The organism is Pseudomonas sp. A-R-19 (assembly GCF_019956575.1).
Classification (GTDB): Bacteria; Pseudomonadota; Gammaproteobacteria; order Pseudomonadales; family Pseudomonadaceae; genus Aquipseudomonas.
Genome location: NZ_JAHBDR010000038.1, coordinates 55,770 through 169,866 on the forward strand (window position 1 = coordinate 55,770; position 114,097 = coordinate 169,866).

General features: G+C 60.0%; 104 protein-coding genes and 1 riboswitch (2 of these 105 only partly in view). Of the genes, 47 read left to right on the forward strand and 57 right to left on the reverse strand.

Annotated elements, in window-relative coordinates:
* The 11 genes from KGA88_RS06435 to madM all read left to right on the forward strand — a co-directional run.
* On the forward strand, positions 1-1,283 hold the end of the coding sequence (locus tag KGA88_RS06435; protein WP_223589694.1) for an Hpt domain-containing protein. 4,738 nt of this gene lie to the left of the window's left edge; the window shows 1,283 of its 6,021 coding nt (coding positions 4,739-6,021); the start codon falls outside the window, past its left edge; its stop codon occupies positions 1,281-1,283.
* Positions 1,276-1,737 (forward strand): chemotaxis protein CheW, encoded by a 462-nt coding sequence (locus tag KGA88_RS06440; RefSeq protein WP_223589696.1) that lies wholly within the window; start codon positions 1,276-1,278, stop codon positions 1,735-1,737. Before KGA88_RS06435 ends, KGA88_RS06440 begins: the two co-directional genes overlap by 8 nt.
* A 221-nt stretch (positions 1,738-1,958) precedes the next feature.
* Positions 1,959-3,629, forward strand: coding sequence for a malonate decarboxylase subunit alpha (gene mdcA, locus KGA88_RS06445; protein ID WP_110660809.1), 1,671 nt, complete (start codon positions 1,959-1,961; stop codon positions 3,627-3,629).
* Positions 3,629-4,501, forward strand: a complete 873-nt coding sequence (locus KGA88_RS06450) for a triphosphoribosyl-dephospho-CoA synthase (RefSeq protein WP_110660810.1) — start codon at positions 3,629-3,631, stop codon at positions 4,499-4,501. Before mdcA ends, KGA88_RS06450 begins: the two co-directional genes overlap by 1 nt.
* Positions 4,501-4,800 carry a malonate decarboxylase subunit delta gene (locus tag KGA88_RS06455; RefSeq protein WP_223589698.1) on the forward strand — a complete coding sequence of 100 codons (300 nt, stop codon included), beginning with the start codon at positions 4,501-4,503 and terminating at the stop codon, positions 4,798-4,800. The genes KGA88_RS06450 and KGA88_RS06455 overlap by 1 nt, the downstream gene beginning before the upstream one ends.
* Positions 4,793-5,644 carry a biotin-independent malonate decarboxylase subunit beta gene (locus tag KGA88_RS06460; protein ID WP_223589700.1) on the forward strand — a complete coding sequence of 284 codons (852 nt, stop codon included), beginning with the start codon at positions 4,793-4,795 and terminating at the stop codon, positions 5,642-5,644. Before KGA88_RS06455 ends, KGA88_RS06460 begins: the two co-directional genes overlap by 8 nt.
* On the forward strand, positions 5,641-6,444 hold the full coding sequence (mdcE, locus tag KGA88_RS06465; RefSeq protein WP_223589703.1) for a biotin-independent malonate decarboxylase subunit gamma: 804 nt from the start codon (positions 5,641-5,643) through the stop codon (positions 6,442-6,444). Before KGA88_RS06460 ends, mdcE begins: the two co-directional genes overlap by 4 nt.
* The gene (locus KGA88_RS06470; protein WP_223589706.1) at positions 6,438-7,058 is read left to right on the forward strand and encodes a malonate decarboxylase holo-ACP synthase; all 621 of its coding nucleotides are present in this window, start codon (positions 6,438-6,440) and stop codon (positions 7,056-7,058) included. Before mdcE ends, KGA88_RS06470 begins: the two co-directional genes overlap by 7 nt.
* Positions 7,055-7,966 (forward strand): malonate decarboxylase subunit epsilon, encoded by a 912-nt coding sequence (mdcH, locus tag KGA88_RS06475; protein ID WP_223589710.1) that lies wholly within the window; start codon positions 7,055-7,057, stop codon positions 7,964-7,966. Before KGA88_RS06470 ends, mdcH begins: the two co-directional genes overlap by 4 nt.
* A 63-nt stretch (positions 7,967-8,029) precedes the next feature.
* Entirely contained in the window at positions 8,030-8,446 is a 417-nt protein-coding gene (gene madL / locus KGA88_RS06480) for a malonate transporter subunit MadL (protein WP_110661572.1), read from the forward strand.
* Position 8,447: 1 nt separating this feature from the next.
* Entirely contained in the window at positions 8,448-9,212 is a 765-nt protein-coding gene (gene madM, locus KGA88_RS06485; RefSeq protein WP_110661570.1) for a malonate transporter subunit MadM, read from the forward strand.
* Positions 9,213-9,323: 111 nt separating this feature from the next.
* Here the strand turns inward: madM and KGA88_RS06490 are convergent, their stop codons facing one another.
* Entirely contained in the window at positions 9,324-10,238 is a 915-nt protein-coding gene (locus KGA88_RS06490) for a LysR substrate-binding domain-containing protein (RefSeq protein WP_110661568.1), read from the reverse strand.
* Between the two features lie 224 nt (positions 10,239-10,462).
* Between KGA88_RS06490 and trhA the strand changes: the two genes are divergently transcribed.
* On the forward strand, positions 10,463-11,080 hold the full coding sequence (gene trhA / locus KGA88_RS06495) for a PAQR family membrane homeostasis protein TrhA (RefSeq protein WP_223589714.1): 618 nt from the start codon (positions 10,463-10,465) through the stop codon (positions 11,078-11,080).
* 108 nt (positions 11,081-11,188) lie between these two features.
* Here the strand turns inward: trhA and KGA88_RS06500 are convergent, their stop codons facing one another.
* Positions 11,189-11,908 (reverse strand): 16S rRNA (uracil(1498)-N(3))-methyltransferase, encoded by a 720-nt coding sequence (locus KGA88_RS06500; protein ID WP_223589716.1) that lies wholly within the window; start codon positions 11,906-11,908, stop codon positions 11,189-11,191.
* Positions 11,909-12,108: 200 nt separating this feature from the next.
* A complete protein-coding gene (locus tag KGA88_RS06505; RefSeq protein WP_223589718.1) occupies positions 12,109-13,515 on the reverse strand; it encodes an adenosylmethionine--8-amino-7-oxononanoate transaminase in 1,407 nt (468 codons plus the stop codon).
* Between the two features lie 223 nt (positions 13,516-13,738).
* Here KGA88_RS06505 and KGA88_RS06510 point away from each other — a divergent pair, with 223 nt between their 5' ends.
* On the forward strand, positions 13,739-15,490 hold the full coding sequence (locus KGA88_RS06510; protein WP_223589720.1) for a flavin monoamine oxidase family protein: 1,752 nt from the start codon (positions 13,739-13,741) through the stop codon (positions 15,488-15,490).
* Between the two features lie 407 nt (positions 15,491-15,897).
* Here KGA88_RS06510 and KGA88_RS06515 read toward each other — a convergent pair whose 3' ends face one another.
* Positions 15,898-16,401: a hypothetical protein gene (locus KGA88_RS06515; RefSeq protein ID WP_223589722.1), complete on the reverse strand. Its 504-nt coding sequence runs from the start codon at positions 16,399-16,401 to the stop codon at positions 15,898-15,900.
* A 498-nt stretch (positions 16,402-16,899) separates the two neighbouring features.
* Here KGA88_RS06515 and KGA88_RS06520 point away from each other — a divergent pair, with 498 nt between their 5' ends.
* Positions 16,900-17,451 (forward strand): cytochrome b, encoded by a 552-nt coding sequence (locus KGA88_RS06520; RefSeq protein WP_110660522.1) that lies wholly within the window; start codon positions 16,900-16,902, stop codon positions 17,449-17,451.
* 32 nt (positions 17,452-17,483) lie between these two features.
* Positions 17,484-18,077: a YceI family protein gene (locus KGA88_RS06525; protein ID WP_223589725.1), complete on the forward strand. Its 594-nt coding sequence runs from the start codon at positions 17,484-17,486 to the stop codon at positions 18,075-18,077.
* 160 nt (positions 18,078-18,237) lie between these two features.
* Here KGA88_RS06525 and KGA88_RS06530 read toward each other — a convergent pair whose 3' ends face one another.
* From KGA88_RS06530 to ahcY, 4 genes are all read right to left on the reverse strand, one after another.
* Positions 18,238-20,109, reverse strand: coding sequence for a DEAD/DEAH box helicase (locus KGA88_RS06530; RefSeq protein WP_223589728.1), 1,872 nt, complete (start codon positions 20,107-20,109; stop codon positions 18,238-18,240).
* A 222-nt stretch (positions 20,110-20,331) separates the two neighbouring features.
* On the reverse strand, positions 20,332-21,150 hold the full coding sequence (locus KGA88_RS06535) for a substrate-binding periplasmic protein (protein ID WP_223589731.1): 819 nt from the start codon (positions 21,148-21,150) through the stop codon (positions 20,332-20,334).
* Between the two features lie 186 nt (positions 21,151-21,336).
* Positions 21,337-22,182 carry a methylenetetrahydrofolate reductase [NAD(P)H] gene (gene metF, locus KGA88_RS06540; protein ID WP_110660518.1) on the reverse strand — a complete coding sequence of 282 codons (846 nt, stop codon included), beginning with the start codon at positions 22,180-22,182 and terminating at the stop codon, positions 21,337-21,339.
* A 183-nt stretch (positions 22,183-22,365) separates the two neighbouring features.
* Positions 22,366-23,775: an adenosylhomocysteinase gene (ahcY, locus tag KGA88_RS06545; RefSeq protein ID WP_110661711.1), complete on the reverse strand. Its 1,410-nt coding sequence runs from the start codon at positions 23,773-23,775 to the stop codon at positions 22,366-22,368.
* Positions 23,776-23,798: 23 nt separating this feature from the next.
* Positions 23,799-23,898: riboswitch (S-adenosyl-L-homocysteine riboswitch) on the reverse strand.
* A 198-nt stretch (positions 23,899-24,096) separates the two neighbouring features.
* Here ahcY and KGA88_RS06550 point away from each other — a divergent pair.
* Together KGA88_RS06550 and KGA88_RS06555 are read left to right on the forward strand one after the other, a co-directional pair.
* Complete coding sequence (locus KGA88_RS06550) at positions 24,097-24,486, forward strand: acyl-CoA thioesterase (protein ID WP_317851657.1); 390 nt, start codon at positions 24,097-24,099, stop codon at positions 24,484-24,486.
* A 219-nt stretch (positions 24,487-24,705) separates the two neighbouring features.
* On the forward strand, positions 24,706-25,593 hold the full coding sequence (locus tag KGA88_RS06555) for a formate/nitrite transporter family protein (RefSeq protein WP_223589733.1): 888 nt from the start codon (positions 24,706-24,708) through the stop codon (positions 25,591-25,593).
* Here KGA88_RS06555 and KGA88_RS06560 read toward each other — a convergent pair whose 3' ends face one another.
* Positions 25,594-26,763: an MFS transporter gene (locus KGA88_RS06560; RefSeq protein WP_110661713.1), complete on the reverse strand. Its 1,170-nt coding sequence runs from the start codon at positions 26,761-26,763 to the stop codon at positions 25,594-25,596.
* A 313-nt stretch (positions 26,764-27,076) separates the two neighbouring features.
* On the opposite strand from KGA88_RS06560, the gene KGA88_RS06565 reads away from it, so the two are divergent.
* Positions 27,077-27,910: an EamA family transporter gene (locus KGA88_RS06565; protein ID WP_110661714.1), complete on the forward strand. Its 834-nt coding sequence runs from the start codon at positions 27,077-27,079 to the stop codon at positions 27,908-27,910.
* A gap of 31 nt (positions 27,911-27,941) precedes the next feature.
* Positions 27,942-28,325 (forward strand): MAPEG family protein, encoded by a 384-nt coding sequence (locus tag KGA88_RS06570; protein WP_223589735.1) that lies wholly within the window; start codon positions 27,942-27,944, stop codon positions 28,323-28,325.
* 145 nt (positions 28,326-28,470) lie between these two features.
* On the opposite strand, the gene KGA88_RS06575 is transcribed toward KGA88_RS06570, so the two are convergent.
* Entirely contained in the window at positions 28,471-29,655 is a 1,185-nt protein-coding gene (locus KGA88_RS06575) for a murein transglycosylase A (protein WP_110662940.1), read from the reverse strand.
* A 128-nt stretch (positions 29,656-29,783) separates the two neighbouring features.
* On the opposite strand from KGA88_RS06575, the gene KGA88_RS06580 reads away from it, so the two are divergent.
* Positions 29,784-30,233 carry a c-type cytochrome gene (locus KGA88_RS06580; protein ID WP_110662942.1) on the forward strand — a complete coding sequence of 150 codons (450 nt, stop codon included), beginning with the start codon at positions 29,784-29,786 and terminating at the stop codon, positions 30,231-30,233.
* A gap of 159 nt (positions 30,234-30,392) precedes the next feature.
* Here KGA88_RS06580 and KGA88_RS06585 read toward each other — a convergent pair whose 3' ends face one another.
* The 4 genes from KGA88_RS06585 to KGA88_RS06600 form a co-directional block, all read right to left on the reverse strand.
* Positions 30,393-30,788: a DUF1090 domain-containing protein gene (locus tag KGA88_RS06585; protein ID WP_223589737.1), complete on the reverse strand. Its 396-nt coding sequence runs from the start codon at positions 30,786-30,788 to the stop codon at positions 30,393-30,395.
* Positions 30,789-30,885: 97 nt separating this feature from the next.
* Positions 30,886-32,565: an NAD-dependent DNA ligase LigB gene (gene ligB / locus KGA88_RS06590; protein ID WP_223589739.1), complete on the reverse strand. Its 1,680-nt coding sequence runs from the start codon at positions 32,563-32,565 to the stop codon at positions 30,886-30,888.
* Positions 32,566-32,849: 284 nt separating this feature from the next.
* Positions 32,850-34,040: a methionine adenosyltransferase gene (metK, locus tag KGA88_RS06595; protein ID WP_103396728.1), complete on the reverse strand. Its 1,191-nt coding sequence runs from the start codon at positions 34,038-34,040 to the stop codon at positions 32,850-32,852.
* Between the two features lie 18 nt (positions 34,041-34,058).
* Complete coding sequence (locus tag KGA88_RS06600) at positions 34,059-35,054, reverse strand: ArsR/SmtB family transcription factor (protein ID WP_110658724.1); 996 nt, start codon at positions 35,052-35,054, stop codon at positions 34,059-34,061.
* Between the two features lie 262 nt (positions 35,055-35,316).
* Here KGA88_RS06600 and tkt point away from each other — a divergent pair, with 262 nt between their 5' ends.
* From tkt to fba, 6 genes are all read left to right on the forward strand, one after another.
* Positions 35,317-37,314 carry a transketolase gene (gene tkt / locus KGA88_RS06605; protein WP_110658726.1) on the forward strand — a complete coding sequence of 666 codons (1,998 nt, stop codon included), beginning with the start codon at positions 35,317-35,319 and terminating at the stop codon, positions 37,312-37,314.
* Between the two features lie 191 nt (positions 37,315-37,505).
* Positions 37,506-38,564 carry an erythrose-4-phosphate dehydrogenase gene (epd, locus tag KGA88_RS06610; protein ID WP_110658728.1) on the forward strand — a complete coding sequence of 353 codons (1,059 nt, stop codon included), beginning with the start codon at positions 37,506-37,508 and terminating at the stop codon, positions 38,562-38,564.
* 26 nt (positions 38,565-38,590) lie between these two features.
* Positions 38,591-39,754 carry a phosphoglycerate kinase gene (locus tag KGA88_RS06615; protein ID WP_110658730.1) on the forward strand — a complete coding sequence of 388 codons (1,164 nt, stop codon included), beginning with the start codon at positions 38,591-38,593 and terminating at the stop codon, positions 39,752-39,754.
* 35 nt (positions 39,755-39,789) lie between these two features.
* Positions 39,790-40,011, forward strand: a complete 222-nt coding sequence (locus KGA88_RS06620) for a hypothetical protein (protein WP_110658732.1) — start codon at positions 39,790-39,792, stop codon at positions 40,009-40,011.
* Between the two features lie 56 nt (positions 40,012-40,067).
* On the forward strand, positions 40,068-40,400 hold the full coding sequence (locus KGA88_RS06625; protein WP_110658734.1) for an MliC family protein: 333 nt from the start codon (positions 40,068-40,070) through the stop codon (positions 40,398-40,400).
* 262 nt (positions 40,401-40,662) lie between these two features.
* Positions 40,663-41,727, forward strand: coding sequence for a class II fructose-bisphosphate aldolase (fba, locus tag KGA88_RS06630; protein WP_007981624.1), 1,065 nt, complete (start codon positions 40,663-40,665; stop codon positions 41,725-41,727).
* A 195-nt stretch (positions 41,728-41,922) separates the two neighbouring features.
* Here fba and KGA88_RS06635 read toward each other — a convergent pair whose 3' ends face one another.
* On the reverse strand, positions 41,923-42,591 hold the full coding sequence (locus tag KGA88_RS06635; RefSeq protein ID WP_110658736.1) for a polysaccharide lyase family 7 protein: 669 nt from the start codon (positions 42,589-42,591) through the stop codon (positions 41,923-41,925).
* Between the two features lie 324 nt (positions 42,592-42,915).
* On the opposite strand from KGA88_RS06635, the gene KGA88_RS06640 reads away from it, so the two are divergent.
* The 3 genes from KGA88_RS06640 to KGA88_RS06650 are packed head-to-tail and all read left to right on the forward strand — an operon-like array spanning position 42,916 to position 45,909.
* On the forward strand, positions 42,916-45,039 hold the full coding sequence (locus tag KGA88_RS06640; protein WP_223589742.1) for a putative bifunctional diguanylate cyclase/phosphodiesterase: 2,124 nt from the start codon (positions 42,916-42,918) through the stop codon (positions 45,037-45,039).
* A 46-nt stretch (positions 45,040-45,085) separates the two neighbouring features.
* A complete protein-coding gene (locus KGA88_RS06645; protein WP_223589744.1) occupies positions 45,086-45,577 on the forward strand; it encodes a YgjP-like metallopeptidase domain-containing protein in 492 nt (163 codons plus the stop codon).
* A 35-nt stretch (positions 45,578-45,612) separates the two neighbouring features.
* Entirely contained in the window at positions 45,613-45,909 is a 297-nt protein-coding gene (locus tag KGA88_RS06650) for a helix-turn-helix domain-containing protein (protein WP_007894945.1), read from the forward strand.
* A 125-nt stretch (positions 45,910-46,034) separates the two neighbouring features.
* On the opposite strand, the gene KGA88_RS06655 is transcribed toward KGA88_RS06650, so the two are convergent.
* Positions 46,035-46,487 carry a GNAT family N-acetyltransferase gene (locus KGA88_RS06655; protein WP_110658742.1) on the reverse strand — a complete coding sequence of 151 codons (453 nt, stop codon included), beginning with the start codon at positions 46,485-46,487 and terminating at the stop codon, positions 46,035-46,037.
* A gap of 256 nt (positions 46,488-46,743) precedes the next feature.
* On the opposite strand from KGA88_RS06655, the gene KGA88_RS06660 reads away from it, so the two are divergent.
* Positions 46,744-47,481, forward strand: a complete 738-nt coding sequence (locus KGA88_RS06660; protein WP_110658744.1) for a substrate-binding periplasmic protein — start codon at positions 46,744-46,746, stop codon at positions 47,479-47,481.
* Between the two features lie 156 nt (positions 47,482-47,637).
* Here KGA88_RS06660 and yccS read toward each other — a convergent pair whose 3' ends face one another.
* The 9 genes from yccS to betI all read right to left on the reverse strand — a co-directional run bounded on the left by yccS (position 47,638) and on the right by betI (position 61,525).
* Entirely contained in the window at positions 47,638-49,821 is a 2,184-nt protein-coding gene (gene yccS, locus KGA88_RS06665) for a YccS family putative transporter (protein WP_110658746.1), read from the reverse strand.
* Between the two features lie 250 nt (positions 49,822-50,071).
* Positions 50,072-51,250 carry an NAD(P)/FAD-dependent oxidoreductase gene (locus KGA88_RS06670; RefSeq protein WP_223589746.1) on the reverse strand — a complete coding sequence of 393 codons (1,179 nt, stop codon included), beginning with the start codon at positions 51,248-51,250 and terminating at the stop codon, positions 50,072-50,074.
* A gap of 135 nt (positions 51,251-51,385) precedes the next feature.
* Complete coding sequence (gene dbpA, locus KGA88_RS06675) at positions 51,386-52,723, reverse strand: ATP-dependent RNA helicase DbpA (RefSeq protein ID WP_263296038.1); 1,338 nt, start codon at positions 52,721-52,723, stop codon at positions 51,386-51,388.
* Positions 52,724-52,828: 105 nt separating this feature from the next.
* Positions 52,829-54,256 carry a multidrug transporter subunit MdtD gene (mdtD, locus tag KGA88_RS06680; protein WP_110662491.1) on the reverse strand — a complete coding sequence of 476 codons (1,428 nt, stop codon included), beginning with the start codon at positions 54,254-54,256 and terminating at the stop codon, positions 52,829-52,831.
* A gap of 169 nt (positions 54,257-54,425) precedes the next feature.
* Positions 54,426-55,763 (reverse strand): TldD/PmbA family protein, encoded by a 1,338-nt coding sequence (locus KGA88_RS06685; RefSeq protein ID WP_223589751.1) that lies wholly within the window; start codon positions 55,761-55,763, stop codon positions 54,426-54,428.
* On the reverse strand, positions 55,763-57,205 hold the full coding sequence (locus KGA88_RS06690; RefSeq protein WP_223589753.1) for a TldD/PmbA family protein: 1,443 nt from the start codon (positions 57,203-57,205) through the stop codon (positions 55,763-55,765). Before KGA88_RS06690 ends, KGA88_RS06685 begins: the two co-directional genes overlap by 1 nt.
* A gap of 276 nt (positions 57,206-57,481) precedes the next feature.
* On the reverse strand, positions 57,482-59,182 hold the full coding sequence (gene betA / locus KGA88_RS06695; RefSeq protein WP_223589756.1) for a choline dehydrogenase: 1,701 nt from the start codon (positions 59,180-59,182) through the stop codon (positions 57,482-57,484).
* Between the two features lie 215 nt (positions 59,183-59,397).
* Positions 59,398-60,870, reverse strand: coding sequence for a betaine-aldehyde dehydrogenase (gene betB / locus KGA88_RS06700; protein ID WP_223589759.1), 1,473 nt, complete (start codon positions 60,868-60,870; stop codon positions 59,398-59,400).
* Positions 60,871-60,931: 61 nt separating this feature from the next.
* On the reverse strand, positions 60,932-61,525 hold the full coding sequence (gene betI, locus KGA88_RS06705) for a transcriptional regulator BetI (RefSeq protein ID WP_223589762.1): 594 nt from the start codon (positions 61,523-61,525) through the stop codon (positions 60,932-60,934).
* Positions 61,526-61,906: 381 nt separating this feature from the next.
* Here betI and KGA88_RS06710 point away from each other — a divergent pair, with 381 nt between their 5' ends.
* Positions 61,907-63,847 carry a BCCT family transporter gene (locus KGA88_RS06710; protein WP_411740836.1) on the forward strand — a complete coding sequence of 647 codons (1,941 nt, stop codon included), beginning with the start codon at positions 61,907-61,909 and terminating at the stop codon, positions 63,845-63,847.
* A 254-nt stretch (positions 63,848-64,101) separates the two neighbouring features.
* Here the strand turns inward: KGA88_RS06710 and choV are convergent, their stop codons facing one another.
* From choV to KGA88_RS06730, 3 genes are all read right to left on the reverse strand, one after another.
* A complete protein-coding gene (gene choV, locus KGA88_RS06720) occupies positions 64,102-65,280 on the reverse strand; it encodes a choline ABC transporter ATP-binding protein (protein ID WP_223589767.1) in 1,179 nt (392 codons plus the stop codon).
* Positions 65,277-66,122: a choline ABC transporter permease subunit gene (gene choW / locus KGA88_RS06725; protein WP_110662211.1), complete on the reverse strand. Its 846-nt coding sequence runs from the start codon at positions 66,120-66,122 to the stop codon at positions 65,277-65,279. The genes choV and choW overlap by 4 nt, the downstream gene beginning before the upstream one ends.
* 66 nt (positions 66,123-66,188) lie before the next feature.
* Positions 66,189-67,133: a choline ABC transporter substrate-binding protein gene (locus KGA88_RS06730; RefSeq protein WP_110662210.1), complete on the reverse strand. Its 945-nt coding sequence runs from the start codon at positions 67,131-67,133 to the stop codon at positions 66,189-66,191.
* Positions 67,134-67,568: 435 nt separating this feature from the next.
* Here KGA88_RS06730 and KGA88_RS06735 point away from each other — a divergent pair, with 435 nt between their 5' ends.
* Together KGA88_RS06735 and KGA88_RS06740 are read left to right on the forward strand one after the other, a co-directional pair.
* Entirely contained in the window at positions 67,569-68,945 is a 1,377-nt protein-coding gene (locus KGA88_RS06735; protein ID WP_110662209.1) for an L-serine ammonia-lyase, read from the forward strand.
* Positions 68,946-69,467: 522 nt separating this feature from the next.
* Positions 69,468-70,571 (forward strand): GlxA family transcriptional regulator, encoded by a 1,104-nt coding sequence (locus tag KGA88_RS06740; protein ID WP_007975492.1) that lies wholly within the window; start codon positions 69,468-69,470, stop codon positions 70,569-70,571.
* 96 nt (positions 70,572-70,667) lie between these two features.
* Here the strand turns inward: KGA88_RS06740 and KGA88_RS06745 are convergent, their stop codons facing one another.
* The 6 genes from KGA88_RS06745 to KGA88_RS06770 all read right to left on the reverse strand — a co-directional run bounded on the left by KGA88_RS06745 (position 70,668) and on the right by KGA88_RS06770 (position 76,206).
* Positions 70,668-70,934: a hypothetical protein gene (locus KGA88_RS06745; RefSeq protein ID WP_007995656.1), complete on the reverse strand. Its 267-nt coding sequence runs from the start codon at positions 70,932-70,934 to the stop codon at positions 70,668-70,670.
* 386 nt (positions 70,935-71,320) lie between these two features.
* Entirely contained in the window at positions 71,321-72,484 is a 1,164-nt protein-coding gene (locus tag KGA88_RS06750; protein WP_223589769.1) for a gamma-butyrobetaine dioxygenase, read from the reverse strand.
* Positions 72,485-72,497: 13 nt separating this feature from the next.
* Entirely contained in the window at positions 72,498-72,974 is a 477-nt protein-coding gene (locus KGA88_RS06755; protein ID WP_223589772.1) for a thioesterase family protein, read from the reverse strand.
* Between the two features lie 165 nt (positions 72,975-73,139).
* Positions 73,140-74,105, reverse strand: a complete 966-nt coding sequence (locus KGA88_RS06760; RefSeq protein WP_095964145.1) for an L-carnitine dehydrogenase — start codon at positions 74,103-74,105, stop codon at positions 73,140-73,142.
* Between the two features lie 173 nt (positions 74,106-74,278).
* Positions 74,279-75,166, reverse strand: a complete 888-nt coding sequence (locus tag KGA88_RS06765; RefSeq protein ID WP_223589774.1) for a 3-keto-5-aminohexanoate cleavage protein — start codon at positions 75,164-75,166, stop codon at positions 74,279-74,281.
* 95 nt (positions 75,167-75,261) lie between these two features.
* On the reverse strand, positions 75,262-76,206 hold the full coding sequence (locus KGA88_RS06770; RefSeq protein ID WP_110659637.1) for a choline ABC transporter substrate-binding protein: 945 nt from the start codon (positions 76,204-76,206) through the stop codon (positions 75,262-75,264).
* Between the two features lie 225 nt (positions 76,207-76,431).
* Between KGA88_RS06770 and KGA88_RS06775 the strand changes: the two genes are divergently transcribed.
* The gene (locus KGA88_RS06775; protein WP_223589776.1) at positions 76,432-77,394 is read left to right on the forward strand and encodes a GlxA family transcriptional regulator; all 963 of its coding nucleotides are present in this window, start codon (positions 76,432-76,434) and stop codon (positions 77,392-77,394) included.
* Between the two features lie 14 nt (positions 77,395-77,408).
* Here the strand turns inward: KGA88_RS06775 and KGA88_RS06780 are convergent, their stop codons facing one another.
* The 5 genes from KGA88_RS06780 to KGA88_RS06800 form a co-directional block, all read right to left on the reverse strand.
* On the reverse strand, positions 77,409-80,144 hold the full coding sequence (locus KGA88_RS06780) for an RHS repeat domain-containing protein (protein ID WP_223589779.1): 2,736 nt from the start codon (positions 80,142-80,144) through the stop codon (positions 77,409-77,411).
* A gap of 89 nt (positions 80,145-80,233) precedes the next feature.
* Positions 80,234-80,650 carry a DUF3010 family protein gene (locus KGA88_RS06785; protein ID WP_110659635.1) on the reverse strand — a complete coding sequence of 139 codons (417 nt, stop codon included), beginning with the start codon at positions 80,648-80,650 and terminating at the stop codon, positions 80,234-80,236.
* Between the two features lie 31 nt (positions 80,651-80,681).
* Positions 80,682-81,005: a helix-turn-helix domain-containing protein gene (locus KGA88_RS06790; protein WP_110659634.1), complete on the reverse strand. Its 324-nt coding sequence runs from the start codon at positions 81,003-81,005 to the stop codon at positions 80,682-80,684.
* Positions 80,989-81,243, reverse strand: a complete 255-nt coding sequence (locus KGA88_RS06795; RefSeq protein WP_110659633.1) for a type II toxin-antitoxin system RelE family toxin — start codon at positions 81,241-81,243, stop codon at positions 80,989-80,991. Before KGA88_RS06795 ends, KGA88_RS06790 begins: the two co-directional genes overlap by 17 nt.
* Before the next feature lie 212 nt (positions 81,244-81,455).
* Entirely contained in the window at positions 81,456-81,857 is a 402-nt protein-coding gene (locus tag KGA88_RS06800) for a lysozyme inhibitor LprI family protein (protein WP_110659632.1), read from the reverse strand.
* 236 nt (positions 81,858-82,093) lie between these two features.
* On the opposite strand from KGA88_RS06800, the gene KGA88_RS06805 reads away from it, so the two are divergent.
* From KGA88_RS06805 to KGA88_RS06830, 6 genes are all read left to right on the forward strand, one after another.
* Positions 82,094-83,071, forward strand: a complete 978-nt coding sequence (locus KGA88_RS06805) for a dipeptidase (RefSeq protein ID WP_108216971.1) — start codon at positions 82,094-82,096, stop codon at positions 83,069-83,071.
* A gap of 78 nt (positions 83,072-83,149) precedes the next feature.
* A complete protein-coding gene (locus KGA88_RS06810; RefSeq protein WP_008048169.1) occupies positions 83,150-83,680 on the forward strand; it encodes a DUF5943 domain-containing protein in 531 nt (176 codons plus the stop codon).
* Positions 83,681-83,695: 15 nt separating this feature from the next.
* Positions 83,696-85,756, forward strand: a complete 2,061-nt coding sequence (gene dgcA, locus KGA88_RS06815; RefSeq protein WP_110659631.1) for a dimethylglycine demethylation protein DgcA — start codon at positions 83,696-83,698, stop codon at positions 85,754-85,756.
* 137 nt (positions 85,757-85,893) lie between these two features.
* Positions 85,894-87,843 (forward strand): dimethylglycine demethylation protein DgcB, encoded by a 1,950-nt coding sequence (gene dgcB / locus KGA88_RS06820; RefSeq protein ID WP_223589781.1) that lies wholly within the window; start codon positions 85,894-85,896, stop codon positions 87,841-87,843.
* Complete coding sequence (locus KGA88_RS06825) at positions 87,843-89,063, forward strand: electron transfer flavoprotein subunit alpha/FixB family protein (protein ID WP_110659629.1); 1,221 nt, start codon at positions 87,843-87,845, stop codon at positions 89,061-89,063. Before dgcB ends, KGA88_RS06825 begins: the two co-directional genes overlap by 1 nt.
* Positions 89,064-89,078: 15 nt before the next feature.
* Positions 89,079-89,849: an electron transfer flavoprotein subunit beta gene (locus tag KGA88_RS06830; RefSeq protein ID WP_223589784.1), complete on the forward strand. Its 771-nt coding sequence runs from the start codon at positions 89,079-89,081 to the stop codon at positions 89,847-89,849.
* A 43-nt stretch (positions 89,850-89,892) separates the two neighbouring features.
* Here KGA88_RS06830 and KGA88_RS06835 read toward each other — a convergent pair whose 3' ends face one another.
* The 13 genes from KGA88_RS06835 to KGA88_RS06895 form a co-directional block, all read right to left on the reverse strand.
* A complete protein-coding gene (locus tag KGA88_RS06835) occupies positions 89,893-91,854 on the reverse strand; it encodes a secretin N-terminal domain-containing protein (RefSeq protein WP_223589787.1) in 1,962 nt (653 codons plus the stop codon).
* 18 nt (positions 91,855-91,872) lie between these two features.
* Complete coding sequence (locus KGA88_RS06840) at positions 91,873-92,373, reverse strand: hypothetical protein (protein WP_223589789.1); 501 nt, start codon at positions 92,371-92,373, stop codon at positions 91,873-91,875.
* Positions 92,370-92,930: a GspMb/PilO family protein gene (locus KGA88_RS06845; protein WP_110661777.1), complete on the reverse strand. Its 561-nt coding sequence runs from the start codon at positions 92,928-92,930 to the stop codon at positions 92,370-92,372. The genes KGA88_RS06840 and KGA88_RS06845 overlap by 4 nt, the downstream gene beginning before the upstream one ends.
* Before the next feature lie 3 nt (positions 92,931-92,933).
* Positions 92,934-93,488: a hypothetical protein gene (locus KGA88_RS06850; protein ID WP_110661776.1), complete on the reverse strand. Its 555-nt coding sequence runs from the start codon at positions 93,486-93,488 to the stop codon at positions 92,934-92,936.
* The gene (locus KGA88_RS06855) at positions 93,485-94,219 is read right to left on the reverse strand and encodes a hypothetical protein (protein ID WP_223589791.1); all 735 of its coding nucleotides are present in this window, start codon (positions 94,217-94,219) and stop codon (positions 93,485-93,487) included. The genes KGA88_RS06850 and KGA88_RS06855 overlap by 4 nt, the downstream gene beginning before the upstream one ends.
* Complete coding sequence (locus KGA88_RS06860) at positions 94,200-95,837, reverse strand: GspE/PulE family protein (protein WP_223589793.1); 1,638 nt, start codon at positions 95,835-95,837, stop codon at positions 94,200-94,202. The genes KGA88_RS06855 and KGA88_RS06860 overlap by 20 nt, the downstream gene beginning before the upstream one ends.
* Positions 95,838-95,841: 4 nt before the next feature.
* On the reverse strand, positions 95,842-97,026 hold the full coding sequence (locus KGA88_RS06865; protein ID WP_223589796.1) for a type II secretion system F family protein: 1,185 nt from the start codon (positions 97,024-97,026) through the stop codon (positions 95,842-95,844).
* Complete coding sequence (locus KGA88_RS06870) at positions 97,023-97,493, reverse strand: transglycosylase SLT domain-containing protein (protein ID WP_223589798.1); 471 nt, start codon at positions 97,491-97,493, stop codon at positions 97,023-97,025. The genes KGA88_RS06865 and KGA88_RS06870 overlap by 4 nt, the downstream gene beginning before the upstream one ends.
* Positions 97,490-97,930: a type II secretion system major pseudopilin GspG gene (gene gspG / locus KGA88_RS06875; RefSeq protein WP_110662148.1), complete on the reverse strand. Its 441-nt coding sequence runs from the start codon at positions 97,928-97,930 to the stop codon at positions 97,490-97,492. Before gspG ends, KGA88_RS06870 begins: the two co-directional genes overlap by 4 nt.
* A 230-nt stretch (positions 97,931-98,160) precedes the next feature.
* Positions 98,161-99,669: a lytic polysaccharide monooxygenase gene (locus KGA88_RS06880; RefSeq protein WP_223589800.1), complete on the reverse strand. Its 1,509-nt coding sequence runs from the start codon at positions 99,667-99,669 to the stop codon at positions 98,161-98,163.
* A 77-nt stretch (positions 99,670-99,746) separates the two neighbouring features.
* Positions 99,747-100,367 (reverse strand): type II secretion system protein, encoded by a 621-nt coding sequence (locus KGA88_RS06885; RefSeq protein ID WP_223589802.1) that lies wholly within the window; start codon positions 100,365-100,367, stop codon positions 99,747-99,749.
* 191 nt (positions 100,368-100,558) lie between these two features.
* Positions 100,559-100,948 (reverse strand): type II secretion system protein, encoded by a 390-nt coding sequence (locus tag KGA88_RS06890; RefSeq protein WP_223589804.1) that lies wholly within the window; start codon positions 100,946-100,948, stop codon positions 100,559-100,561.
* Positions 100,923-101,432 (reverse strand): type II secretion system protein, encoded by a 510-nt coding sequence (locus KGA88_RS06895; protein ID WP_110662145.1) that lies wholly within the window; start codon positions 101,430-101,432, stop codon positions 100,923-100,925. Before KGA88_RS06895 ends, KGA88_RS06890 begins: the two co-directional genes overlap by 26 nt.
* A 249-nt stretch (positions 101,433-101,681) precedes the next feature.
* Between KGA88_RS06895 and KGA88_RS06900 the strand changes: the two genes are divergently transcribed.
* Positions 101,682-102,899, forward strand: a complete 1,218-nt coding sequence (locus KGA88_RS06900) for a retropepsin-like aspartic protease (protein ID WP_411740834.1) — start codon at positions 101,682-101,684, stop codon at positions 102,897-102,899.
* Positions 102,900-103,656: 757 nt separating this feature from the next.
* On the opposite strand, the gene gbcA is transcribed toward KGA88_RS06900, so the two are convergent.
* Positions 103,657-104,952 carry a glycine-betaine demethylase subunit GbcA gene (gene gbcA, locus KGA88_RS06905; RefSeq protein WP_110662073.1) on the reverse strand — a complete coding sequence of 432 codons (1,296 nt, stop codon included), beginning with the start codon at positions 104,950-104,952 and terminating at the stop codon, positions 103,657-103,659.
* Positions 104,953-105,234: 282 nt separating this feature from the next.
* On the opposite strand from gbcA, the gene gbcB reads away from it, so the two are divergent.
* Entirely contained in the window at positions 105,235-106,335 is a 1,101-nt protein-coding gene (gene gbcB, locus KGA88_RS06910; RefSeq protein WP_110662070.1) for a glycine-betaine demethylase subunit GbcB, read from the forward strand.
* A gap of 126 nt (positions 106,336-106,461) precedes the next feature.
* Here gbcB and KGA88_RS06915 read toward each other — a convergent pair whose 3' ends face one another.
* The 4 genes from KGA88_RS06915 to KGA88_RS06930 form a co-directional block, all read right to left on the reverse strand.
* Positions 106,462-107,286 (reverse strand): SDR family oxidoreductase, encoded by an 825-nt coding sequence (locus KGA88_RS06915; protein ID WP_223589806.1) that lies wholly within the window; start codon positions 107,284-107,286, stop codon positions 106,462-106,464.
* Positions 107,287-107,470: 184 nt separating this feature from the next.
* A complete protein-coding gene (locus KGA88_RS06920) occupies positions 107,471-107,674 on the reverse strand; it encodes a hypothetical protein (RefSeq protein WP_223589808.1) in 204 nt (67 codons plus the stop codon).
* Between the two features lie 273 nt (positions 107,675-107,947).
* Positions 107,948-108,304 (reverse strand): hypothetical protein, encoded by a 357-nt coding sequence (locus KGA88_RS06925; protein WP_223589810.1) that lies wholly within the window; start codon positions 108,302-108,304, stop codon positions 107,948-107,950.
* Between the two features lie 39 nt (positions 108,305-108,343).
* Positions 108,344-109,384 (reverse strand): low specificity L-threonine aldolase, encoded by a 1,041-nt coding sequence (locus KGA88_RS06930; protein ID WP_223589812.1) that lies wholly within the window; start codon positions 109,382-109,384, stop codon positions 108,344-108,346.
* 134 nt (positions 109,385-109,518) lie between these two features.
* Here KGA88_RS06930 and KGA88_RS06935 point away from each other — a divergent pair, with 134 nt between their 5' ends.
* From KGA88_RS06935 to KGA88_RS06955, 5 genes are all read left to right on the forward strand, one after another.
* A complete protein-coding gene (locus KGA88_RS06935) occupies positions 109,519-110,235 on the forward strand; it encodes a TraX family protein (RefSeq protein ID WP_223589814.1) in 717 nt (238 codons plus the stop codon).
* 283 nt (positions 110,236-110,518) lie between these two features.
* The gene (gene glyA / locus KGA88_RS06940) at positions 110,519-111,772 is read left to right on the forward strand and encodes a serine hydroxymethyltransferase (RefSeq protein ID WP_110662447.1); all 1,254 of its coding nucleotides are present in this window, start codon (positions 110,519-110,521) and stop codon (positions 111,770-111,772) included.
* Positions 111,773-111,795: 23 nt separating this feature from the next.
* Positions 111,796-113,046 carry a sarcosine oxidase subunit beta gene (locus KGA88_RS06945; RefSeq protein WP_007947735.1) on the forward strand — a complete coding sequence of 417 codons (1,251 nt, stop codon included), beginning with the start codon at positions 111,796-111,798 and terminating at the stop codon, positions 113,044-113,046.
* A 15-nt stretch (positions 113,047-113,061) separates the two neighbouring features.
* Positions 113,062-113,391, forward strand: a complete 330-nt coding sequence (locus tag KGA88_RS06950; RefSeq protein WP_046039383.1) for a sarcosine oxidase subunit delta — start codon at positions 113,062-113,064, stop codon at positions 113,389-113,391.
* On the forward strand, positions 113,388-114,097 hold the beginning of the coding sequence (locus tag KGA88_RS06955) for a sarcosine oxidase subunit alpha (RefSeq protein ID WP_223589817.1). 2,308 nt of this gene lie beyond the right edge of the window; only the first 710 of its 3,018 coding nucleotides appear in the window; its start codon is at positions 113,388-113,390; the stop codon falls past the right edge of the window. The genes KGA88_RS06950 and KGA88_RS06955 overlap by 4 nt, the downstream gene beginning before the upstream one ends.

The window sequence follows — 114,097 nt, forward strand, 5'->3', positions numbered from 1 at the left end:
ACGTCCTCGAGCGCATGGCCGCGCCGCTGGAGCACATGCTGCGCAACGCCGTCGACCACGGCCTGGAGTCCGTCGAAGCACGGCTGGCGGCGGGGAAACCGGCCAAGGGCAAGATCACCCTCGATCTGCTGCGCGAAGGTGGCGATATCATTTTTGATATCCGCGACGACGGCGCCGGTGTGCCGCTGGACGCCGTGCGGCGCAAGGCGATCAAGCGCGGCCTGCTGTCCCCGAACAGCGTCATCAGCGATCACGACGTGTTGCAGTTCATCCTGCAGCCGGGGTTTTCCACCGCCGAGAAAGTCACCCAGATCTCCGGGCGCGGCGTCGGCATGGACGTGGTGCACGAAGAGGTGCGGCAACTGGGCGGCACCATGAGCATCGACTCGGTGCCCGGGCAAGGCGTGCATTTCCGCATTCGCCTGCCGTTCACGGTATCGGTCAACCGGGCGTTGATGGTGCAGTGCGGTGAGGATCAATATGCGATTCCGCTCAATACCATCGACGGCATCGTTCGTGTCCTGCCCATTGAGCTCGAAGGGTATTTCCGTTTCGATTCGCCCACCTACGAATACGCCGGGCAACGTTACGAGCTGTGCTATCTGGGTGAGCTGCTGAAAACCAGCCCGCGCCCGAAGCTGTTGGGCCAGAGCCTGCCGTTGCCGGTGCTGCTGGTGCAGTGCAACGAACGGCACATCGCGGTGCAGGTGGATGCCATGGCCGGCACCCGTGAGATCGTGGTCAAGAGCCTGGGGGCGCAATTCGCGGCGGTGCAAGGGGTGTCCGGAGCGACGATTCTTGGCGATGGCCGGGTGGTGCTGATTCTGGATTTGCTGGCGCCGATCCGTGCCATGCAGGCCCGTGTGCCCCAGCGTCCGGCGGGGCAAGAAGTCGAGGCCGAACCGCATCGGCCGCTGCTGGTGATGGTGGTCGACGACTCGGTCACCGTGCGCAAGGTCACCAGCCGTTTGCTCGAACGCCACGGCATGAACGTGCTGACCGCCAAGGACGGAGTCGACGCCATGTTGCTGCTGGAAGAGCACATGCCCGACCTGATGCTGCTGGACATCGAGATGCCGCGCATGGATGGTTTCGAAGTCGCGACCCTCGTGCGCAACGACGAACGCCTGCAACACCTGCCGATCATCATGATCACTTCACGTACCGGACAGAAACACCGCGATCGCGCCATGGCCATCGGCGTCAATGACTACCTCGGCAAGCCGTACCAGGAATCGGTGCTGCTCGAAAGCATCGCCTTATGGAGCAAGACCCATGCTTGAGCACCGCACCAGCAACCTCACCGGCCTGCTGCTGCCATTGGCCGACCGCAACCTGATCCTGCCCAACGTTGCCGTTGCCGAGCTGATCGATTACCAGCCACCGGGGACCTTCGACCTCGACACGCCGCCGTGGTACCTGGGCCTGGTGACGTGGCGCGACCGGCAGATTCCGCTGCTGAGTTTCGAGTCGGCCTGCGGGCAGAAAATCGTCATTGGCGAACGTGCGCGGATCGTCATCCTCAACGCCCTTGGCGGGCGCCCCGAGCTGAAATTCATTGCGCTGCTGGTGCAGGGCATTCCGCGCTCCTGCAAGCTCGATAGCCAGTTGAGTTATGTGGATGTGCCGTTGTGTGCGCTGGAGCAGGCGGCGGTGCAGGTGGGGGAGCAGATGGCGAAGGTGCCGGATCTGTTGGCGCTGGAGCAGATGTTGGTGAATGCCGGGTTGGTCGACTGACTTCAGTTTTTGTATTGATGGTGCTGACCTCTTCGCGAGCAAGCCCGCTCCCACAGTTGATCTGTGGTGAACATAAAACCCTGTGGGAGCGGGCTTGCTCGCGAAGGCGTCAGTTCTGACAACCATTACCCTGAGCGTAACGATCCAGCGCTCTGCTTGATTGATGCCCCCCACCCAACACTCCTAAGGTAGCTCCACGACAGCGAACCCGTGGAGTGGTCATGACAACAACAATATCCCCCGACTCGCGATGGACGCGGCGGCGCAGCGAAAAGCAGCGGCGTCTCGAGCTGGTGCGAGGTCTTGCCGACGGTGTGGTGTTGCCCACCGATAACATCGTCGCGGCGCTGGAAGCGTTGATCCTGCCGGGCGACCGCGTGGTGCTCGAAGGCAACAACCAGAAGCAGGCGGATTTCCTTTCGCGCTCCCTGGCCAAGGCCGACCCCGCGAAGCTGCATGACTTGCACATGATCATGCCCAGCGTCGGCCGCGCCGAGCACCTGGACCTGTTCGAGCGCGGCATCGCCCGCAAGCTCGATTTCTCTTTTGCCGGCACCCAAAGCCTGCGCATCAGCCAGTTGCTCGAAGACGGCCTGCTGGAAATCGGCGCGATCCACACCTACATCGAACTCTACGCACGGCTGGTGGTGGACCTGATTCCCAACGTCGTGCTCTCGGCCGGGTTCATGGCCGACCGCGCCGGCAACATCTACACCGGGCCGAGCACCGAAGACACCCCGGCGCTGATCGAGCCAGCGGCCTTCAGCGACGGCATTGTCATCGTCCAGGTCAATCAACTGGTGGACGACGTCAGCGACCTGCCACGGGTAGATATCCCCGCTTCCTGGGTCGATTTCGTGGTGGTGGCCGACAAGCCGTTCTACATCGAACCGCTGTTCACCCGTGACCCACGGCACATCAAGCCGGTGCACGTGCTGATGGCGATGATGGCGATCCGCGGGATCTACGAAAAACACAACGTGCAGTCCCTTAACCACGGCATCGGTTTCAACACCGCTGCCATCGAACTGATCCTGCCGACCTACGGCGAATCCCTCGGCCTCAAAGGCAAGATCTGCCGCAACTGGACCCTCAACCCACATCCGACCCTGATTCCCGCCATCGAAAGTGGCTGGGTCGAAAGCGTGCATTGCTTCGGCACCGAGCTGGGGATGGAGAACTACATTGCGGCGCGGCCGGATGTGTTCTTCACCGGGCGCGACGGTTCCCTGCGTTCCAATCGGATGTTCAGCCAGCTGGCCGGGCAATACGCGGTGGACCTGTTCATCGGCGCGACTTTGCAAGTCGATGGCGACGGCCATTCCTCCACCGTCACCCGTGGGCGTCTGGCCGGCTTCGGCGGCGCACCGAACATGGGCCACGACCCGCGCGGTCGTCGCCACAGCACGCCAGCCTGGCTCGACATGCGCAACACCGATGTGGCCGAGCCGATGCTCGAACGCGGCAAGAAACTCGTGGTGCAGATGGTCGAGACCTTCCAGGAGGGCGGCAAACCGACCTTCGTCGAAACCCTCGATGCCGTTGAAGTGGCGAAGAAAAGCGGCATGCCGCTGGCGCCAATCATGGTCTACGGCGACGACGTGACCCATCTGTTGACGGAAGAAGGCATCGCTTATTTGTATAAGGCGCGCTCGCTGGAAGAGCGCCAGGCGATGATCGCCGCCGTCGCCGGGGTGACCGCCATCGGCCTGCGCCACAACCCGAAAGACACCGCGCGCATGCGCCGCGAAGGCCTGATCGCCTTACCCGAAGACCTCGGCATCCGCCGCACCGACGCCACCCGCGAACTGCTCGCGGCGAAAAGCGTGGCCGATCTGGTGGAGTGGTCTGGTGGCCTCTACAGCCCGCCCGCCAAGTTCAGGAGCTGGTAATGCACGCACTTAACCTGCAACCGAAAAACCTGAGCCTGGCCGAACGGCTGGCGGACCTGGCGGTGGACGCACTGATCGACGAGGCTGATCTATCGCCGAAACCGGCACTGGTCGACCGTCGCGGCAATGGCGCCCACACCGATCTGCACCTGGGGCTGATGCACGCTTCGGCGTTGTCCTTGTGGCCGACATTTAGAGAAATGGCTGAAGCGGCTATCGAGTTCGACGAGATCGGCTTGCCCCTGCGCGAAGCCGTGGGCCGCATCGGTCGCGAAGGCGAGCAAGCCATGCTCGACACCACCGGCGGGGTGAACACCCATCGCGGGGCGATCTGGGCCTTGGGCTTGTTGATCACTGCCGCGGCGCTGGAACCTCAATCCTGCAATGCCAATAGCGTGGCGATACGTGCTGCGCGGTTGGCCCTGCTCGACGATCGTTTTGCTCCACGCCCGCTCAGTCACGGTGCGCAAGTCGCCCAGCGTTACGGCGCGCGGGGTGCCCGTGAAGAAGCACAACTGGGCTTTCCGGCGGTGTTGCATCGTGCGCTGCCGCAACTCAAACACAGCCGCGCCGCCGGCCATGGCGAACAGAACGCCCGGCTCGATGCGCTGCTGGCGATCATGACCGGGCTGGCCGACACCTGCGTGTTGTACCGCGCCGGTGAACAGGGTCTGCACACCATGCAATCCGGTGCTCAAGCGGTGCTCGACGCGGGCGGCAGTGCCAGCCTCGCGGGCCGTCGTCGTCTGCATGAACTGGATCAACAACTCATCGCATTGAATGCCTCGCCCGGTGGTGCCGCCGACTTGCTCGCCGCCACGCTATTGCTCGACCGTATCGAGCGCGACGGCATCCTTCAGGGAGCGTTTTGATGGAAACCTTATCTTTTGAATTCCCCGCCGGGCAGCCGCCACGCGGTCGCACCCTGGTGGGCTGCGTTGGCTCTGGCGATCTGGAAGTGCTGATCGAACCGGGTCAGCCCGGCAAGCTGACGATCAACGTGCAGACCTCGGTCAATGGCAGCGAACAACGCTGGCAGCATCTGTTCGCACGGATGTTCGACGGCCAGACGCCGCCGGCGATGGATATCGACATTCACGATTTCGGCGCGACACCCGGCGTGGTGCGCCTGCGTCTGGAACAAGGCTTCGAGGAAATCGGCCATGACTGACAGCGCATCCTTGCTGAACAAGCACAGCTTTGTCGAACTCGGTGCGCGGCAGCGGGCGAAAGCCTTGCTCGACGCCGATACCTTCCGCGAATTGCTCGATCCGTTCCAGCGCATCATGTCGCCGTGGCTGTCGCGCCAGGGCGTGGTGCCGCAAGCCGATGACGGCGTGGTGATCGCCAAGGGCAACCTCGATGGTTTGCCGGTGGTGATTGCGGCCATTGAAGGTGCGTTCCAGGGTGGCAGCCTCGGTGAAGTCGGCGGGGCCAAAATTGCCGGTGCACTGGAACTGGCCGCCGAAGACAACCGCAACGGCATCCCGACCCGCGCTGTGCTGCTGCTGGAAACCGGCGGCGTGCGCTTGCAGGAAGCCAACCTCGGCCTGGCGGCGATTGCCGACATACACGCAGCCATTGTCGACTTGCAGCAGTACCAGCCCGTGGTCGGTGTGGTGGCGGGCAGCGTCGGCTGCTTTGGCGGCATGTCGATTGCCGCCGGGTTGTGCAGTTACCTGTTGGTGACCCAGGAAGCGCGACTGGGCTTGAACGGCCCGCAGGTGATCGAGCAGGAAGCCGGACTCGAAGAATACGACTCCCGCGACCGGCCCTTCATCTGGAGCCTGACCGGTGGCGAGCAGCGCTTCGCCAGTGGCCTGGTGGACCGTTATGTCGATGACGATGTGGCGCAGATCCGCCAACAGGTGGGTGAGTTGCTCCAACAAGGTTTGCCGGCGCAATCACGCAGCCGTCAGGCCGAGCTGTTCTTGCAACGCCTGGCGCACCTGGACGCCGAACCACAAATCGAGCCGTCCGTGGTTCGCGATCTGTACCAAGGAGAACGCCCATGAACTCGTATTCACTGCGTGGTTTGAACTGGTTCAACGCCTTGAGCGCCGGGGCGAAAGCGATCGAGGGTTTGCCGGCTTCGCTGAAAGTAGCTGACGGTACGCTGGGCGATCAGCCTGTGCGTTTTATCGCGGTGGTGGCCGACCCGCAAAACCGCTTCGTCCGTGCACGCAACGGCGAGGTGGGTTTGCTCGAAGGCTGGGGCCTGGCCAAGGCTGTGGATGAAGTCATCGCCGCTGATCAGGACAAGGCACACAAACGCGCCTTGATCGCCATCGTCGACGTGCCGAGCCAGGCCTACGGTCGGCGCGAAGAGGCCCTCGGCATTCATCAGGCGCTGGCCGCTGCGGCGGACAGTTATGCCCGTGCCCGCCTGGCCGGTCATGCGGTGATCGGTTTGCTGGTGGGCAAGGCGATGTCCGGGGCATTTCTGGCCCACGGCTATCAGGCCAACCGCTTGATCGCCCTGCGCGATCCGGGGGTGATGGTGCATGCCATGGGCAAGGCGTCGGCGGCGCGGGTGACCTTGCGCAGTGTCGAAGAGCTCGAAGCCCTGGCGGCCAGCGTGCCGCCGATGGCCTACGACATCGACAGCTATGCCAGCCTCGGATTGCTGTGGGAAACCCTGTCGGTGGAGCAGATCGAACAGCCGACTGCGGCGGATCTGGCGCGGGTGACCGATTGCCTGCATCAGGCGATTGGCGATGTGGCCGCCGGTGGTCGTGATCTGAGCGGTCGCCTCGGTGCGAGTAATCGTGCGGCCTCGAGCAAGGTTCGCCAATTGCTGAGAGCGCAGTGGTGAATGCGCTTCTGGCTCACGACCTGCTGTGGGGGATGACCCCGCAGCAATTGCCTGCGGATGCGCCTGCGTGGGTGGTCGAGTCGATCAGTGCCGGCCAGCCGGTGGTGGTCCGTCGCGCCTTGAGCGCGGCGGGGCAGGTGGCGGTGGGCGTGCGCGGGCCGTTGCGCGAGCAGCGATTTGCAGCGCTGATGGACGTCGCCGCCATCACGCGACGGGTGCAGCCGGAAGAACTCTGCCATGTTCAAGGCAGGCGTGATTTCCCGGCGCTGCGTGCCTTGTCGCAATTGCGCCCGCACCTCGATAGCTGCGGCTGGACCTGGGGTGTCAGTGGCAGTGCCGGGTTCGAGTTGGCCAGTGGATTTACCGCTTTGCACGAGGGCAGCGATCTCGATCTGATCCTGCGTACGCCACGTCCGTTGAGTCGTGTCGACGCGCAGGCGCTGGTGAACGTTCTCGACACGGCCGTGTGTCGCGTGGACCTGCAGTTGCAGACACCTTCGGGCGCCGTTGCCTTGCGCGAATGGGCTGGTGCTTCGTCGCGGGTCCTGCTGAAAAATGCCATTCAAGCCATTCTGGTTACTGATCCGTGGAATCCGCAGGAGCAGGCAACGTGAGCAGCTTGTTGGTGTTTCCCGGCCAGGGCGCGCAACAACCCGGCATGCTGGCGCGTTTGCCTCGGCAAACGTTGAGCGAGGCGAGCGACCTGCTGGGTGAAGATGTGACGCAGCTGGATTCTGCCGAGGCGTTGCAGTCGACGAGGGCAGTGCAGCTTTGCCTGCTGATCGCCGGCGTCGCTGCTTCACGCCAGTTGGACATGACCCCGGACTACGTGGCCGGCTTGTCGATCGGCGCCTACCCGGCAGCGGTGGTGGCCGGTGCCCTGAGTTTCAGCGATGCGTTGCATCTGGTCAGCCTGCGCGGTGAGTTGATGCAGCAGGCTTATCCACAAGGCTACGGCATGACCGCGATCATCGGTCTGGACCTGGCCACGGTGGAGGCACTGCTGGCCCAGGTGCACAGCGCAGAAATGCCGGTTTACCTGGCCAATATCAACGCCGATAACCAGGTGGTGATTGCCGGTAGCGATGCGGCGATGAAAGCGCTGGCCGGGTTGGCGAAAGGTTGTGGGGCCGGCCTGGCCAAGCGTCTGGCAGTGAGCGTGCCGTCCCACTGCCCATTGCTTGAGGCGCCCGCGCAACGTCTGGCCGACGCCTTCGCCAACGTGCCGCTGCACACGCCGACGATTGGTTACCTGAGCGGCAGTCGCGCGCGTCCGCTGATCAAGCCTGAAGCCTTGCGTGACGACCTGGCCTTCAACATGTGCCGCATCGTCGATTGGCGAGGCACGGTACAAAGCGCTTACGAGCGCGGCGTACGTCTACAGATCGAACTGCCGCCCGGCGCGGTGCTCACCGGGCTGGCGCGCCGGGTGTTCGAGCAAGGCACCGTGATTGCTTTCGACGGTGCGCGGCTCGACACCTTGCAGGCGCTGATGTGTGAGGAGGGCAGCCGTCACTCTTAAATCACCGACTCAGGCTTCGAACAACAAAAACAACATTCGAAAGGCACTTTGAGGACTACAACAATGATTATTTACGGTGTGGCGCTGTTGGCGATCTGTACGCTGGCAGGGGTGATCATGGGTGACATGCTTGGTGTGTTGCTGGGTGTGAAGTCAAACGTCGGCGGTGTCGGGATCGCGATGATCCTGCTGATTTGCGCACGGTTGTGGATGCAAAAACGTGGCGGCATGACTCGGGATTGCGAGATGGGTGTCGGCTTCTGGGGCGCCATGTACATCCCGGTAGTCGTTGCCATGGCGGCGCAGCAGAACGTGGTCACGGCGCTGCATGGTGGCCCGGTGGCGGTGTTGGCGGCAATCGGTTCGGTGGTGGTCTGCGGTTGCACCATTGCCTTGATCAGCCGGACCCACAAAGGCGAACCCTTGCCCGATGAACCGGCGGATGTAACGCCGGTTGGCACTCCAGTGGGAGGCCGCTGATATGTGGGATCTCATCAAGAACGGTCTGGAGCACAACGGTCTGGTCACCGCATTCGCCTTTGTCGGCGTGATCATGTGGGTGTCAGTGGTGATCTCCAAACGCCTGACCTTCGGACGCATCCACGGTTCGGCGATTGCCATCGTCATCGGCCTGGTACTGGCCTGGGTTGGCGGCACGATGACCGGCGGGCAAAAGGGCCTGGCGGACTTGACGTTGTTTTCCGGTATCGGCCTGATGGGCGGCGCGATGCTGCGGGATTTCGCCATCGTTGCCACGGCGTTCGAGGTGCAGGCCACTGAAGCGAAAAAGGCCGGCTTGATCGGCGTGATCGCGCTGCTGCTGGGCACGGTACTGCCGTTCATTGTCGGCGCGTGCTTGGCCTGGGTATTCGGTTATCGCGACGCAGTGAGCATGACCACCATTGGCGCCGGTGCGGTGACCTACATCGTCGGCCCGGTGACCGGAGCGGCCATTGGCGCCAGCTCCGATGTGGTGGCGCTGTCCATTGCCACCGGCCTGATCAAGGCGATTCTGGTGATGGTCGGCACGCCGATGGCGGCGCGCTGGATGGGCTTGGATAACCCGCGCTCGGCGATGGTGTTTGGCGGGCTGGCCGGCACCGTGAGCGGCGTGACCGCCGGTTTGGCGGCGACGGACCGGCGCCTGGTGCCTTATGGCGCGTTGACTGCGACCTTCCACACCGGGCTTGGCTGCTTGCTGGGGCCTTCGCTGTTGTACTTCATTGTTCGCGGGATAGTTGGCTAGGTTCAGGGGCTGAGTTGTCGGGTCTGACGCTTTCGCGAGCAAGCCCGCTCCCACATTTGGAATGCGGTCGAATGTGGGAGCGGGCTTGCTCGCGAAGGGTGCGACACGGTTTCAAACCTGCCGATTGGCATACATCCGGCACTCAGCCAGCAACGCCAGCAGATTCGGATCACGCTCCTTGGCCTTCAGGAACACCACGCCGATGTGCTGCTGCAACCGGTACTTTTCCTGCAACGGGATCAGCTTCACCCGGTTCTCGTACACCGCCGCAATCCGCCCCGGCAACAACGCATAACCCACGCCCGAACTGACCATGCTCAGCAGGGTGAAGATGTCGTTGACCTGCATCGCCACCTTCGGCTCGAACCCTGCCTGCTCGAATACCCGCTTGCCGTCCTGATGGGTGGCGAAGCCCTGGGTCAGGGTGATGAAGGTTTCGTCGCGGACCTCGGCCAGGTCGACTTCGGTTCGCTGGGCAAACTTCGAGTCGGCGGGGGTGGCGAGGAAGATGTCGTCGGAAAACAGCGGGATCTGCTCGCAATCCGGATCGTTGACAGTCTCGTCCAGCGACACCAGGGCCGCATCGACTTCCATGTTCTTGAGCTTGTAGAGCAGGTCGATGTTGGAGCCCAGAATCAGGTCGATGTTGAGTTCGCTGCGGCGGATCTTCAGGCCCATGATCAACTGCGGCACGGTCTTCACCGTCAGTGAATACAGTGAACCCAGCTTGAATCGTTCGGCCGAGAACCCGGCGGCTTCGCGGGTCAGGCGCACGCTTTCGACGACATCCTGAATCAGCTTCTGCGCTCGTTCTTCCAGCACATAGGCGCTTTCCAGCGGCGTCAGGTTACGGCCTTCGTGCTTGAACAAGGGACAGCGCAGGGCGCTTTCCAGGGAATGGATCGCCCGATGCACACTGACGTTGCTGGTCTGCAACTCGGCGGCGGCCCGCGCCAGATTGCCGGTGCGCATGAAGGCCAGGAACACCTCGAGTTTTTTCAGGGTCAACTCTTCATCGATCAGCATGGGGCGGACTCTTTTTGGAATGACTCGATTGTGCCCGGTATTCACAGACCTTTGTAGGAGCTGGCTTGCCAGCGATGGCAATCGTGAAAACAGCGCAAAACTCCATGGCCCCATCGCCGGCAAGCCGGCTCCTACAGGGGGACTTTTGTTCTGAAACATTGCGCTTTTACGCTCCAGGGCTGAGCCTTGCGCGTTGCGGTGATGAAACTCGAGGGGAGCACCACATGTATCACGGGGAAAGACTGAACGCCTGGACGCATCTGTTCGGGGCCGTGGCGGCGTTTGTCGGCGGGGTGTGGCTGATTGTGCTGGCCAGTCTGGACGGTAGCCCGTGGAAGATCGTCAGCATGGCTATCTACGCCTTTACCTTGCTGGTGCTGTACAGCGCATCGACCGTGTACCACAGCGTGCGCGGGCGCAAGAAAGTGATCATGCAGAAGGTCGATCACTTTTCGATCTATCTGCTGATCGCCGGCAGCTACACGCCGTTCTGCCTGGTGACCCTGCGCGGGCCGTGGGGCTGGACGTTGTTCGGAATTGTCTGGGGGCTGGCGCTGATCGGCATCCTGCAGGAGATCAAGCCACGTTCGGAAGCGCGGATCCTGTCGATCGTGATTTACGCGGTGATGGGCTGGATTGTGCTGGTGGCGGTCAAGCCGTTACTCGCGGCATTGGGCGGCGCCGGGTTTGCGTGGCTGGCCTCGGGCGGTGTGTTGTACACCGTGGGGATTATCTTTTTTGCCCTGGACGATCGGCTGCGGCATGCCCACGGGATCTGGCATCTGTTCGTGATCGCGGGGAGTTTGCTGCACTTTGTGGCGATTTTCTTTTATGTGCTTTAGACCGCGTAACGGCTATCGCCAGCAAGCCGGCTCCTACAGGATTGATGTCGGTCACGGTGTTGGCGGCAACCCGATACCTGTGGGAGCTGGCTTGCCAGCGATGGCGGCCTAGAAATCACCCCAAAGCTGCTGGGCCACCGCCAACGCCACTACCGGCGCGGTCTCGGTGCGCAATACCCGAGGGCCGAGGCGGGCGGCGTGGAAGCCGCCGGCCTTGGCCTGATCGACTTCGGCATCGGACAAACCACCCTCCGGGCCAATCAGGAATGCCAGTGTTGCAGGCTTGGCATGGCTCACCAGCGGCTCGGCCACCGGATGCAGCACCAGCTTCAACTCAGCCTCTGTCTGCTTCAACCAGTCAGCCAGCAACAGTGGCGGATGAATCACCGGCACCCGTGAACGCCCGCATTGCTCGCAAGCGCTGATCGCCACCTGGCGCCAGTGCAACAGGCGCTTGTCGGCGCGTTCGTCCTTGAGCCGGACTTCGCAGCGATCGGTGAAGATCGGGGTGATTTCACTGACACCCAGCTCCGTGGCTTTCTGAATCGCCCAGTCCATGCGCTCGCCACGGGACAGGCCCTGGCCGAGATGGATTTGCAGTGGCGATTCGACCTGCCCGGCGAAGCTTTCGTCGATCTGCACCACCACGCGTTTTTTGCCGACTTCGACCAGCCTGGCGCGAAACTCCTGGCCCGAGCCGTCGAACAGTTGCAGCGCATCGCCCTCGGCCATGCGCAGCACACGGCTGATGTAATGGGCCTGGGCTTCGGGCAATTCGTGCTCGCCGGTGCTCAGGGGGGCGTCGATGAAGAAGCGGGACAGTCTCATTCTGGGTCTCTAAAAATTGGATCGGAATCGCATTTGTGGCTAACGGGCTTTTGTGGCGAGGGGACTCGCCCCCGTTCGGCTGCGAAGCAGTCGTAAACCGGCTAATGCGTTTTAACTGATGTAATGCAATTGCCGAATTTGGGGCCGCTTCGCGACCCAACGGGGGCAAGCCCCCTCGCCACAAGGGTTCTCCATTGGTCTTAGCCCGGATCACGGAACCCCGGATGGAAGTCCTTCGGCACCGCCACGCTGACACTGTCACGGGTCGCAATGTCGATCCCTTCGCTGGCCACTTCGGCGAGGAAGTCGATCTGTTCCGGGGTGATCACATACGGCGGCAGGAAATACACCACGCTACCCAGTGGACGCAGTAAAGCACCGCGTTCCAGGGCGTGCTGGAACACCTTCAGGCCGCGACGCTCCTGCCATGGATAAGCCTCTTTGCTGGCCTTGTCCTTGACCATCTCGATGGCCAGCACCATGCCGGTCTGGCGCACTTCCGAAACATTCGGGTGATCGACCAGATGTGCGGTGGACGAAGCCATGCGCTGCGCCAGGGCCTTGTTGTTCTCGATGACGTTGTCTTCTTCGAAGATGTCCAGGGTCGCCAGGGCCGCCGCGCACGCCAGCGGGTTGCCGGTGTAGCTGTGGGAGTGCAGGAAGGCGCGCAGGGTCGGGTAGTCGTCGTAGAAGGCGCTATAGACTTCGTCCGTGGTGATGCACGCCGCCAGCGGCAGGTAACCGCCGGTCAGGGCCTTGGACAGGCACAGGAAATCCGGGCGGATGCCGGCCTGTTCGCAGGCGAACATCGTCCCGGTGCGGCCGAAGCCGACGGCGATTTCGTCGTGGATCAGGTGCACGCCGTAGCGATCGCAGGCCTCGCGCAGCAGCTTGAGGTACACCGGGTGGTACATGCGCATGCCGCCGGCGCCCTGGATCAGCGGCTCGACGATCACCGCCGCGACCGTGTCGTGGTTTTCGGCCAGGGTCTGCTCCATGGCAGCGAACATGTTGCGCGAGTGCTCTTCCCAGCTCATGCCCTCGGGGCGCAGGTAGCAGTCCGGGCTCGGCACCTTGATGGTGTCCAACAGCAGGGCTTTGTAGGTCTCGGTGAACAGCGGTACGTCGCCCACCGACATCGCCGCCATGGTTTCACCGTGGTAGCTGTTGGTCAGGGTGACGAAGCGTTTCTTGGCAGGCGTGCCGCGATTGAGCCAGTAGTGAAAGCTCATTTTCAGCGCGACTTCGATGCAGGACGAGCCGTTATCGGCGTAGAAGCACCGGGTCAGGCCTTCCGGAGTCATCTTCACCAGGCGCTCGGACAGCTCTATCACCGGTTGATGGCTGAAACCGGCAAGGATCACGTGTTCGAGTTGGTCGACCTGATCCTTGATGCGCTGGTTGATCCGTGGGTTGGCATGCCCGAACACGTTGACCCACCAGGAGCTGACCGCATCGAGGTAGCGTTTGCCTTCGAAGTCTTCCAGCCACACGCCTTCACCGCGCTTGATCGGGATCAGCGGCAGTTGCTCGTGATCTTTCATCTGGGTGCAGGGATGCCACAACACGGCGAGATCGCGTTGCATCCACTGATTATTCAGGCCCATTTTCACTCTCCTGGAGGCGGTCCGTGACCAGCGCGGACATACAATCGCGCAAGCCTATGCAATGCGTGCGACGGGGACAACCCATTGTGTCGAATGAGCTACTTTGTACGTACCGATAGACGTTGCTGGCAGGCGTCTGAAGGCTGACGTATCCTTCGCGCTTCTTGAGCCGTCTGGCTCGCAAATACTGCTGTTTTCCTCGTGTTATTCCGGAGTTCGCTGAATGTCTGTCGGTTGGCTGCGCGCCTGTGCGCTGGTGATGTTGGGGCTGTTCAGCGTTTCTGCGCTGGCCAAGGATAAAACCGCGATCGTGATCGGCGGCGGCCTGTCGGGCCTGACTGCCGCGTACGAGCTGCAGAGCAAAGGCTGGCAGGTCACCCTGCTGGAAGCCAAGTCGAGCCTGGGCGGCCGTTCCGGCATGGCCACCAGCGAGTGGATCGGCAACGACAAAGTCCAGCCGGTGCTGAACAAGTACGTATCGAACTTCAAGCTGAGCACCACGCCAGCCCCTGAATTCGTGCGGACCCCAAGCTATCTGATCGATGGCGAGTATTTCTCCGCCGCCGATCTGGCGACCAAGCAGCCGGCCACCGCCGAGGCGCTCAAGCGCTTCGACAAGACCGTGGACGACCTGGCGCGCTCGATCGATGACCCGCAGAACCCGGCCGCCAACAACACGCTGCACGCGCTGGATCAGATCAACGTGTCGAGCTGGCTCGACAAGCAGAACCTGCCAGCCACCGCCCGTCAGTTGATCAACCAGCAGATTCGGACCCGCTACGACGAACCTTCGCGCTTGTCGCTGCTGTACTTCGCGCAGCAAAGCCGCGTCTACCGTGGCGTCTCCGATCGTGACCTGCGCGCTTCGCGCCTGGTCGGTGGCAGCCAGGTGCTGGCCCAGGCCCTGGTCAAACAGTTGAAAGTCATCAAGACCAACTCCCCGGTCTCGGCGATCATTCAGGACAAGGACGGTGTGACCGTCAAAGTCGACAGCGTTGGTTATCAGGCTGACTACGTCGTGCTGGCCGTGCCTCTGCGCGCCCTGAACAAGATCCAGATGACCCCGGCGCTGGACGCCCAGCACCTGGCGGCGATCAAAGGTACCAACTACGGCTGGCGCGACCAGATCATGCTGAAGTTCAAGACGCCGGTGTGGGAACCCAAGGCGCGCATGTCCGGCGAGATTTTCAGCAACGCCGGCCTGGGCATGTTGTGGATCGAGCCTGCCCTGAAGGGCGGCGCCAACGTAGTGATCAACCTGTCCGGCGACAATGCGCGGGTGATGCAGGCGTTCGGCGACAAGCAGATGGTCGATCAGGTGTTGATCCGCCTGCACGCGTTCTATCCACAGGCCCGTGGCTCGTTCACCGGTTATGAAATCCGTCGCTACAGCACCGACCCGTCGATGGGCGGCGCTTACCTGGCCTTCGGTCCGGGCCAGATCAGCAAGTTTTGGCGCCTGTGGGAACGCCCGATCCAGCGCGTAACCTTCGCTGGCGAACACACCGACACCCTGTACCCCGGCACCCTGGAGGGCGCGCTGCGCACCGGCCAGCGTGCCGCGAACCAGGTTGAAGACCTGGCGGCGGGCAAGTCGTTCGAACCGGCGAAAGTCGGCGCGGTCGCCGCGACGGCGGGCGCTGGTGCGGTGGCGGCGAAGAAAGGCAATTTCTTCAGCAACCTGTTCGGCGGCTCGGATGACGAGAAGAAGCCAGAGCCGGTCAAGGCACCTGAGCCAGTAGCACCTGCTCCTGTGCCAGCACCTGCCCCGGCTGTTGCACCGGCTCCGGTCGAAGCACCGAAACCTGCGACTCCGGTAAAAGCAGAGCCGGCCAAAAAGGCTCCGGCCAAAGCACCAGCCAAGACCGAGGCGAAAAAAGCTCCGGCCAAGGCACCGGTCAAGAAGGCTGAGCCGGCGAAGAAGCCAGCGGCCAAACCGGCTGCGACCCCGGCAACGGATGCCAAGGCGCAGTAACGGTCAGGCGTAAAAAAGCGCGGCTCAAGGGCCGCGCTTTTTTTTGCCTATCCTTCAAAGGTGAGATATTCCGGCCTTGTTTGGCATCGGGCTCGTGCAACCAACAATCTCGGTCCTACACGCTTTAGCGATATATCAGAAGCTTCCCACAAAGTAATCAGAAATGAATTATAGGTTTCGTATAATGTTCAATTATACGCTCTTAGAAAAACTTGGGGGGTATATGAAAATATTAGCTGCACTAGTAATTTTTATTGCGCTTATTGGTTGTGTGGATGGTGGTCTAACTATTCAAGGTCGCGACCTTGAGTTGACCCATAAATGCCAGATTGATCCGTACAAGCCAGATTGCTTACAGCCACCTCCTGTGATTAAAGGTCCTTAGATATCTAAGGTGTTTATCATAATTAGCGAGGGAATGAGAATTTCCAAGTTTTAATTTCTATGCCTTCAAATAAAACCTTGGCCTGCTTTGCCTTTGGAATGCGGCCAGGGACAAATCCAAAGCGAGCCCAGCACAGACTGCCCGTCCGTCCGTCGTAAATGACCAGATTTCCGTCATCTTGCATGACCATACAAGCGTTGTACCAAAGCGATTTGTCAGTGCTATGAGAGCTTTCGGCAACCCATAGACGCTTTCTGGAGGGGTCGTATAAAAAGCCACTATTACTGATTACAAACTGCAGTCGTTGATTCATTCTTTTTTGATATAAAGTCCTACTATAAATTTGATTGGCGTCCGCAACCCAAACTACAGCACCATTGTCGGTAATAACCAAATTTCCGTCAGCCTGCAACACCAATCGAAATTGTCCATTTTCAGACATGAGGTACTGTCCCGCCGACATCATTTGATTGGGGGGCAGTAAAGGCGAGCCGTTTGCTTGGAATGGAGTGTAAGTAATAGCCATGTTTTTTCCTTGTTCAATGAACTGTTGAGGTCTCATTGAACCAAGTTCAACTACGGAAGTGGCAATACATATTTATCGCTTGAATAAAAAACCGTCGATGTTTAGCCTGAAGCAGAAAAGGAAAGGGCCGTCATCAGGTGTTTGGATCGGGGAGGGTGGAGCCTGCCAGGACGGCACCGGTCAAAAAACTGAATCGGAGAGCAGTGGAGCGGCCACTGAGACCACAGCGCAGTAACGTTCAGGCGAAAAAAAGCGGGGCTCACGGGCCGCGCTTTTTTTTGCCTGAAGAAAAACCGGGAGCAGAATCGAATAAACCATTTGATACAGGTGTTCACTGGTTTGTATTCACTTTTTCTCACAATTTCGACTTTAATCTTTCCTTAACCCTTCGGCTTCAGACTCTTGATCGTATTTCTCGATATTTCAAAGCAAAATTTTCCGCTTTAATTCGATAGATAACTCGATAGTCTTGGGCCAGTACTCACAGGGATCTAGGCAATGCAGCTACGTAACTCTACCTCCCGCTACGGCTGGGTCAGTATCTTCATGCACTGGGGCGTGGCACTGGCCGTGTTCGGTTTGTTCGCCCTGGGGCTGTGGATGGTCGACCTGGGTTATTACGACCCATGGCGCAAGTCGGGGCCGGATCTGCACAAGAGCATTGGCTTGATCCTGCTGGGGGTCATGGTATTGCGCGTGTTGTGGCGCTTCATCAGCCCGCCGCCGCCAACCCTGGCCAGCTACGGCCGCATGACGCGTCTGGGCGCCATGCTCGGCCATGCTTTTCTGTATTTCTGTCTGTTCGCTGTGATGATTGCCGGTTACCTGATTTCCACCGCTGAAGGTGCCGGGATCCCGGTGTTTGACTGGTTTGAAGTGCCTGCCCTGATTTCCGGACTACCGGACCAGGCAGATAACGCTGGCGCGATTCACCTCTACCTGGCGTGGGCGCTGGTAATTTTTTCCGGCCTCCATGCGTTGGCAGCATTGAAGCACCACTTTATCGACCGTGATGTGACCCTCAAGCGCATGCTGGGTCGCAAAGCCTGAAGTTCAACCTCGACTCCCAAGGAAAACAAAGCATGTTGAAAAAGACTCTCGCCGCTCTGGCAATCGGCTCCGCTCTGCTGTCCGCCAACGTGATGGCGGCTGACTACACCGTCGACAAGCAAGGCCAGCACGCCTTCGTCGACTTCAAGATCAGCCACCTGGGCTACAGCTACATCACCGGTACTTTCAAGGACCTCGACGGCACGTTCAGCTTCGACGCTGCCAAGCCTGAAGACAGCAAGATCGAGTTCAACGTGAACACTGCCAGCGTCTTCACCAACAATGCTGAACGTGACAAGCACATCTCCAGCAAAGACTTCCTGAAAGTGGCTGATTTCCCCAAGGCTACCTTCAAGTCCACCAGCGTTAAATCCACTGGCAAAAACGCCGCTGGCAAAGACACTGCAGACGTGAACGGCGACCTGACGATTGCTGGCGTTACCAAGCCAGTGGTGATCAAGGCCACTTTCCTGGGTGAAGGCAAGGATCCATGGGGCGGCTACCGTGCTGGCTTCGAGGGCACTACCAGCATCAAGCGTTCCGATTTCGGCAAGATGATGGACCTGGGTCCACAGTCCGACGCAGTCGATCTGTACGTTACGTTTGAAGGTGTAAAAGCGAAGTAATGCTGAGACCGTAGGAGCCGGCTTGCTGGCGATAGCGTCTTCCGAGACACGGCAGAAACCGAGTTGCCCCAATCGCCAGCAAGCCGGCTCCTACAGGTTTTTCGCCATAAAAAATGCCCCGGCTCTTTCGAACCGGGGCATTTTTCATTGCAGCGATAACTCAGCGATTGCGGGTCAGCAGCGCTGGTTTCTCACCACGAGGACGGCTTGGCAGTTGATCCAGTTGCTCAGGTGTCGGGAAGCGGTCAGCCTTCGACTCCTTGTGCATGATCTTCGGCGCGGGGCCACGTGGGTTCTGCACAGCAGGTTCCGAACGCGGCTGGTCGTCACGGGCCGGGCGGCGATTGCGTGAGTCTTCACGACGCGCCTGACCATCGCGCGGCGCACCACTGCGTGGACCGCTGCGCTTGGCTGGCGGTGTGCCGGTGGTAGCGCCGTCGCTGTTGCGCGGACCGTTCTGACGACCACCCTGTGGCTTGCCGGAACGCGGAGCGCCCGCACCTGCTGCAGTGCCTTGTGCCGGAGCACCCGGACGACGGCCACGGCCTTGCGCGGGTTTCTGCTGAGGCACGTAGTCGACGCGGTTACCGAAGTTATCGATATCGTCATCCAGGAACTCGTCCGGGGCGCGGTCAGCGGCGGCACGAGGAGGCTGTGACGGACGCTGTTCGCGAGCCGGAGTGCCTTCACGTGGCTTCTGCTGACGGGCAGGGCGCTCGCCGCGTTCGCCGGCCGGCTTTTCCTTGCCCTTGTCTTTGCCTTTGTCCTTGCGACCGCCGCCGCCACCGCTGCCGTTCGGACCGTCGCCGCGCGGGCCACGTGGATTGCGCGGGTTGCGCATGTCCGGACGCTCGCGAACTTCAGGTTTTTCCGCTTCGATGGTGCTGGCATCGAAGCCCATCAGGTCGCCGTCGGCGATTTTCTGCTTGGTCATGCGTTCGATGCTTTTCAGCAGTTTTTCTTCGTCCGGGGCTACCAGCGAGATCGCCTCGCCCGAACGACCGGCACGGCCGGTACGGCCGATACGGTGCACGTAGTCTTCATCGACGTTCGGCAGTTCGAAGTTGACCACGTGGGGCAACTGGTCGATGTCCAGGCCGCGGGCGGCGATGTCGGTGGCCACCAGGATGCGCACGGTGCCGGCCTTGAAGTCGGCCAGGGCTTTGGTGCGGGCGTTCTGGCTCTTGTTGCCGTGGATCGCGACGGCGCTCAGGCCGTGTTTGTCCAGGTACTCGGCCAGGCGGTTGGCGCCGTGCTTGGTGCGGGTGAACACCAGTACCTGTTCCCAGGCTCCGGCGGTGATCAGGTGGGCCAGCAAGGCCCGCTTGTGGCTGGCCGGCAGGCGGAATACGCGCTGCTCGATGCGCTCGACCGTGGTGTTCGGCGGCGTGACTTCGATGCGTTCCGGGTTGTGCAGCAGCTTGCCGGCGAGGTCGGTGATGTCCTTGGAGAAGGTCGCCGAGAACAACAGGTTCTGGCGTTTGGCCGGCAGACGCGCCAGCACTTTCTTCACGTCGTGGACGAAACCCATGTCGAGCATGCGGTCGGCTTCGTCCAGCACGAGGATTTCCACGTGGGACAGGTCGACGCTGCCTTGGCCGGCGAGGTCGAGCAGGCGGCCAGGGCAGGCCACCAGCACGTCTACGCCACGGGACATGGCCTGAACCTGCGGGTTCATGCCAACGCCACCGAAGATGCAGGCACTGACGAACTTCAGGTCACGGGCATAGACCTTGAAGCTTTCATGCACTTGGGCTGCGAGTTCGCGAGTCGGGGTCAGGACCAGTACGCGCGGCTGGCGCGGGCCGTGACGCTGGGATTTGTCCGGGTGACCGTTAGGGAACAACCTCTCCAGGATCGGAAGGGCGAAACCGCCGGTTTTACCAGTACCTGTCTGTGCCGCGACCATCAGGTCGCGACCTTGCAACACGGCGGGAATGGCCCGCTGTTGCACCGGAGTAGGCTCGGTATAGCCCGCCGCCTCGATGGCGCGGACTAAAGCCTCGGAGAGACCGAGGGAAGCAAAGGACATGAGTAATCCTGTTCTAGTTAGGGCTTGGCCCAATGGGAGTCTTGCCTGGCGCGAATGGCGTTTAAGAGGACGCAATCCCGTCCGGTCCTGCTGGGTCTCGAAGGCTCGTCTGCAAGCGCTCGCGCGGGCTGAAAGCTGCGCAGTAGCGGGGTTGAGATGCCTTTAACGATTCCGAGCGTCCGGGCGTGAGCCTGGCGGGAAGGCCGGAGTATAACAGAGCAATCACTGCGCGCCGCTTTCCTGCTGCTCAACGGTTTTTTCCGTGGCGGCCGTGGTCTTTCCAGTCTTCACGCTGGCGCCCGGTTCCGCGCCGTAGCGGGCACTCAGTTCGGCGTAGGCGGGTTCGCGCTTGAAACGTTTGAGTTCGGCGCCGAAACGTTGCACCAGCAGGTCCATGCCTGCATTGCGCCGCACCGCGAGAAACTGGCTCTGCTGGCTGATGACCGTGGGGTTTTCGGTGATCTTGTCGCGGATGCCCAGTTCGTCGAGCAAATGCTGGCCGACCCGGCGGTCGGTGATCAGCAGGTCAATACGCCCGCGTACCAGCTTGCCGAAGTTGGCCTCATGGGTGGGGGCCGGCTCGCGGGTGAACAGCGTCGAATCACTGAAGTCCTTGCTGTACAGGTAACCCGGCGAGGTGCCGATGGTCAGGCCGCGCAGGTCATCGAGGGTGCGAAACGGATGGGGCCGGTCATTGGCGTAGAACAGCACGAACTGGACTTCAGACAGTGGTTCGCTGGGGTAGAGCAGGGTCGCATCACGCTCGTCGCTGTGAAAAATGTCCAGCGCACCGTCGGCCTGGCCCGACTCAAGCATCGACAGGCAGCGTTTCCATGGCAGGAACTGCCACTCCACTTCGATGCCCAGGCGCTTGAAGACAATGGCGGTGGTTTCGTAGTCCAGGCCCAGTGATTTGCCGTTGTTGTCTTCGTATACGTAAGGCGCCCACGGTTCCGTGACAATGCGCAGCTTCTCGCCCCGGGCGGCGAAGCTCAGGCAAGTGAAGACAAGCAAGGCGATTAACTGCGTGATCAAAGGCATGGGCTGAGATTACGACGAGAAACCGGAAAGAGCCAGAAACTCACCGCAGATGCTCTAAGTCCGTGGATTGCCACACATTAATAGTGCGTTGAAAGCAAAAGATCGCAACCTGCGAAAGTTCCTACAGGAGCTGTCGAAGATTGCGATCCTTTGATTTTAGTCAGCAGCTTTTAGCTTGTAGCTGCTTCAGCGCGGCAACTTCAGGTTGTTCCACACTGCCAGGCTCGCTTCAGCCTGGTTCAGCGTGTAGAAGTGCAGCCCCGGAGCGCCGCCCTGCAGCAGTTGTTCGCACATTTCGGTGATGACCTGTTCGCCAAAGCGCTGAATGCTCTGGGTGTCGTCGCCGTAGGCTTCCAGCTGCTTGCGGATCCAGCGCGGGATTTCCGCACCGCAGGCATCGGAGAAGCGCGCCAGCTTGCTGTAGTTGGTGATCGGCATGATGCCCGGCACGATCGGGATGTTCACGCCCAGCGCTCGTACGCGTTCCACAAAGTAGAAGTAGCAGTCGGCGTTGAAGAAATACTGGGTGATCGCACTGTCGGCGCCGGCATTGGCCTTGCGCACGAAGTTGGCGACATCGTCTTCGAAGTTGCGCGCTTGCGGATGCATTTCCGGGTAGGCGGCGACTTCGATGTGGAAATGATCACCGGTTTCTTCACGAATGAATTCCACCAGGTCATTGGCGTGGCGCATTTCGCCACTGGCCATGCCCATGCCCGAAGGCAGGTCACCGCGCAGGGCGACGATACGCTTGATGCCGGCGGCCTTGTACTGGGCCAGCAGGCCGCGCAAGTCGTCCTTGCTGTCGCCTACGCAAGACAAGTGCGGGGCAGCAGGGATTTTGACTTCGCTTTCGAGCTGCAACACGGTGTTCAGCGTGCGATCACGGGTCGAACCGCCGGCGCCGTAGGTGCAGGAAAAGAAATCGGGGTTGTAGGTAGCCAGCTGGCGAGCAGTGGCGAGCAGCTTTTCATGCCCAGCATCGGTCTTCGTAGGGAAGAACTCGAAGCTGTAGCGACGATCTTGGGACATGGTCATATCCTTGGAAACGCGTAAGCCTGAGGGGCCGGTTTGTCCGCATTCGCCAGCAAGCCGGCTCCTACAGGATTTACGTCGTACCGTCATGTTGCGTACGACTACTCACTTGTAGGAGCCGGCTTGCTGGCGATGCAGGCAACGCGGTGTATCAGAACACCGCTATTGCCGATCAGCGGATCAGTAGCGGTAAGCGTGCGGCTTGAACGGACCTTCGACGGTCACGCCGATGTAGTCGGCCTGGGTCTTGGTCAGTTGAGTCACGACGCCGCCGAAGCCACGGACCATTTCCAGGGCCACTTCTTCGTCGAGTTTCTTCGGCAGTACTTCAACGGTCAGGCGCTCGGCTTTCTGGGCTGGCGACAGGTCGGCGTACTTCTGGCCGAACAGGAAGATCTGCGCCAGGACCTGGTTGGCGAACGAGCCGTCCATGATGCGGCTCGGGTGGCCGGTTGCATTACCCAGGTTAACCAGACGGCCTTCGGCCAGCAGGATCAGGTAGTCGTCGTTCTGTGGGTCGAAATCGCCAGCGCCGGTACGGTGGATCTTGTGCACCTGTGGCTTAACTTCTTCCCATGCCCAGTTCTTGCGCATGAAAGCGGTGTCGATTTCGTTGTCGAAGTGGCCGATGTTGCAGACAACAGCGCGCTTCTTCAGGGCCTTCAGCATGTTCGAGTCGCAAACGTTGACGTTACCGGTGGTGGTCACGATCAGGTCGATCTTGCCCAGCAGCGCTTTGTCGATGCTTGCTTCGGTGCCGGTGTTGATACCGTCGATGAACGGCGAAACCAGTTCGAAACCGTCCATGCAGGCTTGCATGGCGCAGATCGGGTCGACTTCGGAGACTTTAACGATCATGCCTTCCTGACGCAGGGACTGGGCGGAACCCTTGCCCACGTCACCGTAGCCGATCACCAGCGCTTGCTTGCCGGACAGCAGGTGGTCGGTGCCGCGCTTGATCGCATCGTTCAGGCTGTGACGGCAGCCGTACTTGTTGTCGTTCTTGCTCTTGGTCACCGAGTCGTTGACGTTGATGGCCGGGATTTTCAGCTCGCCCTTGGCCAGCATGTCCAGCAGGCGGTGAACGCCAGTGGTGGTCTCTTCGGTCACACCGTGGACGCGGTCCAGAACGGCTGGGTATTTCTTGTGCAGCAGCTCGGTCAGGTCGCCGCCGTCGTCGAGGATCATGTTGGCGTCCCAAGGCGCGCCATCCTTCAGGATGGTTTGCTCCAGGCACCACTCGTACTCTTCTTCAGTCTCGCCTTTCCAGGCGAAAACCGGGATGCCGGCAGCAGCGATGGAAGCGGCGGCCTGATCCTGAGTCGAGAAAATGTTGCAGGACGACCAGCGCACTTCGGCACCCAGGGCAACCAGGGTTTCGATCAGCACGGCGGTCTGAATGGTCATGTGGATGCAGCCGAGGATCTTCGCGCCCTTGAGCGGTTGCTCTTCGGAGTACTTGCGACGCAGACCCATCAGGGCTGGCATTTCGGATTCAGCGATGATGGTTTCGCGACGGCCCCAGGCAGCCAGGGACATGTCGGCGACTTTATAGTCGGTGAAATCTGCAGGCGTGTTGACAGCGCTCATGAAGAGCCTCCATTCGTAATGTATGCGAATGGGCGCCGTTGTGCGTTTAGTGTCTGGCTTAAGGCCAGGCAACGCCCCATCCGAGCCTGACAGGTCTAGCCTGCTGCAGCGCCCCTCGGACAGGTGGCGGGAAAACGGTATCAAGTGATGATGACCGTTTTGAAACGGTGGCGATTATAGCGGGCTATGCTGATCTTCCAAAGCGTTTCTGTCAGTCAATGTCCGAACGGTAATCGAGACCATAGTCGATGCTCAATAGAGCTCTAGCTCGGGCTCTGCCATGATGGTCAGCATCATTCGGCAAGACGCTCAGGAGTGAATATGAATTTCCACACCCGCAAATGGGTAAAACCCGAAGACCTCAACCCGAACGGCACGTTGTTCGGCGGCAGCCTGTTGCGCTGGATCGACGAAGAGGCGGCGATCTACGCCATCGTCCAATTGGGCAATCAGCGTGTGGTCACCAAGTACATTTCCGAAATCAACTTCGTCAGCGCCTCGCGCCAGGGCGACATCATCGAGCTGGGTATCACGGCTACCGAGTTTGGCCGCACCTCGATCACCCTGACGTGCGAAGTGCGCAACAAGATCACCCGCAAGAGCATCCTCACGGTCGAGAAAATGGTGTTCGTGAACCTCGGTGAAGACGGCTTGCCGGCGCCTCACGGCCGGACCGAGATCAAGTACGTCAAGGATCAGTTCCAGGACTAGGACGCTGGTCAGTGAGATCGGTGTCGTCCCCTTCGCGAGCAAGCCCGCTCCCACACTGGATCACCGTCGGACACAAATTTTGTATCCACTGAAGATCAAATGTGGGAGCGGGCTTGCTCGCGAAGGCGATCTGCTGAACCTGGAGATTTGTCTGCCTACTGAACAGTCGTGAACCCCACGGTGTCGTAGCTAAATAGCCCGCCACCGGTTGCGCATCCCATGAACTCGGCACACGACGGCAAGACCCCGAACCTTTCGGCGCAAGAAGAGCACGAAGTCGAAAAGAGCCAGCCGCCCCGTGCCGCGGTACTGCACGAGATCATTCGTGCCCAGGGCGATCAGGAGCTGGAGCGCAGCATTGCGGCGTTGTGGTGGTCGGCGCTGGCAGCCGGCCTGACCATGGGCCTGTCGCTGATGGCCATGGGCTTGCTCAATTCCCGTCTACCGGACGATGAAGGCTTCAAGGTGATCGCGAGTTTCGGCTATTGCGCCGGTTTTCTCGCGGTGATCCTGGCCCGCCAGCAACTGTTCACCGAAAACACCCTGACCGCCGTGCTGCCGGTGATGACCAAGCCGACGCTCGCCAATTTCGGCCGTCTGCTGCGGCTATGGACGGTGGTGTTGATCGGCAACCTTTGCGGCACCTTGCTGGTGGCGTACGTGATGCTGGAATTGCCGATCTTCGACAGCAAGACCGATGTCGCCTTCCTTGATATCGGGCGCAAGGTCATGGAAAACCACGCCAGCCAGATGTTCGCCAAGGGCATCATTTCCGGATGGATGATCGCCACCATGGTCTGGATGATTCCATCCATGGAGAGCGCCAAGATGTGGATCATCATCCTCATCACCTACCTCATGGCGCTGGGAGATTTCACTCACATCGTGGTCGGTTCGCTGGAGGTCTCGTATCTGGTGTTTGCCGGTGAGTTGCCGTGGAGTGATTTCTGGCTGGTGTTCGCCGGGCCGACGCTGGCGGGGAACATCATCGGTGGCAGTTTCATTTTCGCGCTGATCAGCCATGCGCAGATTCGCAGCGAAAGCGGGCCGCCCAAGCAGGCTGCGGATCAAGGCGAGCAGCCCGACCCGCCCATGAAGCGAAAGTAATCAGCCCGCCACATCAAGCGCAGCTGCACCGCGACGCTGGCGATAGATAAAGAACATCGCCGTCAGTACGGTCAGGCCACTGACCAGTGCGCCCGTCCACGGCAAGTCCGCCAGATCCGCGCCGCTGGCCACCACCAGGCCACCGATCCAGGCCCCGGCGGCGTTGCCGAGGTTGAAGGCGCTCTGGTTCAAGGTCGAACCCAGGTTCGGTGCTTCGTGGGCCTGGTCGATGATCAGCAATTGCAGGATCGGGCACAGGGCGAAGGCGAACGTCCCCCATAGCACCAGCGTGATCGCCGCCGGGATTGCCGAATGGCTGGTTTGCGTGAAGGCCGCCAGCACCACCAGTACCGCGAGCGCCATGCCCACCAGCGAAGGCAGCAAGCGGCTGTCGGCCAGACGTCCACCGAGCATGCTGCCGGCGGTCAAGCCAACGCCGAACAACAGCAGCATGAGGGTGACGCCGTGCGGGCTGACGCCGGTGATGTCCTGCAGGATCGGCGCGATGTAGGTGAACACGCTGAACAGGCTGGTCGAGGCCAGCACACTCATGCCCAGGGCCAGCAGTACGTTGGCCTTGCCCAGCACCTTGAACTCGCTGGCCAGGTTGGCTTTATCCATTGCGATGTTTTTCGGCAGCCACACCCATTGCGCAATGGCGGCCAGCACCCCGATCACCGACACCGCCCAGAAGGTCGAACGCCAACCGGCGTATTGCCCGAGCGCGGTGCCCAGTGGCACGCCGAGCACGTTGGCCAGGGTCAGGCCGGTGAACATCATGGCAATCGCCTGGGCGCGTTTGTTCGGTGCGACCAGCCCGGCGGCCACCACCGAACCGATACCGAAAAATGCGCCGTGGCACAGAGCCGTGATCACTCGCGCGGCCATCAGCGTCGCGTAATTCGGCGCCAGGGCGCAGAGCATGTTGCCGAGGATGAACATCAGCGTCATGCCCAGCAGGGTAGCTTTGCGCGGCATGTTGGCGGTGCCGACGGCCAGGACCGGTGCGCCGAACACCACGCCCAGGGCATAACCGGTGATCAGCAATCCGGCATCGGGAATGCTCACGCTGAGGTCGCGGGCGACGTCGGGCAACAGACCCATGATGACGAATTCGGTGGTGCCGATGCCGAAGGCGGCAACAGCGAGGGCAAGCAAGGCGAGTGGCATGCGCAGGGTCTCTGTCGGTAGTCTTGACGCTGTGATCAGGCATACGCATGCCAAAGACCGTTCTCGGGGAGAGCGGGCCAAGGGCAGATTTTATTGGAATTGGTCTGTGCGCAACTGAGTGCGGCGTGGTCGTTTGCAGTATAAACAGCTGCTGACATATGGCGAATCAATTCTCTACCGAACACTGTAGGAGCGAGCTTGCTCGCGATGGACGTGAACGAAGACGCGTATTTGCCGGTTGGCTACGTTGCCCTCACGTTTTTCGCGAGCAAGCTCGCTCCTACAAGAGGTGGGTCAATATAAGGAGTAGGCCGTGCTTGCGACGGCGTTGGTGTTGGTGGCGGCGCTGTTGCACGCGGCGTGGAATACCCTGATCAAATTCAGTGCGGAGCGGCTGCTGGTGGTGGCCTGCATGGACAGCGTGGCGCTGCTCTTTGTCGCGCTGATGTTGCCGTTCCTGAGCGTGCCGCCGATGGAGATCTGGCCGTGGATCCTGGCATCGGCGGCGTTCGAGTTGCTCTATCGCTATTTGCTGATCCAGGCCTATCGGGTCGGCGACCTCGGGCTGGTCTATCCATTGATGCGCGGCCTGTCACCGTTGGTGGTGCTGGCGCTGACGCTGATCTTTGCCGGGGAAGTACTGACCCATCAACAGATTTTCGGCATCCTGCTGATCCCGTTCGGCATGCTGTGCCTGCTCTGGCAGGGGGGCGGCGGTGCGCGTTTGCCGTGGTCGATGTTGCCGGTGGTGGCGTTGATCGGCCTGTGCATCGGTTGCTACACCTACATCGACGGGCAGGCATTGCGGCGTTGGTCCCATCCTCTGGATTACCTGGTCTGGGTCACCATGCTCAGTGCCTGGCCGTTTCCGTTGTTGGCAGTGGTACGCAAACGACCCGCGTTCATGCTGTTCTGGCGCGAGCAGTGGCGGTTGGGCCTGGCGGTCGGGTTTTGCGTGTTGTTCAGCTACGCTCTGGTGCTGTGGGCGATGCAATTGGGCTCGATTGCAGAAGCAGCGGCGTTGCGCGAGATCAGCGTGATTCTGGTGGTGCTGTTTGGCATGCGTTACCTCAAAGAACCTTTTGGCGGACCGCGCCTCTTAGCCTGTGGGTTGGTGCTGATTGGCATATTGGTCATGAAATTTTGACTGTTCTGAAACGTGAAGAAGGGATTGCTTTATGACGGTTGCTCTGTGGTGCATTTTGATTGCGATCTTCCTGCCGTATCTGTGCACGGCCGTGGCGAAGATCAGCGGCGGATACGGTTTGAGACACAATCATGATCCACGAGGGTTTCTCGATTCGCTGGAGGGGTTGGGCAAGCGGGCGAATGCGGCGCAGCTGAACAGTTTTGAGGTGACGCCAGCGTTTGCAGCCGCAGTGATTGTGGCGCACCTGGCGGGCAACGCCGAATTGGTGACAATCAATGTGTTGTCGGTGTTGTTCATCACCAGTCGTTTGCTTTACATCATTTTCTATCTGACGGACCTGGCGGCGCTGCGGTCGTTGATGTGGTTCGTCGGGATGGGGCTGATCGTGAGTTTCTTTGTGGTGTCGGTCTGACAGATCTCCAGGGTTTTTGCCGGCCGCTTCGCGAGCAAGCCCGCTCCCACATTTGATCTTCAGTGGACACAAAACTTGTGTTCGACGGTGATCCTATGTGGGAGCGGGCTTGCTCGCGAAAGCGGCCTGTCAGGCGACGCGGGACTCAAGGATTGGCTTTGACCGCATCCGCCACCTGCGGCACTTGCGGCAACGCTGCACCTTTGGGCCAGAGCATCCAGATCTGCCCCTGCTGCTTCATGTCCCCGGCCAATTGCCCGGCCGCATCACCGGTACCCCAGAACAGATCCGCCCGGACTTCACCGGCAATTGCGCCGCCGGTGTCTTGAGCTGCCACGGGTCGAACCAGTGCGGTACCGTCCGGTCTGGTGGTGGACAGCCACAACAGGCTGCCCAGCGGAATCACCTTGCGATCCACCGCCGCACTGTAACCGGCGGTCAACGGTACGTTCAGCGAGCCGCGCGGACCTTCGTTGCTGTCCGGGTTGCGGGTGAAGAACACATAGCTGGGGTTGCTGCCGAGCAGTTCGGGAATCCGCGATGGATTGGCCTTGGCCCAGGTGCTGATGGCGCCCATGGTCACGTCTTCTTTTTTCAACTCACCCTGCTCCACCAGCCAGCGGCCGATCGGTCGATACGGGTGGCCGTTCTGGTCGGCGTAAGCAATGCGCAACTGGCGGCCATTGTCGAGCTGGATACGACCCGAACCCTGGATTTGCAAGAACTGCAGGTTCATCGGATCGGTCAGCCAGGCCACGACCGGGGCCTTGACCCCTTTGCTTTCGATGGTTGCCGCATCGTCGTACGGCTTGAGCACGCGACCTTCAAGTCGACCACGCAGGCGTTTGCCCTTGAGTTCCGGGTAAATGCTGTCGAGGGCGACGATGATCATGTCCTCGGGGACGCCATAGACCGGGACGTTGGCAACGTTGGTCTGGGTCAGGCTCCCGGGATAGACCGGTTCGTAGTAGCCGGTGATCAAGCCGTTGGGGTTGTCGTTGGCGGCACGCAGGCCATAGACATCGAGGTTCTGCTTGAGGAAGCCGCGAATGTCGCTGGCGGTTTGCGGCACATTGGCCGCCGCTGCGCAGGTGTCGCCCCAGACCGGGTCGGCCTTGAGTCGGGTGCAGGCGCTGCGCCAAGAACCGAAACCGGCTTCCAGATCGGTGTCGGACACCGCTGGCAGCGCTTCCCAGGTGGCGCTGGAGTAGGTGGCCAGGGCATGGGTTTTCGGTTGTTTGTTGTCGCCACCGGTGCAGCCTGCAAGCAGGGCCACCATCGGCAGGCTCCAGGCCAGGCTGTGACGCCATGCCTTGAAACGGCTGTTCATGGAGTGATTCCTTTGCCGGTTGCCTGAGCGCTCCATGCGTTCAGGCAACCCTTATTGATAATAGGGCTATTGGTCTTTGCCGATGAGGCGAGGATACTGGCCGCCGTTTCCCGTGACCTGAAGCCACCATGACTCTTAAAAGACTTTCTGTTGTATTGCTGGCCTGCCTGACATTGTCCGCTTGTGGCGGAGTCGACCCTAACTCGCCGCTCGGCCAGCGCAAGGCCATTTTCAAGCAGATGCTCAAGACCGGTGAAGACCTGGGTGGCATGCTGCGCGGGCGCATTCCGTTCGATGGCCCGAAGTTCGCCGAGGGCTCGGTGAAACTCGATGCGCTGTCCCGTGAGCCGTGGCAACACTTTCCGCAGGTCCGCGAGGAAGATCACACCAGCGCCAAGAGTGATGTCTGGGAGCAGCAGGCGCGTTTCCAGGGCATGGCCCGTGATCTTGAATCCGCCACCGGTGAATTGGTGATCGCCAGCCAGGTTCAACCCTACAAGGCCAGCAACCTGGGGCCGGCGGTGCAGAAAGTCGAAGATGCTTGCAGTGCGTGTCATAAGGCGTTTCGGGATCATTGATTGGTATTGCTCGGTCTGACGCCTTCGCGAGCAAGCCCGCTCCCACATTTGACTCTCGGTTGACACAAATGCTGTGTTCACTGAAGAACCAATGTGGGAGCGGGCTTGCTCGCGAAGACTGCTTTGGTAACACCAAAGATCTTTGTTCGTTATCGGTTCTTATTTATCCAGCTCATCCAGTGCGTCCTGCAATTCCTTGCGGGCATCGGCGAGTTTGTCTTTGCGCTTGTTGATCTTGTCGGAGTCGCCTTTGCTCATGGCTTTGTCGAGGTCCGCCTGACGCTTGCTGACTTCGTGCCTGGCGTCGAGCACCTTGTTTTCCCGTTCTTTCTTCAGCGAGGCGTCGGTGCAGTTCGCTTCGACTTCGCTCAGGGCTTTTTCCAGGCCTGCCTGTTGGTCGGCGTTGCCGTGGACCTTGGCCAGTTCGATCTGGTTGACGATGCCTTGCTTCTTGGCGGCGCAACCGGTCAGCCCTGGTGCTTCCTCGTCCGCCATCAACGGGGTGGCCAGCACGCAGCAGAGGGTCAACAGGGCGAGCGGTGAAAGAAGTTTCATAAAAGCTCCATGTAAGAAGGCAAGCGGGCCGGTGTGGCAATGGCTTGTTTGAGCCCGGCGGCCCCCTTGGGGTTCCCGCTGGGCGCAAGGCTGACCGCTAAAAGCCGTCAATCCCGGCATCTCGTAACGTTTCACTCAAGGCCAGGACCTGCGGATCGCGGAAAAAGGCGCTCAGTTGCCCCGCGCGTCCTGGCCCGATACCGGCCTCGGCCTGCCATTGTTCGATGTCTCGCTGCGCCAGAGACTGCCATGAATCTCCGAGGTGCACCTGACCTGTCGGCGGCAATCCCAGGGCTTTCAGCCAGTGTGCGAACGGACGTTGCCGGGCCTGGTGGAAGCTGTCTGCAAGACGAGCCGCACTGCGCTCGCCGAAACCGTCAATGGTAGCAAGCTCTTGGGCATTGAGGGTCAACCAATCCAGCAGACCGTTCAGGCGACCTGTTGCAAGAAGTTTTTCCCAAGTCCCTGGACCCACGTTGGGTAGTGCCAGACCCTGTTTGCTGCTGAGCCAGGTCAGGCGCGCGAGAAACTGGCTCTCACAGTCCGGAGTCGGTTGCCAGCAACTCAACGAGTGAAAGTCCGCTGCCAGCGGCGGGTTCAATTCGGTGCGTTCGCTGCTGCGCAGTACAACGCTATCGAGCCTGGGAATGGTCAGCCCGGCCAGGCTGATGGCGACCTGATCACCGGGACGTATGTCCAGTGCCTGCCAGCGTTGCATCGAACCGACATTGACGCGTTTGACCTGCCGGTCATCGAGCATCACCGGGGTCAGTTCAAGTACCGGAGTGATCCGCCCGGTCCGGCCGATGTTGAAGTGAACCTGGCGGACTTCGGCCAGGGCCTGGGCGAAGGGGTATTTCCAGGCGATGGCCCAATAGGGTGACCTGGCCTGCCAACGTTCGGCGGCCGGGCGCTGGTTCTGGCGCAGGACCACGCCATCGCTGGCAAAGGGCAGGGGCGAGCGATACCAGTATTCGCGCCAGCGTTCGGCATCGGCGACGGACGTGATGGGCTGGCTGTATGCCGTGGTACTCGGGAAGCCCAGCGCAGTCAGCGCCGCGGCACGCTCGGGCACGCTCGCCGGTCCTTGGGGCCAGTCCCAGACAAACAGATCGATGCCGGCGGCCTGTTCGGCGCTCAACACCTTGCGTGCCATCAGGCCGGCCACCGAGGCACGAGCATTGAGGCTGCCGGCCCGGGCCTGCACGTGATCGGTCAGGCGCCAATACAGCTCGCCTTGCACGATCAAGTCCCGGGCCGGCGATAGCCGTTGCGGGATGGCCGGAATCTGCCGTGCAGGAACCGTCCAGTCCTGACCACTCTCGCCATCGCCGCGGCTGATTGCTTGGGCCAACAGGCCGTTGCGGTAAACCAGGGTCACCGCCACGCCATCGATTTTAGGCTGGGCCCAGACGTCCATCCGATCACGCAGCCATTTTTCCACGGCGGGGCGATCATGCAGTTTGCCCAGGCCAGTGTGGGCGATGGGGTGGGGCAACGTACCGCGCGCAGTGCGCAAGGGGTCTGCGGACGGGCTCAGGTTGAAGCAGTGGCGCCATTGGGTGAGTCGCGCGCGGGACTGGTCGTAGAGTTCGTCGGCAACCAGTGAGCGTCCCTGGCGGTGGTAGTTGTCGTCCCAGAGGTCGATTTGCCGTTGCAGTTTGTTGACCTCGTTCAGGGCGCGCTCCGAGGCCCAGTCGGGGCACTCGGCGGCATTGGCGGTCAGGCAGGTAAAGGTCAGCAGAAAGGCGAAAAACAGGCGCGGGTTGGCAAGCATCTTGAGCGTCCTTGCTCGGTGAGGTGCGTGAAGGCTAGGTCAGTATCAATTGGCGCAGCGGGTGGGGTTTTTACCGAGTGTTTCTAGTGGCGGAGCTGGGGCCTCTTCGCGAGCAAGCCCGCTCCCACATGGGGTATCGGGTGCACACAAGCTTTGTGTTCGCTGCAGATCAGGTGTGGGAGCGGGCTTGCTCGCGAAGGCCGCGACGCGGTGTAAAGCCAATCCCAATAAAAAGCCCCGCAAGGCGCGAACCGTGCGGGGCTTTTCGGTGTTGCGGGGAAATCTTACAGGCCGGCAGCAGAACGCAGGGCGTCGGCGCGGTCGGTTTTTTCCCAGGTGAACGTGGTGAAGGTGTCTTCGCCAACGGTCTTGGTTGCCGGGGTGCGACCGAAGTGGCCGTACGCAGCGGTTTCCTGATACATCGGGTGCAGCAGGTCGAGCATGGTGGTGATCGCGTATGGACGCAGGTCGAACACTTCGCGGACCAGTTTGACGATCTTGTCATCGCTGATCTTGCCGGTGCCGAAGGTGTTCAACGAGATCGACGTCGGCTGGGCAACACCGATCGCGTAGGAAACCTGAATCTCGCAGCGCTCGGCCAGGCCGGCGGCAACGATGTTCTTGGCCACGTAACGACCGGCGTAGGCCGCCGAGCGGTCAACCTTCGATGGATCTTTACCGGAGAACGCGCCGCCGCCGTGACGGGCCATGCCGCCGTAGCTGTCGACGATGATCTTGCGACCGGTCAGGCCGCAGTCACCCACCGGGCCGCCAATGATGAACTGGCCGGTCGGGTTGATATGGAACTGGGTGTCTTTGCTCAGCAGTTCGGCAGGCAGCACGTGCTTGACGATCAGCTCCATCACGCCTTCGCGCAGGTCGTTGTACGACACTTCCGGGTTGTGCTGGGTCGACAGAACAACAGCGTCGATACCGACAACCTTGCCGTTTTCGTAACGGCAGGTGACTTGCGACTTGGCGTCCGGACGCAGCCAAGGCAGCAGGCCGGATTTACGGGCTTCAGCCTGGCGCTGTACCAGCTGGTGCGAGAAGGTGATCGGTGCTGGCATCAGCACGTCGGTCTCGTTGCTGGCGTAGCCGAACATCAGGCCCTGGTCGCCGGCGCCCTGATCTTCAGGCTTGGCACGGTCGACACCCTGGTTGATGTCAGGGGACTGCTTGCCGATGATGTTCATCACGCCGCAGGTGGCGCCGTCGAAACCGACGTCGGAGCTGGTGTAGCCGATGTTGGTGATCACGTCACGAACGATCTGCTCCAGGTCAACCCAGGCCGAAGTGGTGACTTCGCCGGCGATGATGGCCACGCCCGTTTTCACCAGAGTCTCGCACGCCACACGGGCGAACTTGTCTTCAGCAATGATGGCGTCCAGCACCGCATCAGAAATCTGGTCGGCGATTTTGTCCGGATGCCCTTCAGACACGGACTCGGAGGTGAAAAGGGAGTATTCGCTCATCTCGATTTTTTCCTGAAATTACCGATGGTGAGTGTCGCCAGCCGGCCGCTGAAAATGGCGGACCTGGATCTGGAAACCATTACGTAAGCCTACATAGAGGCTTTCCCCGGGAACGAGTCCCGCAGCGGTGGCCCAACGGGCCAGATCGTCCTGTTCAAACCCCAGCCAGAGATCACCGCAGGCCTCCTTGGCCCAACTCTGGTTGTGGCTACATAACTCTGTCACTAACAGGCTACCGCCTGGTTGCAGCAAGTGGGCCATGTGCTTGAGCGCATCGGCCGGTGCGGCAAAATGGTGCAGCACCATGTTCAGTACCACGCAATCGGCCTTGAGGCTGACGCCGTTCAATGCATCGGCCAGTTGCAGGCTAACGTTAGTCAGCTTGTCGCGTTCGCAGACCTGGCGCGCCAGTTCGAGCATCGCGGTGCTGTTATCCAGCGCCGTGACTTGCGAGAAACGGCGCGCCAGCTCCGGCAGGAATGCGCCATCGCCGGGGCCGACTTCAATGGCCGTGGCGTCTTTGTCGAAACTCAGCTTGTCGAGCAGTGCAACCACGCTTTCGCGGTACTGCGGCAGGCCGGCGATCAAGTCTTGCTGGGCGCGAAACTTCTCCGCTACCCGTGAGAAAAAGTCCTGGCTGGCCGCCGCGCGTTGCCCATGGACCTGGGCGATGCGCGACTGTACGTCGGCCGGCAGCGTCAGGTTGTCCACTTCTTCGAGCAGGGCCGCGTGCAATTTGCCGCCCAGCAGTTCGGTGTGGGGCAGGGCGCGACGGTAGAAGATCGCGTTGCCTTCGCGGCGCGTCGCTACCAGGTCGGCCTGTGCCAGTACCTTGAGGTGGTGGCTCATGCCTGACTGGCCGATGCCGAAGATCTGCGCCAGTTCCAGCACGCCGAACGAATCGTTGGCCAATGCGCGCAAAACATTCAACCGCAGGGGATCGCCGCCAGCCTTGCACAAGGCCGCCAGCTCATCGCAATCGTCATGTTGAATGGAAGGCACGCGTAAATTCATAAGGCCGGCAGTCTAGTCACGGGTCGAAGGCATCGCAAGAGCAATATCAAAAAGTTTTGATATTGCTCGATAGATGGCACTTCCGGACGTTAGCTTCAGTCAACAAACGGACGGCGGAAAGGTTTCACCAAACGAAACCGTCGTTATCCATTGGAAAAACGCCTTTAGATGACTATCTGTCATTGCCCCGAGGCGTCCCGGTGAGGGAAAATGCTCGCCTTTTTTCCGTTTCGTTTTATTCAAGTCCCCCAGGAGAACAGCGATGCCTAGCCGTCGTGAGCGTGCCAACGCCATTCGTGCCCTCAGCATGGATGCCGTGCAAAAAGCCAACAGCGGCCATCCCGGTGCCCCAATGGGTATGGCGGATATCGCCGAGGTACTTTGGCGCGACTACCTCAAGCACAACCCGAGCAATCCATCGTTCGCCGACCGCGACCGCTTCGTGCTGTCCAACGGGCACGGCTCGATGTTGATCTACTCGCTGCTGCACCTGACCGGCTACGACCTGTCGATCGATGACCTGAAGCAGTTCCGTCAACTGCACAGCCGCACTCCGGGTCACCCGGAATTGGGCTACACCCCGGGCGTAGAAACCACCACCGGTCCACTGGGCCAGGGCCTGGCCAACGCCGTGGGCTTTGCCCTGGCTGAAAAAGTCATGGCGGCGCAATTCAACCGTCCTGGTCACAACATCGTCGATCACCACACCTATGTGTTCCTGGGTGATGGCTGCATGATGGAAGGCATTTCCCACGAAGTCGCTTCCCTGGCCGGTACCCTGGGCCTGGGCAAACTGATCGCCTTCTATGATGACAACGGCATCTCCATCGATGGCGAAGTCGAAGGCTGGTTCACCGACGACACGCCGAAGCGTTTCGAGTCCTACAACTGGCAAGTGATCCGCAACGTTGACGGTCACGACCCGGAAGAGATCAAGACTGCGATCGAGACCGCCCGCAAGAGCGCGCAGCCAACCCTGATCTGCTGCAAGACCACCATCGGCTTCGGTTCGCCGAACAAGCAAGGCAAGGAAGATTGCCACGGCGCCCCGCTGGGTGATGCGGAAATCGCCTTGACCCGTGCGGCGCTGAAGTGGAACCACGGTCCGTTCGAAATCCCGGCCGATATCTACGCCGAGTGGGACGCCAAGGAAGCCGGTAAAGCTGTCGAAGCCGAGTGGGACCAGCGTTTCGCTGCCTACTCCGCCGCGTTCCCGACCGAAGCCAACGAACTGATTCGTCGTCTGAGCGGTGAACTGCCGGCAGACTTCAGCGAAAAAGCTTCGGCCTACATCGCCGAAGTGGCTGCCAAGGGCGAAACCATTGCCAGCCGTAAAGCCAGCCAGAACGCCCTGAACGCGTTCGGCCCGCTGCTGCCCGAGTTCCTCGGCGGTTCGGCTGACCTGGCCGGTTCCAACCTGACCCTGTGGAAAGGCTGCAAAGGCGTCACCGCCGAAGATGCCAGCGGCAACTACATGTACTACGGCGTGCGCGAGTTCGGCATGACCGCGATCATGAACGGCGTTGCCCTGCACGGTGGCCTGGTGCCTTACGGCGCGACCTTCCTGATGTTCATGGAATACGCGCGCAACGCGGTACGCATGTCGGCCCTGATGAAGCAGCGTGTGATCCACGTCTACACCCACGACTCCATCGGTCTGGGCGAAGACGGCCCGACTCACCAGCCAATCGAGCAACTGGCCAGCCTGCGCTGCACGCCGAACCTCGATACCTGGCGTCCGGCCGACGCCGTTGAATCGGCAGTGAGCTGGAAGTACGCACTGGAGCGCAAGGACGGTCCTTCGGCCCTGATCTTCTCGCGTCAGAACCTGCAGCACCAAACCCGTGACGCCGGCCAGATCGCCGACATCAGCCGTGGTGGTTATGTATTGAAAGACTGCGCGGGCGAGCCGGAACTGATCCTGATCGCCACCGGTTCGGAAGTCGGCCTGGCCGTCCAGGCCTTCGACAAACTGACCGAGCAGGGCCGCAAGGTTCGTGTGGTTTCCATGCCGTGCACCAGTGTGTTCGATGCCCAGGACGCCGGCTACAAGCAAGCAGTCCTGCCGCTGCAGGTCAGCGCCCGTATCGCCATCGAGGCTTCTCACGCGGACTACTGGTACAAGTACGTGGGCCTGGAAGGCCGCGTGATCGGCATGACTACCTACGGCGAGTCGGCGCCTGCGCCTGCCTTGTTCGAAGAGTTCGGCTTCACCCTGGAAAACATCCTGGGTCAGGCTGAAGAGCTGCTGGAAGACTGAAAGCACAAATGCGGTGGCTTCGGTCACCGCAATCCCCTGTAGGAGCGAGCCTGCTCGCGATGGTCGTTAACGAAAACGCGGGGTGCCTGGATGCCCGCGTTGCCTGGGCCACCATCGCGAGCAGGCTCGCTCCTACAGGGGAAATGTGTTGTTAACGAGATTTCGATCTACCTGCGTCTATCGAGAACCCCATGCCTCAACCGCGTCCCTACAAAGTTGCACTCAACGGCTACGGCCGGATTGGTCGTTGCGTCTTGCGTGCGTTGTTCGAGCGAGGCGAAAAGGCCGGGTTTGAAATTGTCGCGATCAATGATCTGGCAGACATGGCCAGCATCGAATACCTGACACGCTTCGACTCCACTCACGGGCGTTTTCCCGGCGAAGTGAAAGTCGACGGCGATTGTCTGCATATTAATGGCGACTGCGTGAAGGTCCTGCGCAGTGCCACCCCCGAAGGCATCGATTGGGCGTCCCTGGGCGTCGATCTGGTGCTGGAGTGCTCCGGCGCTTATAACACTCGCGAAGACGGCCAGCGTTTCCTCGACGCTGGCGCCCCGCGCGTGCTGTTTTCCCAGCCGATGGCCAGCGAGACCGATGTCGACGCCACCATCGTCTACGGCGTGAACCAGGATTGCCTGACCGGCGACGAACTGCTGGTGTCCAACGCGTCCTGCACCACCAACTGCGGCGTGCCGCTGCTGCGCCTGCTGAATCAGGCCATTGGCCTGGACTACGTGTCGATCACCACCATTCACTCGGCGATGAACGATCAGCCGGTCATCGATGCCTATCACCATGAAGACTTGCGCCGCACCCGTTCGGCGTTCCAGTCGGTGATTCCGGTGTCCACCGGTCTGGCGCGTGGTATCGAGCGCCTGTTGCCGGAACTTGCCGGACGAATTCAGGCCAAAGCCGTGCGGGTGCCGACGGTCAACGTGTCCTGCCTCGATATCACGATGCAGACCGCCACCGCGACCGACGCCACCGAGGTCAACCGGATCCTGCGCGAAGCCGCCACCAGCGGCCCGCTCAAAGGCCTGCTGGCCTATACCGAGTTGCCTCACGCAAGCTGTGATTTCAACCATGACCCACATTCGGCGATCGTCGATGCCAGTCAGACCCGCGTTTCCGGCCCACGGCTGGTGAACATCCTGGCCTGGTTCGACAACGAATGGGGTTTTGCCAACCGAATGCTGGACGTTGCAGAACACTATCTGCAAACAGCGACTTCAAAAAAACCTGCTCTTTAAGATCAGCTACTCAGGAAATGCGACCCATGACCGTGTTGAAGATGTCCGACCTCGATCTGCAAGGTAAGCGCGTATTGATCCGCGAAGACCTCAACGTCCCAGTCAAGGACGGTGTTGTCACCAGCGATGCGCGTATCCTGGCCTCGCTGCCGACCATCAAGCTGGCCCTGGAAAAAGGCGCGGCCGTGATGGTCTGCTCGCACCTTGGCCGTCCGACCGAAGGCGAGTTCTCGGCCGAGAACAGCCTCAAGCCAGTCGCCGACTACCTGAGCAAGGCGCTGGGCCGTGAAGTGCCGCTGGTGGCCGACTACCTGGGCGGCGTCGACGTCAAGGCCGGCGACATCGTGCTGTTCGAAAACGTGCGCTTCAACAAAGGCGAGAAAAAGAACGCCGACGAACTGGCCCAGCAATACGCCGCCCTGTGCGACGTGTTCGTGATGGACGCCTTTGGCACCGCTCACCGTGCCGAGGGTTCGACCCACGGCGTGGCCAAGTTCGCCAAAATCGCCGCTGCCGGCCCGCTGCTGGCGGCTGAACTGGATGCACTGGGCAAAGCCCTGGGTGCCCCGGCCCAGCCAATGGCGGCCATTGTTGCCGGTTCCAAGGTGTCGACCAAACTCGACGTACTGAACAGCCTGAGCCAGATCTGCGACCAGTTGATCGTCGGCGGCGGCATCGCCAACACCTTCCTGGCCGCTGCCGGTCACCCGGTCGGCAAGTCGCTGTACGAGCCGGACCTGCTCGACACCGCTCGCGCCATCGCCGCCAAGGTCAGCGTGCCGCTGCCAGTGGACGTCGTGGTTGCCAAGGAATTCGCTGAAAGCGCCGCTGCGACCGTCAAACTGATCGCTGACGTTGCTGCCGACGACATGATCCTGGACATCGGCCCGCAGACCGCGGCGAATTTCGCCGAGCTGCTGAAGTCGTCCAAGACCATCCTGTGGAACGGTCCGGTCGGTGTTTTCGAGTTCGATCAGTTCGGCAATGGCACCAAAGTGCTGGCCCAGGCCATCGCGGACAGCTCGGCGTTCTCCATCGCTGGCGGTGGCGACACCCTGGCGGCCATCGACAAGTATGGCGTGGCCGAAAAGATCTCCTACATTTCTACCGGTGGCGGCGCGTTCCTCGAATTCGTCGAAGGCAAGGTCCTGCCAGCCGTTGAAGTCCTGGAAAGCCGGGCCAAGGCCTGAGGGTCGCCCGTTTGGCCAGGCAAGGGAGTGTTGACATGGTCAAGACGTTAGCGCTGTTGATCGTCGCGGGTTCGCTGGTGGCGTGCGGGAGTAACCCGAAGGCCACACCGGAACCGGCGCCGTCCGAGTCGGACAAAGGCTGCTACCAGGCTGACTGGCAGGCCGAAACCAACCCGGTGCTCAACAAGCGTTCCGGGCCCGAGGGACTGGACAAATACGAGACCCGGACACCCGCCAAGGAACATGGTTGTCCTTGACGGGTCTGACTCTTTACTCAGGGCTGGCAGCGTGCGCCGCCAGTCGAGGGACACGGATGAAAGGTTTTATCGCCGTTACGGCGTTGGCGCTGTTGGCCGGTTGTGCTCAGTTGAACCCGTTCCAGTCGTCCGCGCCTGTGGATAACTGGACTACCTGGACCTGCGACAGCCAGGCCAAAGTGTTGTGGCGCTACACCGACGACAGTCGCACGGAAGTCGACGTGCGCCTGGGCGGTGCCGATCAGGTCTACCGCCTCAAGCAGGAACCGGGTGCATCGGGTTCGTTGTACAGCAATGACATGTTGGCGTTTCACATAAAAGGTGAGGAAGGCCTGGTTTACTGGGTCGCCACCAATGATTTGATTGGCCGTGGCTGCAAGGCTGAATAACACGATTGATTTGATGTACAGAGATCCAAATGTGGGAGCGGGCTTGCTCGCGAAAGCGGTGGATCAGCTTGCATAGATGTTGAATGTTGAGCCGCATTCGCGAGCAAGCCCGCTCCCACAAGGGTTCTGTGCAGTTGTTGAGATTTTCGCAACACCGAATTCGCAGCCCGGGCCAACCCCCGATCTGCAATAACTTGAATAGCCGCCGCCGCTACGGCAGGCTGGCACGATTAACGACCCTCAACCGGGAGAGATACACACAATGGCACTTATCAGCATGCGCCAGATGCTGGACCACGCAGCCGAGTTCGGCTACGGCGTTCCAGCCTTCAACGTCAACAACCTTGAGCAGATGCGCGCCATCATGGAAGCCGCTGACAAGACTGACTCCCCGGTGATCGTCCAGGCTTCGGCCGGTGCTCGCAAATACGCCGGTGCACCGTTCCTGCGTCACCTGATCCTGGCTGCCATCGAAGAGTTCCCGCACATCCCGGTGTGCATGCACCAGGACCACGGCACCAGCCCTGACGTCTGCCAGCGCTCCATCCAACTGGGCTTCAGCTCGGTGATGATGGACGGTTCCCTGGGCGAAGACGGCAAGACCCCGACCGACTACGACTACAACGTCCGCGTTACCCAACAGACCGTGGCCATGGCTCACGCCTGTGGCGTATCGGTAGAAGGCGAGCTGGGCTGCCTGGGTTCGCTGGAAACCGGCATGGCCGGTGAGGAAGACGGTATCGGCGCCGAAGGCGTTCTGGATCACAGCCAGATGCTGACCGACCCGGAAGAAGCCGCTGACTTCGTAAAACGCACTCAGGTTGATGCCCTGGCCATCGCCATCGGTACCAGCCACGGCGCCTACAAGTTCACCAAGCCACCTACCGGCGACGTGCTGGCGATCGACCGCATCAAGGAAATCCACAAGCGCATTCCGAACACTCACCTGGTGATGCACGGTTCGTCTTCGGTTCCGCAAGAGTGGCTGGCGATCATCAACCAGTACGGTGGCGACATCAAGGAAACCTACGGCGTACCGGTTGAAGAAATCGTCGAAGGCATCAAGCACGGCGTGCGCAAGGTCAACATCGACACCGACCTGCGCCTGGCATCCACTGGCGCAATGCGTCGCCTGATGGCCACCAACCCGAGCGAGTTCGACCCGCGTAAATTCTTCGGCGCCACCGTCACTGCAATGCGTGATGTGTGCATCGCTCGCTACGAAGCCTTCGGCACTGCCGGCAACGCTTCGAAGATCAAGGCGATCTCGCTGGAAGGCATGTATCAGCGTTATCTGAAAGGTGAGTTGAACGCCAAGGTCAACTAAGCCTGAGCGTTTAGCTTCATCAATAAAGAACCCGCCGAAACAGGCGGGTTTTTTGTGAGCGATGCTCCATGGTCGACGCGATCAGTGTGGGAGCGGGCTTGCTCGCGAAAGCGGTGTGTCATTCAACATTAATGTCGTCTGACCCTACGCCTTCGCGAGCAAGCCCGCTCCCACAGTGTCAACGATGCCTCGACATCATTGATTGTGATCGATATCCAGCTTGCTGAACGTCACCTTCCCGCCTTCACTGGTGTACCCGGTGTTGTCCTGCACATAGACCCCTGCCTTGAAATACAGCGGTTTGTCGCGCCAGGTTGCGCTGATTTGCGTATCCCATTGATAGCCTGCCGCGCTGATGCCCAGGGCCCCGCCGGGGCTGAGGTGAATGAGGTAGTTGAACTCCTGGTCGAGTTTCACCCCCGTCGCAACGATGATCACCCGGCCTGAATCGTCATCGGGATGCATCCGGACCTTGGCGACGATATTGCCGGTGCCTGTACTGGTTTTGTATTGGTATTCGACTTTCACCAGCGGTTTCTGGCTTTGAAAGGCATGGATCTGGCCAATGACAATCTTTCCGGAACTTGGCACCTGATTCACTGCCAGAGTGGCATGCAACAAATTGTCGGCATCCGGGTAATACCAGTTTTTCAACGTGCCGTTGCTGTAGGTTTCACGCAATTCGGTGCGCGGGTAAATCGCGTTTTCGGTACGGGAGCCGGTCACGGGTGACCAGAAAAACAATGTGCCGGTGTCGGAATGGAAGTATTGATCCTTGAAGCCATCCACCAGTTTGGCGGTTTCGACGGTGTACGGCGGGCTGCCAACGGGAACGCTGAGGTTCCAGGTTGCGAGATCGATCATGTCGGTTCTTCCACTGGGTTCATGCTGCACGGGCGTGCCAGAAGCTCTAGACCGCGCCTTTTGGGGCGGCCTTTATAAGCGTAGCGGGAGATTTTGTTAACGCCCGCCTGACGGGTGGTTGACGTCAACAACCTGTCGAAATGCCATCTTTCCCGGTTTACATCGGACTGAACAATCGACCGTTAGTCGGCAAAAAGACACAATGATTAAATGATGGCTCACTGACACCTTCTGCTTTTGCAGAACCGGGTCTAGAGTGAAGACACAGTATTTGTCCGGTTTTCACGAGAAACCGGCCTGACGCCCCGCAATTAGAGAAGCAGCATGGAATGCGCGCAACCCACGCCAGTAGAAGGCGGCTCAACCCTTTTAGTCGTCGACGATTACCCTGAAAACCTGATCAGCATGCGCGCGTTGTTACAGCGCCAGGACTGGCGGGTCATTACAGCCGCCTCGGGCTTCGAGGCCCTCGGTTTGTTGCTTGAACACGATATCGACCTGGTGCTGCTGGACGTACAGATGCCGGGTATGGACGGTTATGAAGTGGCGCGCCTGATGCGTGGTAGCCAGCGGACCCGTCTCACGCCGATCATTTTCCTGACCGCCAACGAACAGTCCCAGGATGCCGTGATCAAGGGCTATGCCAGTGGTGCGGTGGATTACCTGTTCAAGCCGTTCGACCCACAGATCTTCACGCCCAAGGTCCATGCGTTGCTCGAACACCAGCGCAACCGCCGGGCCTTGCAGCGCCTGAGTCATGATCTGGAATCCGCTCGTGCCTTTAATGCGTCGGTGCTGGATAACGCTGCCGAAGGCATTCTGGTGTTGGGCGAGGACGGTCTGATTCGCTTTGCCAATCCGGCGATGTCGCGACTGCTCAATGCCCCCCTGGAGGAGCTGCAAGGCAAGGAATTCCTGGACTACCTGCAAAAACCACATGTCCCGATCTGGGCCGATTCCGAATTCTTCGCCGGCTACAAACGCGGCGAGACCTTGCGTCTGCACGATGCCCTGTTGCGTACGACGCGCGGCCAGCAGGTGCCGGTGGCCTTGTCATGCGCACCATTACCAGCCGAACAACATGCAATGGTAGTGACCGTGCTGGACATGTCGGTGGTGCGCCATCTGCATCAGCAACTGGAATTTCAGGCGGTCACCGATCCGCTGACCGGATTGCTCAACCGCCGGGGGTTCTACCAGACCGTAGAGAACCTGCTGTTGCGCGGTGAGCGTTCCGACAGTTCCTGGGTCTTGATGTACCTGGACCTCGACGGCTTCAAGCGCGTCAATGATTCGCTCGGGCACGATGCCGGCGATCGGGTGCTGCGCTGGGTCTCCGAACAGTTGAAGACGTGCTTGCGGCCCTTCGACATTCTGGCGCGGATGGGCGGCGACGAATTCACCGCACTGCTGGATCTGGAGTTTCCCGAGCAAGCGGCGAAGATTGCCGAGAAACTCATCGAGCGCGTGTCGATCTGTCAGCAGGTCGATGGCCTCGATATCGCCCTGGGTGCCAGCATCGGCATCGCTACGTTCCCCGATTGTGGTGCCAATCTCGACGGCATGCTGCGGGCGGCCGATATCGCCATGTACGAAGCCAAGCGCGCCGGTCGCCAGCAATATCGCTTCTACGATCATGAAATGAACGGCCGGGCGCGCTCGCGGCTGATGCTGGAAGAGAGTGTACGAACCGCCATCGAGAACCGCGATTTCAAGCTGGTGTATCAGCCTCAGGTGGCGATTGCCGATGGGCGGCTTCGTGGCTTCGAGGCCTTGTTGCGCTGGCAGCATCCTAGCGTTGGCGATGTACCCCCCGGGCTGTTTTTGCCATTGCTGGAGGAGGCGCGGCTGATCAGTCGTCTGGGCAGTTGGATCTACCATCGCAGCGCCGGGCAACGCAAAGCCTGGGAGTCCATGTTTGCCGAGGATCTGGTGCTCGGCGTCAGTTTGAGCAGTACGCAGTTCGGCATGCCCAACCTGGCCGCCGAGTTGCGCCAGGTGCTGGAGCGTCATGACTTGCAGCCATGCCAACTGGAGGTAGAGGTCACGGAAGAGGCCTTGATGCATCACCCCGAGGAAGCCCGCAAGCAACTGCGCCTGCTGCACAACCTGGGGGTGCGAGTGGCGCTCGATGACTTCGGGGCCGGACCGTGTTCCCTGGCACACTTGCGCGACCTGGAACTGGACACCCTCAAGCTCGACCGGCATTTGATCGCAAGGTTGCCGGAATCAGTACGGGATGCGGCGCTGGTGCGCAGTGTGATCGACCTGTGCAAACAGTACGGGGTGCTGGTGGTTGCCGAAGGGGTGGAAACCGTCGCGCAGTATGAATGGCTGCAGGCCAACGGCTGCGAATATGTGCAAGGTTTTCTGGTGGCCCGGCCGATGATGGCCGAAGACACCGGGGTCTTTGTCCAGCCGTTTGACTGGAGCGCGCTGCCTCGCTGAATTCGCTACACTGGCGACCTTTCAGTGACCTGTATTGCCACCTCCGATGACCGTGTTGAAATATCTCCAGGCCTATCCCGCTACCTTGCAGGATCAGGTGCGCCAGCTGATCGCCGACGGTCGGCTGGGCGATTACCTTAGCCAGCGTTACCCGCAAAAGCATGGGGTGCAGAGCGACAAGGCGCTGTACACCTATGCTCTGGACCTCAAGCAGGAGTACCTGCGTAATGCTCCGGCCATCGACAAGGTGTTGTTCGACAACCGCCTGGACCTGACTCACCGCGCACTCGGCCTGCACACCACGATCTCCCGGGTGCAGGGTGGCAAGCTCAAGGCCAAGAAGGAAATCCGCATTGCTTCGCTGTTCAAGGAAGCGCCTTGCGAATTCCTGAAAATGATCGTGGTGCATGAGCTGGCGCACTTCAAGGAATCGGACCACAACAAGGCCTTCTACAAACTGTGCGAATACATGTTGCCGGGTTATCACCAGGTGGAATTTGATGTGCGGGTGTACCTGACGTGGCGGGACATGCAGTAGCTACACCGCCAAGAATCGCAACAAGGAGTGTGTGGATGGACGTGAGCAAGACCAAGAGCAGTTTCTATCGCCGCCTGTACGTGGCGTACCTGATCGACAGCGGGTTGGCCAGCAGCGTCCCGGCGCTGACCGAGGTCACCGGCATGCCCCGGCGCACGGCACAGGACACCATTGCGGCGCTGGCGGATCTGGATATCGTCTGTGAGTTCGAGCAGGAAGAGGGCGCACGCAACCATGCTGGGCGCTATCGGATTCGCGAGTGGGGTGCGATCGATCGCGGGTGGATCGAGCGTAATCTGCGGCAGATCAAGGCGGTGCTGGAGTATCCCTGACTTCAGCGGTGACTGGACTGACGATTTCGCGAGCAAGCCCGCTCCCACATTAGATCAGCAGTGAACACAGAATTTTTGTGCGATAGAGATCAAATGTGGGAGCGGGCTTGCTCGCGAAGAGGCCTTCAGAGGCGACGCATTCCGATATGCGGAATGCCATCCTCGACAAACTCCTCGCCCGTCACGACAAACCCGTACCGCCCGTAATACCCCTGCAAATGCGTCTGGGCCGAGAGGTAGATCGGCGTTTGCGGCCAGCTTTCTTCAATCTGCTTCAACGCCTGGTCCATCAACTCATGTCCAAGCCCGGCGCCTCGTGCGTGTGGAGCAATGATTACCCGACCGATCACTACGTCCCCGCCTTGTAGTTCCGGGTCGAGCAGCCGCAGATAGGCCACCAGTTGATTGCTGTCCCAGGCCATCAAGTGACAAGTGTCACCTTCCAGGTCCTGGCCATCCACGTCTTGATAAGCGCATTGCTGCTCGACGACGAACACCTCGGCGCGCAGCTGCAAAATGGCGTACAGCTGCTCCTTGCCCAGGTCGCTGTGGTGTTTGCAGATCCAATCGACTGTCATGTTTTGATTCCCTGAAAACGTCGTTCCGATACTAAGCGCACTGACGCCAGAAGTCTTTATGGCGGAAGAATCTGTGACAAAGGCCAAAATGCCATCATTCATTTTTCGCGCGGATGACTTCTTTGTGTAATCTGAATTGAAGCGCTGTGCTATGGCTTCGATGAGCTAATGTTTAGTACCCGGGTCTTGCCGGTACGGGGCCTTGGGGTTTTGGCTGAAAACACGCCGGGCAATCCGCCCGCTAAGGATTTCTGGCATGCCGCGATTGCATCGAGCTTTTGCCTTGATTGGATTGCTGTTGCTGGTTCAGGGAGCGGCGGCAGAAAAACTGCGGTTGGTCGCTGATGCCTGGCCCCCCTTTACCGATTCCACGCTCGTCAACGGTGGTCTGGCCACGGATATTGTCAGTACCGCACTGGCCAGGGCCGGCTATGCCAGTGAGTTCGAACAGGTGCCCTGGGCGCGGGCTCTGATGGGCTTGGGCGAGGGCCGATACGACGTGCTGGTCAACGCCTGGTACAACGACGAGCGTACAAAACTCGGCCAGTTTTCCGGCGAGTACCTGCTCAATCGCGTGCGTTTTCTCAAGCGCAAAGACGCGCCCATCGAATTCAATAACCTGCAGCAATTGCACACTTATCCGATCGCCATCGTGCGTGGATACGCGTATTCGCCTTCTTTCGACAACGACGACTCGTTGCAGAAAATCCCCGTGCACAGTTTCGCCATGGCGGTGCGCATGCTTGCAGCGGAGCGGGTCAAGCTCACTCTGGAAGATGAATACGTCGCCCGTTACTACCTGGCCCGCGAGTCACCCAAGGTACGTAACGCCGTGGAGTTCCTGCCCAAGCCCTTGAGTGAGAACAGCCTGCACATTCTGGTCAGCCTGAAGAATCCGCAGCATGAGCAGATCGTCGCCGGTTTCGACCGGGAGATCGCGGCCATGAAGGCGGACGGGAGTTATGACAAGTTGATGAAGCAGCATGGGATGTGAGTAGGTTGATCCAGAATCCATGTTGTTTTTGCCGGCCTCTTCGCGAGCAAGCCCGCTCCCACAGGGGGCGAAGGCGAACACAAAATTTGTGACCATCAGATAACCCCTGTGGGAGCGGGCTTGCCCGCGAAGAGGCCCGCTCAGACAGCAGAGATCTCAATCTTCACTGGTGTCCTTGATGAGATGCGCCGCCAACGTCCGTAATGGCCCTAACTGCCGACAAATCAACGCCAACTGCGTCTGCACCAGCCGCTGCCCCTCATCGATTTCATCAGGCATCTGTTCCAGTTCATTGGCCAGTGCTTCTTCTTCATCACTCTGAATCGCAATCGAGGACTTGCTCGCCAGCCCTTGGGCGATCTCATCGATGCTGGCAGCCAGTTTCACCCCGGCCCCTTCGATCAATTGTTCACGCACGTCTGCCGGCAACAGGGTTTCCCGATGTGCGCCCAGGCCCGACAGGTAACTGAGTAGCGTGTGCGACAGCACCAGGAAGCGGAAGCCGACATCCGCTTCCTTACGGAAATGCCCAGGCTCCATCAGCATATTGGCCAGTGTGGTCGACAGCGCCGCGTCGGCGTTGTGCGCATTGCGGCGGGCCAGGCGGTAAGCCAGGTCGTCGCTTTTGCCTGCCGCGTATTGCTGCATGATCTGGCGCAGGTAAATGCTGTTGCAGGCCAGGGTGTTGGCCAGCACTTTGTTCAGGCGCCGGCCCTGCCAGTCCGGCAGGAACAGGAACACCGCGAGCCCGGCGATCAGGCTGCCGAGCAAGGTATCGAACAACCGTGGCAGGAACAGTCCGTAACCGTCACCCACCTGGTTGAAGCAGAACAGCACCATCAGGGTGATCGCCGCCGTCGCCAGGGTGTAGCGGGTGGTGCGGTTGGTAAAGAACACCACCCCGGCGGCAATGGCGAAACACGACTGGATCAGCGGGTTCGGGAACAGGTCGAACAACGCCCAGGCCAGGGTCAGGCCGATGGCGGTGCCGATGATCCGTTGACCGAGTTTGCGGCGGGTGGCGCCGTAGTTCGGTTGGCAGACGAACAGCGTAGTGAGGATGATCCAGTAGCCTTGGGACGGGTGGATCAAATGCACCATGGCGTAGCCGATGCTCAAGGCCAGAGGCAATCGCAGGGCGTGGCGGAACAGCAGCGAGGTTGGCGTCAGCTGCGTGCGCAAGCGCAGCCATACGTCCTTGAGGTTTCGCGGTGAGCGGTCCAGCAGGCTGCTGTCGGTGGCGTCGGCCAGGGCGTCGGGGTTGCTGGCATCGCTGAGCAAGCGGTCGAGGGTGCCAAGGTTGGCCGCCAGTGCCCGCAGTGAACGCAGCAAGCCGCGCCAGGCCGGGTTGCTCTGGACGCGCAGGTGTTCGAGGGAGGCATCGAGGTCGCTCAGGGCTTCGGCGAAACTGGCGTCATAGATGAACGGCTGGCGCATCTGGATTGATTCGGCGAGTGCCCGGCAGGCTTTGCCTTGCTGGCGCAGCAGGCGCTGGCAGCGGAACAGCACGTCGCTGTGGAAGAAGGCGTCGGCCAGGGCGTTATAGGGGTAGTGCGAAGAGCTGGCGCGCTCGTGGATGTCCTGGGCGAGGAAGTACAGTTTGAGGTAGCGGCTGACTTTCGAGCCTGGTCGACCGTTGCCGACGCGGTGCAGGATGATCTCCTTGGCGGCGTTGAGTGCCGCGACCACCCGGCCGTTCTGCTGGGCCAGTTCCAGGCGCCGCGCCTCCACGTCCATCTGCCGGATCGGTTCGAACAGCGAGGATTTCAGCTTCAGGTAATAGCCCAGCTCGCGGAACAACCGCGCCAGGCTCTGCTGTACCGGCTGATTGGAAAACAGCGCCTGCCACAACACCGAAAGCAAGCCGTACCAGGCGGCACCGGCCACCAGCAGTACCGGCTCGTGCCACACGTCGATGACCGCACCGCCACGCTGGTCCACGCCAATCATGGTGTAGACCGACAGAATCAACGTCGCCGAGGCAATCGCGCCATAGCGCTCGCCGAGGGCGCCGAGCATGGTCAGGCAAAACGCGGCCAGGGCGAAGGCGATGATAAACAGCGAGGGATAGGGGAAGAGCAGTTCGACAGACAGCGCGGCGACCGCGAAACACACCAGCGTCACGGCCAGCGCATTGAGACGGCCCTGCCAGCTGTCGTCGGTCTCGGCCAGGGCGCTGGCGATAATCCCCAGGAACAACGGGATCAGCAGGCCCATCTCGTCCTGATACCAACACAGCGCCATGGTGCCGGTCAGGGCAATGAATACCCGCACGCTGTAGCTGAATTTATCCAGCGCCCAAAGGCGACGCAGAGACTGGCGGAACGAAGTTGATGACATGAAATGCGAAGGCCTTCCGAGGCAATGACGCTAAATTGAGCCACTAATGACGCCGACGCAATGGCGCCGATCACATCAGACAGCAAAATCTGTTCCTTCCTTGTGCGAATACACTCTGCAAATCATCACAGACCCAATGTGGGAGCGGGCTTGCTCGCGAAGGCGGTGTGTCATTCAACATCAGTGTTGACTGATCCGACGCTTTCGCGAGCAAGCCCGCTCCCACATTTGTTTTGTGTACGCCAGTTGGTCAGACGTACTGTGCGGCGGCGTAACCGGAAGCCCACGCCCACTGGAAGTTGAACCCGCCCAGATGCCCGGTCACGTCGAGCACTTCGCCGATGAAGTACAGCCCCGGGCTTTTCAGCGATTCCATGGTCTTGGACGACACCTCGTTGGTGTTGACGCCGCCCAGGGTCACCTCGGCGGTGCGATAGCCTTCGGTGCCGGCGGGCACGACTTTCCAGCTCGCCAGTTTTTCCGCGATATCGGCCAGTTCCGCGTGGGTGTACTGCTTCATCGGTTTGGAGGTGAACCAGTTGTCCGCCAGCAGGTTGGCCATCTTCTTGGTGAAAATTTCCCCAAGCAGGGTTTTCAACTCGCTGTTGGGGCGTTCGGCCTGTTGCTGTTGCAGCCAGGATGGCACGTCGTGATCCGGCATCAGGTTGATCTCGACGGGATCGCCGGATTCCCAGAACGACGAGATCTGCAAAATCGCCGGGCCGCTGAGGCCGCGGTGGGTGAACAGGATGTTCTCGCGAAAGCTCTGGTCGTTGCAGCTGACCAGGCAATCCACCGACGTACCGGACAACTCGGTGCACAGGGCCTTGAGCTGATCAGTGATAGTGAACGGCACCAGGCCGGCGCGGGTCGGCAGCAGTTCGTGACCAAACTGTTTGGCCACCTGGTAACCGAAACCGGTGGCGCCCAGGGTCGGGATCGACAGGCCGCCGGTGGCGATCACCAGCGATTCGCAGGTGATCTGGTCGAGCGTAGTGTCCAGCAAAAAGCCTTTCTCAAGCTTCTCGATGGTCTGGATCGATGTGTCCAGGTGCAGGCTGACGCCAACCTGATCGCACTCGTTGAGCAGCATCTCAAGGATGTCGCTGGATTTGTTATCGCAGAACAGCTGGCCGAGTTTTTTCTCGTGGTACGGCACGCCGTGCTTGGCCACCATGCCGATGAAATCCCATTGGGTGTAACGGGCCAGGGCGGATTTGCAGAAATGTGCGTTCTGCGAAAGGAAATTGCCCGGTTCCGTGTACATGTTGGTGAAATTGCAGCGGCCACCGCCCGACATCAGGATTTTCTTGCCGGCCTTGTTGGCATGGTCGAGCAGCAGCACCTTGCGCCCGCGCCCGGCGGCGGTCAGTGCACACATCAACCCTGCGGCGCCAGCGCCAATGATCACGACTTCGGTAGAGCGCAAAACGGTGTCCTCACAAATTTTCAATCCAACACAAAGCCAGTAGGAGCCGGCTTGCTGGCGATGCAAACGCTGCGGTCCATCGAGTCGACCGCGTCATCGTTCATCGCCAGCAAGCCGGCTCCTACAGTGAATCAATCAGAGGATGCGCACGCGCAACGAGCGGCCCTTGATCTTGCCGTCATTCAAGCGCTGCAAAGCTTGCTTGGCGACGCCGCGCTCCACGGCCACATAGGCCTGGAAGTCGAAAATCGCGATCTTGCCGACCTGAGCACCGGGAATACCGGCATCACCCGTCAGTGCGCCAAGAATGTCGCCCGGACGAACCTTGTCCTTGCGGCCGGCAGCGATGCACAGGGTGCTCATCTGCGGCAACAGCGGACCACCGCCCTTGGAGGTGAGGTTGTCCACCTGATCCCAGGTCAGCGGCGTCTTTTGCAATTGTTCGATGGCTTGGGCGCGCTGTGCTTCGGACGGCGCGACCAGGCTGATCGCGAGGCCTTTTTCACCGGCGCGGCCAGTACGGCCGACACGGTGAATGTGGATTTCCGAATCGCGGGCCAACTCGACGTTGATCACCATGTCCAGGGAATCGATATCGAGACCACGAGCGGCGACGTCGGTGGCGACCAGTACCGAAGTACTGCGGTTGGCGAACATCGCCAGTACCTGATCGCGGTCACGTTGTTCCAGATCGCCGTGCAGGCCGACGGCGGAGATACCTTTGTCGGTCAGGTGATCGACGGTTTCCTGGACCTGCTGCTTGGTGAAGCAAAAGGCCACGCAGGACGCCGGGCGGAAGTGGCCGAGGACCTTGGTCACGGCGCTCATGCGGTCATCCGGGGAAATCTCGTAGAAGCGCTGCTCGATCTGCGTGTCGTCGTGGAACGCTTCGGCCTTCACTTGCTGCGGGTTGCGCATGAACTTCGAGGCCAACTGCTTGATGCCTACCGGGTAGGTGGCGGAGAACAGCAGGGTCTGGCGACGCTCCGGGGCCTGCATGATGATTTCTTCGATGGAATCGTAGAAACCCATGTCGAGCATGCGGTCGGCTTCGTCGAGGATCAGCGTGTTCAGGCCGTGGAGTACCAGCGAGCCCTTGCGCAGGTGCTGCTGGATGCGACCCGGAGTGCCGACGATGATGTGTGCGCCGTGCTCCAGCGAAGCGATCTGCGGGCCGAGGGAGACGCCGCCGCACAGGGTCAGGACCTTGATGTTGTCTTCGGCACGGGCCAGGCGACGGATTTCCTTGGCGACCTGGTCGGCTAGCTCGCGGGTCGGGCACAGGATCAGCGCCTGGCAACCGAAGTAGCGCGGATTGATCGGGTTCAGCAGGCCGATGCCGAACGCGGCAGTCTTGCCGCTGCCGGTCTTGGCCTGGGCGATCAGGTCCATCCCCTTGAGGATCACCGGCAAGCTTTGCGCCTGGATCGGCGTCATCTGGGCATAACCGAGGGAGTCGAGGTTAGCCAGCATGGCGGCGGACAGCGGCAAAGTATTAAATTCGGTGGCGATGGTGGTCACGGGACTGGCCTGCAAAACAAAATGTCGCGCAGTGTACCAGCCCGATGGCCATTCGCCCTAAGGCTCTATGTGTTCTTCCGGACGCTTGACGCGCCGTCCGTCTTCCTTTGAGAGTTGAGAAAAGATCGTTGCGGCCAGCATCGCCATGATTCCGACCGTGACAAACGTCAGCTGGAAGGCACCCAGAACCGTGTCTACACCGTCGTTTCCGATCTCCGCCGTGAACCCTCCGAGCAACGCACCGGCGCAGGCCACGCCCAGGCTCAGGGACAATTGCGCGACCACCGACAGCAGGCTGTTGCCGCTGCTGGCGCTGGCGTCGTCGAGGTCGATCAGGGTCACGGTGTTCATCGCGGTGAACTGCAAGGAGTTGATCGCCCCGAGGATCGCCAGCTGGCACAGCAGCAGCCAGTACGGCGTCTGCTCGCTGACCAGGCCCATGCTTGCCAGCATGATCCCCAGCGCCAGGGTGTTGCCGGTGAGCACGATGCGATAACCCAGACGCTCGATCAGCGGCCGCGCGACCCACTTGGCGATCATTGCCGCTGCCGCCAGCGGGAGCATGCTCATCCCGGCCTGGGATGGCGAATAGCCCAGCGCCACTTGCAACAGCAACGGCACCAGAAAGGGCAGGGCGCCGCTGCCGAGGCGGGCGAACAGGTTGCCGAGAATGCCCACGGCAAAGGTCCGGGTCTTGAACAGCGACGGCGCGAACAACGGATTGTCGATATGCCCGGCACGCAGCCAGTACGCCGCCAGGCACGCCATGCCGCCGAACAGCAGCAACATCACCCGCAGGTGTGGCAGGTGCAATTCGCCCAGGCCTTCCATGGCAATGGTGATCAGGATCATCGCCGCGCCGAACAGCACGAAACCCAGGCTATCGAAGCGGGTTCGTTCGGAACCGCGCAGGTCCGGGATGAATCTCCACACGGCGTAGCAACCGACCAGCCCCACCGGCAGGTTGATCAGGAAGATCCAGTGCCAGGTCAGGTATTGCACCATCCAGCCGCCCATGGTCGGGCCGATCAACGGGCCGAGCAGCCCGGGAATGGTGATGAAGCCCATGATCCGCACCAGTTCCGAACGCGGGTAGGCGCGCAACACCACCAGCCGCCCGACCGGCAGCATCAACGCACCGCCCAGGCCCTGGATTACCCGCGCGCCGATCAACTGGGTCAGGCTGGTCGACAATGCGCAGAGCAGCGAGCCAAGGCTGAACAACAGAATCGCACTGAAGAAGATCTTCCTGGTGCCGAAGCGATCGGCGATCCAGCCCGAAGCGGGAATCAGCAGGGCGACCGTGAGCATGTAGGCGATGATCACGCCCTGCATGCGCAACGGGTCCTCAGCCAGGTCGCGGGCCATGGCCGGCAGGGCAGTGTTGAGGATCGTCCCGTCGAGGGACTGCATGAAGAAGGCAATGGCGACAACCCACGGAATCCAGCGGGCGGTAACAGCGTCGAGAGGTGGGCGGTTGGGCATGGGACCTCTAGATTGATGAAATTAATGCAAGGTCATGGTGGAGCGAGATTCTTGTGGGAGCGGGCTTGCTCGCGAATGCGGTGTATCAGTCACCCAATAGGTCAGCTGAAAGATTGCATTCGCGAGCAAGCCCGCTCCCACAGGTTTGCTGTGCACTTGAGACTTGTGTTTACAGCGTCAGGGTCAACCGACTGACCAACGCCCCCGGCAACAGCGCAGAAGCCGTCGCCCGCTGGCTGTAGGTGCTCGCCGACAACAGCAACTCCCGCTCCTCGGTCAGCGCTTCGAGCTGCGAACCGAGCAGGCTGAAGGCGCTGTCATCAAAACGCATGGTGCTGACCGGTGCCTGGATCTCGCCGTTCTCGACCCAGAACGTGGCAAAGCGGGTCATGCCGGTCAGGCGTGCGGCGGGTTGATCCGAGAAGTTCAGGTACCACAGGTTGCTGATGTACAACCCCGTGCCCAGTTGCTTGAGGATGTCCGCGTCAGGCAATGCCCCGACTTTCATGTTCAGTGCGCTTGGTGATTCACCGCCGCTGGCGCCGTTGGCGGTCAAGCCGTATTCCGCAGCGCTGCGCGAGCTGACCAGTTGTGCCCCGGCCTTGCCGTTGACGATCAACCCCAGATCACTGCGTGGATAACCTTCGTCGGAGAACGCCGGGCTCAGCGAGCCGCTGACTTTTTCATCCAGCGAGACCAGCGGGCTCAACGCGCTGTCGCCACCGTAGAGCTTTTGCAGCGGGCTGCTTTTGCTGGCAATCGACTGTGCCGAGAAACCACCCCAGCACAGCATGCCCATGATTTCTTCCAGCGCCGCCGGTGCGAGGTAGGCGCGGTACTGGCCGGGCGCCAAAGTGCGCAGCGGCCGGCCCAGAAACTCCAGCTCCTCGCGGGCTTGCTGGAAGCGTCTGGCAAAGCCTTCACCGCTCCAGTCATGCCCTGCGTAGCTGGCTTTCACGGCCTGGCCGTTCTCGTGGAACAGGCTGAAGTCGAAATTGAAACTGTTGGCCTGATGCCAGCCGAAGGCGCCCGAAGAACTGGCAAAACCGCGACTGATCGGGCCGGCTGCGTAGAAGCCGACAAGATCCAGGCCTTCGGCGGCCTGGGTGATTTGCGCGACCACTTCCTCGGTGTCCGGCAGCGGGTGCGATTGCACGTTGTTGCTCTGCCAGCCGTTGTGGTTGAGCAGCAGGTACGGATCTGGAGGCAGCAGCGGCAAGGTGTCACGCAACTGTTGCAGGCCTTCGCCCAGGCGCTGCGCATCCACCTGCGGATCGCCGGCCAGGGTGATTTTCAGGTCGGCATGCCGGCCTTCGTTGATCAGTTTCAGGCTGATGCTGGCCTGCTGCACCTGACCGGCCTGGCGCACCTTGGCGTTGTTGAAACGCACGAAGGCCGACGACTCGGCGGCGTAGCTGAGGGTGAACTGCTCGGGCTCGAGAAGCGCCTCACGCAAGCTGTTGACCAGCGCCTTGAACGACTTGGACTGGCTGATTGAAGGATTCATCAGGCGTCTCCTCCGAATACATCAACGTTGCTGAACACGCAGGCCGGTGACGCGTGACCGACGCGGATCACCTGGTTTGGTTCGCCCTTGCCGCAGTTCGGTGTGCCGAGGACCTTGAGGGTACTGGCATCGCCGACGGCGCTGAGGCTTTTCCAGAACTGCGCGGAGATGCCCCTGTAATTGGGATTCTTCACCACACCCTTGAGTTCGCCGTTTTCGATCAGTTGGCCCCATTCGCAGCCGAACTGGAATTTGTTGCGCGCATCGTCGATCGACCAGGAACGGTTGGTCGACATCAGCACGCCGTGTTCGATGCCGCCGATCAGTTGCTCGATGGACTGATCGCCCGGCTCGATATTGAGGTTGGCCATGCGATCGATCGGCGGGCGGTTCCAGCCGCAGGCGCGACTGTTGGCGACGCCGTCCATGCCGGCACGGAATTGCGACAACGCACCGCCCAGCGGGCGCAGCAACAGGCCTTCACGGATCAGGAACTGTTTGCTGGCGGGCGTGCCGTCGTCGTCATGGCCGTAGCTGGCGAGTTCTTCGGGGATCTCTGGATCGAAGGTCACGTTGAGCAGGCCGGAACCGTATTGCAGGCGGCCGAAGTCGCAGGCTTTGACGAAACTGGTGCCGGCGTAATTGCGCTCGTCGCCGAGGATGCGGTCCAGCTCCAGCGGATGGCCGATGGACTCGTGGATTTGCAGCATCATCTGGTCGGGCATCAGCAGCAGGTCGCGCTTGCCCTGCGGGGTGTTTGGCGCCAGGAGCAATTGCAGGGCCTGGTCGGCCACCTGGGTCCCGGCGCCGATCAGGCCACAGCGGCTGATGACGTCCGCCGCGCCTTGCTGGCCGAAGTTCTCGCGGCCCAGGCTGCGGGTCTGGCTGTCGTTGCCGTCGTAAGCCGTGACGTCCAGGCCAGGGTACACAAAGCGTTGGGCCTGGCGCAGTTCGGCACCGGCGCTGTTGAGGTAGATCTGCTCGACGTGGGTGATGCCGAGGCTGACCTGCCAGTTCACCAGGCGCTCGTCCCTGGGTACGGCGGCGGATTCGGCGCCGAGCAACTGGTAGCAGTCGCTCAGGGTCGGGAAGGCCTGGTCGAGGTTGGGTGAAAAGTAATCGGCGCGGTCGCTGGAAACGGCTTGTTCACGCAGGTCCAGCAAGGCGTGGGGCTTGAGCCGGCGGGCCTGCAGTTCGGCGCGTTCGAGGGCGGCTTGCAGGCCCTGTTGCGACAGATCGTTGGTGGCCGCATAGGCCTCGACGCCATTGACTCGCACGGTCAGCATCGCCCCTTCGTCACGGCTCAGGCTCGGCGGTTCGGCGACGTTCTTGCGCACCGACAGGTACTGCCCGGATTCGCGCACATAACGCAGGGAAAAGAATTCGGCACCCGTGCGCAAGGCAGCGAAGCGCTGCTTGAGCTGGGGATGGAAATCGAACATTCATGAACCTCCTGGGTATGGAGTGGCGATAGAGCGGTGTTGCGAGGGGAGTGGTGAAACGATTGTGTGGCGCTAGATTAGGCCTGCACGGGGGGGAGGATCAAGGGTGGAGCGGTCTGGAGCGGGGGATACTTTGGGAGGGGTGGCTGACAGGGCCCCTTCGCGAGCAAGCCCGCTCCCACATTTAATCCCGGGTGTTCACAAAATCTGTGTCCGCTGGAGATCAAGTGTGGGAGCGGGCTTGCTCGCGAAGGCCGCACCGCGGTTTAACGGTTGTTAAGCGATCTGGCTCACTTCCCGCACCGGCTTGCCCTTCACCGGCGCTTCACCCGCCACATAGTAAGTGGCGGTGCTGCGCGGCAATGGCTTGCGGCCACGGATCTTGTCGGCGATTTTCTCGGCCATCATGATCGTTGGTGCGTTGAGGTTGCCGGTGGTGATGATCGGCATGATCGAGGCATCGACCACTCGCAGGCCTTGCATGCCATGCACGCGGCCTTCGCCATCGACCACGGCCATGTCGTCGGTGCCCATCTTGCACGAGCAGGATGGGTGGAACGCGGTTTCGGCGTGTTCGCGAATGAACTTGTCCAGCTGTTCATCGGTTTGCACGTCGATGCCCGGGCTGATCTCGCGACCACGGAAGGCGTCCAGCGCAGGCTGCTGCATGATTTCACGGGTCAGGCGGATGCCGTCGCGGAATTCCTGCCAGTCCTGCTCGGTGGCCATGTAGTTGAACAGGATGCTCGGGTGCTGGCGTGGGTCCTTGGACTTGGCCTGGATGCGCCCACGGCTCGGCGAACGCATGGAGCCCATGTGCGCCTGGAAACCGTGCTCTTTCACACCGTTGCTGCCGTTGTAGTTAATCGCTACCGGCAGGAAGTGGTATTGGATGTTCGGCCATTCGAATTCCGGACGGGTGCGGATGAAACCGCCGGCTTCGAACTGGTTGCTGGCGCCAATGCCGGTGCCGTTGAACAGCCACTCGGCACCGATGGCCGGCTGGTTGTACCAGAGCAGCGACGGGTACAGCGAGACCGGTTGGGTGCAAGCGTATTGCAGGTACAGCTCAAGGTGATCCTGCAGGTTTTCACCGACGCCCGGCAGGTCGTGGACCACTGGAATGTCGAGCTTGTTCAGCAACTCGGCCGGGCCGACGCCGGAGCGTTGCAGGATCTGCGGCGAAGCGATGGCGCCGGAGCACAGCAGCACTTCCTTGCGTGCTTTGACTTCAACGCGCTCTTCAGCAGCGCCGACCAGGTAACGCACGCCGACCGCACGCTTGCCTTCGAACAGGATCTTGTCGGTCAGGGCGTGGGTGACGATGGTCAGGGTCGAACGCTTCTTGGCCACATCCAGGTAACCACGGGCGGTGGAGGCACGACGGCCCTTCGGCGTCACGGTGCGGTCCATCGGGCCGAAGCCTTCCTGCTGGTAGCCGTTCAAGTCTTCGGTGCGCGGGTAACCGGCCTGCACGCCAGCTTCAACCATGGCGTGGAACAGCGGGTTGTTGCCGGCTTTCGGCGTGGTCACGCTGACCGGGCCTTCGCCACCGTGGTAATCGTTCGGGCCGATGTCGCGGGTTTCCGCCTTGCGGAAATACGGCAGGCAGTCCAGGTACGACCAGTCTTCCAGGCCTGGCAGTTTCGCCCAGCCGTCGTAGTCCATGGCGTTGCCGCGGATGTAGCACATGCCGTTGATCAGCGAGGAACCGCCCAGGCCCTTGCCGCGACCGCATTCCATGCGACGACCGTCCATGTGTGGCTCGGCATCGGTTTCGTAGGCCCAGTTGTAGCGACGGCCTTGCAGCGGGAACGCCAGGGCGGCCGGCATTTGTGTGCGGAAGTCGAAACGGTAGTCCGGGCCGCCGGCTTCGAGCAGCAGGACGGTGACGCCGGCGTCTTCGGTCAGACGGGTCGCCAGGGTGTTACCGGCCGAGCCGGCACCGATGATGATGTAATCGAATTCTTGGGACATTGAATGCACCCTCTTTGATGTTGGTCAGGTCGAGGTCGCTGGGACACTGCATAACCTGTGGCGAGGGGGCTTGCCCCCGTTCGGCTGCGCAGCAGTCGCAAATTCAGCGACCTCGTTCTATCTGAAAGCATGCGGCGTCTGGATGGGGCCGCTCCGCGGCCCAACGGGGGCAAGCCCCCTCGCCACAATGGCGTCCACTCCAGAGCGCGTGCGAATCAGAACACCGAGACGTAATCGCCCAGCTCGACCTGTACCGATTTGATGCGGGTGAAGTTGTTCAGCGAGCTGATGCCGTTTTCACGACCAACACCCGACTGCTTGTAGCCGCCAACCGGCATCTTCGCGTCGGACTCGCCCCAGGCGTTGATCCAGCAGATACCGGCTTCCAGCTGATGAATCACGCGGTGGGCGCGGTTCAGGTCCTTGGTGACGATACCGGCGGCCAGGCCGAAGTCGGTGTCGTTGGCGCGGCGGATCACTTCTTCCTCGGTTTCGTACGACAGGATCGCCATCACCGGGCCAAAGATTTCTTCACGGACGATGGTCATGTCGTCGGTGCAGTCGGTGAACACGGTCGGCGCGACGAAGGCGCCTTTGGCGAATTCGCCGTCGGTCAGGCGTTCGCCGCCGCACAGTACGCGGGCGCCTTCTTCCTTGCCCTTGGCGATGTAGCCCAGCACGTTTTCCATGTGGGCGAAGCTGACCAGCGGGCCGAAGTTGGTGTTTTCGTCTTCCGGGTTACCGATGCGGATGCGCGCAACGCGCTCAACGATCTTGGCTTCGAAAGCGGCTTTCAGGTGGGCCGGTACGAACACGCGAGTGCCGTTGGTGCAGACCTGGCCGGAGCTGTAGAAGTTGGCCATCATCGCGGTGTCGGCGGCGCGATCGAGGTCGGCGTCGTCGCAGATGATCAGCGGGGATTTGCCGCCCAGTTCCATGGTCACGTCTTTGAGCGACGAAGCCGAAGCGCTGGCCATGACTTTCTTGCCGGTGTCGGTGCCGCCGGTGAACGAGATCTTCTCGATGCGCGGGTGCTCGGTCAGCCAGGTGCCGACTTCGCGGCCGCTGCCGGTCAGGACGTTGAACACGCCGTTTGGCAGGCCGGCTTCGGTGTAGATTTCGGCCAGTTTCAGGGTGGTCAGCGAGGTGACTTCGCTTGGCTTGAAGATCATCGCGTTACCGGCCGCCAGGGCAGGTGCGGATTTCCACAGGGCGATCTGGATCGGGTAGTTCCATGCGCCGATACCGGCCACGACGCCCAGCGGCTCGCGACGAGTGTAGACGAACGAAGTGGTGCGCAGTGGGATCTGCTCGCCTTCGATGGCCGGTACCAGGCCTGCGTAGTACTCCAGCACGTCAGCACCGGTGACGATGTCGACGTACTTGGTTTCGGAGAACGCTTTACCGGTGTCCAGGGTTTCCAGGGCGGCCAGTTCGTCGTTGCGCTCACGCAGGATTTCCACGGCGCGACGCAGGATGCGCGAACGCTCCATGGCGGTCATGGCAGCCCAGATCTTCTGGCCCTTTTCGGCGCTGACGACGGCGCGTTCGACGTCGTCCTTGGTCGCACGTTGCACTTTTGCGAGGACTTCACCATTAGCCGGGTTGATGGCTTCGAAAGTGGCGTCGCTGCTGGCGTCGCTGTAAGCACCATCGATGTAGAGTTTTTGCAATTCGAAACGGGCCATAAAGTCCTCGCAAGAGCATAAGTGGTTGGCACGGTCCGGTGGTTGAGCGTTTGTGTGTGCTCTAACTCACCCGCTTGGCCAGTTGGGTATCCATGTATTCGTAAGCGATCTGTTGCGCCTGCTCGGTGTCGAAAGCATCTCCCGACAGCGCGCCGCGCAACCACAATCCGTCGATCAACGCTGCCAGGCCCCGGGCGGCACTGCGCGCATCATTGAGCGGCAGCACGCGGCGGAACTGGCAGCACAGGTTGGAATACAGGCGGTGATCGTTGATCCGCTGCAACCTGTGCAAAGACGGCTGGTGCATGCTGGTGGCCCAGAAGGCCAGCCAGGTTTTCATTGCCGGGCCATTGACTTGGCTGGCGTCGAAGTTGCCTTCGATGATCACCTGCAGATGCGCCCGCGGGCTGTCATCTGTCAGCGCCAATCGGCGCGCGGTGACGTTCTCGCTCAGGACCGTCATCAGGTACCCCATGGTGGCGGCAATCAGGCCGTTCTTGTCCTGAAAGTAATGACTGATGATGCCATTCGAGACACCGGCCAAACGGGCGATCAGCGCAATGCTGGCGTCCCCCATTCCGACCTGGTCGACGGCCAGCAAAGTGGCTTCGATCAATTGCTGGCGGCGGATGGGTTGCATACCGACCTTGGGCATCTTGCACATCTCCTTAGGCCTTCCGGCAGACGCAGAACGTCCATCGGCTTGAGGGCCAGTCTATTTTGTTTTGATTGAACGTTCAATCAACAAAGAATAAGATCTGCGACAAATCGTCGCTGCCTACAGGTTTTTCCTACTTGTAGTTGGCGGAAAAACGACATCAAAAACTGCTCGAAACCTACGCGCTGTGGCGCTCCAGGGGTTTCGGGCTTTTTTCGGGGTGTCTTTATATCACCCGCCGGTCGGCTGCCCACTAACCGATTGGTCGGGTAACTCGTTTGTCTTGCGTTCTTCTCTCGCACTGCCCGGAGCATCTGTGCCATGAGTTCTGCCTCGCTAATAAAGACCCCACCCGAGAAGGTGACGGTCAACGGTTGGGTGTTCTACACCTCTACCGCGTTGATTCTGTTGTTGACCGCCATTCTGATCATCGCCCCGCAAGAGGCCGGCAGAATGCTGGGTACGGCGCAAGCCTGGTTGTCCCGCAGCTTCGGCTGGTACTACATGGTGGTGATTGCCGCCTACCTGATTTTTGTCGTCGGCCTGGCGTTTTCGTCCTACGGCAAACTCAAGCTGGGCAGCAAGGACGACACCCCGGACTTCAGCTACGGCGCCTGGGCGGGGATGCTGTTCTCGTCGGGTATCGGCATTTCGCTGCTGTACTTCGGCGCATCGGAGCCGCTGGACCACTACTTCAACCCGCCGGAAGGCGTGGCCGGCAGCAACCTTGCCGCCCGTCAGGCGGTGCAACTGACGTTCCTGCACTGGGGCCTGCACGGCTGGGCGATCTACGCATTGGTCGGTCTGGCCGTTGCCTACTTTGCTTATCGTCATAACCAGCCGCTGGCGTTGCGTTCGGCGCTGTATCCGCTGGTGGGCGAGCGTTGGGTCAAGGGCGCGGCCGGGCATGCGGTGGACGGCTTCGGCATGTTCGTGACCCTGCTGGGTCTGGTGACGAACCTGGGGATTGGTTCGCTGCAAGTGTCGTCGGGGCTGGAAAACCTGTTCGGCATGGAGCACAGCAACACCAACCTGCTGATCGTGATCATCGTGATGAGCACCGTGGCGACCATCGCCGCCGTGTCGGGCGTGGAAAACGGCATCCGCCGCCTGTCCAACCTGAACATCGTGCTGTTCAGCGGCTTGCTGATTTTCGTGCTGTTGTTCGGCCCGACCCTGCACCTGCTCAACGGTTTCGTGCAGAACGTCGGTGACTACCTGAATGGCGTGGTGCTGAAGACCTTCGACCTCTATGTGTACGAAGGCGACAGTGAGAAGTCCGACCGCTGGCTGGGCCTGTGGACTCTGTTCTACTGGGCCTGGTGGATTTCCTGGGCGCCATTCGTGGGCATGTTCATCGCGCGTATTTCCCGTGGTCGTACCGTGCGCGAACTGGTCGCGGGCGTGCTCCTGATTCCGCTGGGTTTCACCCTGGCGTGGCTGTCGATCTTCGGTAACTCGGCCCTGGACCTGGTGATGAACCATGGGGCGGTGGAACTCGGGAAGACGGCGCTGGAACAGCCGTCCATGGCGATCTACCAGTTGCTTGAGCATTACCCGGCGTCGAAGGTTGTGATCGGCGTATCGATTTTCGTCGGTTTCGTGCTGTTCCTGACCCCGGCGGATTCCGGCGCGGTGATGATGGCCAACCTGTCGTGCAAGGGCGGCAACGTTGACGAAGACGCCCCGCACTGGTTGCGGATCTTCTGGTCGGCGGTGATCACCCTGGTGACCATCGGTCTGCTGTTCGCCGGCAACTTCGAAGCCATGCAAACCATGGTGGTGTTGGCTGGCCTGCCGTTCTCGGTGGTGCTGGTGTTCTTCATGTTCGGCTTGCACAAGGCCATGCGCCAGGACGTGCAGATCGAACAGGAGCAAGCGGAACTGGCGGCACGCGGTCGTCGTGGTTTCAGCGAGCGCCTGACCCAACTGGACCTGCAGCCGAGCCAATCGGTGGTACAGCGCTTCATGGACAAGCAAGTGAGCCCGGCGCTGCAAGATGCGACGGCGCAAATGCGTGCTCAAGGCCTGCAAGTGCAGACACTGCTGGGCAAATCCAAGCGCTGCATGGGTGTACGGGTGGAAATGGAAGAGGGCAACCCTTTCGTCTACGAAGTGAGCCTGGACGGTTATCTGGCCACGCCGACCGAGTCTGCCCAGTCCGATGAGGCGCGTCAGCGTTTCTACCGTGCCGAGGTTTACCTGCACAACGGCAGCCAGGACTACGACTTGATGGGTTTCACCCAGGATCAGATCACCCGTGACGTGCTCGATCAGTTTGAAAGCCATCGGCAGCTCCTTGACCGGGTTTATAGCTAAGAAGTGAGGTACTGCGGTGCAGTCAATGCTCCGCAGTTCTAATTGTGGTGAGGGGGCTTGCCCCCGTTGGGTTGCGCAGCGACCCCAAATCCAGACACCGCAGTAGTTCAGATAAACCGCATTATCCGGATTTACGACGGCTACGCCGCCGAACGGGGGCAAGCCCCCTCGCCACAGGGTTCTCTGCTTACAGCTGAATATCGGCACTAACAAAAACGCCGCGATCCTCTCGCGGCGTTTTTGTGTCTGTTGCCTTACCCCAGGTTCTTGCCGAGCAGTGCGTGATACAACTCGCTGTCGCCGAGAATCCCCACCACATGGTTGTTATCGTGCAGCACCAGTTTGTTGCCGGTCTGATAACGAATCTGCAGCGCATCGCGCATGCCGATGTTCGAGTCCACCAGAGTTGGTCGACGGCCCAGGCCTTCAACGGCCTGACCCGGTACCCAGTTCTGCAAGTCCAGCGCAGACCCGTTCTGGCGAGCACCCTTGATGGTGTTGCCTTCAGCCAGGTCCAGCCACGAATCGCCGCCCGGATCCAGGCACACCGAACCGTTGATGCGTTTGCAGTTGTCCAGGGTGCGCATCAGGCTGCGGCCGCACAGTACGTTCAGCGGGTTGGTGTGGGCCACGAAGGTCCGCACGTAGTCGTCCGCCGGGTTGAGGACGATTTCTTCCGGTTTGCTGTACTGGATGATCCGGCCGTCTTTCATGATCGCGATGCGGCTACCCAGTTTCAGGGCCTCGTCGAGGTCGTGGCTGACGAACACGATGGTCTTGCTCAGCTTGCGTTGCAGTTCCAGCAGTTCGTCCTGCAGACCCTGGCGGATCAGCGGGTCGAGTGCCGAGAACGGTTCGTCCATCAGCAGGATGTCGGCGTCCATCGCCAGGGCACGGGCCAGGCCCACGCGTTGTTGCATGCCACCGGACAGCTCGTTGGGTTTCTTGTTGCGCCACTGGGTCAGGCCCACCAGCTCAAGCTTGTCGTCCACCAGTTTGCGGCGTTCTTTCTCGGGACGGCCCTGCATTTCCAGGCCGAAGCTGATGTTCTCGCGAACGGTCAGCCAAGGCATCAGGGCGAACTTCTGGAACACCATCGCGATGCGCTTGGTGCGCATCATTTTCAGTTCTGCCGGGGTGCAGGAGGCGATATCGATCTGCTTGCCTTCGTGCTCGACGAACAACTTGCCGCGGCTGACGGTGTTCAGGCCGTTGATGCAGCGCAACAGGCTGGACTTGCCTGAGCCGGACAGGCCCATCAGTACGCAGATCTCACCTTTTTCGACGTCCAGGCTGGCTTTTTCAACGCCGACAATCTGCCCGGTCTTTTTCAGGATTTCGTTGCGGGTCATGCCCTGATCCAGCAGCTTGAGCGCCTCGCGTGGATCCTTGGAGAAGATAACGTCAACGTTATCGAAGCGAATTATGCTCATGCATCACCCCCTACTTTGGCGTCGGGTTGTTTGCAGATACGGTCGAGCATGATCGCCAGCAGTACGATCGCCAGGCCAGCTTCGAAGCCCAGCGCGATATCAGCAGTGTTCAGTGCGTTGACCACCGGTTTACCCAGGCCATCGGCGCCCACCAGTGCCGCGATCACCACCATCGAAAGAGACAGCATGATGCACTGGGTAATACCGGCCGCGATGCTTGGCATGGCGTGGGGCAGTTCGATTCGCGAGAGCAGTTGACGTCGCGAGCAGCCAAAGGCTTTGCCGGCGTCCATCAGTTCTTCCGGAACATCGCGGATGCCCAGGTAGGTCAGGCGGATGGGCGCGGCAATCGCGAACACCACCGTGGAGATCAGGCCCGGGACCACGCCCAGCCCGAAGAGGGTCAGGGTAGGAATGAGGTACACGAAGGTCGGTACGGTCTGCATCAGATCGAGTACCGGACGCATTAAAGTATAGAACATCGGCTTGTGCGCGGCGACGATGCCCAGCGGCACGCCGATGACCACGCAGACCAGGGTGGCGAACAGCACCTGGGCGAGGGTTTCCATGGTTTCCTGCCAGTACCCCAGATTGAGGATCAGCAGGAAGGAGGCAACGACAAAGGCGGTCAGGCCCCATTTGCGTTGAATGAAGTGTGCCAGTAGTGCGATCAGGCCGATCAGTGCCAGCGGGTTGAACCAGGTCAGCGCAAACGTCACGCCGTGGATCATCGTTTCCAGTGTCACGGCGATGGCGTCGAAGGTGCTGGCGCCGTGTTGCGTCAACCATTCAACGAAGCTCGCGATGTACTGGCCTAGGGGTATTTTCTGATCAATCAGCATGGTAGTGAACGTCCGCATGCAAGGAAATAAACAGCCCGGGCAGGCGAACCTGCCCGGCATAAGCGATTACTGCAGTTTGGCTTTCACGGCCTCCAGGCCAGGTTTACCGTCAATGGTGGTCACGCCAGCGAGCCAGGTATCGAGCACCTGTGGATTCTTTTTCAGCCAGGCCTTGGCGGCCGCGTCAGGCTTCATCTTGTCGTCCAGGATGTTGCCCATCAGTTCACTTTCCATGTCGACGGTGAACTCCAGGTTCTTCAGCAACTGACCAACGTTGCCGCACTCCTGCGCGTAACCCTTGCGGGTGTTGGTCGCCACGGTGGCGGCACCGAAGTCCGGGCCGAAGAAGTCATCACCACCGGTCAGGTATTGAATCTTGAAGCGCTTGTTCATCGGGTGCGGCGCCCAGCCGAGGAACACCACGGCGGTGTCGCGTTTCTGCGCGCGGTCTACTTGCGACAGCATGCCGGCTTCGGAGGATTCGACGACTTTGAAACCGGCGGCCTTCAAGCCGAAGGCATCTTTGTCGATCATGCTCTGGATCAGGCGGTTGCCGTCGTTGCCAGGCTCGATGCCGTAGATCTTGCCGTCGAGTTCTTTCTTGAATTTGGCGATGTCGGCGAAGTCATGCAGCCCCTTGTCGTACAGCGCCTGGGGAACGGCGAGGGTGTACTTGGCGCCCTTGAGGTTGGTGCGCACGACATCCACGGTGCCCGCGTCGCGATAGGCCTTGATGTCGTTTTCCATGGTTGGCATCCAGTTCCCCAGGAACACGTCCATGTTCTTGCCGTCGGCCAGGGACTTGTAGGTCACGGGCACGGAAATCATGGTGGTCTTGGTCTTGTAGCCGAGGGCATCGAGCACGACGCTGGTGGTCGCGGTTGTCGCGGTGATGTCGGTCCAGCCGACATCGGAGAAATTTACGGTACTGCACTGCGCCGGTTCTGCGGCTTGCGCCAGAACCGGCAGACTAAGCATGGCGGCCAACAACAACGACGGGGAACCTTTCATGGATGGACTCCTTGGTGTTTTTTTTGGCAGTGTTCCGACTGGACCACCGCACTTATAGGTTGCGGTTGGATGGCGTTTTGGAGACAGCTCTACCACGGCGCCTTGCAATCGAGTCGATATGATCATGTACCAGTGAAAATCTGACGCCTACAGGGTGCGTCGTATCCAGTACAGGGATGGTCGCTTCCAGTGTCGGTGACGTCGTTTACAGATTTTTTCAGCCCTTTTTCCCCCTCTGAACCGCAAAAAAACGGCGAAAACACTGCGTAAAAGACACGCGGCGTTAGTGGGCATGAGTGCGTCGGTTAGAGACGTCGAACAACACGATAAAAGCTTGATGATGCGGTCATCTCGGCGGATTGCAGCTTGAGCGTAGCAGCTCCGTCACCGTGCGCTTTCGCGTGCGCAGTGGGCCCATCCAGGAGTTCGGCAGTAATGGCTATCAGTGTTTTCGACCTGTTCAAAATCGGCATCGGCCCGTCCAGTTCGCACACCGTGGGGCCCATGCGGGCGGCGGCGTTGTTTGTGCAGGGCCTGCGCGAGCGCGGGCTGCTGGAGCGGGTGCGGCGTGTCGAAGTACAGCTGTTCGGTTCGTTGTCGGCCACCGGCATCGGCCACGGCAGCGACAATGCCGTGATCATGGGCCTGATGGGCGAGTGGCCGGATGCAATCGATCCGTCGCAAATCGGCATCCGCATCGCCACACTGCGTGAGACCGATACGCTGCTGCTCGACGGTCGCTTGCCTGTGCCCTTCACCTGGGCCCGGGACATGCGCCTGATCGATGAGAACTTGCCATTCCACCCCAACGCCATGACCTTGATAGTCGAGGGCGATGACGGCGAGTTGCATCGCGACACCTACTATTCGGTCGGCGGCGGTTTTGTCGTCGATGAGGCTCAGGCCGCAAGCGGTGTCGTCGACCTCGACCGCACCGTGCTGCCCTATGACTTTTCCAGCGCTGCCGAGCTGCTGGAGCTGTGTAAAAAACACAATCTGCGCGTAGCTGAATTAATGATGGCTAACGAGAGGGTGTGGCGCAGCGAGGATGAAATCCGCAGCGGCTTGATGACGCTCTGGCGCGCCATGCAGGATTGCGTCGAACAAGGCCTGAAACACGAAGGCATCCTGCCCGGCGGGCTGAATGTGCGCCGTCGTGCGGCCAAGCTGCACCGTAGCTTGCAGGAGCTGAACAAACCCAACGTGATCGGCTCGACCTTGAGCGCCATGGAGTGGGTCAACCTGTTCGCCCTGGCGGTCAACGAAGAGAACGCCGCTGGCGGGCGCATGGTCACGGCACCGACCAACGGCGCGGCGGGGATCATTCCGGCGGTGTTGCACTACTTTATGAAATTCAGCGAGGCGGTGACCGACGCCAATGTCGTCGACTACTTCCTCAGCGCGGCGGCTGTGGGAATCCTGTGCAAGAAGAACGCCTCGATCTCCGGTGCCGAAGTTGGCTGCCAGGGCGAAGTCGGTTCGGCCTGCGCCATGGCGGCAGCCGGGTTGGCGGAAATTCTCGGCGCCACGCCGGAGCAACTGTGCAACGCGGCGGAGATCGGTCTGGAACACAACCTCGGCCTGACTTGCGACCCGGTGGGTGGGCTGGTCCAGGTGCCGTGCATCGAGCGCAACGCGATTGCCGCGGTGAAAGCGATCAACGCGGCGCAAATGGCATTGCGCGGTGATGGCCAGCACTTTATTTCGCTGGATCGAGTGATCCGCACCATGCGCGATACCGGTGCCGACATGCATGACAAATATAAGGAGACATCGCGGGGTGGGTTGGCGGTTAGCGCTGTCGAGTGTTGAGTCAGTGATACCGGGCCGCCTGCTTCGCGAGCAAGCCCGCTCCCACACTTGGAATGCGTTTCCCTGTGGGAGCGGGCTTGCTCGCGAAGGGGCCAGACCAGTCAAAACTGCGCGCTAAGTGAACACCTGCTCGAAAACGCGCCACCTTTTGGCGCGTCGCTCTCAGATAAATCGTCTTGCCAGCCGTCGGCGTCTTTCAAGCCCTCGACCGCCCGTCACCCGTGCCTGCGGTGACACTCTTTTACAGCGGCTCGCAGCCCTGTTCCCACAAGTGCTACCGAATTGCTCACAGCGTGTGGGCCGGGGTGCTTGCCAGTCCTGATGGCCATTTAAATCCCCACGCCTTGCAAGACATATATAGACACATTCCGACGTCGTTTTTAGGAGTTATTGAACGCGCATTCAAATTTAGGCATGGCAATTGCTCTGTCATTACAAAGCCCGTCTCCCACGCGAGAACGATGGCAATAAAAAGAGCCTCCGCCTGAGGCCATCACCCGCTTTGTGTGAGGAGATACCGCGATGACGACGTTCAACTCCGGGGCCCAACCCCAGAACCGTGCGCCTCAATCCATCGGCTTTCTGCTGCTGGACAATTTCACGCTGATTTCTCTGGCTTCCGCAGTGGAACCCCTGCGCATGGCCAACCAGTTGTCCGGTCGCGAGCTGTATCGCTGGACCACCCTCACCGTCGATGGCGGCCAGGTCTGGGCCAGTGACGGCCTGCAAATCACCCCTGACGCCTCCATGCACAAAGCCCCGCCAATGGACACTGTCATCGTCTGCGGCGGTATTGGCATCCAGCGTACTGTTACCCGCGAACACGTGTCGTGGCTGCAAAGCCAGGCCCGCCAGTCGCGCCGTCTCGGCGCGGTCTGCACCGGCAGCTGGGCCCTGGCCTGCGCCGGCCTGCTCGACGGTTTCGATTGCAGCGTGCACTGGGAATGCCTGGCGGCGATGCAGGAAGCTTTCCCCCGGGTAGCGATGAGCACCCGTCTGTTCACCCTCGACCGTAACCGGTTCACCAGCTCCGGCGGCACCGCGCCGCTGGACATGATGCTGCACTTGATCAGCCGAGATCACGGTCGTGAGCTGTCGGCGGCGATTTCGGAAATGTTCGTCTACGAGCGCATCCGCAACGAGCAGGATCACCAGCGTGTGCCGCTCAAGCACATGCTCGGCACCAACCAGCCGAAACTGCAGGAAATCGTTGCGCTGATGGAAGCCAACCTCGAAGAGCCAATCGACCTCGACGAACTGGCGGTGTATGTCGCGGTGTCCCGTCGTCAGCTCGAACGCCTGTTCCAGAAATACCTGCACTGCTCGCCGTCGCGTTACTACCTCAAGCTGCGCCTGATCCGCGCGCGCCAGCTGCTCAAGCAAACGCCGATGTCGATCATCGAAGTGGCGTCGGTGTGCGGTTTCGTGTCCACGCCGCACTTCTCCAAGTGCTACCGCGAATACTTCGGCATTCCGCCGCGTGACGAGCGCGTAGGCTCCAACACCACCCAGCAAGTGGCGATGATGCCGCTGCCGCAAGCGCTGGTGCTGTCGCCGTTGTCCGGGCCGTTGTCGGCGTTGAGCCAGGCGCGTAATGAGTCGACGTTTGCCAGTGTAAGGCTCTAGTCCGAGGCGTTTTCATTCGCGAGCAAGCCCGCTCCCACATTTGATCTGTGTCGTTCACAGAACCAATGTGGGAGCGGGCTTGCTCGCGAAGGCTTTTTATCGGCCTGTGTGGCTCTGCTGATACTCAGCCAACGCCGGCAACAACTGCTTGTCGATCGCCTGGCGCACCGCCGGCAGGATGGTCGCGCTGCTGGTGTACATCTGCTTGACCATGGTGCGCAGGGTCATTGCCCGCACATCGTTCAATCCCCGTACCGCACACTCGCAGGCCTGCTCGGCGGTGGCGCCGGTGGGCACTTCGAATCCCAACGACTTGAGCTGGCCCAACAGGTCTTCCTGGTCTATCAAATCGGCGTGCATCATGACGCAATCCTTCTTCAGGGAACGGGGTCGTGGTTCGATTCTGGTGGGGGTGCCGGGTGTCGGCAAGGGCGATTTGTCGCAATGGCAGCATTGGCTATGAACAGGTCGTTTTCGGGCAACTTGCCGGCCTGAGGAGGGGGCACACTGGACTCAGCTCGCTTCACGAAGGTTTGGTCACCCTCGCACGGCAGCTCCTCAACAGTACCCTCTGCCTCGATCCTGTCACGGCTTGATCGGGGCTTTTTTTGTCTGTGATTCAGTGGGTTTTGTGTTGATTGATATACCGCCTTCGCGAGCAAGCCCGCTCCCACATTCGACCGAGTTCCTTCAGGGGGAATGCGGTTGAATGGGGGAGCGGGCTTGCTCGCGAAGAACGATGACGCGGTCTAGCGTTGCAACACCAGAATCCGCGACAGCAACTCATCCCGGTCGACATAGCAGCCCTGGAAATGCCGGGCGCCGGTGGTGGGGTCGAAGGCGTTGCGGGCGTGCAGGGTGCGGCGGTTGTCGAAGCACCACAGCTCACCGGGATTGAGTCGCTGCATCAGGCGGAAGCGGGGTTCGCGGGTCATCGCGATGAAGCGCCGGTAGGCCTGGTACAGCCTGGGCATCTGCTCTACCGAAGCATCGAACGGCCCGCGCAGAAAGTTCGCCATGCGGATTTCCGACACACTCCCCAACGCATCCAGGGCAATGATCGGCGCGAGACAGCGGTAGTCACTGTGACGGTCCTTGTTGCGAAACTCCACGGGGATTTCGCAGAGGCTCTTGAAGGATTCTGGGTCTTCCCGGCGCAAGGCGTCGGCAATGGCGAAACCATCGACAAAAATGCTCTCGCCACCCTCGGCGTCATTGACCAGGCAATGCAGGAACTGCAGCCCCGGTTGCAACTCCCGAGTCGGCAAATCGCTGTGCAGCGGCAGGTTGAACGCGGTGTAGGCGTTGCTGTCGGCGTCGGCCTTGGATTGCACGTTGAACAGCACGCCGAAGTTGCTCTCGCGGATGAAGGAAATACGCTGCGCGATCAGCTTCAACGAGCCGGGCTCGGTGGGCACGCCGCGGACTTGGGTCAGCCCGACATCGCGTACCGCCAGCAGCCATTGCAACAGAGCGTCGTTATCGGTCATCAGCGCCTGATACTCGAACACCGGCAACTGCAAGTCGCTGTGCCAAAGCCTGGCTTTTGGCTTGCGTGCCTGGCGCTCGGCGCGGGATTCGTCGTCATAGGCATGGGCGCGCAGCCAGCCGGGATCGAAGCGGCTGGCGTGGCCGTCCTGCCAGTCCACCGACAGGCAGCCTTGCGTGTCGATGTGTACGGCGTCAGGCATCAGATCCTGAGCCACATCGACGATTTCCAGCACTTGTTCGCGGGTCACGGTGTAGACGCATTGCGGGCACGGGCAATTGTCCCGCAGCCATTGATGGTGGAAAGGGCTGACGCGATCGTCGGCCCACTTCACCAGAACACGGTCCGCCAGAGTCTGCACGCCAGTCAGCGCGCTGATTAACGGATAGGTACGAAAGTCGGCAAATGCAGCAGCGGTGTTCATGGCGATCTCCTTGTTATTTTTTGGAGGGTAATGCGATCACTCGGCCTATGTACTCGGGTGTTGGTAGGTCTACCTGTTCGGCGACGATGGCTTGCAGCCGGGTCAAGGACTGTTCGCTGAACGGTGCCGAGCGCGGCCCGGCGAGGTCCACGTGCAGCAGCATCTGCTCATTGCCGGCGAGTTCCTTGTCATCACCGACCAGATGCAGGCTGTGATAGAGGTGCACGCGCTTGCCGTCGTGGGCAATGATTTGGGTGTGTACCTCGACCTGGGCGTCGAGCTTCACTTCGTGCAGGTAGTTCAGGTGCAGTTCGAGGGTGAACAGCGAGTTGCCACTGGCTTCGCGGCTGTTGCTGTCCAGGCCCAGGCGATCCATCAGGGCGTCGGTGGCGTAGCTGAAAATCAGCAGGTAGAAGGCATCGCGCAGGTGGCCGTTGTAGTCGACCCAGTCGGGGATGATGGTGGTTTGGTAGGTGGTGAGGGTGGGCATGATGTTAGTTCCGACATTGATGGTGACTGGGCTGCCGTCTTCGCGGGCAAGCCCGCTCCCACAGTGATTTGCAGTGTGAATACAATCTAGGTCACTCAGCAGATCCCCTGTGGGAGCGGGCTTGCTCGCGAAGAGGCCGGTACTGCTGGCCTCATAACATAAGGCTTACTCGCTGAAGGCCATCCCATGCTTCTCTTTGGTGGTCTTCACCGCCTCCAGTACCGCCAGCAGGCAGTCATCACGATAGCGCTCCAGCGCCGAAATGCTGTGTTTGCCCAGTTGATCGCTGGTGCCGTCGACCACGTCGTCGATCAGCTTGTCGGTCAGTTCCGGCGCCGGCAGGTAGGTCCACGGCAATTGCAACGCCGGGCCGAACTGTGCCATGAAGTGGCGCATGCCGGCATCGCCACCGGCCAGGGTGTAGGTCAGGAAAGTGCCCATGAACGACCAGCGCAAGCCCGCGCCAAAGCGGATTGCATCGTCGATTTCGCCGGTGGTCGCCACGCCATCGTTGACCAGGTGCAGTGCCTCACGCCACAGCGCCTCGAGCAGACGGTCGGCGATGAAGCCCGGTACTTCCTTGCGCACGTGCAGCGGGCGCATGCCCAGGGATTCATAGACCTTCATTGCCGCTTGCACGGCTTCAGGGGCGGTGTTCTTGCCGCCGACCACTTCCACCAGGGGCAGCAGGTAAACCGGGTTGAACGGGTGGCCGACTACGCAGCGCTCCGGGTGCGTGGCGCTTTCGTAGAACTCGCTCGGCAACAGACCGGAGGTGCTGGAACCGATCAAGGCGTTGGGCTTGGCCGCTGCGCTGATTTTGCTGTGCAGGTCCAGCTTCAGCTCAAGGCGTTCCGGGGCGCTTTCCTGGATGAAATCGGCGTCGCGCACGCACTCCTCGATGGTCGCGACAAAGCGCAGGCGATCCTGTGATGCGCCCGGCGCCAGGCCTTGTTTCTCCAGCGCGCCCCAGGCATTGGCGACGCGTTTGCGCAAGGCGGCTTCAGCGCCGGGAGCTGGGTCCCAGGCCACTACATCCAGACCATGGGCGAGGGCGCGGGATACCCAACCGCTGCCGATGACACCGCTGCCCAGCGCTGCGAAGGTTTTGATTTCGGTGATAAAGCTCATGGTGACTTCCTGAAGAGTTCGGTGATCGTTGTAGGAGCCGGCTCTGTGGCGAGGGGGCTTGCCCCCGTTCGGCTGCGAAGCAGTCGTAAAGCTTTTAGGGCCGCTTCGCGACCCAACGGGGGCAAGCCCCCTCGCCACAAAAGCCGGCTCCTGCAAGGTTGTGTTTGGGAGGATTAACCGCGCTTGGTCAGGCCCATTTTTGCCCGGCCTTCAGCCGGCGTTAGAACGCGGGCACCGAGGCGGCTGAGGATTTCGCCGGCGCGCTCGACCAGTTGGCCGTTGGTCGCCAGCACGCCCTTGTCCAGCCACAGGTTGTCTTCCAGCCCGACCCGCACGTTGCCGCCGAGCAGCACCGCTTGCGCCGCCATCGGCATCTGCATGCGACCGATACCGAAGCCGGCCCAGACCGCGTCGGCGGGCAGGTTGTCGACCATGGCTTTCATGGTGGTGGTGTCCGCCGGAGCGCCCCACGGGATGCCCAGGCACAGTTGGAACAGTGGGTTGTCGAGCAGGCCTTCCTTGATCATCTGCTTGGCGAACCACAGGTGGCCGGTGTCGAAGATTTCCAGCTCGGCTTTAACGCCCAGCTCTTGAATGCGTTTGGCGCCAGCGCGCAGCTGCGCCGGGGTGGACACGTAAATGGTGTCGCCGTCGCCGAAGTTCAGGGTGCCGCAGTCGAGGGTGCAGATTTCCGGCAGCAGTTCTTCGACGTGGGCCAGGCGGGTCAACGGGCCGACCAGGTCGGTATTCGGGCCGAACTCCATCGGGTTCTCGCCGGAGCCGATCTCCAGGTCGCCGCCCATGCCGGCGGTGAGGTTGACGATGATGTCCACGTCCGCCTCGCGGATGCGCTCCATCACTTCGCGGTACAGCGCCACGTCACGGCTGAACTTGCCGGTTTGCGGGTCACGCACATGGCAGTGAACCACGGTGGCGCCGGCCTTGGCGGCTTCCACGGCGGCGGCCGCGATCTGTTTCGGGGTGACCGGCACGTGTGGGCTTCTGGCGGTCGTGTCGCCAGCACCGGTGAGTGCGCAGGTGATGATGACGTCGTGGTTCATGGGGCGGTTCCTTACAAGCGAGTTTTTGGTTTTGGCCAGGCGTGGTGGTCCCGTTCGCAGCCCGTTGGGGCTGCGAGGCGGTGGTTCGTTCGGGTTTATTTACTGGTCAGCTGCAGGTTTTCAGCGGCCGGTTTGCCATCGAAGGTGGTGACGCCTTCAAGCCAGCGTTTTTTGTCCTGCGGGTGATCCTTGAGCCATTGCTTGGCCGACTCGAAGGCGTCCTTGTGATCCAGCAGTGGCTGCATCATCCGACTCTCGTCTTCGGCGGTGAATGTCAGGTTGCTCAGCAAGCGACCGATATTCGGGCATTGTTCGGCGTAGGTCGGTGCGGTGACGGTCCACACGGTGGCCTTGCCTTCGTCTGGCCCCAGGGCGTTTTCACTGCCGGTGAGGTAGGTCATCTTCACGTTGACGTTCATCGGGTGCGGCGCCCAGCCGAAGAACACCACGGCTTCGTTGCGACGTACGGCGCGATCAACCGCGGCGAGCATGCCGGCTTCGCTGGACTCGACCAGCTGGAACTTGCCGAGGCCGAACTGATTCTTGGAAATCATCGCCTTGATCTGGGTGTTGGCGCCCGAGCCAGGCTCGATGCCGTAGATCTTGCCGCCCAGTTCTTTTTCGAATTTGGCGATGTCGGCGAAGGTTTTCAGGCCCTTGTCGGCGAGGTAGGTCGGCACGGCGAGGGTCGCGCGGGCGTCCTGCAGGCTTGGCGCTTCAAGCACCTTGACCTGTTTGGCATCGACGAACGGGGTGATGGTCTGGGTCATCAGCGGGTTCCAGTAGCCGAGGAACATGTCCAGACGCTGGTCGCGGATCCCGGCGAAGATGATTTGCTGGGAGGCGCTGGTTTGTTTGGTGCTATAGCCGAGGCCATCGAGCAATACCTGGGTCATGGCGCTGGTGGCGATCACGTCGGTCCAGTTCACTACGCCCATGCGCACGTTCTGGCATGCGGCGGGTTCGGCGGCCATGACACTGGCGCTCAGTAACGCGGTACCACTGAGTGCAAGAACACAGCTGCTGATCAGTCGTTTCATTCTCAGGTTCCTCGGCAGTTCGTTTATTGTGAGTTCCGGTGTCTGATGCGCCGGTGATGCCAAGTTACGCAGCAAAGCACCGATGAAAGCGCACTGCGGCGACCAGCTCTTGCACTGCAGCGACCTGTGCTCTTGAATGCCGCGTGCAAGTGGCGTATCAACGTCCACACGCTGTCCGCCCTCTCGTTACCTGGCCTCTTGTTACCTGCTAAGCGAGTGCGCTCCATGTCCCAGGATTTCTACTTCTTGTTGATGCCGGGTTTCTCGGCCATCGGATTTATTTCGGCCATCGAGCCGTTGCGGGTCGCCAATCGCTTTCGCGGCGAGCTCTATCGCTGGCATGTGCTGAGCGCCGATGGCGGGGCGGTGCTGGCCAGCAACGGCATGTCGGTGAACGCCGATGCGGCGCTGGAGCCGCTAAAGAAAGGCGCGACACTGCTGGTGGTCGCCGGGTTCGAGCCGCTGAAGTTCGCCACTCCGGCGCTGGAACACTGGCTGCGTCGGCTGGACAACGAAGGCGTGATCCTCGGCGCCATCGACACCGGCAGCTTCATTCTCGCCGAGGCGGGTTTGCTCGACGGCCATCGCCTGACCCTGCACTGGGAAGCTATCGACGCCTTCAAGGAGTCCTATCCACAGCTCAGCGTCACCCAGGAGCTGTTCGAGATCGACCGACGGCGCATCACCTCCGCTGGCGGCACCGCTTCCATTGACCTGATGTTGGATCTGATCGCCCAGGCCCACGGCCCGGAACTGGCGATCCAGGTCAGCGAACAGTTCGTACTCGGCCGCATCCGCCCGCGCAAAGACCACCAGCGCATGGAAGTCGCCACGCGCTACGGCATCAGCAACAAGAAGCTGGTACACGTGATCGGCGAGATGGAACAGCACAGCGAACCGCCGCTGAGCACGCTGGAATTGGCGGAATCGATCAAGGTGACGCGGCGGCAACTGGAGAGACTGTTCCGCCTGCATCTGAACGACACGCCGAGCAATTTCTACCTGCGCCTAAGGCTGGAAAAGGCCCGGCAGTTGCTGCGGCAAACAGACATGAGCGTGTTGGAGGTGAGCATTGCCTGTGGCTTTGAATCGCCGTCGTATTTCACCCGCAGCTATCGCGCGAAGTTTGAGCGTTGCCCGCGGGAGGATCGGCGGCGCACTCGGCATGAGCAGGATGTGGTGGGGTGAATTTTAGTTGTGTTTTAGTAGATTGAACTCTGCCTTGTAGCATTTCGTTGATGTGGGTTTACACTTTCACCTGGATTGAATTTTTTTACGATATTGGCAGAACGTTCATTTATCGCATTTGTCGTGATGAATTTAACTCTCGCGGGGGAGGCTTTTATTTCTTTGGCTATTGTTAGGAAAGTTAAAACTGACCCGGTTTTTTTTGTCAGATAAGAATCAAAGCCCTCAAATTCTTTGGCGAGTTCTTGGCGATATTCCCCACTTAGTTCCGAAAGTTGTGAGTAGGGATGTGCAACGACATCGTCGATGTTGAGAGTGAGTTTTTCATCGTTTCTAGTTGTAAAGGAAAATGCATGTACTCTATTTTTTTTGTCGACCAATTTGAATAGCCCGCGGTGTTCATGGTCGTCGACAGGCATGTCAAGATTTGCTTGCGCAGAAGCTGATATAGACGCTCCTTTTGTTAGGTTATCTATCTGATCTTCATTGTAGGCATTGTATTGTTGGTTTTTGGCGGAATCCACTTTTCGCTCTAAGTGACTTCTAAGGTTTTCGTATTTGTTTTCGAAGTCAATAAGTATCTTGCTAGCCTCTTCTGTATTGACTCTTTTTATCCTAAATCCAGCTGTTGACGCATAAGCACCATTGCCACGAATTGTGGATGGCTGAATAGTTACATTTTTGGGGAGAAGGGGTAAAAATAGTGTTGCGAGCTTGCTTGATGCTATGCTCAAAGGGGCCAGTTTTGCCAGCCAGTACTGATGGCGGGTAAGTGTCACTTTTGATTCGGTTCCACTGTTGTCATACAGCATGATAGGATTATTTTTGACAAATAAGTAGCGATTGGGACCATCTATGTCCCCGCTAGGGTCAGGGTTGCACCAGCGCATCAACCACGGGGCATAGTATCGAAAACCATAGTAATAAAGGCCTGTGGCATCCTGCTCTTTCATGGAGTAACGAATAGTTTTGTATTTTGCTTCACTCTCACTTCTCGCCGCCCACCAGGCTGTTCCACCAAAAGCATAGTAGCCTTCCTGACTTAGCACGCCCGCCTCATCGTCCAGCTCAAGCATGCTGGAGCCCAAGTGATTACTTAAGCTATAGCGAATTTGATTGTTGCGAATATACTTGGGAGTTTGCCGAGTCCATTGCAAGACACGCACGCAACCGCTACCCGTTTCAATATTAATGACGTACCGCTCTTCCCCCATATTGTCGTGATGAAGTTCCAGTCCCGGTAAGTACCGTGTTTCGCTGGTGTTGACGACAGTTTTGGTCCTGTTTATTCGAATCTTGCGCACTCTTTGGCCTTGGGCGTCATAACGATAACGTTCGTCATCATTCTCCTCGTTTGCCCTGTCGACCAGCACCACTCCACTCAACTGGTTTCGGGTATCCCATTGCAGGGTTTGGGTACCGGGTGCGAGCACCTGTAGATTGCCATTGGGGTCGAAGCCCGAATTGAAGTCAGGCTCCCCAGATTCAGGTTTCAACAGGCTGCGATTACTCAAGGGGGAAGTGATCAATTCTCGCGTGTAGCCGTTGCTTCCCTCATGCACCAGTGTTCGCAAATTACCTGCCGCGTCATATACGAATGTCTGCTTGTAAGGCCCCATCCGTGTTGGGTCCAACATCGGGGTATGCAGCTCTGGCAAGCCAGGGCCATTGTTTGTCGGTATGGATTCGCGACCTGTCGCTTCTATCAGTTGATACAGCGTGTCATACCGATAAGTGCTGACAGGCTCCGTACGCCGGTTTCTGAAGTGCTGGACAGGCTGCGCGGTGTCTTCGATCCGGGTGATGTTGCCGACGGCGTCATAGTCATAGTGGTAATCCTGATAGCAGGTAGTACCAAAGCTTGAGGTGAGACGTAGCAGGCGATCAGTCTGAGCTTCGTAACGCCGGACGGTCCGCACGCCATTACCTCCGACTTCCTGTTCTATCTGACCTGTCGCGCCATAGATTACTTGGCTAAGGAGTGTCTTGTCGGGCAGATTCTCGCGTTTTAGTTGAATCTGCTGGAGTTCACCCGCGACGTTGTAGGCCATGAGTGTTTGATTGTTCCGGGCATCTCGTTGATTCGCTACCTCACCCGTGGCGTTGAATTGCCAGCAGGTGGTGGCTATTTCGGTTTCCAGCAGTTTCTCTCGCTCAGATAGGGCCTGCGGCCAATTCGGTGTCAGCAGATCATTCAGGAAGCGTCGTGATTCACTCAATATGCCACCCGCCAATCCGTACTCGTTGATCTGTCGCGAACCGGCCGGGTCATCGTGGCGAATCAGTTTTGCGCATTGGTTATGTACAGCAAACTCAAGGCTGTTCTCGGCGAAGTTCATCCGTTCGATCACCGAAGGCAGTTCACCGTCAGCTTGCTCCATCACGGCAATCGGTCGCAGCAAGCTGTCGTGTTCGATTTGGCGCAGTGTGTGCCGACTGTCCCATTCAGATAACAGCTCTCCCGCGCAGCCCATCAGTCTTACCCGCCAACCGGCATCGACACTTTCGCTTCGCAGCGGGTGACCCGAAAGGGAATAGCCGATGTTCAGGTTCGGCCCGCATTTGCGAGACCACAAGCGAGGATCCCAGTTGGCGTCCTCGTGCCCGTTGGCATTGAATGTCTGACGGGTAATGCGAGCTTCGACAAGCTCGTCGGAGTGAGCGCGATGGTAGGCCACGCTGCGAATCACATGGCGGCGTGGGTCCTGTGCCATCAAGGTTGGGCTGGAACGGTGCAGGTTGGCGGCCATATGATCGTTGAACGCTGATGGAGGATGTCAACGTATGCGCCGTTTTTGCCAGATTGACTACTGTCAGAAATAACAGGTGCCGAGCTGATTTACTTCTTCACCAGCGCCGAACACGCCGCCCTGAACGCTTCATGCTGATACTTGTTCAGCGTTCCCGGCAGTTCGAAATTATGCTTCTTGGCCTGGGCATTGATTGTCTGCGGCGACAGCAAGGTCACCTCGCAATTCTCCAGCAACTGGAAAACCCCTTCGATCTTGAACGTCGTCGGCCCGCCCGCGAACTCGCCTTTCTTGCTGCGCTTCTTGATCGCGATGCGGTCGATGGAATTCTCACGGACAAACGAAGCGACCTGAGCGGCGAACACTTTGACGTTGGCAGCTTCGTCGTCATCGTCCAGGGCGATTTTCTTGGTGGCGAGCGTGAGATGGCTCAACGCCTGACCGTCCAGCGTGGCCACGGCGATGATCGCTTCGCTGCCCTTGATTTCGATGCCGCAGACTTTCATGTTGGATCCTTTACTGGCTGAAGCGTGCAGCTTACAGCTCAAGTTGACTCGCGGTGATGCCAAACGCCGCGGCGATCTTCTCGCGGGTGGCTTTGCGTGGCTTGGCGACTGTTTCCTGTTGGGCGAAGGCCGGTTGGGTAATGCCCATGCGTTTGGCCACTTCATCCTGGGTAAGGTTCAAGTGTTCGCGCCAGGCGCGGATGGGTGTGGCGCCATCGACGATACGACTGACCACTTCGTGAGGAATCAGATCGGGATCAATCTTCTGCGCCACATATTGCGCATAGGGAATGACCACGAAGGCTGGATTGCCTTCGGCGTCGTTGATGATTTGAATGTCAGTAGGTGCGTTCATCGCGTTTTTTGACCTCTTGAATACTGACCACTTTGATCGCGCCATCCCAATCAAACATGACTCGATAGTTACCGACACGCAGCCGATAAGCGTAGTCATGACCGACCAGTGCTTTGACATTGCCTACTTCGGGCATGCCTGCCAGCGCCGTGATGGCATCACGAAGCTGGCCCTGATGAGCGGAATGCAATTTCAGGAGTTGCTTAACGGCCTTTCGAGTCCAGTGAATGCTGTTCATGGAAGAATATAAGTCTTTTATAAGACTTGCGAATCTTTACTTATATTTTCCAGGTGGCCAATCAACAATAGTTGTCAGCATGTTGCTTGAAAAGCCCACAGATTAGGGCTTCCAAGCAATACGTGTAGGCGAGGTCATAGCGGGTTGTAGGAACAAGGGAAAGTGCTGTTGAAAGCTGGATGCAGTTCCGGCATTCACCGGAATATTCAGGACTATTCCTGCCCAATCGACTCCAAAAACTCCGACCGTTCATCGCTCATCCGCGCCACACAATCATTCTGCGCGATGGTGAACGCCTTGCTGCCACTGGTGGCCGGGAAGGCTTCGACGGCGCAGTCTGCGTCGCGGGTCTTCAGCCACTGCTGTTGGGCGGCCTTGAGCTTGGCGGTGATGTCAGCCAGTTGCGACGGGTTTTTGCCGTATTGCGACTGCATGCGCTCGGTCAGGCCCTGGAGGTTTTCCTTGAGCAGGTCTTCGGCGGTGGTTTTGCTGAAGGCCGAGCATTCGAGAGTCTGGATGTCGTTTTCGACTTTGTCGCAGGGGTTGTCGTCGGCCTCCTCCGCTGCGTGTACGCCGGTCGCAATCAGTGCCATTGCCAGAATGATCGATTTCATTATCGTCGCCGCTCTTGTCCAGTGAAGCATCCAGTGATTCGCCGAATTCTGGCCCAAGCCGAGGGCCTTGAACAGGTCGGTGATTGTGCCTGGCGACGACCCTTTGTCGCGGATTGACGCTTTCGGCAAACCCCCTGTCGTTTTTGCACCCGGCTGCCCCCTCCCTCAGGCATATGCTGGCCCCAAAGCGCCGGCAGACGATTCGGCGCATGAATCGCTAATAAGGGGACAGCCTGATGAGCCCAGCCGAATTGCACGCCGACAGCATCGTTATCGACGGGCTGATTATTGCCAAGTGGAACCGTGAACTGTTCGAAGACATGCGCAAGGGCGGTTTGACCGCGGCCAACTGCACCGTGTCGGTGTGGGAGGGCTTCCAGGCCACCGTCAACAACATCGCCGCCAGCCAGAAGCTGATCCGCGAGAACAGCGACCTGGTGATTCCGGTCCGCACCACTGCCGACATCCGCAAGGCCAAGGAGCAGGGCAAGACCGGCATCCTTTTCGGCTTCCAGAATGCCCACGCCTTTGAAGACCAGATCGGCTATGTCGAAGTCTTCAAGCAGCTCGGCGTTGGCATTGTGCAGATGTGCTACAACACCCAGAACCTGGTGGGCACCGGTTGCTACGAGCGTGATGGCGGCCTGTCGGGCTTCGGTCGCGAAATCGTCGCCGAGATGAACCGCGTCGGCGTGATGTGCGACCTGTCCCACGTCGGATCCAAGACTTCCGAAGAAGTCATCCTCGAGTCGAAGAAGCCGGTCTGCTACTCCCACTGCCTGCCGTCGGGGCTCAAGGAGCACCCGCGCAACAAGTCCGATGAAGAACTGAAGTTCATCGCCGACCACGGCGGTTTTGTCGGTGTGACCATGTTCGCGCCGTTCCTGGCCAAGGGCATCGATTCGACCATCGACGACTACGCCGAAGCGATCGAATACACCATGAACCTGGTGGGCGAAGACGCCATCGGCATCGGCACCGACTTCACCCAGGGCCATGGCCAGGACTTCTTCGAATACCTGACCCACGACAAGGGCTACGCCCGCCGCCTGACCAGCTTCGGCAAGATCATCAACCCGCTGGGCATCCGCACCGTCGGCGAGTTCCCGAACCTGACCGAAACCTTGCTCAAGCGCGGCCATTCCGAGCGCGTCGTGCGCAAGATCATGGGCGAGAACTGGGTGAACGTGCTGAAAGACGTCTGGGGCGAATAAGCCGCCGCACTTCTGAATCCTTTCCCGCTGCCGTCCGTGCAGCGGGCAACACAACGAATTTTCTGGAGTTAAGTTTCCATGGCCAAGATCGCCCCGCAATTGCCAATCGAAGTCGACAGCGAAACCGGTGTCTGGACCTCCGACGCCCTGCCGATGCTGTATGTGCCGCGCCATTTCTTCGTCAACAACCACATGGGCATCGAGGAAGTGCTGGGCGCTGAAGCTTATGCCGAAATCCTCTATAAGGCCGGCTACAAGTCCGCCTGGCACTGGTGTGAAAAAGAAGCCGAATGCCACGGACTGGAAGGGGTGGCGGTGTTCGAACACTACATGAAGCGTCTGTCGCAACGCGGCTGGGGCCTGTTCAAGATCCAGGACATCGACCTCGACAAAGGCACCGCCAGCGTCAAGCTCGAACACTCGGCGTTCGTCTACGTGTACGGCAAGGTCGGGCGCAAGGTCGACTACATGTTCACCGGCTGGTTTGCCGGTGCAATGGACCAGATCCTCGCCGCTCGCGGCAGCAAGATCCGCACTGTGGCCGAGCAAGTCTACGGTGGCTCCGAAGAGGGCCACGAAGACGGCTTGTTCACCGTCAAGCCGTTGTAAGTCGAGGAACCCGCCATGGCTTTCGAAGCAATGTTCCAGCCGATCCAGATCGGCAAACTGACCATCCGCAACCGCGTGCTCAGCACCGCGCACGCCGAGGTCTACGCGACTGACGGTGGCATGACCACCGACCGGTACGTCAAGTATTACGAAGAGAAAGCCAAGGGCGGGATCGGCCTGGCGATTTGCGGCGGCTCGTCGGTGGTCGCCATCGACAGCCCGCAGGAGTGGTGGAGTTCGGTCAACCTGTCCACCGACCGCATCATTCCGCACTTCCAGAATCTGGCCGACGCCATGCACAAGCACGGCGCCAAGATCATGATCCAGATTACCCACATGGGCCGTCGCTCGCGTTGGGACGGCTTCAACTGGCCGACCCTGATGTCGCCATCGGGTGTGCGTGAGCCGGTGCACCGTGCCACCTGCAAGACTATCGAGCCGGAAGAGATCTGGCGGGTGATCGGTAACTACGCGCAAGCGGCACGCCGCGCCAAGGCCGGTGGCCTGGACGGTGTCGAGCTGTCGGCCGTGCACCAGCATATGATCGACCAGTTCTGGAGCCCACGGGTCAACAAGCGTACCGACGAATGGGGCGGCACCTTCGAAGGCCGCATGAAATTCGGTCTGGAAGTGTTGAAAGCCGTGCGCGCCGAGGTCGGTGACGACTTCTGCGTGGGCATGCGCATCTGCGGTGACGAGTTCCACCCCGACGGCCTGTCCCATGAAGACATGAAGCAGATCGCCAAGTATTACGACGACACCGGCATGCTCGATTTCATCGGCGTCGTGGGCTCGGGTTGCGACACCCACAACACCCTGGCCAACGTGATTCCGAACATGAGTTATCCACCGGAGCCGTTCCTGCATCTGGCTGCCGGCATCAAGGAAGTGGTCAAGGTTCCCGTGCTGCACGCGCAGAACATCAAGGACCCGAACCAGGCCACGCGCATTCTGGAAGGCGGTTACGTCGACATGGTCGGCATGACCCGCGCGCACATCGCCGACCCGCACCTGATCGCCAAGATCAAGATGGGCCAGATCGACCAGATCAAGCAATGCGTTGGTGCCAACTACTGCATCGACCGTCAGTATCAGGGCCTGGATGTGCTGTGCATCCAGAACGCCGCGACGTCCCGTGAGTACATGGGCGTGCCGCACATCATCGAAAAAACCACCGGCGTGAAACGCAAGGTGGTGGTCGTTGGTGCCGGTCCTGCGGGGATGGAAGCCGCTCGCGTTGCCGCCGAACGTGGCCACGACGTGACCCTGTTCGAGAAAAAAGAATTCATCGGCGGGCAAATCACCACCGCTTCGAAAGCACCGCAACGGGACCAGATCGCCGGTATCACCCGTTGGTATCAGCTGGAGCTGGCTCGGTTGAAAGTCGACCTGCGCCTGGGTACCGCGGCGGATGCGCCGACCATCATGGACCTGCGTCCGGACGTGGTAGTGCTGGCCGTCGGCGGTCATCCGTTCATCGAACAGAACGAACACTGGGGCGCGGCTGAAGGCCTGGTGGTCAGCAGCTGGGATGTGCTCGACGGCAAGGTGGCGCCTGGCAAGAACGTGCTGGTCTACGACACCATTTGCGAGTTCACCGGCATGTCGACTGCCGACTTCATTGCGGACAAGGGCAGCCAGGTCGAGATCGTCACCGACGACATCAAGCCGGGCGTGGCCATCGGTGGTACGTCGTTCCCGACTTACTACCGCAGCATGTACCCGAAAGAAGTGATCATGACCGGCGACATGATGCTGGAGAAGGTCTACCGCGAAGGCGACAAGCTGGTGGCGGTGCTGGAAAACGAATACACCGGCGCCAAAGAGGAACGGGTGGTGGACCAGGTGGTGATCGAGAACGGCGTGCGTCCGGACGAGGAGATCTACTACGCGATGAAGGAAGGCTCGCGCAACAAGGGCCAGATCGACGTCGAAGCCTTGTTCGCGATCAAGCCGCAGCCTTGCCTGGAGCAGAGCGGCGACGGCTACTTGTTGTTCCGCATCGGCGACTGCGTGGCCCAGCGGAACGTGCATGCGGCGATCTATGACGCGCTGCGGTTGTGCAAGGACTTCTAAGCCTGCCACCTGTAGGCGCCGGCTTGCTGGCGATGAACGATAACGCGGTCTGCCTGAATCACCGCGTCGTCTGAATCGCCAGCAAGCCGGCTCCTACAAGACCGATGCATGACTCCGTGGTTTGTGGGAGCTTCACCATGTTGAACACCCTTCTTCCAATCCTGTTGTTCGCCGCCTTGGGCCTTGGTGTCCTGGGTGCGTTGCGGCGGGTGGCCATGTGGCGCCGGGGCCGGGCTTCGAAAGTCGACCTGATCGGCGGCCTGTTCGCCATGCCCAAGCGTTACATGGTCGACTTGCACCATGTGGTGGCGCGAGACAAATACATTGCCAACACCCACGTGGCCACGGCCGGCGGTGCGGTGGCGTCCATCGTGCTGGCGATTCTGGTGCACGGTTTCGGCCTGCATAACCGCTTCCTCGGCTATGCGCTGCTGCTGATGACGGCGGTGATGTTCGTCGGCGCGATCTTCGTTTACCTGCGTCGGCGCAACCCGCCGGCGCGCCTGTCGAAAGGCCCGTGGATGCGCCTGCCGAAAAGCCTGCTGGCGTTCTCGGCCTCGTTCTTCCTGGTGACCTTGCCGGTGGCCGGCATCCTCCCGGAAAACTTCGGTGGCTGGCTGTTGGCAGTGATTCTCGGAGTCGGCGTGTTGTGGGGCGTGTCGGAACTGTTCTTCGGCATGACCTGGGGCGGGCCGATGAAACACGCCTTCGCCGGTGCGCTGCACCTGGCCTGGCACCGTCGCGCCGAACGCTTCGGTGGCGGTCGTTCCACGGGCCTCAAGCCGCTGGACTTGAACGATCCGACCGCGCCACTGGGCGTGGAAAAACCCAAGGATTTCACCTGGAACCAGTTGCTCGGCTTCGACGCCTGCGTGCAGTGCGGTAAATGTGAAGCGGCGTGCCCGGCGTTTGCTGCCGGCCAGCCGCTGAACCCGAAAAAACTGATTCAGGACATGGTCGTCGGCCTGGCCGGTGGCACCGATGCGAAATTCGCCGGCAGCCCGTATCCGGGCAAGGCCATCGGTGAACACGCCGGTAATCCGCATCAACCGATCGTCAACGGCCTGGTAGACGCCGAGACCCTGTGGTCGTGCACCACCTGCCGCGCCTGCGTCGAGGAATGCCCGATGATGATCGAGCACGTCGATGCCATCGTCGACATGCGCCGTCATCTGACCCTGGAAAAAGGTGCGACCCCGAACAAGGGCGCCGAGGTCCTGGAAAACCTGATCGCCACCGACAACCCGGGCGGCTTCGCGCCGGGCGGGCGGATGAACTGGGCGGCGGACCTGAACCTCAACCTGCTCAGCGAAAAGAAATCCACCGACGTGCTGTTCTGGGTTGGCGACGGTGCCTTCGACATGCGCAACCAGCGTACCCTGCGCGCCTTCGTCAAAGTGCTGAAAGCGGCGAAAATAGACTTCGCCGTGCTCGGCCTCGAAGAGCGCGACAGCGGTGACGTGGCGCGGCGCCTGGGCGATGAGGCGACTTTCCAACTGTTGGCCAAGCGCAACATCCAGACCCTGGCCAAATACAGCTTCAACCGTATCGTCACCTGCGATCCGCACAGCTTCCACGTGCTGAAAAACGAGTACGGCGCCTTCGATGGCAACTACCTGGTGCAGCACCACAGCACCTACATGGCGGAAATCATCGATGCTGGCGCGCTCAATCTTGGCCAGCACAAAGGCGACAGCGTGACCTATCACGATCCGTGCTACCTCGGCCGCTACAACGGCGAGTACGAGGCGCCGCGCCAGGTCCTGCGCGCCCTCGGGATCGAAGTGAAAGAGATGCAACGTTCCGGTTTCCGTTCGCGCTGCTGCGGCGGCGGTGGCGGCGCGCCAATCACCGACATTCCGGGCAAGCAGCGGATTCCCGACATGCGCATGGAAGACATCCGTGAAACCGGCGCCGAACTGGTGGCGGTGGGTTGTCCACAATGCACCGCCATGCTCGAAGGCGTGGTCGAACCCCGGCCGTTGATCAAGGACATTGCCGAACTGGTGGCCGATGCGTTGCTGGAAGACTCAGCGCCAAGCAAGCCAGCTGCACCGGCCCAACGTGAACCTGCGGAGGTGCACTGATGAGCGACATTATTCGCCGCGACCCGCGGGCTGAATGGATCGCCCGCAACCGTCTGCACCCGCTGCATGCGGCCATGCAGCCGGCGCAACACAGCTGGATGGGCCCCAACGGTGTCATCCGCAAGAATCCCCATGGCATTGGCTTTATCGGCCCCAACGGGATCAAGCGAATCGACCGCAGTGGCGCGCAGCAGGGCGGGGCGACCAAGCGTACCGCCGCTGTTGAAGTGCAATTGCCGCTGCATCAAGTGCCTGCCCCGGCGCACTACATCTGCGTGGTACCCGACATGGTCGGTGGCCGCCTGAGCAGCCATGACCGCGACCTGTTGGGCCTGGCCCATCAACTGGCCGGCAATGACGGCGCGGTGCTGGCCGTGGTCTTCGGCGAACACAAGGAAAGCGCTTTTGCCACGGCGGGCGTCGACCGCCTGCTGGTGCTGGAAGGTGAAGAATTCAACGGTTATGCACCGGAACAACGGGTCCAGGGCCTGAGGGCTGTGGATAACCAGTTCAGCCCACGTCACTGGTTGCTGCCGGACAGCCGCAGCGGCGGTGGCGAACTTGGCCGACGCTTTGCCGCAGCGCTGGGCGAACGCCCGGCGACGCGGGTCTGGCAGGTCAAGGACCAGGAGTGCATCGGCCGCGCCGGTGCCGGTCTGCAAGACCTCGCGCGTCCGGTTGCGCGCTTGATTCTGGCGGCGGCCGAGTGCGCCGAACCGGTCAGTGAAACCCGTCACGAAGCCTTGCCGGTGGAGTTATCCACAACCGTGGCGCGCAGCCTGTCGCGGATCGAAGACCTGGGTGCGGTGGCAGTCGATCCGGCGGCGATCCCCATGGCCGAAGCCGAGTTCATTTTCTCCGGCGGCAACGGGGTCAAGGACTGGGGACTTTTCCACAGGACCGCCGAAGCCCTCGGCGCGACCGAAGGCGCATCGCGGGTGGCGGTGGACGACGGCTTCATGGCCCGCGACCGTCAGGTCGGCGCGTCCGGCACCTGGGTTACCGCACGGGTTTATGTGGCAGTAGGGATTTCCGGGGCGATCCAGCACCTGCAAGGCATCGGTGCCTGCGACAAGGTGGTGGCGATCAACCTTGACCCTGGCTGCGACATGATCAAGCGCGCAGACCTCTCGGTGATCGGCGAGAGCGCGGAGATTCTTCAAGCCTTGATCGAGGCGGTAGAGGCTTACCGCAACGACGCCAAGCGCGATGCGGCTTAAGGGAAGGAAAGGGTTATGAGCACGAAAATCATCAGCCTGGTGTCCATCGGCGCCCACCCGACCTCCGGTCGGCCGCGTCGCGCGGAACAGGATGCACGGGCGGTGGAACTGGGTCTGCAACTGGCTGGGGATAACTTGCAAGTGCTGCATGCCGGCGACATCACCGAGCCTGCGCTGCGCGCTTATCTGGGCATGGGCCTGGAACAGTTGCATGTGCTTGAGCAACCCGAGGGTGCCGATGCACTGCCGGCATTGACCGAATATCTGCGCGATGCCGGTGCTCAGGTGGTGTTGACCGGCAGCCAGGCAGAAACCGGTGAAGGTTCCGGCATGTTGCCCTTCCTGCTGGCCGAAAGCCTCGGCTGGCCGCTGGTGGTGGGGCTGGCGCAGGTCGAGTCGATCGATGGCGGTTCGGCGCTGGTGCTGCAAGCCTTGCCCCGTGGTCAGCGTCGTCGGTTGAAGGTGCGTCTGCCGTTCCTGGCGACTGTGGATAACGCAGCGCCAAAGCCGCGCCAGAGCGCCTATGGCCCGGCCCGACGCGGGGTGTTGCAGGCCCGGGACGTGGAAATCGTCGACGATGAACTGCTGGCGGTCGCCACCCTGCAACCGGCCAAGCCACGGCCAAAGCGCTTGAAAGTGATCAAGGCTAAAAGTGGCGCCGATCGTATGAAAGCCGCAACGGCCAAGGCCAGTGGCGGCGGCGGGCAGGTGCTTAAAGGCGTGACGGCGCAAGCTGGGGCTGAGGCAATCCTCAAATTGCTGATTGAAGAGGGCGTGGTTCGCTGAAGTGGTGGCGAGCAAGCCCGCTCGTGCGTTCGATCCAGGGTGATTATGGACCAAGGGCTGCGGGAATGGGTGCCGGCTGTACGGGTGGCGGTACGGTCGGCGCTACCGTTTGCTGTTGCACCGGCGGCGGCAACGGCTGCCAGCTGGCGTCCGGTTGCTGCATCGGCGGTAGCAGCGGTGCACCCAGGGTACTCGGAGCGCCGCTGGATTTGAGAGTGACGCTATTGCTGGTGTCACGCAGGATCATCCCTTCGGTGGAACTGCGCGCCTCGGTACCGCTGTGGAAGGTGCTGACCTGAGAGATCGGCAGATCCAGATTGCGCTCGATCCGGGGGGTGAGCAGCAGGATGATTTCTGTCCTCTGCTGGGTGCCCAGATTGGTACCGAACAAGGTTTTGCCCAGCCACGGGATATTGCTCAGCCATGGCAAGCCTGACCCTTCATCAATATCTGCCGTGCGGATGAGTCCTGAGACCACTTGGGTTTCATTGTTGCGTGCTGTCAGCATGGTTTTGGTGGAACGGGATCCCAGCTCAAAGGTAGCCGGAACATTTTCCGAGCCAGGGATGCGTTTGGTGATGTGGCTCATTTCCACAAACAGATCGAGGCTGATTTCGTCGGCCAGGCTGATGTTGGGCTGCACTTCGATTTTCAGGCCCACGTCCTGGTAGCTCACTGAAGAAGTGCTGATCTGGTTGGCGGTCGTGGTGGTGATCACTGGAATCTTGTCGCCGATATTGACCTGAGCCTGCTCGCGGTTTTTCACACGAACCCTTGGGTTGGCCAGGGTCACGGTGTTGCCGCTGCGTTGTAGCAGGTTGATCCGTGCTGAAGTACTCCCGGTGTCGAGCAAAATGTTATCGCCATTGATCCCCCGCAATGCGCTGATAGGGGTGCCGGCGAGCCCCTCGGGCAGGTTGGTGAAGTTGCCCACCGAAAGGCCGATGCTTTCGGGGTAGGCGATCCCCAGGTTCTGTTCGTCCGCCAGGCTGACCTCGAGCACCTGAATATCAATGGTCACTTCCGACTGGGCGATGTCGATGGCTTCCACTAGTTTTTCCACGGCGCTCAAGGTGTCGAGACCATCGCGCACAATCACTGCGTTGAGGCGCTCATCCACCAGCACTTCCTTGGGCTTGAGCAACTGCTTGATTTCGGCGGCGATCAACTTCGGGTCGCTGTGGCTCAGGTAGAAGGTACGCACCGCCAGTTCACGGTATTCGCGATCTTTTTCCGGCCGTGAGGGGTACACCAGGATGGTGTTGGCGTTGAGGATTTTCTTCTGCAGTTGCTGGGTTGCCAGCAGCAGGTTGAGTGCATCTTCAGCGGTGGTTCTGGTGGCGGTCATGCTGGCGGCGGCATTGGGGTTCACGTCCTTGTCGATGACGAAGTTGACGCCTGACACGCGGGCGATGGTCTCGAAGATGGCCGTCAGGCTCTGGGAGCTGAACTCCAGACTCACGGGTTTGCGCATGGCGTCACTGAGGTCGGGGCTCAGGTAATCGGCGCTCACCAGTTCGCGGGTCAGGGCATTGCGCAGCTCAAGGGCTGCGCGATAGTTGGGTTTCTGCGCGATGATCTGGCGCACCAGATTCAGAGCTTCTACCGGATTGCTGCCTTTCATCGCGAAAGCCCGAGCCAATTGCGGGCGTAGCTGCTGCATCATCTGGATGCTCTGGATTTCCTGGCGGGCGCCGAGGTTGCCAGGGTCGTACTTGAGGATGGTTTGCATGGCGGCGATGGCCGCGGCGTCATCACCACGCAGCAACGCGGCGCTGGCCTCGCGGCTGTATTGGGCGACCAATATTTCCAGTTTGCTGAAGTTGGCGGTGCGCAGTCGTACATCGTCGGGGTTTTCCCTGGCTTCGGCTTGCAGCAGTTCTACCGAATCCACGATTTGACCTTGCTGGCGCAGTTCATCGCTTTGCTCGATGGCGCGCTGCGTCTGGCAACCGGTCAGCAGGAACAATCCAAGGCAGCAGTGAACTAGTGTGCGCGTTGACATGGGCACTCTCTTTTTCCGTCACGGTTGGGTACCCAGATGTAAAGTGCTGACGTGCTTCATCGGTAAGTACGTCAGCACCACGCTGGTGTCGGTCAATTTGTCCAGCCGGTAGTCTTTGTCGAGCATGCCGCCAGGCCGAATCCGGCCCGGTACGGTGCATCGGTTGCACAAGGTGTATTGGTTGCCGTTACCTCTGAGCACGACGATCTTGGCCTGGTTTTGATAGCGCCATTGCGCACTGACAACAAACGGCAGGGGCGGCGGTGTCGGTGTCGGGTTGCTGACCACCGGGGGAGGAGGTGGTGGCTTCCAGGTCTGAGTCGGGAATACATCCACCAGGGGGCCGGTTTCAGCAACCACCGTTTGCGTCGGCTCAGGTGGCGTCGGGGTGGATACTTCGGACACTGCTGCGGGGGATGTTGGCGTGTTGGGGCTGCCGGCCTGATCCTGCCAGAACAACCAGCCGCAACCGCACAGGGTGAGCAGCAGCAAGATCCGCAGATAGAGTGGCACTTTCAATCAACCACCCCCAATACGCTCAACTTGAGGTTGATGGTCAGCTGCGCAATGTCGATCTCCTTGCGCTCCAGAGTGAGGTTTTCGATACGCACCGCCGGTTCTTGCACCACGATGGCCAAGGCCTGACGCAATGCTGGATAAGTGCCAGCCAGGGGGATGTCGATGTCCAGCCGTTGCAGTCCGTCATCGCCGGGCGTTGAGTAGGACAGGGTGGTCTGGTCGATGTTGAATCCCTGTTGCTGAATCAGCGTCAGGATCTTTTCCAGGCGAGTCGCGAAGGCCTGGGCACTGGGTAATTTTTCTACCACTGCCGGCTCGGTGACCTGTACATCTTGAGGGCGTTCGGCGATGGCTGCCTGCAGTTCCTGGCGACGCAAGGCGTCCTGTTCAAGGGACGGGACAATCAGTGTCCATTTAATCAACAACGTGCAGGTAATGACCCCGAGGGCGAGCAGGCCCCAGAAGCCGAGGATTTGCTGCCAATGCGCCAGTTGCCACTGCAGGCGTGGTAGCCATTGAACGAGGGAGGGCAGGCGACGCGTCAAGCGCTTGATCATGGCTTATCCGCCGTCAAGGGTAAGCTTGACCAGCACCGGGAGGGCTGGATCGTTGGTTTTACGGCTGCTTTGTTGCAGGTTTACTTGAATGCCTTTCAGGGTCTTGAGTCGCTCGACAAAGCGAAACGCGTCGCCCAGAACCCGAGCTTCCAGGTCAAGGTTCAGTATTTGGGTCTGGGTGTTGACCTCCAGGCGTGTCAGCGCCACATCGTGGGACCACGCTTGCCCCACGGCATCGAGCAGGGGGAACGGGGTGACCGCTTGCCTGGCGAAGATCACCAACTGTTGCTTTTGCTGGGGCGAAAGGTGGATGGCAGCCTGAATCAGTTGTTCCTGTTGCCGGGCCAGTTGGATGAATTGCTGCTCCAGTTCGTCGGTCTGTCGCTGTTGATGCTGCATCTGCTGCCAGTGCTGCGATGTGGTGAGCAACACCATCAGGGCGATCAGCCATAGCAACGCCACAAGGGGGCGGCGGGTGGCACCGGGGTGCAGAAAATCGATCGTCGGCAAGCGCGGGGCCCGCAGGCGTTGCCAGCGGTTGCGCAGCGCGAGGTTCATGGTGCCGGCTCCATCAACCAGGGGTGGGGTGGTCCCAGCCAGTGTTCGGGCGGCTCCACGGGGCGAGGGGTGGCGACAAAGGTGGTTGGCGGGTGTTGTTCAACCAACAGGTTGGCGGTGAACAGGTTGTTACTCAGGAGACTGTCGGGAGCGGTGTGTATCAAGCAGACCTGGCTGACTTTCCCTTGCTGCAGGTAGACGCAACCGAGGGCGCTGGTTTCAGGCACCGCCAACACACAGTCACCACGCAACTGCTTGCCGTAATGCTGCAGGGTTGCTGTCAGCAAGGGTACACAGGCACTAAACGGCAGGGCCTTGAGCTTGAACAGGATGCGCAAGTCTTCCAGCAGATCCAGGGGAGTAGCCACCGCAAGGCAGCTTTGACCGAAGCCTGGCGGTGCGACCTGTACCTGCCAGAGGGTCGGGTCAATGCCGGTCTGCTGGCTCAAGCTCGCCCGGGCGTAACCTTGCCAATCGGCCTGGCTATACAGGCCTGCTTGCCAGGGCAGCGTCCAGTAGTGCACATGGGGAAAGCCCAACAGTAATGTGACCCGGTCCAGATAGCGCAAACGCCCTCTTGGCGCCCGTTCCAGCAGGGCGGCGCAAGCACCCATGGGCTCGCCGTCCTGGTGACTGCGCCAGGTCGTTGCGGTTTTCCAGCGGGGGCGGGCGGCCCAGCTGGCGCCCGTGCTTTGCAGCAACACCACGTGCTCAATACAGAGAGATGACACGGTGAATCTCCTTGAGTGTGGTGTGTCCGGCGGCAGCGCTGGCCAGTGCGATATCGCGGATAAACAGGTGGCCAGCCTGCTGCGCCAACTCCCGCAGGGCAGACGCCGAACTGCGTTGCAGCAATCCTTCCTTGATGCTGTCGGTGACGGTCAACACCTCGGCCAGTGCCAATCGCCCGCGATAGCCGGTGTGACGACAGGCCTCACAACCCTTGCCGACCCGGTAACGACCGTCCTTCAAGTGCAATGGCGACAGCTTCGCCAGTCGCGTCAGTTCAGCATCGGGCTCGATATCCACGGCGCACTCCTCGCAGATGCGCCGTACCAGTCGTTGGGCAACCACACCGTTCAGCGCCTCGACAAAACTGGCCGGCTCCACGTCCATGTAGATGAAGCGCTCCAACACGCTGAAGGCGCTGTTGGCATGCACCGAGGACATCACCAGGTGCCCGGTCAGCGCTGCCTGTACGGCTATGCCGGCAGTCTCGCCGTCGCGGATTTCCCCCACCAGAATCGTGTCTGGGTCATGACGCAGGATCGAGCGCAGGCCACGGGCGAAGGTCAGCCCCTTTTTGTCGTTGACCGGAATTTGCAAGACCCCTGGTAACTCGTATTCCACCGGGTCTTCGATGGTGATGATTTTCTTTTCGCCAGTATTGGTCTCCGACAAGGCGGCATACAAGGTGGTGGATTTGCCGCTACCGGTTGGCCCCGTCACCAGCAACATGCCGTAGGGCTCACTGGCCAGGACACGAATACGCGCGATGGTGTCGGCAGCCAGTCCCAGGGAATCGAGGCTCAGTGCTTCGCCCCGTTGCGACTTGTCGAGGATACGCAGCACGGCATCTTCGCCGTGGATACTGGGCATGATCGACACCCGAAAATCCACTTCGCGAGCCTGAATCCTGGCCTTGAAACGACCGTCCTGAGGCACCCGTCGTTCGCCTATGTCCAGCTCCGACAAGACCTTGATCCGCGACAGCGACTGCTCTGCCATATCCAGCCCGGCTGCCTGCCCCATTTTTTGCAGCACACCGTCGATGCGGTACTTGATCTCCAGGCCCTGGGGCGTGGATTCGACGTGAATATCGCTCGCGCGGCTTTGCAGGGCATCGAATAACATTGAGTTGACCAGGCGCACCACCGGGTTGTCGTCGCGGGCAATACTGCTCAGTGAGATCTCCTGGGCTGCCTGCATTACTCGAGCATTTTCGTCGTCCTCGCCGAAGGGTTGCATGACCCGTTGGCTGGCTTCGGCCAGGGTCAACTGCTGTTTCACCGCGCCCGCCAAACTCATGCCCAGAGGCAGTGATTGCAAGGTTCTGGAAGACTGGATCCAGCGACGACTGGCCAGTGAAAACGGATCCCCCAACACCAGGCAGGGCTCACCTTGATTGTCCACCACCAGCACCTGATGGATCAGCGCCTGGGGCAGGGGCAGCAGGTCGAAACGCCAGTGATTGTCGAGTTCCCGCGGGTCGATGGCCTTCAAACCGAGTTGTCTGGCAATTGCCTGCAATTGATCGGGCGTGTTGTTCAGCTCCTCCAGCAAATAATTGGCCATCGACAGCCCTTGCCGGTCGGCGAGGATTTGCCATTGTCGGGTTTGATCACTCATCGCATTACCCCTGGATGGAGCCCGCCAACTCGAAAATCGGCATGTACAACATGAACACGATCAGCCCGATCAAGCCGCCGACCACCAGCATCAGTAGGGGTTCGAAGACCTTGCTGAACAATTCGATGGCCCGTTCGAGCGCCTCATCATGAAATTGCGCAATGCGTTCACACATCGCCGCCAATTCACCGCTTTGCTCGCCCACCCGCAACAGGCGTTCAGCGACAGCGGTGGTCAGTTGGTGGCGTGCCAGGGATGTCGACAGCGGCTGGCCAGCCTGGATGTCGGTCATGGCCTGGCGCAGTGCGCCCTGGCGTTCACCGGGCAGCAGCGCGCCGGACAACGCGATCGCCGTGACCACCGGCATCCCGCCCATCAGCAGCATTCCGGCGGTGCGGTAAAAGCGGGCGAGGATAAACAGCGTGCGCTGGGCACCCAGGCTCGGGATTTTCCAGAACAGTGCGCTGGCCCGCTGCTTGAAGGCGTCGCTGCGCAACAGCAGCACCAGGCTGGCGACAGCCACCAGGGTGCCGAGCATCAGCTCCACACCACGCGTTTGCACCAGTGCTCCCCACCACACCATGAACCGGGCGGTGGCCGGCAGATCGGCTACCGCATCGAACACCGAGGCAAATCGCGGGATCACAAAAAACAACAGGAACAGCAGGATCAGCGCGCCGACACTCAGTACCACCAAGGGATACATCAGTGCACCGCTGACGCGTTTTTTCACCGTCTCCAGGTGAGCCTCGAAATGGTGATAACGCCGCAGCGCGACGGACAACTGGCCGCTGTGCTCCGAGGACGCCACGGTGGCAATCAACAGCGAAGGAAACGTCTGCGGCTTGAACTGCATTGCCCGGGACAGCGCGTTGCCCTGGTACATCGATTCCAGCAGCTCACTCATGATCTGCCGATTGACGCCGGGTGCCGCTTTGTCGCGCAAGGTTTCCACCGCTTCCACCAGCACCAGGCCGGCATCGAGCAATACCACCAGTTCCTGAATGAACAGGCCCAGGGCAAATTTTGTGCGACGGCTGGGCAGCTTCAGTTGGCGACGCGCTTGCACAGAGATGATCTGCGTACCGTCGTCCTCCAACTGCCGGCGTGCCTGGGCAAGGTCCGGCGCCTGGATGCGCAGGGTCTGCAAATGGCCATCGCGGATGATGCGTGCCTCGAAGTCGATCATGGTGTTGGCCCGGCCAGTTGTTGCCTGCGCTGCTGCAGTTCACCGTAATAACGCCAGACGGCGGCGGCGTAGCGCGAACGACGGGCATCACGTCCGGGGCGCGTACCGGCGTTATAGGCACCGACGGCTTGCCAGCCGTAACCTTTCTCGCGGATGAACCCGGCGAGCACCCATGCTCCGACGATCACGCTGGTGCAGGGTTGGGTCAGCAGGTGTTGTTCGGTGATGCCGAATTGCGCCAGTGCTGGCAGATGGCGGCTGTTGATTTGCATCAAGCCGATGTCATGGCTGCCGTCGCTGTTGAGGTTGCGGGCGATCGGGTTCAAGCCCGACTCAACTCTGGCGATGGCGTAGAGCAGCAATGGGTCTATGTGGTATCGGCTGCCCGCCAGTTGCCAACAATTGGCGTGCGCGCCGTTGATCAAAAACATGGCGCCCAGTGCGAGGACGAAACGGTGCATGTTCATTGACCAAACACGATGTCAGCACTCGTCCCTTCGCCGCCAGCCTGGCCATCGCGGCCCAGGGAGATAATCTCGATCTCGTGGGCTGCTCCAGGGTTTTTGTACAGGTAGGGATTGTTCCATGGATCGGGTGGTGCGCCTTTCGGCAGATAAGGGCCATGCCAATTGGGCTCGGATGCAGGGCGTTCGATCAGCGCTTTCAAGCCCAGGGCTTCGCTGGGGTAATGACTATTGTCCAGGCGGTACTGATTCAAGGTATCGCCCAGGGACTTCATCTGGCCTTTGGCGGATTGCACCTTGGCCAATTCAAGTCGATCGAACATCTTCGGTCCGACGTAGCCGGCGAGCAGGGCGATAATTAGTAGAACAACCAGTAGTTCTAATAAGGTGAAGCCCTGTTGTGCGCGTGAGGCAATAGAAGGTATCGATAGAGAGCGCATTGAAATACCCTGTTGGGAGTGCCAAGGCACGGCGGTTGTATAGGGTTTTTCCGGCCCGTAATTACACAGGCACAGCCGGTAGAACTGCGTCACTGTACTTCTGGGTGAATCGGATTGTCGTTTAAGGTCGAACCAGAGTTATGTCATTAATTTGAAGTATGTTTTCGTTTATTAAAAGCGCCGCACTGCAAAGCGCGGCGCTTAATAGGTGGAAATCAATCGGAATGTAGTTAATCTATTTCGATCCAGGCATCTTTCCAGTGACTACCCGTTCCAGGCGCGTAAAAGCTCGGGGCTTGCGAACACCACCCACTCTCACCACCGGGTTTGCACTGATAGTTTGCACCTTTGTTCGAAACCTTCTCATTAGGGGCGTATGGAGGTGTTTTGTTCTCTACATAAGGGGGATAAGTGTCGCCGTTGGCCGGATTGATCCTCACGGGGAACTCGACGGGCTTGCTGGGTTTCCCATTTTGAGTATCGCGCACGATTAACCCTACAGCGTGATTTCCCGGTTCTGTGGAGGAGAAGGCTTTGAACGTCACTGTGTCGCCATTCAGTACTTCGGTCGTCCCAGCGGGGACCCAACTAAAGAGCAACCTACCGTTGTACCCGATTGAGGACTGGCCAGAAAAGGTATAAGTCTGTCCTGACACCAAAGTGCTTGGGCCGGTAATCCTTGCTACCGGGGCTGTTGGGTTGATAGGCGTCTCACCATCACCGGGGAGGATGGACATGGCCTTGGTGTAAGCCTCATTGGTTGCGTAGACAGAGTTGGCGGCAGCGTTGGTGGAGTTGAACACCACGTTATTGCCGTTTTTTTCACCAATCCTGGCGATATTCGCCGGCACTTGTTCAGCTACCTGACGCCCCCAGACGTTAGGGTTCAAGTTGCTTTGGTCGATCTTTTGCGTGATATCGACGACTTCCTTGAACGCCGGCGGACCGCCCAAGATGCGGAAATGCACGGCGTACCCTACTTTGAGGTCATCCATACCGGAAATAAATGGACCCAGATCATGTAGCGGATCAGGTGTCCCGGCACCGGCAATGTTGATGTCGCTGCAGTTGTAAAAGCCTTCGCCTGCCGGATCCTCACGCTGCCACCGGGTATAGAGCACGGCATCACCCGAACGGCCTGGGGGAATGGCTACGTTGAACTTGAAGAAACCCGTGGCCCCTGCAATTTTCGGCGGCTGACTGCCCCAGTCAGTGCGGGCCACCTTCATCGTTTCTTCATGGATTAATTCCAGGTCGCTCCACTTCAGCTTCGTCGTCGCAGCGTTATAGCCGGGTTTACTGAGGTAAATTTTCACGAAGCTTTCGACATGGGGGGCGGTACCGATAATCCGTACTTCCATGATGCCATTCTTGGGTGTGATAGATGTTTTGTACCAGGAGGCCAAGGGTAGGTTAAGTCCGTTTTTGAGTGGGTCGGCGGCAGAGCAGAGTTGTCCATCCGGTATCGCCTCCATGACCGCAGTGTCATTTTTGTAGTCTTTGACCAGTTTGGCCACTTCGTTCCATTGTTGCCCCGGATATGATCCGCTCACCTCGTGTACAGCTTTGCAGGCCGGGTCATTGGTACCTCCCCAGAAACCCGGGAGCGTATAGCAATGCACCTGTCGTGAAACAGGAATATCCACTGCGCCATGGGCCCAGACGAGTGTGGGTACTAATAACACTGCCGCCATCATCCAACGCAGCAAGGAACGCTTGTTTCGCTGTAGGTTCTTCATGTGGGTGTCCACCTTCAATTCAGATATGCGTGTTCCGAACTGCATGGAACAATCAGGGTGATTTGTCGCTGTTAACTTCATCCGGTCGATTCAACTCCATTGGGCGTGAAGGTTATTGGAGGGTTACTCTGTCCAGGGACGTACAGAAACATCCACCCTTGATAACTGCCTTGTCCCGTGAAGCTCTGATTCTTTTTGGAGAAGTTGTTTTGCTTGAAAGGTGTTCCCTTGGCGGTGCTGAAGACGCCCATGATGCTGTTGCCCGGGCCCTTGATCAGCCCCCATTCGGTGGTACCCGACAGGGGGTCCTCATAGACCCGGCGCAAGTAGCGTTTGGTGGTCGGCATGCGGCGATCCAGCACCAGGTCATCGAGGGTTTTGGGGAAGGATTTGCCATGTTCGTAATACAGGCCGATGGCCTGGCGTATTTCACCGCCGCGGGCCAAAAGTTCCAGTTCGCGTTCGCGTTGCAGCACACTTGACCAGAGCGTGCCAGTTTCCATCAGCATCACCGCGACAATTGCCACTGAAACCAACATGCCCATGAACACCGAGCCTTGCTGGCGCTGTTTACCCGTCTGAAGGGTGTAGTCGGTGATAACGAGCTTTTCGTTCTTATGTGCGTTTAATAGATAATCTCGAGCATAAAATAGCGCTATGAGGTTTTCTCTATGGACAATCGGAGTCAGTTTTTCCATTGTCGTATTCATTTCGCTTTATTTGGAATGAGTCCAAAAAATTTCAGAAGTTAAATCATGTCTGAAATGAATACGCCAAGTGAGCGACTGCCACTAGCTGTTAGAAATAACAGTTACGACGAACGGTCACGTGAAGATACAAGGGGAGGGAAAGGCGTAGCGACGCGCAAGTTAGCGAGGATCAGGGCTGCTTACCAGTCTGCATAGGGCGTTCCGTCATTGCCTTGGCCTGAGGCACCGCTGCGCACATCACCCAGGCCTTGCTCATCGGCAGTTTGTAATTGCCAGGTGTCACGCTTGCCAGTAATGGGGTCGAGGGGGATTTCCCGCAGGTAGCGGCGGTTGACGAGGTCCTGGAGGGATCCGGGGTTGTTGCCGTGATCCTCTCGATATTGATCCAGTGACTGGCGGATCGACGTCAGATTATGCCGAAGTACGGTTTCCTTGGCCTTGGTGTGTTGGCGAAAGTATTGGGGCGTGACGAGAGTCATGAGCGTGGCAATGATCGCCATGACCACCAGCAGTTCGATCAGGGTAAATCCCCGGGAGGCCCGGTTACCACCGGGTGTAGGGCGTTCCATTGAGACTCTCCCGTTGGTTGCGGGATGAAACGTCAAATACATCTTCTCCCTCTGATGGGTTGTCGACACTGCTTTGGTAACTGCGTAACTGCCAGGTATCTATGGGTGGAAGTTCGGGGCATTCACAAACAGGGTCGCGGGGGATACGGCGCAGGAAGAACAGTTTTCTGCCTTTGATATCACTCTTGTCGGTGACACCCTGGACCAAGGCTTGCAAGTTGGGGGGGTAACCGCTGTCGCTGATACTTTTTTCAATACGGCCGTCGTCCGCGGCTTCTTTATAAGAATCAATCGCCCGCCGTATTTCCCGCAGCGAACGCTGCAGTTCAAGTTCCCGGTCGCGTTTTCCCATCACCGCCGTCAGCGGATAAGCTACTGTCGAAAGCGTGGCCAGCAGAGCCAGCGTCAGTAGTAATTCAATCAGCGTAAAACCTTTGGCGCAGCGATGGCTCGGCGCTATCAATGATAGCTTGCCCTGCCACATCACCGTTTAACCTCCGTGCCCGCCAAGGACTTCTTCAATAACCCAGGCAATTGGAATTAACTGCTTGCCTGAGTGTAAAACAAATTTTGTCTTGAACAATATAACTTGAGAAAGAATGCGCCTCGCTCTGCATCCAGCATCACGGTGAACTACAGTTTTTATGCGCAGTTCGAGGTACTGCATGGTTGCGCGATCTGTCAGGTGTCCACGGCTTGCGGATTAAACTCGTTTCTTATGAATGGGTTGAACATGACGGCTTTCAATCGGTCTCTGATGCTCTTTGCATGGGCGATCTGCGTGTCTTCGGGATCGATGCCTGCCACCCCGACAAACGGCTCTGGGGCAGGTCATGAGGTCGATAGGGATTATGATCAATGGCTGCAGTCGAAGCAGGGGCAGAAAGCCACCGTGGCGCAGATGCGACAACGCTGTGAGCAATTTCTGGATGCCATGAGTAACTTGAATTGCTCAGTTTCCGTGATTGGCCGGATGTTGGAGCTAAAAGCCGCCAATCAGATCCCTGACTACTACCTGGCGATCAAGCGAAAACACGCTCGGCTCATAGCAGCCGATGCTGAGCTGACAGTGCTGTTTTCCATGTTCGGCAACGAGTCGCTCTCGATATTGAGGGCCAGTGATGATTTTTCGGTGAGCAGAACGCGGCAGCGAGAGGTGCTGGCAATTCATCCCTATTCCAGTGATTTTTCCATTGCTGACCAAGAGCTGCCGTTCATAGACGTCCATGGGGCAAGTGGTCATTCAGCTCGATTTGTTCTGGATACCGGTGCTCCGCAAACCCGCGTCAATCAAGCAACCGCGAAGCTGATGGGAATCAGGTTGCTGACCGACTCCCACTACGCCTACAGCACCTTTTATGGCGAGAAGGACCTGTCTGCCAGCCTCGGAATTGTTGATTCGCTAACCGTCGGCACAAGCCAGTTCAAGAATGTGCTGGTGTTTGTCAGTGATCGTGACAATTTGTTGGGGCTCGATCTGATCAGCAAACTGGGGCGGCTGAAAATCACCAAAAAAGCGCTGGAGCTCAATCCTGTGCCTGCCGCGCGATGCGAGTCGCCCATTGCCTACACCCGCACGGACATCAACCAGAGACTGACCATCGAAGCACAGCTGGATAATCGGGCAACATTGGCAATTGTGGATACCGGAAACGTGGATTACCTGACGTCGGCTGCGCCAGGTGAGTCGGTCAACGCTTTCGACTCCATGGGCCCTAACTCAAGCACGAACGCCACCGGAAGACAACGCTTCCAAGCCTTCAAGGGCGTGTTGAAATTGCCGGGCAGCACTCAGATGATCAGCTACAAATATTATCCAGGCTTCACCATTCCACCGTCGATATTGTCTGGGCGCTACGTGCCCTCGATTTTGCTCGGCTGGCGTGCCTTTAATGACTTTGAATTGAATCTGGATATCGACACGGGGCGGTCTTGCTTCAACCGGGTCTGATGGGATTTACCCACAATCCCTGTTAACGCCACTGTGGATAACCTGTTCGCCCCTCGCTACAGCCCATGCAGATCGGGCTCTCCAGCCATGTGATCAAAAAACAACCACGCTAAGTTGCGGTTTTCCATGGTTTTTCCTGGGGGATAAGCACGCTCGAGCGCTTCGACTTGCCCCCAAAGTCTGTTGGCGCTTCTGTGGATAAGATGTTCGCTTACCGCCACAAGCCATATAAACCGTGGCTTTCAGGATTCTGATCAAAAAACGATCATTTCATAGTTTTGTACCGCTTAAGCCTGTGCAAGCGCAGAGTTTTTGCGGCCTGTAGCGGTTTTCCACAGCACCTCGCAAGTTGCCCCCAAAGTCTGTTGGCGCTTCTGTGGATAAGGTGTTCGCTATCTTCTGAACGCTATACAGACCGTGCCTTCCAAGAGATTGATCAAAAAGTGATCAGTGCGTTCTTGAAAGCAGGCTTCTGGATAAGTCACGGTTTTTCTTTGGTTTCAGGGAAGAAATTTTGCGAGATTTCCACAGTTGTCCCCAATAGCTGTGGGTGGAGGTGTGGATAACTTGTTCGCGGAAGGCTGGGAGGTGCGGCTGGCATAGGTCTGAACGAGATAGATCATATTTCGTACAGTTCTAAGCTGGTTGTAGGAGCGAGCCTGCTCGCGATGGACGTCAACGATAACGCTGGCAACCTGACACCCAGCAGCGTTCTCAGGTTCATCGCGAGCAGGCTCGCTCCTACAGAGGGCAGGGGTTAGCCTTGGACGGGTACACCCTTGAGATACGGCGCAGGCTCGGCCCCCAGGTTGCTCAGCAGGCGCTCGCTGTACCAATCCACGAAGTTCACCACACCGAACTCATAGGTCTTGGAGTACGGGCCAGGCTGGTACGCGGTGGAGTTGATGCCACGCTGGTTCTCTTCGGCCAGGCGACGGTCCTGGTCATTGGTGGCGTCCCAGACCTGGCGCATGCGCTCCACGTCGTAGTCCACGCCTTCGACCGCGTCCTTGTGCACGATCCACTTGGTGGTGACCATGGTTTCCTGGGCGCTGATCGGCCACACGGTGAACACGATGATGTGGTCGCCCATGCAGTGGTTCCAGGAGTGCGGCAGGTGCAGGATGCGCATCGAGCCCAGGTCCGGGTTCTTGATGCGGCCCATGAGCTTGGCGCAGCCCTGCTTGCCGTCCAGGGTCATCGACACGGTGCCCTTGAGCAGCGGCATGCGCACGATGCGGTTACGCAGGCCGAAGCTGGCGTGGGCGTAAGGGATCTTCTCGGCTTCCCACGCAGCGGCGGAGGCGGCGACGTGGTCCTTGAACGCCTGGTCGGCGCGCGGGTCGGTGACGTCGTCCCATTCCAGCAAGGTTTTCAGCAGTTCCGGGTGCGACGCGTTGCAGTGGTAGCACTCGCGGTTGTTTTCCAGCACAAGCTTCCAGTTGGCCTTTTCCATCAAGGTGGTGGTGATCGCCACCTTGGTGTTCTCCATGTCGTACGGTTCCATGTAATGGTTGAGCGTCGACAGGAAGTCATCGATGGCCGGTGGATTTTCCGACAGGCTGATGAAGATGTAGCCGCCGGCGGTCTTCACGTTCACCGGCTTGAGGCCGTACTGCTTCATGTCGAAGTCGGCGCCCATTTCGGTGCCGGCGAACAGCAGGCGACCATCAAGCTCGTAGGTCCACTGGTGGTAGTGGCAAACCAGCTTGGCGACCTTGCCTTTTTCGCTGGTGCACAGGCGCGAGCCACGGTGGCGGCAGACGTTATGGAACGCGTGCACCACGCCTTCGGCGCCACGGATCACGATGATCGGGTTCTTGCCGACCTGCAGGGTCAGGTAGTTGCCCTTGGTGGGGATTTCGCAGGTCATGCCGGCGATCAGCCACTCCTTCTGAAAGATTTCCTGCATGTCGATATCAAACAGGCGCTCGTCGGAGTAAAACGGCTGCGGCAGCGAGTAGGTGCGCTCGCGCTCTTGCAGCATCTGTGCAGTGGCCTTGCGTGCGGGTTCCAGCGGATCGCCCAGGCTCAGGGTAGTAGTGACGTCCATCATTTAATCCTCAAGGCCATTCTGTGTGGCCGGCGAATAGTGGCTACGGTTGTGCGACGCAAGACAAAAAACAGCAGTTATCTGTTGAGGCGAGTGTGGGGCCGGCGCTGGCCAGAACCTTATCCATGGGCGACATGGTGCAATCTGTTCCCGACGCGCAAGCCCCGGTAGTTGGGGGCTGGTCGCGATAAGCATGTCAATGTCGCAGATAGGTAAACGGGTGGTTCGCGCTATACGCAGAATCGCCAACATGAAGGCCGACAGTCGGCCGTGGAGATCAGCATGTCCAACAGCTTCCTGAACCCGGTAACCACCCAGACCTGGGCCAATGGTCGACACATCGTCCGTTGCGTCAAAGTCATCCAGGAAACCTGGGATGTGCGCACCTTTTGCTTCATGGCCGACCAGCCGATCCTGTTCTTCTTCAAGCCGGGGCAATTCGTCACCCTGGAGCTGGAAATCGAAGGCCAGCCGATCATGCGTTCTTACACCATTTCCAGCTCGCCGTCGGTACCCTACAGCTTTTCGGTGACCATCAAGCGCGTGCCGGGTGGCAAAGTTTCGAACTGGCTGCACGACACCCTGCACGAAGGCCAGGAGCTGGCGGTGCACGGCCCGGTCGGACTGTTCAATGCCATGGACTTCACCGCGCCGAAAGTGCTCTACCTGAGCGGTGGCGTTGGTATCACGCCGGTCATGTCCATGGCCCGCTGGTTCTACGACACCAACGGCAATGTCGACATGGTGTTTATCCACAGCGCCCGTTCGCCTAAAGACATCATTTACCACCGTGAGCTGGAACACATGGCGTCGCGGATCGACAACTTCAGCCTGCACCTGATCTGCGAGAAGCACGGCATGGGTGAGCCCTGGGCCGGTTATCGCGGTTACCTGAACCACAGAATGCTTGAATTGATGGCGCCTGACTTCCTTGAGCGCGAAGTATTCTGCTGCGGCCCGACACCCTATATGAATGCGGTCAAGCGCTTGCTGGAAGCCGCTGGCTTCGATATGGCGCGTTATCACGAAGAATCCTTCGGTGCGACGCCGCCAGAGGCGCGCGCTGACGCCGTGGAGCACGCCGAGCAGGCGGCAGACGCGCCGGAAGTCGACGCCGCGGACTTGCATCAAGTGGAGTTCACCGCCTCCGGCAAGAGCATTCGCGTGGCGCCGGGCGAGACCGTACATGCGGCGGCGGCGAAGGTCGGCCTGATGATTCCGAAAGCGTGCGGCATGGGGATCTGCGGCACCTGCAAGGTGCTGAAGCTGGGCGGCGAAGTGGAGATGGAACACAACGGCGGGATCACCGAGGAAGACGAAGCCGAAGGGTACATTCTGTCGTGCTGCAGTGTGCCGAAGGGCGACGTGCGCATCGAGTTCTGATCAACACCGATCTACTGTAGGAGCGAGCCTGCTCGCGATGAACCTGAGAACGCCGCGGGGTGCCAGGTTGCCAGCGTCATCGTTGACGTCCATCGCGAGCAAGCTCGCTCCTACAGGGGAGGGTGTTTAGTCGACAAACAGGTCAGTCATCAGCTTGTCGCTGCTGTCGGGGGCGAACCGGTAGTGTTCGAACTCGGTAATGCCGCTCTCCCGCAGTATTTCCTCATCAATCAGCAAACGCCCGGTCAAGCTGCGGTTGGCGCTGCTCAGGATCACATGCGCCGCATCCGCCATGATCGCCGGTGTGCGCGCATGCTTGAACGATTCCCTCGACCCCAACTGAAACTCGATCGCGGCGGTGGCGATCATGGTCTGTGGCCACAGCGAGTTGACGCTTATGCCGTAGTTCCTGAATTCCTCACTCATGCCCAGGGTCAGCATGCTCATGCCGTACTTGGTCACGGTGTAGGGGCTGTATTGGGCGAACCACTTGGTCGCCAGGTTCAGCGGTGGGGACAGGTTGAGGATGTGTCCACCAGACTTTTTCAGATACGGCAGTGCCGCCTGGCTGCATAGCAAAACGGCACGGGTGTTGATCTGGTGCATGAGGTCGAAGCGCTTGAGTTCTATGTGCTGAACACCGGTCAGCTTGATCGCGCCGGCGTTGTTGATCAGTGCATCGATGCTGCCGAAATGTTCGTTGGCCTGGGCCAGCGCCGCCCGTACGGCGTCTTCATCACGCACATCAACCTGCAACGCCAAGGCCTTTCCCCCGGCGGCTTCCACTTCCTCTGCGACGCTGAAAATCGTCCCCGGCAGCTTGGCGTGGGGTTCGGCACTTTTGGCGGCGATCACAATGTTGGCCCCGTCGCGGGCGGCCCGCAGCGCAATCTCGCGGCCAATGCCGCGGCTGGCGCCGGTGATGAACAGGGTTTTGCCTTGCAATGACATGTACACGCTCCTGATTGTTGTTATGTGAGCGGATTGGCTCGACAGACAATGTAGACGAAGTCGTTCAGGAGTCGTAGGGAGGGCGATGAGCATGCGCCCATGACGAAGTCATCATTACCTTCGCCAGGATTGATTGCGTTGTTAATCAGCCCACCTCAACACGTGAGGTGGGCTGTTAGATAACTTACTTTGCTTCGGAGTAGATTTTTATGTCGAATTGGTTATTCGCTTTCTGTTCGAACACCTTGAGTGCAATGAGGCTCTCACTCCCTGAGTTGTATTTAATTACATCGCCAGATTGTACCAGTTTGAGAACTTCATCCCAATCCAGTTCAATAGCGATTTTGCCGCTTTTTGGCAGCAGTTCGACCAGGTTTTGCTTGCTCATTTAAATTGCTCTCCGCTAGAACATGGTTTTGTGTTGGAAGTTCGACACGCGATTGTTCCCGAAAGACTGCGTAAGTTCCTTTTCAGGTCGGAAAACCCTACACCCGCGATATCCATATCTGGAACTGTAAGAAATACCAAAGCCGATGAGCGGCAGGCGAAATTCTGTTGCACCCGTCACTGGCAGTATCGATTTCAGGCGTTCCGGATCACTAGTAGGCGTCTGAAAGGCTCCGCGTCTAGGAGGCTTTGACACGGAGCATTGAGCGATAATTTACGACTGTGTTGTGTAGAGTGTAATTACGTATTTTCGTGACGGGTTTCGCGTGAATACTTTTTTTACAATAGTTGATTCTGAATTGTCGGAATATCTAAACTTGTCGCCGATGTTCGCAATTTTCAATACTTCCTCATACTCCAGCTCTTCTTCAACTGCGTTTTCATTTTTCAGAGGTATACCTTCAGATTGATTGCTCATTTGAGTCACTCTCCCTACTGAAATACGGATAACGTCGAATACTCGACAGACCATGGTTCCTGAAAAGCTATGTAACGTTTCAGGTGGTCCGACATTACGCCCGTGTTGTAGAGAGATTGAACTGTCAGAAATGTCAGATCCGATGAGCGGCACGACGCAATCCGGATGCGCCTGCCGCTGCTGGTGCCAGACTCAGGCACTCATCACTTCGCGAATATCCTTCGCCAATTCCCGCACCCGCTCCTCCTCGGTATCCCACGAGCACATGAAGCGGGCGCCGCCGTTGCCGATGAAGGTGTAGAAGCGCCAGCCCTTGGCTGTCAGTGCGGCGATGGCCGGTTCCGAAAGTTGCAGGAACACGCCGTTGGCCTGTACCGGGAACATCAGCTCCACGCCCGGGATGTCGCTGACCAGCTCGGCCAGCAATTGCGCGCAACGGTTGGCGTGGTTGGCGTATTTGAGCCAGGCGTCGTTTTCCAGGATCCCGACCCAGGGTGCCGACAGGAAGCGCATCTTTGAAGCAAGCTGCCCGGCCTGTTTGCAGCGGTAATCGAAGTCTTCAGCGAGTTTGTGGTTGAAGAACAGAATCGCCTCACCCACTGCCATGCCGTTTTTTGTGCCGCCAAAGCACAGCACATCGACGCCGGCCTTCCAGGTCAGGTCAGCCGGGGTGCAGCCGAGGAATGCGCAGGCGTTGGAGAAGCGTGCGCCGTCCATGTGCAGGTTCAGGCCCAGTTCCTTGCAGGTAACGCTGATGGCGCGGATTTCGTCCGGGGTATAGACGCTGCCGACTTCGGTGGCCTGGGTCAGGGTCACGACGCGGGGTTTCGGGTAATGGATGTCCTGGCGCTTGAGCGCGACCTCGCGGATCGAGTCCGGGGTCAACTTGCCGTTTTCAGTGCGGGCGATCAGCAGTTTGGAGCCGTTGGAGAAGAATTCCGGCGCGCCGCATTCGTCGGTTTCGACGTGGGCGGTTTCCGAGCAGATCACGCTGTGGTAACTCTGGCACAGGGACGACAGCGCCAGCGAGTTGGCGGCGGTGCCGTTGAAGGCGAAAAACACTTCACAGTCGGTTTCGAACAGTTTGCGGAAATCGTCGGAGGCGCGGGCGGTCCACTCGTCGTCACCGTATGCGCGCTGGTGGCCGTGGTTGGCCTGTTCCATGGCGGCCCAAGCTTCAGGGCAGATGCCGGAATAGTTGTCGCTGGCGAATTGTTGGCTCTTGTCGGTCATGGCCTGCTTCCGTGGTCGAGATGCCTATGGTGAAGCGTCCCGTGGTCAATGAGGGTGTGCGCACTTTACCCAAGATCGTCAGGTGGAGCGCACAGGATGTCGCTGTCGGGAAAATACACAGTCGAAGGGTAATTATGCACGTGAGTTCAAGGGACGGGGCACTGGATCTGCTCAAGTGGCTGGCGCTTTTGAGCATGGTCCTCGATCACCTGCGATATGTCGGTTATTCCGCCGATTGGCTGTATGTGCCGGGGCGCCTGGCCTTTCCGTGGTTCTGCCTGGCGATGGCGGTCAATCTGGCGCGCGTGCGGACTACGACGACCGGTGGCCAGTGGCGCTATCTGGGCTGGCTGTTGCTGTTCAGCGCGGTGAGTGAAATTCCTTACCGAATGTTCATTGCCAATCCCGACACCTTGAACGTGCTGCCCACCCTTGCCCTGGGCTGGCTGGTGGTTCGCGGCTGGCAGCAGCCAGTGATTGCGTCGCGCCTGCTGGCCGTTGGCGCGGTACTGCTGGCCGGGTTTTTCTCCCAGCGATTGATGTTCGGGTTCTTTGGCGTTCTGTTGCCGCTGGCGATGTTGCTGATACTGCAACGGCCATGGTATTTCGCGCTGTTGGCGGGGTTGGTGTGCCTGGCGGCCAACCAATGGCAGGTGCTGTATTACGCCGCCCGACTGGGCAATGTCGCGGCGATTCCGGCCATCGTCACGTGTCTGATCGCGCCATGGCTCGGGCTGTTCTTGTTGCGACATGCAAAGGGCGCAAAACCACCACCGATGCGGCGTTGGGCGTATGCGCTTTATCCCGCGCATTTCCTCGCTCTTCTGGCGGTACGTCAGGTTGTCGCATGACCCTGTGGGAGCGGGCTTGCTCGCGAAAGCGGAGTGTCAGTCACTTCAATGCTTACTGATACACCGCATTCGCGAGCAAGCCCGCTCCCACAAGGGATCCATTCTGATTTGAGGTTTGTGTTCGGCATGCCATTTCCCGCCATGTCGTAAACGCACCTTTGCGTGGCGCCCGTAGGCATTTGACGACTCCAAGCCAGTCATACCATCGCTATCAAAGGGCACTGCCAAAAAACCAGTGCCTCACCGAGACGAATGGCGCACCGCCGCCGCTGGGAGAGACGCGATGTTCAGCAAGCAAGACCAGATCCAGGGTTACGACGATGCACTGCTGGCGGCGATGAATGCCGAAGAGCAACGTCAGGAAGATCACATCGAGCTGATCGCGTCGGAGAACTACACCAGCAAACGCGTCATGGAAGCGCAAGGCAGTGGCCTGACCAACAAATACGCCGAAGGCTATCCGGGCAAGCGCTACTACGGCGGTTGTGAGCACGTCGACAAGGTTGAAGCACTGGCCATCGAGCGCGCCAAGCAACTGTTCGGCGCCGATTACGCCAACGTGCAGCCGCACTCCGGTTCCTCGGCCAACAGCGCCGTGTACCTGGCCCTGATTCAGGCCGGCGACACCATCCTCGGCATGAGCCTGGCCCACGGCGGTCACCTGACCCACGGCGCCAAAGTGTCGTCCTCGGGCAAGCTGTACAACGCCGTGCAGTACGGCATCGACACCAAGACCGGTCTGATCGATTACGACGAAGTCGAGCGCCTGGCCGTCGAGTGCAAGCCGAAGATGATCGTTGCCGGCTTCTCCGCCTATTCCAAGACCCTCGACTTCCCGCGCTTCCGCCAGATTGCCGACAAGGTGGGTGCACTGCTGTTCGTCGACATGGCCCACGTTGCCGGTCTGGTCGCTGCCGGTCTGTACCCGAACCCGCTGCCTTACGCCGACGTGGTCACCACCACGACCCACAAGACCCTGCGCGGTCCACGTGGTGGGCTGATCCTGGCCAAGTCCAACGAAGAAATCGAGAAGAAGCTCAACGCGGCAGTGTTCCCGGGTGCCCAGGGCGGCCCGCTGATGCACGTGATCGCTGGTAAGGCGGTGTGCTTCAAGGAAGCGCTGGAGCCTGGCTTCAAGGTCTACCAGCAACAAGTGATCGACAACGCCCAGGCCATGGCCGGCGTGTTTATCAAACGCGGCTACGATGTAGTGTCCGGCGGTACCGACAACCACCTGTTCCTGGTCAGTCTGATCCGTCAGGGCCTGACCGGCAAAGAGGCGGATGCCGCCCTCGGTCGCGCCCACATCACCGTGAACAAGAACGCTGTCCCGAACGATCCACAGTCGCCGTTCGTGACCTCCGGCCTGCGCATCGGCACCCCGGCGGTCACCACTCGCGGCTTCAAGGTGACCCAGTGCGTCACGCTGGCCGGCTGGATCTGCGACATCCTCGACAACCTCGGCGACGCCGATGTCGAGGCCAACGTCGCCGAGCAAGTGGCAGCCCTGTGCGCGGACTTCCCGGTTTATCGCTGAGTGCGGTTTTGGAGTAAATGACTATGCAACGCTACTCGGGCTTCGGCCTCTTCAAACACTCTCTCAGCCATCATGAAAACTGGCAGAAAATGTGGCGCACGCCGACCCCTAAAAAGGTCTACGACGTGGTCATCGTCGGTGGTGGCGGGCATGGTCTCGCCACGGCCTACTACCTGGCCAAGGAACACGGCATCACCAACGTGGCCGTGGTCGAGAAAGGCTGGCTGGGCGGCGGTAACACCGCGCGCAACACCACCATCGTTCGCTCCAACTACCTGTGGGACGAGTCGGCGCACCTGTACGAACACGCGATGAAACTGTGGGAAGGCCTGTCCCAGGACCTGAACTACAACGTGATGTTCTCCCAGCGCGGCGTCTACAACCTGTGCCACACGCTTCAAGACATCCGTGATTCCGAGCGTCGGGTCAGCGCCAACCGCCTCAACGGCGTGGACGGCGAATTGCTCGATGCCAAACAAGTGGCCGACGAGATTCCGTACCTCGACTGCTCGAAGAACACTCGCTACCCGGTGATGGGCGCGACCGTCCAGCGTCGCGGCGGCGTGGCCCGTCACGATGCCGTGGCCTGGGGCTTTGCCCGGGCTGCCGACGCCCTCGGCGTGGACCTGATCCAGCAGACCGAAGTGATCGGTTTCCGCAAGGAAAACGGCGTGTGCATCGGCGTTGAAACCAACAAGGGTTTCATCGGCGCCAAGCGCGTCGGCGTAGTGACCGCCGGTAACTCCGGGCACATGGCCAAGCTCGCCGGTTTCCGCCTGCCGATCGAATCCCACCCGCTGCAAGCGCTGGTGTCCGAGCCGATCAAGCCGATTATCGACAGCGTGATCATGTCCAACGCCGTGCACGGCTACATCAGCCAGTCCGACAAGGGCGACCTGGTGATCGGCGCCGGTATCGACGGCTACAACGGCTACGGCCAGCGTGGTTCATACCCGGTGATCGAGCACACCATCCAGGCCATCGTCGAGATGTTCCCGGTCTTGTCCCGCGTACGCATGAACCGTCAGTGGGGCGGCATCGTCGACACCACGCCGGATGCCTGCCCGATCATTTCGAAAACCCCGGTACCGAACATGTTCTTCAACTGCGGTTGGGGCACCGGCGGCTTCAAGGCCACCCCTGGCTCGGGCAACGTGTTTGCCGCGAGCCTGGCCAAGGGTGAAATGCACCCATTGGCCGCACCTTTCTCCATCGACCGTTTCCACAACGGTGCGTTGATCGATGAACACGGCGCTGCTGCCGTCGCCCACTAACAGGAGAAATTTCCTATGTTGCATATCTTCTGTCCTCACTGCGGCGAACTGCGCTCCGAAGAGGAATTCCATGCATCCGGCCAGGCGCACATCCCGCGTCCACTGGATCCGAACACCTGCACCGACGAGGAGTGGGGCGACTACATGTTCTTCCGCGACAACCCTCGCGGTCTGCACCACGAGCTGTGGGATCACGTCGCCGGTTGCCGTCAGTACTTCAACGTCACCCGCGACACCGTGACCTACGAGATTCTCGAAACCTACAAGATCGGCACCAAGCCACAATTCACCGACAAGACCGATAGCCCGAAAGCGGCCAGCACGGCTCTGGGAGAGAAGGTATGAGCCAGATCAATCGCCTGTCCAACGGCGGACGGATCGACCGCAACAAAGTCTTGACCTTCACCTTCAACGGCCAGAACTACAAAGGCTTCGAAGGCGATTCCCTGGCCGCTGCACTGCTGGCCAACGGCGTCGACATCATCGGTCGCAGCTTCAAGTATTCCCGTCCGCGCGGCATCTTCGCTGCGGGCGCTGAAGAGCCAAACGCGGTGCTGCAGATCGGCGCCACCGAAGCCACGCAGATCCCGAACGTGCGTGCTACGCAACAGGCGCTGTACCAAGGCCTGGTCGCCACCAGCACCAACGGCTGGCCGAGCGTGAACAACGACATGATGGGGATTCTCGGCAAGGTCGGCGGCAAGCTGATGCCACCGGGCTTCTACTACAAAACCTTCATGTACCCGCAATCGTTCTGGATGACTTACGAGAAGTACATCCGCAAGGCTGCCGGCCTGGGCCGCTCGCCGACCGAGAACGATCCGGACACCTACGACTACATGAACCAGCACTGCGACGTGCTGATCGTCGGCGCCGGCCCTGCTGGCCTGGCCGCTGCACTGGCGGCTGCGCGCAGTGGTGCCCGGGTGATCCTCGCCGATGAGCAGGAAGAGTTCGGCGGCAGCCTGCTCGATTCCCGCGAAAGCCTCGACGGCAAGCCTGCGACTGAGTGGGTCGCCAGCGTCATCGACGAACTGAAGAACACCCCGGA

Bases quoted from the DNA above. Each gene is read 5' to 3' on its own strand.
- KGA88_RS06555 (WP_223589733.1), top strand. From the start codon at position 24,706: ATGAACTCGGCACACGACGGCAAGACCCCGAACCTTTCGGCGCAAGAA.
- KGA88_RS06515 (WP_223589722.1), bottom strand. From the start codon at position 16,401: ATGGCTATTACTTACACTCCATTCCAAGCAAACGGCTCGCCTTTACTG.
- trhA (WP_223589714.1), top strand. From the start codon at position 10,463: ATGTATCACGGGGAAAGACTGAACGCCTGGACGCATCTGTTCGGGGCC.
- KGA88_RS06740 (WP_007975492.1), top strand. From the start codon at position 69,468: ATGACGACGTTCAACTCCGGGGCCCAACCCCAGAACCGTGCGCCTCAA.
- KGA88_RS06575 (WP_110662940.1), bottom strand. From the start codon at position 29,655: ATGAACAGCCGTTTCAAGGCATGGCGTCACAGCCTGGCCTGGAGCCTG.
- mdcE (WP_223589703.1), top strand. From the start codon at position 5,641: ATGAACTCGTATTCACTGCGTGGTTTGAACTGGTTCAACGCCTTGAGC.
- KGA88_RS06860 (WP_223589793.1), bottom strand. From the start codon at position 95,837: ATGAGTGATCAAACCCGACAATGGCAAATCCTCGCCGACCGGCAAGGG.
- metK (WP_103396728.1), bottom strand. From the start codon at position 34,040: ATGAGCGAATACTCCCTTTTCACCTCCGAGTCCGTGTCTGAAGGGCAT.
- KGA88_RS06655 (WP_110658742.1), bottom strand. From the start codon at position 46,487: ATGACAGTCGATTGGATCTGCAAACACCACAGCGACCTGGGCAAGGAG.
- KGA88_RS06625 (WP_110658734.1), top strand. From the start codon at position 40,068: ATGAAAGGTTTTATCGCCGTTACGGCGTTGGCGCTGTTGGCCGGTTGT.
- KGA88_RS06770 (WP_110659637.1), bottom strand. From the start codon at position 76,206: ATGAAACGACTGATCAGCAGCTGTGTTCTTGCACTCAGTGGTACCGCG.
- choV (WP_223589767.1), bottom strand. From the start codon at position 65,280: ATGAGCATAATTCGCTTCGATAACGTTGACGTTATCTTCTCCAAGGAT.
- KGA88_RS06945 (WP_007947735.1), top strand. From the start codon at position 111,796: ATGCAACGCTACTCGGGCTTCGGCCTCTTCAAACACTCTCTCAGCCAT.
- KGA88_RS06765 (WP_223589774.1), bottom strand. From the start codon at position 75,166: ATGAACCACGACGTCATCATCACCTGCGCACTCACCGGTGCTGGCGAC.
- KGA88_RS06870 (WP_223589798.1), bottom strand. From the start codon at position 97,493: ATGAACATGCACCGTTTCGTCCTCGCACTGGGCGCCATGTTTTTGATC.
- KGA88_RS06645 (WP_223589744.1), top strand. From the start codon at position 45,086: ATGACCGTGTTGAAATATCTCCAGGCCTATCCCGCTACCTTGCAGGAT.
- KGA88_RS06810 (WP_008048169.1), top strand. From the start codon at position 83,150: ATGGCCAAGATCGCCCCGCAATTGCCAATCGAAGTCGACAGCGAAACC.
- KGA88_RS06830 (WP_223589784.1), top strand. From the start codon at position 89,079: ATGAGCACGAAAATCATCAGCCTGGTGTCCATCGGCGCCCACCCGACC.
- gspG (WP_110662148.1), bottom strand. From the start codon at position 97,930: ATGCGCTCTCTATCGATACCTTCTATTGCCTCACGCGCACAACAGGGC.
- gbcA (WP_110662073.1), bottom strand. From the start codon at position 104,952: ATGGACGTCACTACTACCCTGAGCCTGGGCGATCCGCTGGAACCCGCA.
- KGA88_RS06850 (WP_110661776.1), bottom strand. From the start codon at position 93,488: ATGAACCTCGCGCTGCGCAACCGCTGGCAACGCCTGCGGGCCCCGCGC.
- KGA88_RS06865 (WP_223589796.1), bottom strand. From the start codon at position 97,026: ATGATCGACTTCGAGGCACGCATCATCCGCGATGGCCATTTGCAGACC.
- KGA88_RS06880 (WP_223589800.1), bottom strand. From the start codon at position 99,669: ATGAAGAACCTACAGCGAAACAAGCGTTCCTTGCTGCGTTGGATGATG.
- betI (WP_223589762.1), bottom strand. From the start codon at position 61,525: ATGCCCAAGGTCGGTATGCAACCCATCCGCCGCCAGCAATTGATCGAA.
- KGA88_RS06735 (WP_110662209.1), top strand. From the start codon at position 67,569: ATGGCTATCAGTGTTTTCGACCTGTTCAAAATCGGCATCGGCCCGTCC.
- KGA88_RS06800 (WP_110659632.1), bottom strand. From the start codon at position 81,857: ATGAAATCGATCATTCTGGCAATGGCACTGATTGCGACCGGCGTACAC.
- KGA88_RS06805 (WP_108216971.1), top strand. From the start codon at position 82,094: ATGAGCCCAGCCGAATTGCACGCCGACAGCATCGTTATCGACGGGCTG.
- KGA88_RS06780 (WP_223589779.1), bottom strand. From the start codon at position 80,144: ATGGCCGCCAACCTGCACCGTTCCAGCCCAACCTTGATGGCACAGGAC.
- KGA88_RS06570 (WP_223589735.1), top strand. From the start codon at position 27,942: ATGACGGTTGCTCTGTGGTGCATTTTGATTGCGATCTTCCTGCCGTAT.
- KGA88_RS06510 (WP_223589720.1), top strand. From the start codon at position 13,739: ATGTCTGTCGGTTGGCTGCGCGCCTGTGCGCTGGTGATGTTGGGGCTG.
- dbpA (WP_263296038.1), bottom strand. From the start codon at position 52,723: ATGCTGGCTAACCTCGACTCCCTCGGTTATGCCCAGATGACGCCGATC.
- KGA88_RS06935 (WP_223589814.1), top strand. From the start codon at position 109,519: ATGCACGTGAGTTCAAGGGACGGGGCACTGGATCTGCTCAAGTGGCTG.
- KGA88_RS06500 (WP_223589716.1), bottom strand. From the start codon at position 11,908: ATGAGACTGTCCCGCTTCTTCATCGACGCCCCCCTGAGCACCGGCGAG.
- ligB (WP_223589739.1), bottom strand. From the start codon at position 32,565: ATGCTTGCCAACCCGCGCCTGTTTTTCGCCTTTCTGCTGACCTTTACC.
- KGA88_RS06795 (WP_110659633.1), bottom strand. From the start codon at position 81,243: ATGAACAGCATTCACTGGACTCGAAAGGCCGTTAAGCAACTCCTGAAA.
- dgcA (WP_110659631.1), top strand. From the start codon at position 83,696: ATGGCTTTCGAAGCAATGTTCCAGCCGATCCAGATCGGCAAACTGACC.
- KGA88_RS06600 (WP_110658724.1), bottom strand. From the start codon at position 35,054: ATGAATTTACGCGTGCCTTCCATTCAACATGACGATTGCGATGAGCTG.
- KGA88_RS06755 (WP_223589772.1), bottom strand. From the start codon at position 72,974: ATGCCCACCCTCACCACCTACCAAACCACCATCATCCCCGACTGGGTC.
- KGA88_RS06890 (WP_223589804.1), bottom strand. From the start codon at position 100,948: ATGGAACGCCCTACACCCGGTGGTAACCGGGCCTCCCGGGGATTTACC.
- KGA88_RS06920 (WP_223589808.1), bottom strand. From the start codon at position 107,674: ATGAGCAAGCAAAACCTGGTCGAACTGCTGCCAAAAAGCGGCAAAATC.
- KGA88_RS06895 (WP_110662145.1), bottom strand. From the start codon at position 101,432: ATGTGGCAGGGCAAGCTATCATTGATAGCGCCGAGCCATCGCTGCGCC.
- KGA88_RS06640 (WP_223589742.1), top strand. From the start codon at position 42,916: ATGGAATGCGCGCAACCCACGCCAGTAGAAGGCGGCTCAACCCTTTTA.
- glyA (WP_110662447.1), top strand. From the start codon at position 110,519: ATGTTCAGCAAGCAAGACCAGATCCAGGGTTACGACGATGCACTGCTG.
- yccS (WP_110658746.1), bottom strand. From the start codon at position 49,821: ATGTCATCAACTTCGTTCCGCCAGTCTCTGCGTCGCCTTTGGGCGCTG.
- KGA88_RS06505 (WP_223589718.1), bottom strand. From the start codon at position 13,515: ATGGGCCTGAATAATCAGTGGATGCAACGCGATCTCGCCGTGTTGTGG.
- KGA88_RS06685 (WP_223589751.1), bottom strand. From the start codon at position 55,763: ATGAATCCTTCAATCAGCCAGTCCAAGTCGTTCAAGGCGCTGGTCAAC.
- KGA88_RS06635 (WP_110658736.1), bottom strand. From the start codon at position 42,591: ATGATCGATCTCGCAACCTGGAACCTCAGCGTTCCCGTTGGCAGCCCG.
- KGA88_RS06450 (WP_110660810.1), top strand. From the start codon at position 3,629: ATGCACGCACTTAACCTGCAACCGAAAAACCTGAGCCTGGCCGAACGG.
- KGA88_RS06845 (WP_110661777.1), bottom strand. From the start codon at position 92,930: ATGATCAAGCGCTTGACGCGTCGCCTGCCCTCCCTCGTTCAATGGCTA.
- KGA88_RS06785 (WP_110659635.1), bottom strand. From the start codon at position 80,650: ATGAAAGTCTGCGGCATCGAAATCAAGGGCAGCGAAGCGATCATCGCC.
- mdcA (WP_110660809.1), top strand. From the start codon at position 1,959: ATGACAACAACAATATCCCCCGACTCGCGATGGACGCGGCGGCGCAGC.
- KGA88_RS06760 (WP_095964145.1), bottom strand. From the start codon at position 74,105: ATGAGCTTTATCACCGAAATCAAAACCTTCGCAGCGCTGGGCAGCGGT.
- KGA88_RS06490 (WP_110661568.1), bottom strand. From the start codon at position 10,238: ATGCTGATCGATGAAGAGTTGACCCTGAAAAAACTCGAGGTGTTCCTG.
- KGA88_RS06585 (WP_223589737.1), bottom strand. From the start codon at position 30,788: ATGAAACTTCTTTCACCGCTCGCCCTGTTGACCCTCTGCTGCGTGCTG.
- KGA88_RS06950 (WP_046039383.1), top strand. From the start codon at position 113,062: ATGTTGCATATCTTCTGTCCTCACTGCGGCGAACTGCGCTCCGAAGAG.
- madM (WP_110661570.1), top strand. From the start codon at position 8,448: ATGTGGGATCTCATCAAGAACGGTCTGGAGCACAACGGTCTGGTCACC.
- KGA88_RS06460 (WP_223589700.1), top strand. From the start codon at position 4,793: ATGACTGACAGCGCATCCTTGCTGAACAAGCACAGCTTTGTCGAACTC.
- KGA88_RS06520 (WP_110660522.1), top strand. From the start codon at position 16,900: ATGCAGCTACGTAACTCTACCTCCCGCTACGGCTGGGTCAGTATCTTC.
- tkt (WP_110658726.1), top strand. From the start codon at position 35,317: ATGCCTAGCCGTCGTGAGCGTGCCAACGCCATTCGTGCCCTCAGCATG.
- KGA88_RS06885 (WP_223589802.1), bottom strand. From the start codon at position 100,367: ATGGAAAAACTGACTCCGATTGTCCATAGAGAAAACCTCATAGCGCTA.
- KGA88_RS06660 (WP_110658744.1), top strand. From the start codon at position 46,744: ATGCCGCGATTGCATCGAGCTTTTGCCTTGATTGGATTGCTGTTGCTG.
- KGA88_RS06455 (WP_223589698.1), top strand. From the start codon at position 4,501: ATGGAAACCTTATCTTTTGAATTCCCCGCCGGGCAGCCGCCACGCGGT.
- KGA88_RS06525 (WP_223589725.1), top strand. From the start codon at position 17,484: ATGTTGAAAAAGACTCTCGCCGCTCTGGCAATCGGCTCCGCTCTGCTG.
- madL (WP_110661572.1), top strand. From the start codon at position 8,030: ATGATTATTTACGGTGTGGCGCTGTTGGCGATCTGTACGCTGGCAGGG.
- KGA88_RS06550 (WP_317851657.1), top strand. From the start codon at position 24,097: ATGAATTTCCACACCCGCAAATGGGTAAAACCCGAAGACCTCAACCCG.
- ahcY (WP_110661711.1), bottom strand. From the start codon at position 23,775: ATGAGCGCTGTCAACACGCCTGCAGATTTCACCGACTATAAAGTCGCC.
- mdtD (WP_110662491.1), bottom strand. From the start codon at position 54,256: ATGCCCAACCGCCCACCTCTCGACGCTGTTACCGCCCGCTGGATTCCG.
- KGA88_RS06790 (WP_110659634.1), bottom strand. From the start codon at position 81,005: ATGAACGCACCTACTGACATTCAAATCATCAACGACGCCGAAGGCAAT.
- fba (WP_007981624.1), top strand. From the start codon at position 40,663: ATGGCACTTATCAGCATGCGCCAGATGCTGGACCACGCAGCCGAGTTC.
- betA (WP_223589756.1), bottom strand. From the start codon at position 59,182: ATGTCCCAAGAATTCGATTACATCATCATCGGTGCCGGCTCGGCCGGT.
- KGA88_RS06750 (WP_223589769.1), bottom strand. From the start codon at position 72,484: ATGAACACCGCTGCTGCATTTGCCGACTTTCGTACCTATCCGTTAATC.
- KGA88_RS06690 (WP_223589753.1), bottom strand. From the start codon at position 57,205: ATGTTCGATTTCCATCCCCAGCTCAAGCAGCGCTTCGCTGCCTTGCGC.
- KGA88_RS06580 (WP_110662942.1), top strand. From the start codon at position 29,784: ATGACTCTTAAAAGACTTTCTGTTGTATTGCTGGCCTGCCTGACATTG.
- KGA88_RS06440 (WP_223589696.1), top strand. From the start codon at position 1,276: ATGCTTGAGCACCGCACCAGCAACCTCACCGGCCTGCTGCTGCCATTG.
- metF (WP_110660518.1), bottom strand. From the start codon at position 22,182: ATGTCCCAAGATCGTCGCTACAGCTTCGAGTTCTTCCCTACGAAGACC.
- epd (WP_110658728.1), top strand. From the start codon at position 37,506: ATGCCTCAACCGCGTCCCTACAAAGTTGCACTCAACGGCTACGGCCGG.
- KGA88_RS06900 (WP_411740834.1), top strand. From the start codon at position 101,682: ATGACGGCTTTCAATCGGTCTCTGATGCTCTTTGCATGGGCGATCTGC.
- KGA88_RS06530 (WP_223589728.1), bottom strand. From the start codon at position 20,109: ATGTCCTTTGCTTCCCTCGGTCTCTCCGAGGCTTTAGTCCGCGCCATC.
- KGA88_RS06620 (WP_110658732.1), top strand. From the start codon at position 39,790: ATGGTCAAGACGTTAGCGCTGTTGATCGTCGCGGGTTCGCTGGTGGCG.
- KGA88_RS06535 (WP_223589731.1), bottom strand. From the start codon at position 21,150: ATGCCTTTGATCACGCAGTTAATCGCCTTGCTTGTCTTCACTTGCCTG.
- KGA88_RS06930 (WP_223589812.1), bottom strand. From the start codon at position 109,384: ATGACCGACAAGAGCCAACAATTCGCCAGCGACAACTATTCCGGCATC.
- KGA88_RS06650 (WP_007894945.1), top strand. From the start codon at position 45,613: ATGGACGTGAGCAAGACCAAGAGCAGTTTCTATCGCCGCCTGTACGTG.
- KGA88_RS06915 (WP_223589806.1), bottom strand. From the start codon at position 107,286: ATGTCATTGCAAGGCAAAACCCTGTTCATCACCGGCGCCAGCCGCGGC.
- KGA88_RS06835 (WP_223589787.1), bottom strand. From the start codon at position 91,854: ATGTCAACGCGCACACTAGTTCACTGCTGCCTTGGATTGTTCCTGCTG.
- dgcB (WP_223589781.1), top strand. From the start codon at position 85,894: ATGTTGAACACCCTTCTTCCAATCCTGTTGTTCGCCGCCTTGGGCCTT.
- gbcB (WP_110662070.1), top strand. From the start codon at position 105,235: ATGTCCAACAGCTTCCTGAACCCGGTAACCACCCAGACCTGGGCCAAT.
- KGA88_RS06560 (WP_110661713.1), bottom strand. From the start codon at position 26,763: ATGCCACTCGCCTTGCTTGCCCTCGCTGTTGCCGCCTTCGGCATCGGC.
- KGA88_RS06615 (WP_110658730.1), top strand. From the start codon at position 38,591: ATGACCGTGTTGAAGATGTCCGACCTCGATCTGCAAGGTAAGCGCGTA.
- KGA88_RS06730 (WP_110662210.1), bottom strand. From the start codon at position 67,133: ATGAAAGGTTCCCCGTCGTTGTTGTTGGCCGCCATGCTTAGTCTGCCG.
- KGA88_RS06745 (WP_007995656.1), bottom strand. From the start codon at position 70,934: ATGATGCACGCCGATTTGATAGACCAGGAAGACCTGTTGGGCCAGCTC.
- KGA88_RS06825 (WP_110659629.1), top strand. From the start codon at position 87,843: ATGAGCGACATTATTCGCCGCGACCCGCGGGCTGAATGGATCGCCCGC.
- choW (WP_110662211.1), bottom strand. From the start codon at position 66,122: ATGCTGATTGATCAGAAAATACCCCTAGGCCAGTACATCGCGAGCTTC.
- betB (WP_223589759.1), bottom strand. From the start codon at position 60,870: ATGGCCCGTTTCGAATTGCAAAAACTCTACATCGATGGTGCTTACAGC.
- KGA88_RS06775 (WP_223589776.1), top strand. From the start codon at position 76,432: ATGTCCCAGGATTTCTACTTCTTGTTGATGCCGGGTTTCTCGGCCATC.